The sequence below is a fragment of the Prosthecobacter sp. Pr1 genome (assembly GCF_057652315.1).
Map to the genome: position 1 here is coordinate 1 of NZ_JBYFBS010000006.1, position 113675 is coordinate 113675.

A 113675-nucleotide genomic window follows, 5' to 3' on the forward strand; every position below is an offset into this window, starting at 1 on the left:
ACTCTAGATGCTGGATGAAATTCTGAGGCGGAGTGGAGCTTTGTGAAGAAGCGGAGCGGCGCACCGAAGATTGTTTTCGCTCGCTTCGGGGGTGCGAACCCTTTTGCTGACGCATTCGCAGTGTCCAACGAGGAGCCTCACTTTGGGAATAATCAGCTATTTAGACCGGCCCAAAACAAGGCGAGTAAGCGGAGCAGGTGGTGTGGCGGAGTGCTGCGGACTGAAGTCCGCGCTCCTGCAGAGTTTTGCGCCTTCGGCTATTTTTCTTCGGCGCGTGCGATTTCCCAGGCTTGGTCGTTGTCGGTGGGTAATTCGGCGAGGTCCTTTTCGAACAACTGGGTGAGCTCGACGCGGCGCTCACGCACGATGCTGGCGTAGGCGTCTTCGTCTTCATGCACGGGTATGAGGAGGTGGAAGGTCTCGTCATCGTAACGCCGCCAGCGGCGGGCGGCACGCTCGGTGGCGTAGGCGGGCTGGCCCAGGGCACGCAGGGCGCGGACGGCGAGTTCCTGGGCGCTGCCCATCTGCTCGTGCACGGTGTCTTCGGCGGTCAGACCGAGGTTGATGAGTTCAACGCGGTGATCGTAATCGTGGGCACGAGCGAGGATGCGGAGCTTTGGGAATCTTTCGCGTACATCTGCGATGAGCTGTGCAACTTTGGCCTGATCTGCGAGGGCGATGATGAGCATGCATGCCTGCTCAATGCCGGCGGCGTGAAGGAGATCGAGGCGGGTGGCGTCGCCGTAGAATACTTTGAAGCCGAATTTGCGCAGCATGTCCACGTGATCGGGGTCGCTCTCCAGCACGGTGACTTTGACGCCCTGGGACATCATGATGCGGCCGACGAAATTGCCGAAGCGGCCGAAGCCGGCGAGGATCACGGGGGCGTGTTCGTCGATGCGATCGGGTGAGCGGGTTTCCTTGCTCACGGCGGTGTAGCGGGGCGCGATCAAGCGATCATAAATGATGAAAAGGAGCGGGGCGATGGCCATGGAGAGGGCGACCACGGCCACGAGCAGCTTGGAGGTTTCGGCATCGAGGATTTCCTGCTGAATGGCCATGGAGAGGAGTGCGAATGCGAATTCACCGCCTTGTGCGAGGGCGAGTGAGAGAAGCCAGCGGTGGCTGCCGCGAATTTTGAGCAGGGTGGCAATGACAAACATGACCGCGGCCTTCAGAGCGATCAATGCAACCACCAACGTGGCGACAAGCAGCGGCTTTCCGGCGATGACGCTGAAGTCGAGCGAGGCACCGACGGCGAGAAAGAAGAGGCCGAGGAGGAGGCCTTTGAAGGGCTCAAGGTTGCTCTCCAGTTCATGGCGATAATGACTGCCGGCGAGGACGACGCCTGCGACGAAGGCACCTAGCGCAGGGGAGAGGCCGACCTGCGTCATCAGCAGGGCGACACCGACGATGAGGAGGAGCGCTGCGGCGGTGAGGAGTTCGCGCAGGCCGGTCTTTGCCAAAATGTTAAAGCCGCGTGGGACGATGAAACGGCCGCCGATGACAATGACCACCACGGCCCCCAGAGTGATGAGAGGCTGGACCCAGTGGGGGAGCTCCTGCAACCAGCCATGGTGCTCCACCTTGGCTCCGCTGGCGGCGAGCAAGGGAAACACGGCGAGCATGGGGATGACGGAGATGTCCTGGAAGAGGAGGACGGCGAATGAATCAGCGCCGCCATCGGTGCGCATGAGGGCCTTTTCCTGCAGAGTCTGAATGACGATGGCGGTGGAGGAGAGGGCCAGAATCATGCCGGTGGCGATGGCAGGTTTGGTCCCCAGGCCGCAGGCGATCGCGATGCCCATGACGGCCAGTGCGGTGAACACCACCTGCATGCCGCCGAGGCCGAAAATGGGACCGCGCATGCGCCAAAGCCGCGCGGGCTCCAGTTCAAGGCCGATCATGAAGAGCATGATGACGACGCCGAATTCTGCGAAGTGCATGGCCTCTTCCCCCTGTGCACCACCGACCCAACCGAGTGCGAAAGGGCCGATCAAAGCGCCGCCGATGAGGTAGCCCAGCACGCTGCCAAGACCGAGGCGATGTGCGATGGGCACCAGCAGGACGGCGGCACCCAGGTAGATGAAAGCGGAGATGAAAAAGTGAGATGCGTGCATGAGCTATGCAGGAATGAGGTCGTTGATCTTTTCCGCCGCAGCCGCCAGTTCCAGAGGCAGTGTTTCATCCCGCAGGGCTGCGAGGAGGCGTGCGTAGCTGTGAGCCAAAGGCTGGATGCTTGCGGCGTCCGCCAGTTGATTGGCACTGTAAACGATGTGCGGGGCCAGATAGCGCATGCCGCAGAGGAAGGCGGTCTGATCAAAGGGCGCGAGGAGCTGGCGGATGGTGAAGCGATTGCGCCCCTGCGAGCAGTAAACTTCTTCGGAACCGCCGGCGCTGATGGCCTGCAGCATGAGCTTGCCCTGCAAAGCGGTGCCCCCTTCCCCGTAGGCCCAGCCGTAGGTGAGCACGAGATCGAGATATTCCTTCACCAGCGAGGGGGCGCTGTACCAGTAAAAGGGGTGTTGAAAGACGATGACGTCGTGCTCCTTCAGCAGCTTTTGCTCCTCCTCCACGTCGATCAAGAAATCGGGATAGATCTCGTAGAGATCGCGGAAGGTCACGCCTTTCACCTCACGCGCAGCGGCTGCCAGCCTGCGATTGATGCGTGACTTATGAGGGGCGGGATGAGCGTAGAGAACGAGAACCGAAGCCATGATGAATGCGCGGCAGCATGGCCGCTGAGAATGGCGCGGCAATCGTTTTCAGGGATCGGTGAGCTCAATGCACAATTTATCCTCAACGCGGCCTTTGAATTTCCACACGCCGTCGATGCGGAGGGCGTCGTCCAATTCGATGCGGAGCTTGGTGCCGTCTGCGGCGAGGAGATGGATGTCCACTTCGTCAAAGGCTGCCTCGGGGTCGACGGCATCGTCATCGGGATCGACTTCGAGCTCCACGAATTTGAGGGCGGAGATGTCGCCAAAGTGTTTGGTGATGAGGGCGCGGATTTCGTCGATGCGCTGCTTGTTGCGGAGCATGTCCTTCTCGCGGCGTTTCAGCTCTTTCTCGCGTTCCTTGTCCACATTGATCTCGGTGGGAGAAGTGCCGGAGGCGGCGAGGGCCTCGTCTGCCTTGAGTTTTGCCATGACTTCGGGCGAGTGCCAGCAGGTGGCGAGAGCCGCGTCGTCTTTTGACTTGATGGTGTTTACCAGGGTCTCCGCGAGAGCCTTGAGTTCCTGAGGCGGTGGAGTTTTGGGATCGTCGGCATGGAGAGCCGGAACGAGACAGGAGGCGACGATGAAGCAGAGGAGGAGTTTCATGACGGAGCGAGGTAGAGCAGCATGGCCGGAATTCAACTCACGGAAGTGACACGGAGGGGGGATGCGCAGAGTTTAAGACTGAAGGTGTCTGTCGCCCCCTCACCCCGCCCTTTGACTTCGTCTATCTCCGCTGCGCTCCGGTTCCCCGAAGAAGATAATCTTTCAAGTCGTGAGTCAGGTGCGGGGAGAGGGAGAACCGCTGCACGAGCGCTGCATATGAAGGACAAAAAGGACGGAAGCGACCGAAAGGACGCAGGATCCAAAGGCAGTTCTCCATGGCAGTTCGATGTTTTACCGCTGTGCAGCGTAAACCTCGATTTTCACTTTCCGCGAGCGAGCCAGACGCCGAGGACGGCGACGGCCATGCCGATGAGGGAGAGGCCGGTAAGGGTTTCTCCAAAGATGGCCCAGGCCATGAGGGCGGTGACGGCTGGGACGGTGTAAAAGAGGCTGGCGACATTGACTGCGGTGCCGCTGCGGATGAGGTGATTGAGGAGGCTGATGGCGCCGATGGAAAGCACGAGGGCGACCCAGAGGACGGCGAAGACGAACTGGCCGCTCCACTGGATCTGCATGGTCTCGGTGGTGAAAGCGAGGACGGCGGTGATGAGGAGACTGGCGGCGTATTGCACGACAGTGCTGGTGCGGAGATCGAAGGCGGGGCAGTGGCGCTTCTGCCACATGGTGCCGACGGTGATGCCGACCAGCGCGGCAATGGCGGGCAGTGTCATGACGAAGGTGAGGCCGCTGCCGGTTTTGTGAGCGACGACGAGAATGGTGCCGATGAAGCCGAGTGCGAGGCCCGACCACTGGCGGGGCAGGACGCGCTCGCCAAGGGCCATGCCTGCGAAGGCGGCGGTGAAGAGGGGCTGGAGGGAGACGATCAAACTCAGGATGCCTGCCGGAAGGCCGAGGCGGAGCGACCAGACGCAGCCACTGAGATAGAGGGCGTGGATCATGAGGCCGGCGAAAGCGACGTGGGCAAGCTGGGCTTTTCCCTTTGGCCAAGGGGCGCGGGTGAGCAGTGCGATGGGGACGAGAATCGCCAGGACGATGCAGTAGCGCAGAGTCAGGAAGGTAAAGGGCTCGGCGTATGGCACGCCGAGCTTTGAGCCGATGAAGCCGCTGCTCCAGAGGAGGACGAAGAGCCATGGGATGATGGCGGTCCAGCGGGAGGTGCGGGGCACAGTGCTCACAAGATAAACCCCAAAAATAAAATACCTTTAGTGGGCATCATCATAGCAGGCAGTTAATCACTTTCAGGATCGACTAGACGCCTCGCAAATTTAGCCTCCACCGAGGACCAGTCGAAGTCCGCAATAGCTGTAGGATTAAACTCAGCGGCCATCAGACTGCTGATCAGCTTAGGATATGCTAAAGTATACATATTCCACGTGGCCAAATATTTGACACGAACCTTCGGAAGTGGATGGCTGTTCATCAACTCATACACAGTTTTTAAAAAAAAGAATTGTTCATACACTTCGTATTCCAGCCCTTGATCGACAATTAGGCACTCTGGCATCGGGAAGCTGGACAAATCCTCACCATCATCATCGAAATGAAGGCCTGTAAGTTGCGGAGTAAGGCATACAAAATTAAACTTTGGTGAAAATGATACCTGCCGCTTAAATTTGTTTAAATCTGCCAACTTTTTGTCCAAAAATAAGCCGGTACATGGGATTTCAGCCTCAGATTGATGAGTATCTATGAGTGCCTTTCCATAATAGGCGTCTATGTTTTCCATTTTGGAATGATAAAACTCGCCCTCCGTGATAATAGCTCTGAAGTAAATATCTCGTCCAATCAGCCTCACAAACAGATCTTCGGCGAACTCAATTAGATACATCAACTCACAAACCCTGTGTTTGGGCGTTAAGTCATTGCTCTCGTATTGACAGTAAACCAATATTGTATCTGAGAAGACAATCGTTTTGAAATTTGGATCTGTATGAACATGCAAAGAATCTATCGTTCGGTAAAGCTCATCCACCCTACCCGGCGTTTTGATGAGCTCAGTGAATCCTAGAATGTCCAGGTACATGAAGAGGGTAGAGTTCATAGCTTAAGAGATGGAAGAGGCAAGTTCGACTACCATTGGTGGGCGGCGGTTCAGCGGAGGGATTTGCTCACGGACGCGGCATTCATTCATCAAGCTGCTGAATTCTAGCCAGGTGGCGGCCGCCTTCGAAGGGGGTGGTGAGGAAGATGTCCACGATCTGGAGGGCGGTGGGGAGGTCCATCATGCGTTCGCCGAGAGAGAGGACGTTGGCGTCGTTGTGGAGACGGGTGAGGCGGGCGGATTCGAGATTCCAGCAGAGGCCGCAGCGGATGCCGCGCACGCGGTTGGCGGCGATGGCTTCGCCATTGCCAGAGCCGCCGAGGACGATGCCGCGCTCGAAGGTGCCAGCGGCGACGGCTTCGGCCACGGGACGAATGAAGCGGGGGTAGTCGACGGGGTCGGTGGAGTGGGTGCCGAAGTCTTCGACTTCATGACCTGCGGCAAGGAGGTGCTGGAGGATGGCCTGCTTGTAGAGGTAGCCGGCGTGATCGGAGCCGATGGCGATTTTCATGGTGGGGTGAAACTCGCGCAACAGGCAGGTGCTCACAAGTGGTGTTGCGGCAGAGTGACATGCCGGGGTGGGTGAATCGTCTGACGTTACGCTGACGCGAGGCGGGGCGTTTGGGGGGACGCTGCTGGTGAGGTTTGGGTGCGGCGAGGTGCTGGGTTTGCTTCCAGGCGGGTGGTGGAGACCCAGGGTTGCCTCGCTGAGGCTCGGCGAACCCTGGGCTTAATTACGGAAGGTCTTTGGCCTTCAAGACCTTATTTGCAGTGAGGCTTGGAGTGAAGGAGAAGCTGATATGGAAGGCTGTTGATCGTTTAAAAATGGAGTCCGCAGGACCTGAAGATCGCTGGGGTGCATATGGCAAACAGGGACGCGACGCAGCTTTTCCGGCTGGACGCTGGGCTGGGAATGAAGGGAGTCCTTTACCCGGCGAAAGCGGTAGCTGCGATGCAGGCTTGCGCCGTGCATCTCCGCGACCGCACTCCAAAAACGCTGTCGTGCTACTCTTTCATCCATCATGCAAAACACACGATGTGTCCTCTTAGCCTTATGTCAGCCTCAATTGAAGCGGTCGCGGATGACGACTTCGTCGTAGGAGAGCTGTCCTCCTTTGGGCCATGCGGGCTGGGTGCCTTTGCCGACGGCGATCATGAAGGAGATGACGTGGTCTTCGGGGAGATTGATGATTTTGCCGACGGCGTCGAAGTCGAAGCCGTCCATGGGGGAGGTGTCGTAGCCCATGGCTTTGGCGGCGAGCATGATGGTCATGCCAGCGAGACCGCAGGAGCGCATGCATTCGTCGCGCTGGACCTGATCGCGGCCTGAATAGTACTGGCCGATGGCGGGGACGAGGAAGTCCTGTACGGGCTGGGCTGCGTTTTTCCAGTAGCGGCCGGGTTCTTTTTTCCATGCGTCTTTGTCGGCACACATGACGATGAGGAGGGAGGCATCGGTGACCTGAGCCTGATCCCAGGCGGAGGCGCGAATTTGTTTCCGGACTTCGGGATCGAGCACGGTGACGAAGCGCCAGTTTTGGATGTTGAAGGCGGTGGGGGACTGCATGGCGGCTTCGAGAAGCTGATGGATTTCAGCTTCGGTCATGCGGTGGGCGGGATCGTAGTGCTTGATGGCGCGGCGGGAGGCGATGGCTTCGAGGGTGTTCATGGGGAGTGGGGAGAAGTTGAGATGTTGGGGGGCTGCGGGGCGCGGTGGAACGCTGCTGGTGGGCGTGGGGTGTGACGGGGTGCTGGGTTTGCTTTCCGGAATTGATGGCGGGTTACCAGGGCAGCCTCGCTGAGGCTCGGCAACCCTTCGCTATGATGCGAAGCTCCTTTGGGGCTTGAGGGAGGTCGGAGTGGTGTTTGAGAGGAGATTAAGGATTGCGGGTGGCGTGGAGTTTGATGTGGAGGTGGACGTGATCGTTGACGACGTGTTTGCCGAGGAAGGCGAAGAGTCTGCCGGAGCCGTAGTGGCTGCCGAACTGGGTGCGGTCGAGCTCGAACTGTGCCTGACCGGTGAGATTGTCAGCGTCTGCGGCGGCGATGACGGCGGGGAAGCTGAGGGGCTTTGTGACGCCGCGCAGGGTCATGGTGCCGTGCAGGGTGTAGTTTGGCGTACCGGGAGTGCAGGATGGGAGAGGGGCTGCGCGGTCGCAGATGAACTCGGCGGTGGGGAAGCGATCCACGGCGAAGAAGTCGTCATCGCGCAGGTGACGGATGAGCATGGCATTGTAGGCTGTGTCGACGAGGTCTTCACAGGCGATGCTGTTCATGTCGAGGGTGAAGCGTGCGGATTGGAGGATGCCGTTTTGTACTTCGATGTGGCCACTGGCGAGCTTGATGGTGCCATGGTGGTGATTGAAGAGATTGCGGCCGGTCCAGCGGACGAGGCTGGTTTCGGTGTCGAGATTGTAGTGTCCGTTGGGAGTTTCGGTGCCGGGCTCGGCGTGGGTTCCTTCGAGTGGGAGATTGTTTTGTTTCCACTCGGCGATGCCGCCGGTGAAGGCAGCCACGTTGGTGTAGCCGGACTTGGTGAGTTTTTCGGCGGCGGTGGTGGCGTCCAAGGAGTCGCCGCCTGCGCCGTAGACGATGAGTGGCGCGCTTTTGTCGGGGATGAGTTCGGCCACCTTGGAGAGGAAGATGGTTTCATAGACGCAGGCATTGATGGCGCCGGGCAGGTGAGCGCAGGCGAAGTGCTCCTCCGGCAGGACGTGGATGAGGGTGGCGGTGTTTTTCTGCGCCTGGAGTTCGGTGATGGAGAGCGTTTTCATGGCTGTGATGGGGCTTCCGCGAGAAGGGCGTCGAGATCGAGATGTTCGGTGGTCATGGTGAGCTCGCCTTTGGAGTCGCGCGGCCACAGTGAGGGATCGCGATCGACGTAGAGTTCAAGGCCGTTGCCATCGGGATCGTGAAGGTAGAGGGCTTCGCTGACGCCGTGATCGGAAGCGCCGTCGAGAGAGACTTTGTTTTTGATGAGGCGGCGCAGGGCATCTGCCAGAGAGGCGCGATCGGGATAGAGAATGGCGACGTGGTAGAGGCCGGTGGTGCCGCGCGGCGGGGCTTTGCCGCCGCGGCTTTCCCAGGTGTTGAGGCCGATGTGATGATGGTAACCACCGGCGGAGACGAAGGCAGCCTGGGTGCCGTAGCGCTGGGTGAGCTCGAAACCGAGGACGCCGCAGTAGAAGGAGAGGGAGCGCTCCAGGTCCGCCACCTTGAGATGGACGTGGCCGATGCGGACGGCGGGATGGATGGGGGCGGACATGGCGGGGGAAGTTTGCGGTTGTTTTCAGAGCCAATGAACTCATAGCGACTTGATGGTGAAACGGGGAGTCACTGTGGAAAGCTATTTGGGGGAAGCGTGGCTCTGTGGTCGTTCGTCCAGAACCGCCTGAAGGCGGGACTACAATACGTGAGCTGGGTTTGTGATGTCTTGGGGCGAAGAAGGGGGTGATTTTCGCAGAGCAAATGAACTCAAGGCGACGTGATGGTGGAATGGAGAGTCACGGTGGAAGATATTCGGGAGGGAAGAAGAGGCGGGCCGGATTCGGGGAGGAATCCGGCCCGCGTCGGGGTGCGTTATTTCGCCGAGAAAAGGGTGCGGAGGTAGTCTTTGCGGCCGGAGAGGGCGACGAGGGAGAGGACTCCGAGAACGACTGGCATTTCATAGCCGCCTTTGACGAGGAAGAAGTGGTAGAGGGCAATGTTTACCACCACAGGGCCGACGAGGGTGAGGGCGAGGTTGGTGAAGCGGCCGCTGAGGAGCAGGAGACCGCCGGTGACTTCCAGGACCTTCACCACGGTGAGGTAGCCGCTGCCGTAGATGGCGAACATGAAGTTGGCGGCAGGACCTTCCGGTGGTGGAGGAATCGGGATGAAGTGGAGCCACATGTTGGCACCGAAGACGGTGAAGATGAGACCAAGGAGGAGGCGGGCGATGGTAGGGATGTGTTTCATGGGAGTGGGGAGTTGACGGTGTTTTACTGTTGTTGGGTTGGGATTAGGCGAGGTCGAAGAGGAGGGCTTCGGCGTCTTTGGTGGCGGTGAGGGTGAGGGTGCCGCTGTCGTCTGTGCTGATGGCGTCGCCGGGATTTAGGGTGGTGCCGTTGACGGTGAGGGTGCCTTTGATGAGCTGGAGCCAGGCGCCGCGACCGACGGTGACTTCGTGGGTGGTGGATTTGCCGGCTTCAAGGCGCACGCGGTAGATGTCGGCGTCTTGATGGATGGTGGCGGAGCCGTCGCGGCCATCGGAGGAGATGACGAGCACCTTCTCGGCGGTTTCATGCTCGGGCTTCGGATGCCACTCGGTGTAGCTGGGTTTCAGGCCGTTTTGACGGGGACGAATCCAGATCTGGAGGAGGCTGCCGGGTTCAGTCTTGGAGGGATTGAACTCGCTATGGGTGACGCCGCTGCCGGCGCTCATGAGCTGGATCTGGCCGGGGAGAAGGGTGCGACCGTTGCCCATGCTGTCCTTGTGCGCGAGAGCGCCGTAGAGGACGTAGCTGAAGATTTCCATGTCGCGATGCGGATGGGTGGGGAAACCTGCGCCGCCGGTGATGACGTCCTGATTGATGACACGAAGGCTGCGGAAGCCCATGTGCGCGGGATCGTAATAATCGGCAAAGCTGAAGGTGTGGTAGCTGTCGAGCCAGCCGTGGTTGGCATGGCCGCGTTCGTTGGAGAGGCGAAGATTGAGTTTCATAACGACGCTGCATTCGCGCAGAAGCCGTCAGTCCTCCAATGCCACTTGCTTCACAAGTTCATGCCGTGAGGTAATGATTTTTGGGCATGGGGTACTGCATGATCGCGGAGCCAATGCGCCGCAGGCTGGTGCCCGAATGACTATCGCGAAGCGCTGGGTTTGCTTTCCAGAGTTGCATTCCGTACCCAGGGACGCCTCGCTGAGGCTTCCTCCTTAGCTATGCGAGCTTTGAATGATGCGAGAGCGCTGGACGTTGCGGGAGCGTGAGGGATCGGGACGATCCCTCTCCTCCAAGCGCTCCATGCGCAGATCTTTCCGGCCTAGTTTATCAACAGGCTGCCAAGGCCGGAGTGTGGCGGCGCGAGGTGGCGAAGAGAGTGGCATCTTATCAAGCAGGTTCAGGGTCGAGGGCAGGATGAGCCGATCTGGCAAGAGGCTTGAACATTGTCTGGGTGTGATTGGAAAGCTCCATGACATGCCGCGCGCAACAGCCTCTTTGGGCGCGGAGTTATGCATGCTTGCGGAGTGCTGCGGAATAAATTCCGCGCTCCCTGACCCGAATTCGCAGGCGATTTGCGCTTACTCGCGGCCTTTGACGACCTTCACCAGAGGACGATAGCCGTACTCGTTGAGGAGGGCGATGGCGCCGCGATCGCTGGAGTCGCGAGCGACGTCGGACCAGGAGTTGAGGGCGTTGTAGATGCTGTCCATGGCGGCTTCGAGGGATTCGGAGCGGGTGGCTGCATCGTGGGATTTGTAGAGGGACTCGACGGCGCTGATGTAGTGGAAGGTGAATTCGAGGCGCTTGGCATTGTAGAGAGTGAACGTGCGCGAGCCTTCGCGGGCACGGGTGTTGGCGCGATACATCTCGTTCATGGCGGTGGCGTAGAACGCTTTGGCTTCGGTGAGCCAGTCGGGCAGGCTTTTCTTGGAGTTCAGATGGCGCAGGAGCATGTCGGGTGCGGGGATGCCGAGGGCGGGGTCGTTTTTGGCGATGAGCTGGGAGGCTTTGTCGATGGCCTGGAAGCCGAGCCACATGCGCTCGGCGACCCCTTCCCCGCACATGGGTGTGACGAAATCGCTGAGGGCTTTTTCGCTGGTAAAGTCGTTTTTGGGCAGGACGGAAACGGCCACGGGTTCGGCGGCCACGATTTCAAAACCGAGTTTGGTGGCGTGTTCGCGGAAGCGAGCAGTGATGGCGGCGACGTCGGGATTGCCGAAGGTGGACGCACCGTGGAAGGCTTTGCGACCGCCGGTGTCGCCATCGACGCGGATGGGTTTGAATGGGACGATTTTTGCGGGAATGGCGATGGAGGTGTATTTCAAGGTTTGGAGGCGCTTGAGGAGTTGTTCGAGTTCCTCCTGGGTCCAAGATTCCTGGCCCATGGCGTTGCCGGTGTAGCCATTCCAGACACGTGAGCCATGCGGGGGCTGGGTGGTGATGATTTCGATGGTGTCCGACGGGGAGGTCCCCTGCCCTGCGACTGCGAGCGCAGGTGAGGAGGTGGTGGCGGAGACGCAGAGGAGGCTTTCGCGGGTGCGGACGAAGAGGCGACCGTCGGCGATGGCGGGGGTAGCGATGATTTCTTCGCCCATGTCGTGCTTGGCGAGGACTTTGAGCTGAGGCGCGTCTTCGAGTTCGACGATGAAGCCGTTCTTGGCGGCGATGTAGACTTTGCCAGCGGCAGCGATGGGGGAGGCGAAGTAGTCGCCGAAATTGCCGAGGCGGCTGCGGTCCCAGAGGGTTTTGCCGTTCTTGGCGTCGTAGCAGCTGGACATGCCGCCGCTTTTGACGACGTAGATGCGGTCGTTGAAGAAGAGCGGTGAGGAGAGGTTTGAGGGAGTTTTGGGGTCGATGTTCCAGAGGACGTGAGTCTTCGTAACATCACCCGTGCCGCCGCCTTTGATGGCCTGGATGATGTTGCCGCCTGCGGCCATGTTGTCGGGGGATTGGAAGGCGGTGTCGATTTCTTCGGGGCCGATGACTTTGTCGTGGTTTTTGTCAGAGGCGTCGAAGCGCTCGTGGAACTCTTTGGGAGTTTCCTCACGGGAGAGGATTTTGTCCTGATTCGTGTCGAGCCATTCGAGCAGGGCGTGCTTCAAGGTGCGGGTGGAATCGCCGTAGCTTTGAACGGCGACGTAGATGACGCCGTCATGCACGACGGGCGAGGTCATGATGGTGCGGAGGAGGGTGTTGCAGGTCCAGAGTTCTTTGCCGGTGGCGGGATCGTAGCCTTTCAATTTGCCACTGCCGGCGACGACGAGATCGGTGCGGCCATTGGCCTCACAGAGAACAGGCAGCGAATAACCAGCGAGCATTTCTTTGCGCAGGGTCTTCCATTTTTCTTGACCGGTTTTTGCATCCACGGCGACGACGAAGGGAGCGAGATCATCGTCCTGACAGAAGATGACGGTGTCGTTGTAAACGATGGGCGAGGAGGCGGCGCCCCAGTCCATCAAGTAGGCGGGACGGGGCATGCTGTGACGCCAGACTTCTTTGCCAGTGGTGAAGTCGAAGGCGAGGAGGCCGATGGTGCTGAAGTAGACGTAGACGCGTTCGCCATCGGTGGCGGGAGTGGAGGAGGCGTGGCTGTTTGGGGGGGTGATGCGCGGGAGGGTGCCGGTGTCGAATTCGCTGCGCCAGAGCTGCTTGCCGGTGGTGGCGTCAAAGCTGAAGACACCGAGCTTTTGGTCTCCGAGCATGGCGGTGGTGAAGACGCGGCCGTTTTTGACGATGGGTGAGCCGATGCCATCGCCAATCTTGGCTTTCCAGGCGATGTTTTTTTCGGCGGAGAAGTCCGAGGGCAGGTTTTTGGAGGAGGAGATGCCGGTGCCATTGGCGCCGCGGAACTGGGGCCAGTCTTCGGCGTGGAGGGTGATGCCGAGGAGCAGGGCGGTGAGGAGGATGCGATGCATGAAGGGAATTGGGTTAAAGACGTTCGTCGTTTCTAGCGATGGTGTTGCGCGCACCAAGGCGCAGGCGTGTGGCGGAGCGGATTGCAGACGCTGCTGGTGACCTTGGGGCGCAACGGAGCGATGGGTTTGCTTCCCGGATTTGATTGCGGGTACCAGGGTAGCCTCGCCGAGGCTCGGCAACCCTTCGCTATGATGCTAAGCCCCTTTGGGGCTGATGCAGGGCGGAGTGAAGTAGCAAAAAATGGCATCCTCCTTGTACCAAGGAGTTTTTGGGAATAGCGCACGTGGCATTCGGCAGGTGGAAGACGAGCGAGGCAGAGTGCAGGCATCATGAAACGAACGGCAGCCCGCTTTAACCGAGTGGCATTCATGCGAGGCATCATGAAAAGGATCAGCCGAAGAGTTCGGTGAGGGGCTTGCCTTCATCGAGGAGGTTGTAGGCGCGGCCGAGCTTGTCTTTGGCTTCGAGGTCTTTGATGCCCATGGCGTAATAGACGGTCTTGGTGATGTCTTCGGGGTAGATGGGGCGGTCTTTGGGGAGTTCGGCGCGGGCGTCGGTTTCGCCTACGACCTGGCCGCCGCGAATACCAGCACCTGCCATGAGGACGCTCATGCAGGAGGTCCAGTGATCGCGGCCGGCACCGAGGGTACCGCCGGAGCGGCGATCGCCGACTTTGGGCATGCGGCCCATTTCGCTGGTAACGAGGACGAGTGTTTCATCGAGCAGGCCCCGGCCTGAGAGGTCTTCCATGAAGGCGGAGAAGGCCTGATCAAACTGCGGGAGAAGGTACTTTCTCAAGCAGTTGAAGTTGTCGCCGTGGGTGTCCCAGCCGCCGGCGCTTTTGCATTGTTTGGCGGTGCTTTCGTCTTCCTTCCAGAAGACGGTGACGAAGGGCACACCTGCTTCGACGAGGCGGCGTGCCATGAGGAGGCTGGTGCCGTTGATGGTGTTGCCGTAGCGGGCGCGCAGCTTGTCGGGCTCGGACTTGATGTCGAAGGCGTTTGAGGTGCCGCTGGATGACAAGAGGTCAAAGGCACGCTCCTGCTGCTTCACGTAGTTTTGCACGGCGGCTTCGTGATCGAGTTCGCGCCGGGCCTGATTCATGGCGTTCAGCAAGGCGTGGCGGTCCTGCATGCGCGCGGCTGTCATGCTGCCGGACATGGAGATGGTCGGTGAGCTGAAGTTCAGGGGTTCATCGAAGCTGCCAGTGAGATAAAAGGGGTCGTACTCCATGCCGATGCGGCCGGCGAACTGACCGGGGCGGGTGAAGGGCAGTTTGCTGGGCTTGTGCGGAAGCGAGATGATCTGCGGCAGCGTGGGGTGCTGCGGACGCTTCATGCCGATGACACTGCCCATGTAGGGCCAGTCTTCGGGATAGGGGCGGCGGTCGTTGCCCTGCTGCTTGAAGGTGGGATCGGGGGCGTGGCCGGTGAGGTTGTAATAATAACCGGCATGGTGATCGCCCGTGGCGCGACCGCCATCCGTGACGCCGTGCACGAGTGCGAAGTTGTGCGCTTGTTTGGAGAGCAGAGGAAGGTGCTCGCAGAGACGGATGTCTGCGCCGGTGGTGCGGATGGGTTTGAACTCGCCGCGAAATTCCATAGGGGCTTCGGGCTTCATGTCCCACATGTCGATGTGTGAGGCACCACCGCAGAGGAAGAAGAGCACGGTGGATTTTGCGGGCTTTGCGAGGGTGGCGGCGGGAACTCCGGGGCCGGTGGAAGCTTTCAAGGCAGGCCCGAAACGCAGGGATGCCAGTCCCAGCGTCGAGGCCGTGAGAAAGGCCCGGCGGTCCATTGAGGGACGAAAGAGAGGTGAGTCCATAAGATGCGCGCAAGCCACCTACGTTCGCCAAATGGCCGCCTTACGGAAGTGCGGACGATTTGCGCATAGAGCCGGTCTGTGGTCTGATCCGGCGTGGAATTTCACCAGCTTCGTTACTTCATCGCCGCCGCCGAGGATTTGAGCATTTCAGCTGCGGCGAAACGCCTGCATGTGACGCAGCCTGCGCTGAGCCGGCAGATCGGCGTGCTGGAGGCGGAGCTGGGGGTGGCGTTGTTTGACCGCATTCGGAAGCGCATCTATCTCACGGAGGCGGGTCGTTTTTTTCTGCCGAAGGCGAGGCAGATTGTGTGCGATGCGGAGACGAGCGCGCAGCAGCTGCGCGAGCAGTATGGCAAGGCACGGCGGACGCTGCGGCTGGGATTTCTGGCGCCGTTTCTGGATGATCTGGTGGTGCCTGCGGTGCGTGAGTTCCGGCAGCGGCATCCGAAGGCGCAGGTGAGCTTGTTTGAGCTGCCGCCGCGTGCGCAGCTGGACCGGCTGCGGAACCATGAGCTGGATGCGGCGATTCTCGGGAACATCTCGGAGAGTGATCGTACCTTTTTTAACACGCGGACGCTGTCACGCCATAAAATGGCGGCGCTGCTGCCCGAGGATCATGCGCTGGCGAAGAAGAAGACGATCAAGCTCGCGGAGCTGAAAAATGAACGGTGGGTGTCGCTTTCTGACACGTCTTTCCCGGGGCGGCGGGAGTTTTTGCGCTCGATTTGTCAGCAGGCGGGGTTTGATCCGCAGATTGTGAGCGAGGTGGATTCGCTTTCGATGATGCTGGGGACGGTGACGACGCTGGGCGGGGTGGCGTTGATTCCCGGGCATGCGAGCAAGATGCCGCACGGGGGATGTGTGTTTGTGCCACTGGCTGCGCCGGTGCCGACGACGGAGCTGCTGCTGGTGCTGCCGAAGCAAGAGGCGAGCAAGGAGCTGACGACGCTGACGAGTTTGATCGCGGAGCTGGCGGCGCAGTTGGCGAAGGGGTAGGCGGTATTGGAGTGTCGGGTGATCATTGAGCAAATGCAAGGCGGAGCTGGGGGCAAACGCTTCTGGTGAGCTTGGTGTGTTGCGATGCGTTGGGTTTGCTTCCCGATCACTGACACGGGCACCAGGGAAGCCTCGCCCAGGCTCGGCATCCCTTCGCTATGTTGCATGACCCCGTTGGGGTCGGAGTGCGGCGGAGCGGAGTGGCGAGAAGATTGTGGCTGATCACCACGGAGGTTCAGCGAAGGATATGATGGGCCGAGGTGTAGCGGCGAAACGAAACATCCACTTACTGAGCCGTGCACAAGGGGATAGCATTCATTGCCTGCGCAGGAGGTTTGAAGCTTCGCCAAGCAACGCCTTGATTGCCCGAGATTCGTCAATCTTTCTGGCATTTGAGCGTGCAGGCCAGGCGCGATTGACGATTGATGAACAAGGATTGCTGATTTTTGAAGTGACGAGCCAGCTCAACTTACTGAGTGAGCCATGCACAAGGGGGACAGCATTCATTGCATGAATGCGCTGAAGGTTTGGAGCTTCGCCAAATTCCGCACGCCTTGATTGCCCGAGATTCGTCAATCTTTCCGGCTTTTGAGCGTGCAGGCCAGGCGCGATTGACGATTGATGAACAAGGATTGCTGATTTTTGAAGTGACGAGCCAGCGACAACAAGGTGACGTTATGAGAGGCTCGATCGCTGAGCGCCATCGTAGCTAGCGAGGAGTCTTACTCGTGCAGGCTGGCGGTGGAGGCGCGGAACTGGGGGAGGTCGGCGAGGATGTTCTGGCTGCGCATGAGGGTTTCGCCGATGAGGAGGGAGTCGGCGCCGGCTTCGGCGAGGCGGAGGGCATCGGCGGGGGTTTTGATGCCGCTTTCGGAGACGAGGACGATGTCGTCGGGGATTTCTTCGGCGAGCTCCTCGGTGGTGGCGAGGTCGACGGTGAAGGACTTCAGATTGCGGTTGTTGACGCCGATGATGCGGGCGTCGGTGGCGAGGGCGCGTTCGAGTTCGGGGAGGTTGTGGACTTCCACGAGGGCATCGAGCTGGAAGGTGTGGGCGACTTCGAGGAGGTGCTCGAGGGTGGGCTGGTCGAGAGCGGCGACGATAAGGAGGATGGCATCGGCCCCGGCGACGACGGCTTCAAAGATCTGCGCCTCGTGGATGATGAAGTCTTTTCGCAGGCAAGGGATGTCGAGCTGCTCGCGGATGAGCGAGAGGTATTCGAGGCGGCCCTGGAAGTATTTTTCATCCGTGAGGACGGAAATGGCGCTGGCACCGGCTTTCTCATAGCCCCGGGCGATGGTCAGGGGATCGAAGTCAGCGGCGATGGTGCCGACGGAGGGTGAGGCGCGTTTGACCTCGGCGATGATGCTGAGGCGCGTGGGGTCTGCGCGGAGGGCATCGTAAAAGGAGCGGACGTCATTGCGCAGGGCGGCGGCGGCGCGGAGCTTTTCAGCGCGCGGCAGCAGGCGTTGCAGTTCGGTGTGCTTGTGGGCGATGATTTCGTCCAGCTTGTTCATAGGGGGGCGCACGGTGGCGGAGGGATGGCGTTGTGCAACCTTCGACTGAAGGCAAAATACACGTGCAGGGGCTTCTTGACGCCGCGCGTGATGCAGGCTCTCTCTGCAAGGAATGCCCGAAGTGCCCATCAGTCCCGCCGCCGTGATCGAACTGCTCACGACCGAACACATCCTGGAACCGCAGGAACCCCTCACCCCTGACACGGACCTGTTTTCCATGGGGCTGGATTCCATGGCGATGATGCAGCTGCTGCTGCTCATTGAGGAACGATTCCAACTGACGATCAACCCGGCGGAAATGACGCGGGAGCGTTTTGCCACGGCCAGTGCGCTGGCGGGCTTTCTGGGAGAAAAACGCCGACTAGCCGCCTGATGCCGATCCTGCCCGCCACCACGGTCGATTTTTTCCTCGCGGGGCTGGAGAGCTTCATGCGCCGAACCGGGCAAGGAACGCACTGGGGGGTGACGGTGCTGCGGCTGGAGGCGAAACCGGACGCGCAGATTTTGACGCAGGCGTGGGAACAGGTCCACGCGCAGCACCCGATGCTGGGGGCGCGACTGAAGCGGCAATGGCGGGGCTGGCGGTGGGTCTGGAAGACGCATGGTACTATTACTGCACCGCCCATCTGCTGGCATGAGGTGCAATCACAACCCCCGGGCGAAGGGGTTATTCAAGAACGGCTGCAGGGCAGAAGCGGCAGCGGAACACTGACCACCCCATTATGGCTGGAAGTCTTTCCGTGGGGAACGGACGGCGGGCATGTGATTCTCCTGACCTGGCGGCATGCGCTGCTGGACGGGACGGGGATCAATCTGCTGCTGGAAAAGCTGGCTGCGGGAGCGTGTGCCGCGGGGCCTCCGCCGCAGGCCATGCCTGCGCGTGAAAGCATGGCCCGCATTTATAAGAGAGCCAAACCGCTGACCGACAGGCTGCATGAGATGACCTCTGCCGGATGTCTTTCCGCATGGAAGAAGGGGATGCCCACCGGAGGACAGCCGGAATACCGACTGATCGAACTTTCCAAGGAGGAGTCTGCAAAGGCCATGGCGCGACTACGCGGGCTGTGCGGCGACTTTTTGCAGATGCCGTTTTATGCGGCGATGGCCGCACGTGCTTTGCGGCTGCTGCATGAACGGCGTGACTGGCACAGTCCGGAGATCCACCTGCACCTGCCAATGCAGCTGCGGGGCAGAAGCCGTGAGCTGATTTTCGGCAACCACATGGGAGCCATGCCGCTGTTTCTGGATGCCGGGGCGCTGGGCATGGTGGATCAGGCGGTAGCGCATGTGCTGGAAAAGTACCGTGAGGCGATGAAGCAGGAGAGGGCGCAGGCATCCGAAGCGCTGACGACGCTGGCGGCTCAATTACCACTGAGTACATTCATCCCCATGGTTCGCTGGACGAACATGGGGCAGATTTGCAGCCTGTTTCACTCACATACCGGTTCTTTTCTGCCGGGACGCAAAGAATTTGCGGGAGCCGCAGTGCAAAACATTTACACCATCCCCAGTGTCAGCACGCCGCCGGGACTGGGCATTTTTGTCTCTGATTATGCCGGACTCATCACGGTGACGCTGGCATGGAGGGGAGACGGAGTGTCTCACGCAGAGATCGAAGCACTGGATCGGCGCATTCGGACGGATTTGACCGGCATTGCGGAAGAGTGACCGCAATGAAATTGATTAAAGTGCCAGGGAACCGCGACATGGACAGGCAGGCTGCCGTTGCTTCCGTCAGGACCTGGCGGGGTTCGCAAGCTGAACATCCGCGGCCCCTGACACTGGTGTTGTAACTGCTGGGCTCATCGGGCACAAGCAAGATTGCAGCCTAAAGACAAAATGGGTGAAAATTGGTGTTGTCGAAACCCGGTGGTTCCGGTAAAAATTAGACTTTAAATTCTCAAATTACGCTTTCGTATGGTCTGGAAAATTCTATCCGCTCTCTCTGCCGTCTGTCTGGGCACCGCCTGCTATTTTGCCTGGGCAAACCAAAAACTGCTCGTGGAGGAGCGTAAACGCGAGGGTTTTGCCAATGAGAATCTGGCAGCCATGACGGCCCACATCGCCAAGGCAGAAGAGGCGAAAAAGAGCCGTGAAACGCAGCGCGACATGGCGAATCAGGAGCTCGAAACCACCAAAACGTCCGTGGCAGACTTTGCCGCCAAGGTGCAGACCGCCGAGCAGGAACTGGCTGCGGTGAAGACCAATCTGGAGCAGACCGCGAAGGTGGTGAGTCAGAATCAAAAGGTGATTGACGAAGCTGGCGACATCAAAAAGCTGCTGGCTCAGATCGATGCCATCAAAAAAGAACGCGCCGAAGCCGAATCGGCACTGGCCAACCAAATTCAACATCTGGCCGCCGCGCAGGAAAGAATCACCAGCCTGACCAATGCAGCCAAAGAGGCCGAGGAACGCGAAGCCCGTGGCCGGCGCGGCATTGTGGATGACGATTTCACCGCCAAAGTTGCCTATTCTTATACCGACTGGGGCTTTGTGGTGCTCAACAAGGGCAACGGTGGTGGTGTTTTTGCCAATGCGGATCTTGAAGTGAAACGCGGCAAGGACGTGGTCGCCAAGCTGAAAGTGCGTGATGTGGAGCAAAATTCCTCCGTGGCCGACTTGGTCAAAGGCAGCCTTGCCGAAGGCGAGCATATTCGCTCGGGTGATCTTGTGGTGGCTGCTGCTGAGCAGAGCGCCAAGACCGCCGCAACCAAGACGCCTGATGGAGCCGCTGCTCCTGCAACGGGAGCCGCAGGCGCTGCCCCAGCCGCCACACCTCCTGCAGCAGGTGCCGCGATGGGTTCTGATCCTTTTGGTGCTCCGGCCCCAGCTCCTGCGGCTCCTGCCATGGGTGCCGATCCGTTTGGAGCTCCTGCGACCCCGGCAGCGCCTGCCGCCCCTGCCATGGGCGCTGATCCGTTTGGCACCGCTCCTCCTGCGACACCTCCAGCCGGAGGCGCCGCGCCAGCTCCAAGTACTGCGGACCCCTTTGGCACAGCGCCACCGGCCGCCAAGTGATCGCAGACATCCGTTAGTCGCCTGACACCTTTCCCAGCTCCCCTTTTCCCATGACCAAAGTTCTTTTCATCCTTAGCGCAGTGGTGATCCTTGTAGCCAGCTTCTTCGCCTACCAAAACGGGCGTGAGTTTGCCGACGTTCGCACCAAGGTGGCGGGGATTAACGCAAGCATCACGAGTCAAAAGAGCGCCCAAGAAAAGCTGCTGCGCCCAGGCTCGGGTGAAGTGCCCAAGCTGGTGGCAGACATCGCCCGCGTGCAGGGTGATCTGGACGTCGAAGCAGAGAAGCTCAAGGCGCAGAAGAACAAGCTGGCTCAAACCCAGGAAGAAATCACGCGCGCCCAGGAAGAGTTTGCGGTGAAGGAGAAAAAGAAGCAGGAACAGGACGCCCTCCTCAAAGATCTTCCGCAGGGCATGAAGCCAGAGACGATGGTGGAAGGCATCCAGAAGCTGAAGAAGGAAAAGCTCGACTTTGAGGCGCAGGCTGAAATCAAAAAGAAAGAAGTGGCCGCTGAGGAAGACAAGGTGGCTGGCATCCAGAAGCGTTTGGATGAAGTGGTGCACAAAATTGAGGACCGCCGTAAAAACTTTGAGCGCAACAGCCTGAGCTCCCGCGTCATCGCCGTGAACTATGACTGGGGCTTTGTGATCATTGACGCAGGCAAGATGACGGGCCTCACCGAGCAGACCAAATTGATTGTCACCCGTGGCGCGCAGACTGTCGGCAAAATCAGCATCATGACGGTGGATGGCAAAAATTCCATGGCCGCCATTGTGCCGGATGCAGTCGTCAATGGTCAGGTGATCATGCCAGGAGATCGTGTGATCCTCGAAAACTTGGTGCAAAACTGATTTGTCTCGTGCATAGGGAGGACCTCATGAAGACACGACTGCTCAGCTTTCTGCTTTTGGCAATCACCGCCGCATGCTCCCTTTCCTCCTGTGCCTCGGATGAACCGAAGCGCAAGAAAGTGGTGGGGCCGGATGGCAGTCAGTACAGCAGCCTCCCGTGGAACCGTCCGCGGTCCTGGGAAGGCAACGCCAAATACGGTGGCATGGTTCCTGGCAGCCGCTAAGGTGCTGACGCGCCAACGGTTTGGTGGACAATCTCGTTGGTGAGGGATTGAGAGAGCCTTGGAGCTCGGTATGCTAAAAGGAGGTCATCCTTGCTTGGCCCCTATTATTTGGAAGGGATGGACGAAGCGGAGTTCAGAGGGATCAAATTGATCCCTTTCCTTTGTTACCAACGCCGCAAAAGACTCCAAATATGGTTTTCGACAGGGTGCTGTAGCGAATTCGGAAACTGGTTTTCGAACAGGGTGCTTGGGGACGTTCGGCGGCGGTTGGAGGACCAACCGCCCTACTTTCGCGCCATGAGCGCTTGAACGCCAAGCACGAGACAGGGTTGGCTGGTCCCAAGTGGATGCCGTCGAAGGCAGTCATCCCCTAACAGGAGCCAGCCGGCCATTCTGAAATGAGTTTCCAGAATCGCTATTGGGATGCTGGTGTCTGAGAAGATCGCTTATTCCGCAGCTTCGAGAAGTGCTTCGCCGTCTGCTGTTTTGACGATGCGATAGAAGCAGGTGGGACGCTTGGTGTGGCAGCAGCCGCCGCCGTGCTGTTTGACACGCAGAACCAAGGCATCCTGGTCACAGTCGGTGCGGATGTCGATGATCTCCTGAAATTCACCGCTGGTGGCCCCTTTGTGCCAGAGCTGGTTGCGGCTGCGGCTCCAATAAACTGCCTGACCAAGTTCCAGGGTCATTTTGAGGGACTGCTCGTTCATGTAGGCGAGCATCAGAGGCGCACCGGTCTCGGCATCAACCGCCATCGCGGGCATGAGGCCATGCTCATCGAATTTGGGGGCAAACAGCATGCCTTCTTCAATGGCATGCTTCGACTCACGGGGGGCGAAGGAGATGGGAGGGGAGGCGGACATGGAAAGGACCTATGCTAGCGGCACATCCCTGCCGTGCAACCACCTCATTTTCCAGGAAAGATGGGGAGCACACTTTTGAGGAGGTCGGTTCCGGCGTTTACGCCGTTTTCGATGACGCCGCTGGCCCCATTGATGACTTTGCCGGGTAATTTGGCTGCGCCCTCACCTAGCACTGGTTTGAGCAGGGTTTCAGCCCCCTGGCCGACGATGGCGCCGGGGGTATCCAGGAGGAGGGACATGCCGGCAGCACCGATGAGGCGGCTGCTGAGGTCCTCCATGGGGGCATCGAGCGTACCGACGATGCGCACCCGCGTCCATTGCAGGCCGGGAGGCGCGCCCGGGTTGTTTTCCACAAAGACGCGGTTGTTGGCGCCGGGGATGCCGCTCAAGGTTTCTGGCGTGACGCCGAGAAGGAAATCACCCTCCAGAGCCCGGCCGCGAATGGTCAGGGCGCCTTCGATGCGGAGGAGGCCGTTGGATTGCACGATGATTTTTTCAATGCGGAGGGCGTCGCCTTGGGGCCGGATGGAGGCGCTGCAGATGTCGAGCACGAGGCGTTTGAACCTGTGGGTGTTCGTGTAGGTCACGAGCTTGTCGAGAATGGGCAGACCGGTGAGCGCGCCGTCCTTGAGCGAGAGATCGGCCTTCCAAGCGGGCGGTGCATTGCGTGCGCCGGCCATTTCGAGATCGCCTTCGATCTTGCCAGAGAGGCGCTGTTTCCACCAAGCATCGAGAAATTCGTCCATGGGGACGGCTTTGACATGGGTGAAGATCTGCCATGCGCCGGTTTCATACTTCACTGAACCCCGCAGGGTAGCCTCAGAAGCCTGCTTCCAACGCAAGGCGGCGTCACTGATCTGAAACTGGCTGTCTGCCACACGCAGAGTGGCCCTGGTGAGATCAAACTGGAGAGGCTCTTTTTGTTGGGGAGCCAGGATGGGGGTGTGCAATTTACCCCCGTTCAATTTGGCGGACACGGACACCTCACCTGTGTGCCAGTCGCCAAGGCGCAGCTGTGAGTCTGCGATCTTCCATCCTTCCTGTTCAAACATGAAACGATGAGCCTCGAAACCGCTGATGCGCGTCTGGGTGGGGATGTAGCGGCGCAGAAAGGAGGGGATACCGTCGTTGCTGTCGTCGAATTTTGCGGCGTTTGCAGGGGGAGGACTGCTTGCAGCGGTGGTGTGGCGCAGCGTGAGATCATCTGCTCCGGCATTCTGAATGCTCCACTTCCCCTGCCGGATGGCACCGAAATCGAGGGCGGCACGCAGGCCCCCTGCCTCCACGCTCCAGCCAGGATTGGAAAATGACAGTTCGGTGACGCTGGCGGTGTCGTCGTTCCAGGTGATCGGAGCGATGTGCGCGCTGCCGTCGATGCGCGCGGCAATCAGATCCTCGGCCTTTTGGCGAAAATCATCCTTCTGAACATAGGCACGTATGTAACTGGTAACGAGAGTGGGAGCCAGCAGCATGAGAATGACCCCGCTGACGAGGATCAAACCCGCCAGCCACCACAGCCAGCCAAAAGAAGAAGAGGAGGGACGCTGGCCCGGTCTGTTGCGGCGTTGCATTTTGGTGGTGGATTGAATTTTTTCGTCGCCAGAGCAGGACTCCCCGGCCTAGTGTCAGAAACCTATTTAACCTGTATGCTCAAAGCTCTCAACGTTTGTCTTGAAGTCGAAGGTCCGAAAGACTCGGAGAACAGCACGCTGCACCTGCTCCGAGAAGTGAGCTTCAATGTTCCCCCCGGGCATCTGGTGGCGATCGTGGGCCCGTCTGGCTGTGGCAAGACGACCTTGCTGAAAGTGATCACCGGCATCCAGCAGGAGACATCCGGAGAACTGCTGTGGGATGGCATGAATTTGAGTGATGAAGAGGACCTGCATCCTGGAGATCTTGGGTATGTGCCGCAGTTCAGCGTGGCCTATGATCTGCTGACGGTGGAGGAGAGCATTGCCAGCGCGATGGTGCTGCGGACGCAGCTGTCGCAGACGGAAGATTTCATCCCGGCGCTGGACCACATCCTGGAGGTGACGGGTTTGACGCATCTCTCCGACCGACAGGTGAAGGTGCTGTCCGGAGGGCAGAAGCGCCGTCTGGGGCTGGCACTGGAGCTGGTGACCGACCCCTGCCTGCTGCTGTGCGATGAGGTCACGAGCGGACTGGACCCGAAATCCGAAAACGAGATCACCAATCTGCTGCGCGTGCTTTCGCGCGGGCATCCGAAGCGTGTGGTGGTCAATGTCACGCACAGCCTTGCGAGTCTGGACGCCTATGACAGCGTGATGGTGATGTATCAGGGAGTGCTGACCTATCACGGCCCGCCGAATGCGATGATGCACTACTTTGCGGCCGAGCACCCCGAAGAGGTCTATCTCAAACTCACGGAGCGCAAGGCCGGGGACTGGCATGAGTCATGGGAAAAGCACCGTGACACCTATTACAAGCGCCATGGATTCGACGGCACGCGTGTGCTGCCTGAAGAGGAGAAGAAGGAGGCCAAGAAAAGCAGCGGCCCCTCCAAGACCACGGTGCGTGAGGAGCGTGCGGTGGCAAAAATAGAGCACGTTGAAGCGTCTGAGCACCTGGACCTGCCCCCGGTGGAAATGCCGTCCATGACGACGCAGTTGTTTGAGCTGCTGCGCCGGCGGTGGACGATCTTCCGCCGTGACAAGGCGCAGGTGTGGCTGCACCTGGCCATGCTGCTGGGCTTTCCGCTGCTCGTCGTGATTTTCGCGCTGGACGGCATCAAGCCGCTGCGGGCGCTTTCGACACATCAGGATGACAACTTTGCGCAGGAGATCATCCAGGTGTCGAAATATAAAGAGGAGCAGCTCAAGGCCGGAGGGCTGGTCTCCGGACTCATCATGCTGCAGGTGGTGCTGGTGACCCTGATGGCGAGCAACAATGCGGCGCGTGAAATCGCCTCTGAACGATTGATTTTGGAACGTGAGAAACTGGGAGGACTGCACCCGTTTGCCTACATCGGCAGCAAGGTGATCTTTCTGGGCATGTTCGTGCTGGCGCAGAGTTTATGGATGGGGTTCTTCGTGGACATGGTGACCGGAGGGCTGCCAGGGGATCTGGTGACCAAGCTGGTGCTGCTAGTGCTGGCCTCTGCGGCGATGACCAGCGTGTGTCTGGGCATCTCAGCCATGAGCAAGACACCGGAAAAGGCCACGATCCTGTGCATCTACCTGGTCGGCTTTCAGCTTCCGCTTTCGGGTGCGGTGCTCACGCTGCCTGACTGGCTGGAGAACTGGGTGCAGCCGCTTGTGGTCGCCTTCTGGAGCTGGAGCGGCAGCCTGAGCAGCATGCGCAGCACCGCCTTTTATGATGCGGTGAAGCAGGTGACCTCCACGGATCTGATCGGGCCCGGGATCGCTGGATTCGTGCTGTTTGTGCATGTGCTGGTAGGCCTCGGCCTGACCTTCATCGGCGTGCAGCGCAGCCAGTGGGACACTTGAAGAGGGTTACGGTTGTTGAGCGTGATTTTTCTGAGCCGCTGATCTGGGCGTTAGAATTTGTCGGCCATTTTTATGCCGAGCCAGAAGGCGGCTGGGATGATGGCGGCGAAGAAGGTCCAGTGACGCTGCGGCGGAGGAGCGGGGCGAGGGTAGGCGGGGATGAGGCCGGCGGATGTCATGCGATCATAGAGATCGGGGTGTGACAATCGTTTCGTCATCACTGCGGGCATCTGGTTGGCCTGGTAGAGCTTCTCAAGAGCACGGGCGTAGACCGGACCTTCGGCTTCATTCGTGACGGACATGGAGTCGGCGCGGTTTTCCATGCGCTTGGCGGTGTTCGCGGCCAATTTTCGAAGCAGCAACACACCGAGAAAAAGCCAGAACACGCCACCGATTTGGAAGTGGTGCACGACGGGACGGGTGAATGCGAAACCCAGCCAGCTCAGGCCGCCCAGCATTCTCGAACAGAGCACGGAGCGAGATTCGCTCAGATGCGCCATTTCATGCTGCACGAGGGTGCGCAGTTCGGCATCATCCAGCTCTTTCATGGCCGGCGTGGTCACGATGATGCTGCGGATATACATCAAGGCGAAAGCATTGGCCATGATGGCATCCATCACCCATGCACGGACGGGAGGCACGCCGGATGCAGCGGTGACTTCGTCGACGATCTGCCGCAGACGGGAGGTGTGCGGATTTGCACTGAGGCCAGGCAGGGCACGCAACCAGACGCCGGAGTAAATCAGGACCAGCAACACGGCAGCCACACCCAACCTGAGCCAATCTCTGGATTCAAGACTTTCGGAGGTGGAGATGGTCGCCCAGACAATGACGCCAAGCCAGGCGGAAGTGAGGAGCAGCATCCACAACGTCTGCCGCAACCAGAGACGCAGGGTGAATCCAGGCCAGACAAGGCGGTCGATGAAAAACTGTGCCGTGAAAAAACCGCCCAGTGTACCGAAGAGCACCATGCTGACAGCAGGCACATCAGCGGCGAGTTCATGGCGCAGAATAAATCCAAGACCGAGGACACTCATGGCAACGGCGGTGCGTGTCTTGCGTGCCAGCCACAGCCAGCGTGCACGTTCCGTCCAGTGCTGATCCCGGACCCGCATCCAAGGGCGCAGTGACAGCCGCATCAGCGTGTAGCTGTAAAGAACACTGGCGACGAAAAGCAGGCCGAGAAAGAGTGAGGGAGAAAGCATGGTCAATGAGGCAGGCCGAAAAGATAATAAGCGGCGCAGAGCAAGGCGAGCACGATGATGCCGGTGTTCAGTTCGCGTGCGCGGCCTGAGGCCAGTTTCAGGACCGGATGGACGACCAGACCGGCGGTGAGGCCGTTGGCGATGTTGTAAGTGAAGAGCATCATCACGATGGTGACGAAGGCCGGGACCCACTCGGTGAGATCATCGAAGTCGATGCGGCGCACGGAGCCGGTCATGAGAACTCCGACGGCGATCAAGGCGGGGCCGTAGGCAAAGCGGAGCTGCTGCAGGGGCTCGATCAAAGGGATGAAAAACAGCGAGAGGGCAAACAGGGCCGCCGTGACGAGCGAGGCGAGGCCAGTGCGTGCGCCTGCGCTGATGCCGGTGGCGGATTCAATGTAGGCGCCGCTGGTGGAAGTGCCCACGAGACCACTGAACATGCAGGTGAGGGCATCCACGAGCATGGGCTTCTCCACCTGGGGGAAGTTTCCATTTTTATCGAGCAGGTCCGCTGCGGCACCAAGGCCGGTGAGCGTGCCGAGGGTGTCGAGAAAACTCATCAGGAAGAGGGTGAGCAGCACGGGAAGGAAGCTGAGCTGGAGAACGCTGGCGATGTCCAGTTTGAAGGCGATGCGGCTCAGATCATACTCACCGGTGAAGGGCAGCGCAGCGATGGCCTTGGGCATGTGACCGAAACCTAGCACGCCGCCGATCAATGCTGTGACAATGATGCCGATGAGGAGTGCGCCGCGCACTTTGCGAATCATAAGCACGGTCATGAGCAGGAAGCCGCCGAGCGCGAGCAGGACCTGAGGATCGCGCAGATTGCCGATTTTGACGGGGACTGCAGGGGAGAGGAACAGGCCGTGCGCATCGGTGGGCAAGGCGGGAGGCGGCATACCGGTCACGAAGCTGGTGACGATGCCGGTTTCATACAGGCCGATGAAGGCCAGGAACAGGCCAATGCCGACGGCGAAACTGTGTTTCAAGCCCGCAGGCACGGAATTCGCCAGCCAGCCGCGAATGCCGAGCAGTGTGATGATGAGAAACAAAGAACCGCTGACGAAGACAGCGCCGAGACGCTGCTCCCAGCCAATGCCGAGTGCGGCGAGACCAAAGGCGATGAAGGCATTTTCCCCCATGTAGGGCGCGACTGCGATGGGTCGATTGGCGATCAGGGCCATCAGCAGACAGCCCACAGCCGCCGTCAAAATGGTGGCCACGGTGCCGGGACCCACAGGAATGCCGGCGAAGGAGAGGATCGCCGGATTCACCACCATGATGTAGGCCATGGTGATGAAGGTGGTCACGCCGCCGATGATTTCGGCGCGGACGGACGAGCCATGCTGATGCAGCTTGAAGAAGGCAATCATGCTGCGGTGGAGAGGAGCGTGGAAGAACCGAGCTGCAATTTGAATCCGCGTTCCAATGCGGCGTGTTTTATGCGCAATTCCAGGCTGGCGGCGGTCGTTCACAGCGGGCCATGAAGTCCCTGCTGCTGCTTTCATCTTTTGCGCTCCTCCACTCATCTCTATGGGCCCAACCCAATGTGGTGCTCTTTCTGGCGGATGACATGGGCTGGATGGACAGCGGGGTGTATGGCTCGAAGTACTATGAAACGCCCAACATCGACAAGTTCGCGACGCGGGCGATGCGGTTTACGAATGCGTATTCGCAACCGCTGTGCTCGCCAACCCGAGGGAGCATCCTGAGCGGGCAGCACACGGCCCGGCATGGCATCACGACGGCGAGCGGGCACCAGCCGCCGCAACCGGCGGGGCATGTGTTTCTAGCGGAAACTGGCCCGGCGAATGCACCGATGCTGATGCCGGAGAGCAAGAACTACCTGGAGCCTGCGCAGATCACACTGGCGGAGACTTTGAAGGGGGCGGGCTATCGCACGGCGCACATCGGCAAATGGCACCTCGGGCTTACACAGCCCTACTGGCCGGAGCAGCAGGGCTTTGATGTCGCGTTTCACTGCCACCCGGATCCCGGACCGCCGGGAGGGTATTTTTCGCCTTATGGCGTGCTGCCTGATGGCAAGCACGGTGGGAAGACCAAGGTGGGAACAATCACTGACGGGCCGCAGGGGGAGTACATTGTGGACCGGCAGGCGGCGGAGGCGGTGAAGTTCATTGAAGCGAGCAAGGGCGGTCCGTTTTTTCTCAACCTGTGGTGCTACGGCGTGCATGGACCGTGGGGGCACAAGGTGGAATACACGAAGTACTTTGCGGCGAAGAAAGATCCGAGCGGAAGGCAGGGGAATCCGATCATGGCGTCGATGTTGAAGAGCGTGGACGAGTGTTTTGGGCGCATCCTGTCGGAGCTGGAGCAGCAGGGCATCGCTGACAACACGATCATCATTTTCACTTCCGACAACGGTGGCAATGCGCACAGCAATGTACCCGGCACAGGGAAAACGGAGGCGGCGGAGAAGAACAAGAGTGAGTTCCTGGCTGACTGGCGCAAGTGGGCCGGGGACCAACCGCCGACGATGAACACCCCGCTGCGCGATGGCAAAGGCACGCTGTATGAAGGCGGCACGCGTGTGCCGATGATGTGGGCCTGGGCGGGCAAGATCAAGCCTGCCAGCATGAGCGAGGCCGTGGTAGGACCGATTGATATTTACCCGACGGTGATCGATCTCCTCGGCATCGCGAAACCGGAGCAGCAGGTTTTTGATGGAGTGAGTTATGCGAAGGTCTTGAAGGGTGAAGGCGAGCTGAAGCGCGAGGCCTACTTCAACTACCATCCGCACGGCGGCGCGAACCGTGCCGGTGGTGTGTGGGTGCGCCGTGGAGATTTCAAGCTGCTGCGCTGGTTTGGCAATCCCAACACGCACGAGCTTTACAACCTGCGCGAAGACCTCAGCGAAGCGCATGACCTTGCCACGACGATGCCGGACAAGGTGAAGGAACTTGATTCGCTGATTGATGGTTTTCTCAAGGACACTGGCGCGACTTATCCACGGCCTAATCCCGCTTACAAAGCTGTCGCGGCAAAGGTGCCTGCAACAAAGACTGATCCGCTGGATGCGTGGAAGGAGCGCCAATGCAAGGCCACGGTGAACGCGAGCATTCTGACGATGAAGAGCACCGGAAAAGCGGGCACGGGATTCCTTGGCCATGGGATGGCCAAGATGAACGGACCTGCCACGGTGAAACTGCGCGTGCGGAGTGATGCGGGCGGCGCAGGCAAGATTGACTCGCTGCCCCATGGTGCGGCAGATCCCAGTGTGGTGCATTCCGCCGCACTTGAGGTGAAAGCGGGTGACTGGCAGGAGCTCAAGATTGAGCTGGGTGACAAGGGGCCGCTGGGCACGCTGCGTGTCTATCTGCCCGATGGTGAGATTGACTTCATTGAAGTTGCGCCAGCCAATGGGAAAGTGCAGCGGTGGGATTTTTGAATTCAACTCCCCTTCCCTTATGATCCGCCATACTGTCGCCTTCCGTCTCAAGCATGCCCCCGGCTCCGCCGCCGAGCGGGATTTTTTACTGGCAGCCTGCGAGCTGGCGAAGATCGAAGGCGTGCAGAAGTTTGAGTGTCTGCGTCAGACCAGCGTGAAGAACAGCTTCACCTTTGGTCTCTCGATGGAGTTTGCGGACGCAGCCGCGTATGCTTTTTACAGCGAGCATCCGGAGCACACGGCCTTTGTGCAGCAACGGTGGATTCCTGAAGTGGTGGAGTTCATGGAGCTGGACTACGTGAGGTATGTGCTGTGAGGTTTGGGCACACAGTCAGCAGCGATGGTGCGTTGAAACGCTGCTGGTGGGCGCGGCGTGCGAAGAAGGCGGTGGGTTTGCTTCCCAGTCGTGTGCTGCCATACCCAGGGTCGCCTCGCTTAGGCTCGGCTGACCCTGGGCTCAATTACGCAGCACCGTTGGTGCTGATGTGGGCGCGGGGCAGAGTGGTCGAAGAGAATGGTATTCCAGCAAAAAAGTGCTGAGCGCGTTGCGTCACGGATCGACGACAACCTGCATCAACTGGGCGGCCTTCATGCATGGCAGTTACCGGTGACAGCCTGCACTAACCGAGGACCATTCATGACTGTTAGTTACTGCCGAGAGTGAACAAGAGAGTTGGACTCTTCTTGGCGGGGAGGGCTGAGTCAATGCAGTGTTGGGTTCAAGATGATGGGCAAAAAAAGCGCCGCGCCAGGTGTGAACCGGACGCGGCGTGAGGAATTCAGGATTGAATCAGGCGCTGATGTGATTGGAGACCAGCTTGGTCATTTCAAACATCGTCACCGTCTTCTTGCCGCCGAACACCGCCTTCAATGCGTCATCGGCATTGATGTTGCGCTTGTTCTTTGCGTCCTGGAGACCATTCTTTTTGATGTAGTCCCAAAGCTTCTTCGTGATCTGGCCACGAGGAGCAGGCTTGTTGCCGACGACGGCCCCGAGGATCGCGTCAGGCTGCACTGGCTTCATGAGCGCAGGATTGGGTTTCCGCTTTGCTTTGGCAGCCTTCTTGGCTGCCGGTGCTTTGGCAGCTTTCTTGGCTGCCGGTGCTTTGACAGCCTTCTTGGCTGCCGGTGCTTTGGCAGCCTTCTTGGCTGCTGGTTTTGCTTTGGTTGCTTTCTTGGCCATAGTGTTGTTGGCGGCTGTTGCCGTAGGAGCAGGTTATGAGAGCGCCCTGCTGAGCGTCAACGCAAATTTAATCAATATTTGAGGTTGTTTCCCTGCGTACAGGCACTCGGCTCCCTGCGCAAATGCACTTCGGCAGACGCCGACAACAGCCTCTTTTTCGTCGCTGCATTTGGGCATCATCGCGACTGCGTACCGGCATCAATCAATGAACGGCAACGGAGCCACACCTGAGTGAGCACCCATTCCCATGAGGATGATTTCAAACCGAAAACGAAGCTACACTTTCGCGCGGCTTTCAACCCACTGCACTGCGTAGCGAACCAGAGAGGCACCGTCGGTCATGCCGAGTTTTTCTTTGATGTGAGCACGATGGGCTTCGACGGTGCGGGCGCTGATGCTGAGCTGAGCGGCGATGTTTTTGGTGGGGACGCCGCTGCCGATGAGCGAAAGGATTTCGAGCTCGCGGTCTGTGAGAGCGTCCATGCCCGTGGCTTTGGAACGTGAAGCGCCGGTGACCTGCTCAAGCATGCGTGCGTTGAGAGATTCACTGACGTAGAGACCGCCGCTGATGACTTTGTGAATGGCGGTGACGAGGTGATCTGCGGCCTCCTCCTTCATCACATAGCCACGAGCGCCTGCACGCAGGGAGCGCTCACCATAGAGCGTCTCATCGTGCATGGAGAGCACGATGCACTGGGTGGAAGGATGCAGGGCGCGGATGTCTTTGACGAGTTCGAGGCCGTTCTTGTCCGGCAGGGTGAGATCAATGACCGCGAGATCGGGCTTGAGTTTGCCAATGACTTCGAGGCCTTCACGCGCGCTGCCGGCCTCACCGATGACATCAAGCCCCTCCTCGGCACGGATCAACTGTGCGAGACCATGGCGCATGATGGGGTGATCGTCGATGAGGACGAGGCGCTTTACAGATTTTTCGCTGGTGCGGGAACGCTGCATATGACCTGGGTGCCGCCGCCTGTGCGCGGCTCGATTTTGAGTGTGCCGCCTATCATTTGAGCGCGATGGCTCATGGTCAAGAGGCCCATGCCAGTTCCTTTGGCCGGCGAATCGGGAATGCCGATGCCGTTGTCGCGGACGTGGAGGACGATATTGCCACTCTGACGGGCAAGATGAATGTCCACCCGGCCGGCCTGGCCATGCTTGACCGCGTTGGAGACGGCCTCCTGGGCGATGCGAAAGAGCTGCACGGAGAGCTTGTTGTCGGCCAGCTGCACCGGGTTGTCGTAACGAAAATCACATGTGATCTCAAAGGCGCGGGCGGTGCTTTGTGCGAGCTCCTCAAGCGCTTTCATGAGACCACCGGAGTCGATCACCACGGGCATGAGGCCGCGGGACGTTTCACGTGCACGTGTGTTGGCCTTGCTGATGAGATCGACGATTTCCGCCAAGCTCTGGGCTTCGGCGCTGCCGGCCTTGGTGAGTTTTTTTTGCGCCACCTTCGCGAGGCAGCCGATGGCGGCGAGCTGCTGGCAGAGATCATCGTGAATGTCCTGGCCGATGCGCGCCTGCTCCTCCTCGCTGATGTGGAGGATTTTGTCCTCCAGGGCCTTGCGCTCGGTGAGGTCGCGAATGATGCCGGTGAAAATGCGCCGCCCGCTGGGCAGCACGGCTTCACCGACGGAGAGGTCGATGGGGAAGACGGTGCCGTCTTTGCGCTGGCCCACGACTTCACGCCCGATGCCGATGATGCGCTTCACACCGGAGTTCAGGTAGTTCTGAATGTAGCCGTCGTGCCGGTCGCGATAGGGCTGCGGCATGAGGAGGTTGATGTTTTTGCCGATGATCTCAGCGCGCTGGTAGCCAAAGAGACGAACCGTGGCGGTGTTGGCGGTTTCGATGATGCCATGGGAGTCGATCGTAACGATGGCATTGACCGCTGTTTCGACAATGGCACTGGAGATTTGTTCGCTGGCCTGAAGCGCCGCCTGCAACTGGGCAATGCTGGGATCATCAGGCGCTGGTCTCTGCATCGGCATACAGGATTTCAATCTGGAGCGATGACAAAGCCGTCCGGCTTCACGGCAAGGATCGAGCAAGGAGCATGCTGAACGATTTTTTCGGCCGTGGTGCCGATGAGCATCTCGCGCAGGCCCGTTTTGCCATTGGTGCCGAGCACGACGAGGGTGGCATGCACCTCGTTGACATGATCCAGAATGGCTTCACGGATGTTCACGCGCTCCGTGACGTGCTGAGCGACCGGGACGTTTTCTGCATCACGTGTGAGGGGCTCCAGGAAGGCAGCGAGATCTTTGCGCCAGGTCGCCACAGCCTCAGGATCGTAGGTGGCAGGGAGCGAGGGAGCGAAGCCGCCGTAATCGAGGGACATGGCGAGGGCGCTTTGATACACATGAAGACAGTCGAGCGAGCCGCCGTCCTGCTGCGCGACATGGAGCGCGCATTGCACCGCCTTGGCGGAGTTTTCAGAAAAATCGACGCAGGCGACGATCTGCTTGAAGGGCCCCTGGGCATCTTCGCGCACGACGAGGACATCGACGGGGGCTTTGCGCACGCACTTGGCGGTGATGACGCCGATCCGGTGCGGTTCATTGCGCGATCCCTTGGCCCCCATGACGAGGAGATCGGCGCTGTGGGCGCGGCAGGCTTCGACAAGTTCGGAGAAGGGATTGCCGATGCGGACTTCGGCATTCACGCCGGCACCCACCTCGGCGTCATCCACAAATTTCTTGAGCCGCTCCACCCATTCAGCACGAATGGTGGCCTGATCGGCGGAAAGCGCGCTTTTGAGTTCATGCACGAGGAACTCGTCCATGACATGCACAGCGGTGATGGCGGCGCCGTCAAGTGAGGCGCGGTGCACCGCCTCCCGCAGCGCGATGCGGCAGGAAGAGGTGAAGTCGATGGCGGCGATGACGTGGTGGAGCTTTTTCATGGTGTGTTTGAATTAAAGTCATTTCACCATAGCCGTCGGAAAAAGGCAATGCCGCGCCGGGGTTGCGGCGTAGTGGGCAGAGCTTGTGCTCAAAGCCCGGCTTCTTCCTGCGCCTGCTCAACGGCGGCTTCAAGAGTCCACAGGGTGCGATCAAAGCTCTTCTGGCGTGCACGAAACTGGGCTTCGTCGGTGATGGCGGTGAGCGTTTCCAGTTCCTTGACCGCAAAGGCGTGGTGCTGCTCCAGAGCGGCGATGCGTGTTTTAAAATAATCGCGCCCGCCCTGATCCTTGAGCACATCGATGTCCGCCTTCCAGCCGGTGAGGGCAGCGCCGGCCTGCTGGAGATATTCTGTGCGGCTGGTGGTCACATGGTCCTTGGCTTTTTTGAACCATTCACGGCCTTTGATTTCGCCCTGCTCCTTCACTTTGGAGAATTCATTTTTCAGCTTTTCCGCAGCGCGGCGGAGCTGATCATTGAGGCTGTCTTCGGCACGGAGCGAAAGAGCGCAAAGGCTGAGGGCGAGGCAGGTGATAAGGGCTTTTTTCATGGTCGTCGAGGGATACGGCTGGATGCCGCCAACCATGCATGCTCTTTTCCTTGGCGAAAGATTTTCCCACCAGCACCGTCAACTTCACGCCCATGATCCGCACGACCGCCCTTACCGCCCTGTCCATTTCCCTGCTGAGTGTTCTTTCGAGCGCCCAGCCTGCCACGAAGCCTGTATTCTGGCCCGGGAAGGGAGGCCCGACGCAAGACAGCATCGTCCCGGCGGCCGATGTGGCGCGCATTCCCCTGGAGTGGGACAGCGCCTCCGGCAAAAACATTGCGTGGCGCACGCCGCTGGAAGGCCTGGGGCATTCCTCGCCAGTGATCGGCGGTGACTTGATCTGGTTCACCTCCGCCACGGCGGACGGTACCAAGCAGTTCATCTATGGCATCGACCGTCACAACGGGAAGATCGTGAATCATGACGTGGTGTTTGAGAACGTGGCTCCTGAAGATCTGGGCAACCCCATCAACAATTATGCAGCCCCTTCTCCTGTGCTGGAAGAGGATGCGCTGTATGTACACTTCGGCACCTATGGCACGGCGCGCATTGATCCTGCGACGGGCAAGAAAGTGTGGGAGCGCCGCGACATCAACGTGCGCCACTTCCGTGGTCCGGGCTCATCGCCAATCATCTACGGCGACCTGATCATTCTGACCTTTGACGGCATTGACCAGCAGTTTGTCACGGCGCTGGACAAGAAGACGGGCAAGAGCGTGTGGAAAACTGCACGTACCACGGACTACGGCGACCTGGACAAAGAAGGCAAGCCGACCCGGGATGGCGACATGCGCAAAGCCTACCATACGCCAGGCGTGTTTAAAATGGGGGGCAAGGATGTGCTCGTCTCCATTGGATCCCGAGCCGCTTTTGGCTATGAGGTTTCCACAGGGAAAGAACTCTGGACGATCCGCCACGGGGGATTCAATGCCGCGATTCCGCCACTGCGTTACGAGGACATGCTGATCCTGAACACGGGGGCGGAAAGGGCGCACACCCTTTGCGTACGCATTGATGACAAGATGAGCGGGGACATCACTGAAAGCCATGTGCTGTGGGACCGGGAGAAGCGGAATGCGAGCGAGGCGGCCCCGGTGCTGGTGAATGGCATCCTGTATCAGACCACGCGTGGCGGCATCGTGAGTGCGGTGGAGGTCAAATCAGGCAAGGATCTCTGGGATGACCGGCTGGCGGGCAAGCACGTCCCTGCCCCGCTGGTGCTGGGGGACAAACTGCTGTTCGCCAATGACCGTGGGGAATGCTTTCTGGTCCGGGCCTCACCGGAAAAGTTTGAGGTCGTCGGGCAAAATCAGCTCGGCGAGCAGATCACGGCCTCTCCTGCGGTGGCAGACGGGGCGCTGTTTATTCGCAGCAGCGGAGCGCTTTACAAGATTGCGACCAAGTAGTCGGAAAGGGCAGATACCCGGGTCAAGGCTGCTTAAGCCACTAAAAAATGGCCATCCAAAGTAAATACAGAAACGAAACTCAAGCCTGATAAAACGTTAGTCAAGGGGATCTTCTTTCACTGCGCATGTGGCGTAGGGGAAAAATCCGCCCGCAATCACAAAACCGTCGCAAAGAGACCAAGGATGTGCTAGGTTTAAAGTCCATATGCCTACCACCACACCGACACGTAAGACACGCTTCTCCCGCCGAGTCCCTGATCATGTCACTGACGAGCTAGTCAATGTTCTCTCAAAGCCGGAGACCTATGAATTCAACACTCTGTTTGGATTGGTGTATGACAATCTCAAGCTGAAAAATGCGGTGAGCGGTGGCGAAGAAATGCTGCGCCTGCGTTCCTATGAAAAGCTGCAGAATCTCGTGAGCCGCGGCCTTTGCGCCAAGGTTGGCAAGACCTACCGCGGCCTTGATGGTCTGCGTGCCGCCCACAATGCCGCGATCGCCGCCCGCAGCGCTGCTGTTGTGGCCCGCACCACGGCTGCTGCCGCTGCCCGGGGCTGATGCTTCCTTCGATTTGGGCCGCTCTGCCTCCGCGCAGGGCGGCCCTTTTTGTTTCCGGGTTTGACGCTGCGCCGCCTCTCGCTAACCATTCGGCATCATTCACCCCCATGTTTGAGAATTACATCCCAGTCCTGCTCCAGATTGTCATCGCCGGTGGTTTCGCCGTGGTGACCCTCATCGCGTCTGCGCTGCTCGGCAAATCCGCCAAGCGCAACACGATCAAAGATTCCGCCTACGAGTGCGGCATGCTTCCCGTGGGAGACAGCCAGCCGCGTTTCAGCGTGAAGTTTTACATCGTGGCGATGCTCTTCGTGCTGTTCGACATCGAAGTCGTCTTTCTGTATCCCTGGGCCATCATTTACAAGGACTACCTCGCTGCCGTTGGCGGAGGCGCCTCGATCCTTGCTGTCGCCGCCGGCTTCGCTTCCATCCTGCTTGTTGCTTTCGGCTATGCCTGGAAGAAGGGCGTGCTGGACTGGAAATCCTAGTCTTTCTGCAAGCTGCCACGGGACTTTCCTTCTGCCTTCATGATCGCCTACCTCAGCCTGTTTCAGCTCAAGCCCCAGGTCACGGAGGAGAAGCTGGAGCAGATGATGTCCCAGACGCGAGTGATGCTTCTGCGGGTTCCAGAGGTGCTGACTGTCAAAACGGGCAAGCGTGTGAATCCGTCTGATCCCTACCCGTGGTTTGTGTATCTTGAGGTCGAGACAATGGACAAGCTGGCCATCTGCCAGGATGACCCGCACTACTTCAAGTTCCGTGAGGAAGTGCTGAAGCCGAACATCTCTGAGCAGGAGTCCACGGCCTTTGAGATGGAGCCGCGCAAAGACGTGAAGTACTCCTGAGTGGAGTGGTCCCGGGCTGTCACTTTGCCTTGGGCGCCAGATGACCGGTGAGATCGCCTGCGTAACCTGCCAGCTCCAAGAAAGAGCGACCGGTGATCTGCCCGCGTGAATCGATCACATCGCAGGCACCTTCCCAGTAAGGCAGCTGTGTGATGCCGCCGTCTTGCTCCTGATCTGGGGCCAGCGGCTTGAGTTCCAAAGATTCGTTCTCGAAGCGGAGTCGGATATGAGTGGGATACTCCGCCGCATTGCGCGGGCTTTTCCAAGTGTCCAAGACTTCCCAGGTGAAGGCATCGCTGGAGAGATGGCGGACTTTTCCGTTGAGATCAATCACGGCGAGGGTGGAAGCAGGGTCTGAAGAACCGTCCTTCCTGCGCATGCGGTAGACCATGATCTCTCGGCCGTCCTTGAGCTGAAGGGCGGCCCAATCCCAGCCCACCTGCCCCGCCTCCAACTGGCTGCTGCTGAACTCGTGATCCATCCATGCCTCGCCGGTGACTGCATGCTCCACGGCACCGAGTTTGACGGTACCGGTGGTCTTCAAGCGGGGCCAGGTGAGGTAGTGGCTGGCTGCTGTGTCGGAAGCGCCTTTGCGGGAGACCCCGTCTTTGCCGAAGATGACCAGGGGCTTCACGGCTTCGAGTTCGAGCTGTAGCAGGGCCTCGTTGTTTACTGTCGCTGCGATGTGCAGGTGCTGGGTTGTTTCATCGAGCTTGAGCGACCAGTTGCCATTCCGCACGGCGAGTGTGGACTCGGATGAGGCGGCGTCCCAGCCTGCGCGGTTGAGACGTTCCTGATGCAGAAAGCGGCCTGTTTTTGCGTCCAGCAGCGCGGCATGAGCGAGGTGGAGTTGCAATGTCTTGCCGTCTTCACGACGGGCCTGGCGAAAGAAGGTGACCTGAAAGCCGAAGCGATGGCCGTCTTTGGAGTCGAGATGGCCGGTGACGTACCACCATTCGGTGCGGAATTCTGGATGGCTGCCGTGATCGCGTGGGAAGGAAAAGACTTTTCCTGGCTGGGGCAGTGCAAAGCCATCCGTGGTGGTCTGCGCATGCAGCCCTATTGTGAACAGCAGGAGGAAAAAGATGGTGTGCTTCATGTCATTCCTCCGTGTGTTCTGCAGGCAGCATGGCAGCCCAGCGCCCGACCATGGCCGCGACCAGCATGCCGGTGGTGATCACCGCTGCGCCGAGCACGGCGAGATGCCACCACACGGCGTGAAACTGCAGGGTCCAGCCGAAGCATTGTTTGTTGATGCGATAGACGAGCAGCCAGCCGAGCCAGAGACCTGCGGCGATGCCGGTGAAAGCGCCTGCGCATGCGACGCCGAGTCCTTCCAGTGCGGCTGACTTGGCGATCTCTCTGCGCGACATGCCGAGGGAATGCAGCGTGGCCAGCACGGCGCGGCGTTCGAGCAGGAGGCTCGTCAGCGCGAGACCGAGCCCCACCACGGCAACGATCACGCCGATGACCTCCAGAGCATGAGTCACGGAGAAGGTCTGGCGGAAAATGCGCAGGGCTTCGCGACGGAGATGCGCATTGGTGAACACGCTAAGTCCGGGCTGCTTCGCTTCGATGTGGCTGCGCACGGTTTCGGCATCCACGCCGGGTTTTAACATGAGGGCCACGCGCCAGGCTTCATCGGTGTCAAACCAGGAGCGGAACACGGCGGAGGCCAGTGTGAGTGAGCCGCGCTCATTGCCGTATTCTGCATTCATCGCCACGACGCGCACTCTGTGACCTGCGAGGTCGATCACGTCGCCGACATGCGTGGAGAAGCGCTCGCTCCAGCTTTCGCTGATGATGGCGGGGGTGATGTCATCGTCGGTCTTCCACCACTCTTTGTGCTGCGGGGCCTGCACCCAGGCATAGAGATCATGCTTGTGCGCAAAGACGGGATTGGTGCCGAGGATCAAGACTTCGCCGCCCTGCCAGAGCAGTGTCTTTGCCTGCACGAAGGCCAGTTCGTCAACTCCCGGTTCCTGACCAAGCTCTGCCATTGTCTTTGGTGTGATGGCGTGGGTGGAAGATGCGCTCTGCGCCCCTGCGCTGCTGATGTAAATGTCTGCCTTCATGGTGCGGTCGATCCAGCCGCGCATGGTGTGATCAAAGCTGGCGACCATGACTGCCATGCCGGTGGTCATTGCCACGGCGCTGGCCAAGGCTGCTACTGCGAAGCGATGCCGCACGGTGGGGCGACGAAGGTGTGAGAGCGCGATGCGCCAGACGGCGGAGAGTGCTTTTTTGCGCGCGACGAAGCGCACAATGGTACTCGCTGCCAATCCGGCACCTACGAGCCAGAGCAAGGCGGCAGTGTAGCCCGCAAGCGGGAGGCGCGTGCCGTTTTCAAAGCGAAGCACGGGGAGTTGCGCGAGCAAAACGGCTGCCAGCATCATCGCCCAGCCGATCCATTCGACACGCCATACGGTGCCGCCTTCAAAGGGCATGGCATGATGTCCAAGCATGTGTGCCGGAGGAGTGCGTGCGGCCATGCGCGCAGGCCACCATGCGGCGATGAGACTTGCGAGGATGGAGATCGACAGGGCGAGCAATGCCTCAGACACGCTCAGCGAGGCCTGCTGCTCGCTGGTGGCGCCATAGAGGGCGTTCATGGTCTTGGTGACGCCGCCTACGGCAGCCTGAGCGCCAAGCCAGCCAAGCAGCACGCCCAGACCACCGCCACAGAGGCCGAGCAAACCGGATTCAAGGAGGAAGGCGATTTGGATGGCGCGATCCGTAACGCCGAGTGATTTCAAAATGCCGATCTCATTGCGGCGCCTGAGCACGACGCCATCCAATGCCTGGAAGATGAGATAGCCGCCGACCAGCAGGGCGAGCAGCGAGAGGATGGTCAAATTTAGACGGAATGCCTGAGTCATGGTGCCTGCGAGTTGGCGGCGGTCTGAGCCGCCGCGCACCTGCCAGTGTGACTTGAGCAGTGTACCGGTTTCTTCACGCAGATTTGGGAACAAGGGGCCGTCTTGTGACAGGACCTCGACTCGATCTATGCGATCTCCGCGCTGAAGCATGGTCTGTGCTTCAGGCAGATCCATCAGGAGCAGATGAGCGGGGAGACTTGGAACTCCTGGCACCTCTGGCACGACGCCGGCGACCTTCAGGGTGATCACGCGATCATCGACGATGAGGCGCAGTTCTTCGCCGGCTTTTGCGCCGAGCTTTGGACTGACGTAGACTCCCGCATGCATTGATTGCATGTTTGAAGCCCCGAGTCCTGCGGGGGCTTCACCACGAAGATTGAGCAGGGCGATGAAATCCACGCCGAGGAGGCGCCAGGTGGCGCGTGAACCGATTTCTCCGTTTCCTTTGTCGAGGGCAGGCGTCACGGTTTCCTCCACGACGGGGAGAAGGCTCACGGGACGTGGGCCGAGCGCCTCGCGCATCATGCGCAGATCGGCTTCATGGAGGGAGCCGGTGAGAGCCTGCACCGTCCAGTCTGGCTGGCGGGTGACGCCATCGGTGAAGGTCTCGAAGCCAGAAAGAGCGGCGTTACTGGCGAGGCGCACCGCGAGATAGACGCTGGAGCCGAGCGCCAGAATGAGCATGAGGGCCAGCTGCTGTTTGAAAGCGAGCCGCCAGTGGCGCAAGGCACAGCGCCGCAGGATGAGAAGCACTGTGCTCATGCGCCTTCGACAATCTGACCGTCCTGCATGCGGAGAACGCGCTGGCAGTGTTTCACGGCGTCCGGGCTATGAGTAACGAGAAGGAGGGCGGCCTGGGTTTCCTGCACGATTTCCGCCAGAAGATCGAGGACCTGTGCGCCGGTGGCTGTATCGAGGCTGCCGGTGGGTTCATCGGCCAGGATCAAGGTGGGGCGATGTACGACTGCGCGGGCAATGGCTACGCGCTGCATTTCGCCGCCGGACAACTGGCCGGGCAATGCGGCAGCACGGTGAGCAATGCCCACGCGCTCCAGAAGCTGCCGGACGCGTGTTTCGCGCTCGGAGGTGGGAATGCCTAGAAGCTGCAAAGGGAGCTCGATGTTTTCTGCGGCGCTCAGTGTGGGCAGCAGATGATAAAACTGAAAGACGGTGCCGATATGGCTGCGGCGAAGCTGGGCGAGGCCATCTGCGTTTAAGCCTGCCAGCAAATGGCCTGCGATTGAGACGCTGCCGGTGTCTGCGCGATCCACGCCGCCGACGCAGTTTAGCACGGTGGTTTTGCCGCTGCCGGAGGGGCCGAGCAGCGCGACACGCTCGCCTTGATTGAGATTGAAGGACACGCCGCGAAGGATGGGGCGATCGGCGTAGCTTTTAGTGAGTGATTGGACTTCGAGGACCGGCATTGGAATGGTAACGGCCTGCCTGGACTCGTGGATGCTCACTTCATGGCCCGCATGAGCTCGCGCACGTATTTGCCTAGCATATCGAACTCCACATTGAGGCGGTCGCCGGGCTTTTTGGTGTGCAGATTGGTGAGCTGGAAGGTGTGGGGGATGATCCAGCAGACGACGGTGGTGTCTGTCACTTCTGCGGCTGTCAGGGAGATGCCGTCGAGGCAGATCGAGCCTTTGGGAATGATGAGACCGCGGTGCTCTGGGGGGAGCTCGATTTCCAGGCGGTGGTCCTGGCCGTGCTCGCTCCAATCGAGCACATTCACCGTAGCATCCACGTGGCCTTGGACGAAGTGCCCGCCAAAGCGTGCGCCGATGGACATGGCGCGTTCGAGATTGACGAGGGAGCCGGGTTGCAGATCTCCGAGGCTGGTGACCTTCAGGGTTTGCATGAGGAGATCGAAGCAGGCGGTTTGTGCGGCGGAGTCCTTGGTGGTGACGGTGAGGCAGCAGCCGTTGACGGCCACGCTTTCGCCGTCCGCCAGTTCGGACGCCATGCCACCGACGTGCAGGGTGAGCCGAGCGCTTTCGCCGCGAGGCTCCAAGGAGATGACTTTGCCGGTGGTTTCAACGAGGCCTGTGAACATGTTCCGAAATAAACGGGCAAAGCGCGGCTGTCGAATGGAAGGAGACCTCTTTCTCGGAGCGTAGTACGAGCTTCATGCTTCGTGTCCTTGTCCAACTTGGTGTTCTGATGGTCTCCGCCGGCGTTTTCGCTGCGGAGCATTGGGCGTTTCAGCCGCTGCGGCCTGAGACGAGCGGGAGCATTGATGAGTTTGTGCGGCGGAAGCTGGCGGAGCAGGGCTTGAAGCCTTCGCCACGGGCGGATGAGCGTACGTTGATCCGCCGGGCCAGCTTTGACCTGACGGGGCTGCCGCCTGTGGGTGAACAGGAGGGGACTTTTCCGCAGGTCGTGGACAGGCTGCTGGCCTCGCCGCAGTACGGGGCGCAGTGGGCCCGGCACTGGCTGGATGTGGCGCGGTATTCGGACATGAAGGGCTATGTGTATGCCCGTGAGGAAAAGCGCTGGGTGCATGCCACGGCGTATCGAGACTGGGTGGTGCGGTCATTGAACCATGACATGCCGTATGACCGCTTTTTGCTGCTGCAGATGGCGGCGGACCAGGTGGTGCCGCCGAAGTCACCGGATCTTGCGGCGATGGGATTTCTCACGCTGGGGCGGCGTTTTCTTGGGGTGTCGCATGACATCATTGATGACCGCATTGATGTGGTGACGCGTGGCACGCTGGGGCTCACCGTGGCATGCGCGCGCTGCCATGATCATAAGTTTGATCCCATTCCCACGCGTGATTACTATGCGCTGTATGGCGTCTTCCAAAGCTGCGCGGAGGCGGTGGTGCCGTGTGCGACGGGGGAAGATCCGAAACTAGCGGAGTTGGTGAAGAAGAATCATGACCTCATGACGAAGCGTCGTGAGGAGCAGATGGCGCGCACGCGGGCGCGGATGAAGGACTATCAGAAGGCGCTGACGGAGCTGGACAAGTATCCTGAGCAGGGTTTTGACCAGATCATCGATGAGAAGGACCTCAATCCTTTCATCGTGCATCGCTGGAAGGCGTGGGTGGAAACGCATCCTGGAGTCGAACTGACTGAAGAAGCGCTGAAGAGGCCCGATTCACCGGCCTATGTGCCTGACGAACACATCACGAACAATGAGATGTATTTTCCCTCGGGGATCATCACCGAGCTGTGGAAGTCGCAGGGTGAGGTGGATCGTTATCTGCTCAACAACAGCACTGCGCCGGAGCAGGCGACTGTGCTGGTGGACCGCGCACTGCCGAGCACGCCACGGGTGCTGCTGCGCGGGAATCCGCTGACGAAGGGGGATGCGGTGCCGAGGCAGTTTTTGAGTTTGTTTGGTACGCAGCAGCCTTTTACCAAGGGTAGCGGGAGGCTGGAGCTTGCGCGGGCCATCATTGATCCGCGCAATCCGCTGACGGCGCGGGTGATGGTGAACCGCATCTGGCAGCACCACTTTGGACGCGGGCTGGTGAGCACGCCGAGTGATTTTGGCAAGCAAGGTACAGCGCCGAGTCATCCTGAACTGCTCGACTGGCTGGCACGGCGTTTCATTGACTCGGGGTGGAGCATCAAGGCGATGCACCGGCTGATCATGATGTCGGAGACGTATCAGCAGAGCAGCGGCGGCGGCGCGGTGGATCCGGCGCATGCTGATCCGGACAACCGGCTGCTGTGGCGCATGAACCCGCACCGGCTCAGCTTTGAGGAGGCGCGTGATGCGTGGCTGATGGCGGCAGGGCGGCTGAGCCTGGAGGTGGGTGGTGCTCCCCTGCCCTTGTTTGCGGCGGACAATCAACGCCGCACGCTCTACACGCTGGTGGACCGCGAAAATGTGCCTGCCGTGATGCGCACCTTTGATTTTGCCAATCCGGATCTTTCCATTCCGCAGCGCACGGAGACTACGGTGCCGCAGCAGGCACTGTTTGGCATGAATCACCCGTTTGTCGTGCAGCAGGCGAAGGCGCTGCTGGGGCGTGCGGATGTCAAAGGGGCCGATGCGGCGGAGCGTGTGAGGCGCATTTATGGGCATCTGTTTCAGCGGGCGCCGACGGCGGATGAAATGGAGCAGGCGCTGCGCTTTGTGAAGGAGGATGAGCCACGAGTCATTGCGCAGGTGGATCATTCCAAGTCGTGGCAGTATGGCGTCGGAGAGTGGGATGAGAGCACGGGCAGGGTGAAGGACTTCAAGCCGCTGCCGTATTTCACCGGCAGTGCGTGGCAGGGAGATGCGGCGTGGCCGAATGCGAAGCTGGGCTGGGCGCAACTCACGGCAACGGGCGGGCATCCGGGGAATGACCGGAAGCATGCGGTGGTGAGGAGATGGATCGCGCCAGCGGATGGCACGTATGCGGTGAAGTCCACCCTGCTGCATGAGCCAGCGCCTGGCGATGGCATACGCTCTTTCATCAGCCACAGCCAGCAGGGGCGACTGCATGCAGGTAGACTGCACCAAGGGAGTGCGGATCTGAACTTTGACACGCTGGCCTTCAAAGCGGGCGACACGCTCGACTTCGTGGTGGACATTGGGGAGGTGCTAAACAGCGACCAGTTTTTGTGGTCGATGCGGATTCATCAGACTGGCAGCGTGGGTGCGGGTGGTGATGACGTTCCTGCACAGACCTGGGATGCTGAAAAAGATTTTGCCGCGCAGCCGCGCTCGCAGCTCAATGGCTGGGAGCAGTTCGTGCAGGTGCTGATGCTGGCCAACGAATTTATGTTTGTGGATTGAATCTTATGACACCCATCCTTAACCGCCGAGATTTTTTGCGCCGCTCCGGCATGGGGATGGGCATGCTGGGGCTGGCGGACCTGCATGCGGCCGCCAGTGCCAAGAGCAGTGCTCACTTTGCGCCGAAGGCGAAGCGTGTGATTCATTTTTTTCTCAATGGCGGGCCGTCGCATGTGGACACGTTTGACTACAAGCCGGCGCTGGCGCGGTATGAGGGCAAACCTGTGCCGAGCCATCGGCTGACAGAGCGGAAGACGGGCGCGGCGTTTCCCTCGCCGTTCAAGTTTCAGCGTTATGGGCAGAGCGGGATTGAGGTAAGCGAGCTGTTTGCGAAGACGGCGGCGCACATTGATGACATCGCGGTGATTCGATCCATGCAGGCGCAGGTGCCGAACCATGAGCCGTCGCTGATGTTGATGAATTGTGGCGATTCGGTGCAGCCGCGGCCTAGTCTGGGATCGTGGCTGACGTATGGGCTGGGCAGTGCGAATGAGAACCTGCCGGGGTTCATTGCGATGTGCCCGGGGGGCATGCCGATCAAGGGCGCGGAGAACTGGCAGTCGGCGTTTTTGCCGGGGGCGTTTCAGGGCACGTATGTGGACTCAAAGCACCAGCAGGTGGATCGTTTGATTGAAAACATCCGCAGCCCGCATGCGGACGCGCGGGTGCAGCTGCGACAGCTGGAGCTGATGCGGAGCATCAATGAGGCGCACCGGCAGGATCGTGGTGATCCACGGCTGGAGGCGCGCATCCAGAGCTTTGAGCTGGCGTTTCGCATGCAGATGGAGGCGGCGGATGCGTTTGATGTGACGCAGGAGCCGGCGCACATCCGTGCGATGTATGGTGAAGGTGTGCATGGGCGGCAGACTCTCATTGCCCGACGGCTGCTGGAGCGTGGGGTGCGCATGGTGCAGCTCTGGCATGGTGCGGGGCAGCCGTGGGACAACCATGACAACATCGAAACGAACCACCGCAGGCTTGCGGGGGAAATCGACCAGCCCATCGCGGCACTGCTGCATGACCTGAAACAGCGCGGCATGCTGGAGGACACGCTGATCATCTGGGGCGGTGAGTTTGGCCGTACGCCGACGGTGGAGCTGAGTGGTGGAAAGTCCAAGCTGGGGCGCGATCACAATCACTATGGGTTTAGCGTGTGGATGGCGGGAGGTGGTGTGAAAGGCGGCACCGTTTATGGCAGCACGGATGAGCTTGGGTTTGCTGCAGAGCAGGACCCGGTGAGCGTGCATGACCTGCATGCCACCATTCTGCATCTGCTGGGCGTGAATCACGAGGAGCTGACGTACCGCTATGCGGGCCGGGATTTCCGGCTGACGGATGTGCACGGGGAGGTGCTGCGGCGGGTACTGGCTTGATTTGTCTGTCGTCCGCGAATGCATGGCTGGGTGCGTCTGCTTTGGCATCGCCGCACTGGCTACTAAGTACACGATCAGGCTGCGTAAGATGGCTGCTTGATTCGACTTTGGGAGGCTGCGAATCTTGGGCATTGCCTTACGCTGGTGGACGGGCGGGCTACCGCCACGCCCATCCTACGTCCGCGCATGCCGCGCCAATTGTGGAACTCGTTTGTTCGGGAACATGTCTACTGTTTTAAGTACGCGATCAAGTCTGCCATCTGCTGAGATGTGATGGCGGCTTCGAGGCCTTCGGGCATGAGGGAGATGCCGGGGCTGGTGAGAGATTTGATTTCGCTGCGGAGGACGGTGTCGGTGCCGCCGTCGGCGCGTTTGAGGGTGAGGTTGCCGGCGGTCTCGCTGGTGATGAGGCCGGAGAGGGCGCGGCCGTCGTTGGTTTCGACGATGTAGAGCGCGAAGTTGGGCGAGACTTCGCGGTTGGGATCGAGGACGTTGGTGAGGATCTGTTCTGCGGTCCAGGCTTTGATGGTGCCGAGGTTGGGGCCGACGTCGTTGCCGCGATCGAGATGGCGATGGCAGACCATGCAGAGGGTTTCGTAGACTTTGGCGCCGCGGGCGGTGTCTCCAGTCATGGACAGCACAGGCTCATACTTGGTGATGACTTCCTTTCGGTTGGAGGAGCCGCCATCGCCGATGAGTTTGGCGATGCGCTCGGCGAGCGCGGGTGTTTTTTGGCGGCCGAGCGTGGCTTTTGTGGCGGCGCTGAGTTGTGAGGGGAGGATTTTTTTTGCTTCGATGGCATCGAGGAGTTTGGCGATGCGGTCAGTGCGGGAAAGGAGGAGGGTGGCGGCTTTGTCGCGGAGAGCAGGGGTGAGCTTGGGCCAGGATTCGATGAGGATGTCGGCAACGGCAGGATCGGGATATGTTCCTAGAGTTGTGAGGACAATGTGTTGGAGTTCTGCAGGCTGAGTGGGAATCAAGAACTTAAGTACCATCGGCGTCAGCTGTTTCAGTGGCTCAAACAAGGACAGCATCTGCAGAGCCTGCATCTTGTCCGAGACAATCGAAGAAGCCTGACCAAGCACCCGATGAGAGTCCGCCTGCCAACTAGCCACATACTCCCGGCCGCTTTGTATGTTACGCGGCTTGCTGGCTGTCAGCAGTTCTGCTGCGGTTCTACCCGATGCGACCAGGCCTTCGGCAATCGCCAGCATGACCTGCCGTTTTTGGGCATCCAAGAGCCGCTCGTTTGCAGCCACGTTGCAAAAACAATCCGACGGCGCAGACCACTTCCCATATTTGCGCCCTATCATCCACCCAACAGAAGAGAGCAGATGGATCTGAGGTGGCTGGAGCATTTCATGATGAAGCAGACCGTCAAACAATTCCAAATCGTTATAGTCAGAACTTAGAAGTGCTGCTTCAAGCCACGGGTCTCCTGCATCGAGAAGAGCAATATCCGTCACTCCCATTTCTGGAGGACCTGACCAATAGCCATGTCTTAATCCACCAAGTGCAAATGCTGCTGCAAACCGAACCACCTTTGAAGGATCATTTCGCATGCTCTTGATCTCAGTTGCTGAAGACAAGCCTTCGAGACTTGCATAAAACTGGATGCTTTGCGCTCTCACCCGCGCGTCTGAGTCATGCAACGCTATCCGCAGTATCTCCTGACGATCTTTGGCAAGCTCCACCTCCTGACGACCCAAGTCAGAAAGCTCGTCTGGATGCAACGCCATAGCCTGAACCGCTCCTAATGCAGCGATCCGACCTTGCGCCGTTTTCCCTGTCTTCACGATTGTCCGCAGTGGCTCCATTGATGTCTTGTCCTGCCGCTCAAACAGGAGGCGCTGGGCGGTTTCGCGGTGCCAGGCGTTGGGGTGGTCGAGGAGGGCGACGAGGTCGGGGGTGGTGTAGGTGCTGAGTTTGGGGGTGGGGCGGGGTTTGAACGGGGTGTTTGCGGATGCGTTTCCAGAGCCGCCTGAAGGCGGGACTACAATACGGGGAACCAGACGGTAGATGCGGCCTTGGTCGCGGCCGCGGAGGAGATCGACGGCGGAGTGGATGTCGTCGGGGATGCTCCAAGGGTGCTCGATGACTTCGCGGTACATGTCGCAGACATGGAGGCAGCCGTCGGGGGCGTTGGTGAAGTTGACGGGGCGAGACCAGAGATCGTCGCTGGTGCAGAAGTTTTTCGTTCCATCCACCTGCATGGCTTTGAAGGTGACGCCGTCGGGGACGAGCTTCATGCGATAGAAGAGATTGCCGGCGACATCAGCGACGAAGACGAAGTCGCGATACTCGGGCGGATAGGCATCGCCACGATAGACGGTGATGCCGGCGGAGGAGGTGACGACGCCGGCGCCGACGAGTTCGCTTTTGGGCAAGGTGCTGCCTTCCTGCACCCAGCGTTTGGCGCGGAACTCGCGCCAGGGCTCCGGCGGACTGGTGCGATAGACCGGGAGCTGATCGCCCGCCTCGGCGCAGTCGTTGAGGGCGCTGGGAACGACGAGGTAGGGATTGCGTGCGAGGTAGCGGTAGGGCAGAACGACGTGCTGGCAGGGGTTGCGGATGTTGCAGAGGAAGCGATTGCCCCAGTCGTCGAAGGTGTTGCCGAAGCGTGCGCCGCCGCTTTCGAGGCGGACGTCGCCGGTGCTGGGGTCAAAGCTGAAGTCGTTGCGCTTGATGGCGAGGGGTTTGAAGTCGGCGGGGAGCGGCATGACGGACTCGCTGCCGGGGGCGCGCTGGATTTCGCCACCGTTGCTACCGCCAGCGACGTAGATGCGGTGGTCGAGGCCCCAGATAGGATTGTTCATCACGGCCTGGACGTTGAGCTTTTTGAAGCCGGTGAAGACCTTTTGCCGCACATCGGCGACGCCGTCCCCATTGGTGTCTTTGAGGTACCAGACGTCGGGGGTGGCGGTGACAAAGATGCCGCCCTTCCAACAGGCGGCGCCGGTGGGCCAGGAGAGGCCCTCTGCAAAGATGGTGGCCTTGTCGAAGACGCCGTCGCCGTCGGTGTCGGTGTCGGTGAGGAGGCGGACTTTGCCGATGGACTGATCGGTGGGGTTTTCCTGCGCGTGCTTGTGGTGTTCCTTGTCGGTGTAGGGGTAGTCGTTCATTTCGCACACGTAGGCGCGGCCATCTTCATCGTAGGTGATGGCGACGGGATCGGTGACGAGGGGCTCGGCGGCGATGAGCTGCATCTGGAAGCCATCGAGGACGTGGAAGGTCTTCGCGGCGTTTTGCGGCTCGGTGGGCGGCGTGGTGGGAAATTTTAATTCATCCGCAGCCTGACAGATGAAAGAGGTACACGATGTCAAAGCCAGCCACGCGATCAGTCTTCTTTGCATGCAGAATGGACGGCCCAAAGGTCCGCTTTCTTGCCTGCCGGAAGCGCCCGCGATGCAGAAGAGGCGTTATTCGGCCTCGCCCGAGACATCCATGACGCACTGCACCCAGGTGAAGACCGGGGTCTTGGGGGCGTAGAGGTGCTGCAACTGCGCGAAGCTCTTATTCCCTGGAAGGCTGTAGGGGCCGGTCTCGCTCATGGTCAGGTCTTCGCCGGGGCAGTGCTGCAGGCCCAGCACGTGGCCGATCTCATGAGGGAGCCATTTGGTGATGGGATCACCGATCAGAGCCACTGATTTGGTGCTCCACCATTCGGAGGGGTCGAGGTAGATGTGGCCGCGGTCGCGGCTCCAAGGAAAGGAGGCATGGCCCATGCTGCCGAGCTGGCCATCCCAGGCTCTGCCGGGAGGGGTGCCAAAGCTGATCTTGATGTCAGCGGTTTCGCCGGCCTTAGCCTGAGCAAAGGTGAAGACACCGGCGGCCTCCCAGCTTTTGAAGCTTTCGTCGATCTCGCGCTGGAGCTCTTCCGCAGACAGACGGGTGGGGATGGGGGTGGTGGTATCGAGCTGCCAAGTGAGGTGCCGTTTGTTCCAGAGCTGAGGCTTGGTGTAGCTGACCGGCTTGCCGGTGCCGAGAGGATGGGAAGACGGGCTGATCTCATTCTTCTGCCAAGCGACCTCATGATAAGCACAGTTGCTAATCAGGCAGGCGGCCCATAAGGAAAGGCTTAGAGAGAATGCATTTTTCTTCATGGCAGATTGAGATTCGACAATTTTGAATCTCAACCTTGATACGATTTCTCATATGTAAGAATTGTAAATGATTATTCAGGGCGATGTCACAGGCTCGACACTGTTTCGACGCTCTTGCATCCCAGCCACGACTCGCCACACTGCCCGCCCTTTTCCCCGCCATGGCCTACATCAACGAAAACTACAACAAGCTCAAAGCCGGTTACCTCTTCCCTGAAATCGCCCGTCGCGTGAAGGTGTTCACGGAGGCCAACACGGAAGCGGCCAAGCGCCTGATCCGCTGCGGCATCGGTGATGTGACCGAAGCGCTGCCAGAGGCCGTGCGCACGGCGATGCACAAGGCCGTGGATGAAATGGGCGACCGCGCCACCTTCCGCGGCTACGGCCCGGAGCAAGGCTATGATTTCCTGCGCAACGCCATCGCCGAGAACGATTTCAAGGCCCGCGGCATCCAGGTGGAAGCCGATGAGATTTTCATCTCCGACGGCAGCAAGTGCGACACTGGCAACATCCTCGACATCTTTGGTGCTGGGAACAAGATCGCCATCACCGACCCGGTGTACCCTGTGTATGTGGACACCAACGTCATGGCTGGCAACACGGGCGATGCCGACGAAAGCGGCGCCTACGCGGGCCTGCACTACCTGAAATGCACGCCTGCCAACGGCTTTGTGCCTGAGATCCCCAATGAGCCTGTGGATCTGGCCTACCTGTGCTACCCGAACAATCCGACGGGGGCGGTGGCCACGCGTGCACAGCTTGAAGCCTGGGTGAAGTACGCCCTGGCCAATGGCACCACGATCCTCTACGACGCGGCCTACGAGGCCTTCATCCGCGATCCTGAGCTGCCGCGCTCGATCTATGAAATCGAAGGTGCGCGTGACTGCGCCATCGAATTCCGCAGCTTCTCCAAGAACGGTGGCTTTACCGGCGTGCGCTGCGGCATCGTGATCATTCCGAAGGGCCTCATGGGCAAGACCAAGGCCGGAGGCAAGCAGGCGATCCATCCGCTGTGGAGCCGCCGCCACAGCACTAAGTTCAACGGCACCAGCTACATCGTCCAACGCGGTGCGGAGGCGATCTACTCAGCCGAAGGCAAGGCGCAGGTAAAGGCGCTCATTGAGCACTACATGGGCAATGCGGCGCTGCTTGTCGAGGCCTGCAAAAAGGCAGGTCTGCAGGTGTTTGGCGGCGTCAATGCACCCTACGTGTGGGTGGGCTGCCCAAACGGCCTGACGAGCTGGCAGATGTTCGACAAGATGCTGAATGAAGCGAATGTGGTGATCACCCCTGGCAGCGGTTTTGGCAGTGCTGGTGAAGGCTACTTCCGCATCAGCGCGTTCAACAGCCGCGCGAATGTGGAGGAAGTGTGCCGCCGGATTGCGAAGCTGTGATTTGAGGCCTCATTCAATCCACCATGTCGGTTCTTGAAGCCATCGAGAATGACATCAAGCAACTCCCGCGTGATGCAGCGCTGGAGCTGCGTGACTGGCTGGCGGATTATCTTGATGATCAGGAGGAGCTTTCTCCTGAGTTTGTGGAGTCAATTAAGCGTGGAAAAAGTGATCTTGAAGAAGATCACGTGCGTGTGTTTCGTTCCAGCAACTCTTGCACTCAGTAAGTGTACTGATCGTGTTCTGTGGAAATACCGGGTGCGCTCAAATCCTGGGCAGGTGCGCGGCGTAGCTGGTTGCAGACGCTGCTGGTAAGCGGTGTGTGCGGCGGTGTGTGCGGCGGTGTGATGGGTTTGCTTCCCGGATTGAACTGCCAGTACCCAGGGTCGCCTCGCTGAGGCTCGGCTGACCCTGGGCTGTATTACGCAGCTCCGTTGGAGCTGGTGTGCAGCGGTGCGGACTGACGGAAGATTGCTTCATCCTGTTTACAAGTCAGACCCAATGCCGGAAGCGAACCCGAATCATCTATAATTTAGGTCTTTGGAACATGTGAGCTATCTGATGGCGATGAGACACCATCGTGAAGCTTACATATGACCTCTCTCACACAAAATCCGTGATGGAGCCGAAATCGGCGTCGAAGAGGCGGCGGTAGGTGCGGAAGGCGAAGTGGTCGGTCATGTTGGCGATCCAGTCGCAAACGAGACGGGCACGGGCGGGTGCATCGGCTGCGGCTTGGATGTCTTTTTCGATGGCGGCAGGCATCAGGTGAAGGCCTTTGGGCTGCACGGTGTCGATGTAGCGTTCCTTGAGCACGCCAAAGACGCGGGTGAGGATGAAGTCGGCCTTGTGATCGAGCTGCTGGAGCTGGGGGCTGAGGAAGACGAGTTCGAGGGCGATCTTTTTGTGGAGGTCCGCGCGGCGGCGCAATGCGGGATCGATTTCCAGGGCAAACTGGTGTCTGCGGGTGCTTTGGCTGAGGAAATTGGCGGCGGGCACCAGTTTCGTGGCGCGGATGCACTCACCAATGAGGCGGTTCAAGCGGCCTTCGACGCGGTTTTCACGGACAGCTTTGCAGAGGAACTCCAGGTCGGCCTGGTCGGCCGCTGAAAGCTCCTGATCCCCTGCCCAACGCTCCATCCGCTGCACGTTGATGAATCCGGCGTGGATGCCGTCGGCAATGTCATTGAGGGAGTAGGCGGTGTCATCCGCCCAGTCCATGATCTGGCATTCGATGCTGCGGAAACCGTTGCGCACCTTGCCGGGGGTGAGTTCGAGCGGGAAGGCCTGGCCGCCGAGGGTGAAATCGAGCCAGCGTTCCTGTTCGTCATAGAGGTAGTGGTGTTTTGCCTGCGGGGTCTCGGTTTGCAGGGTTTTGTATTTTAGCACGCCATCCAGCAGCGCACGAGTGGGGTTCATGCCACTGCGACCTTCGCTGAAGAGGGTCTGCGTCAGGATGCGGAGGGTCTGCGCATTGCCTTCAAAGCCGCCGTAGGGGGCCATGAGGTGGTGGAGGGTGCGCTCCCCGGCATGGCCGAAGGGAGGGTGGCCGAGGTCATGGCTGAGGCAGGCGCTTTCGACGAGATCGGAGTCGATGAAGCACTCATCATCCAGATACTGGCTCTGCTGGGTGAGCCAGCCGCAGATGCTGCGCCCGATCTGCGCCACCTCGATGCTGTGGGTCAGGCGGGTGCGGTAGAAATCGTACTCGCCGGACAAGAAGACCTGGGTCTTGTTTTGCAGACGACGGAAGGCGCTGCTGTGGATGATGCGGTCGCGGTCGATCTGGAAAGGGCTGCGATACTCACCGGGGTGAGCAGGGCGTGAATCGAGCGTTTCGAGATCGAAGGAATTGTAAAAGCGGTTCGCGGGCATGCGGTGGGTACCGCAATGCTAGCAGGTCGTGGCGGGCGGGCAAGGCTGCTGCTTCAGCGAGGTCTGCGGAAGGCGAACTGCTCAGGAGGCACCTGGTTCTCGTCGGTGGCGTCTCTTTGGCGACGTTTGCCCTCCACGAAGGCCGGCTTGAAGGGCAGGTGCTGGACCTTTTCGATCTCTTCGTCGGTCACGCCTTTGGCACGCAGACGGCTGCGTTCGTAGAGGCGGAATTTTTGGATCTCTAACATGGGGGTTGTTGACTGAGACTCCCAAGCGAGGAGCCGCGTTCAAAACTGCCCCGTGTTTAGCAGCACCAAGGTGCAGGCTTCCTCGCAGGCAACTCCGGCTTTTTGCAAAGCGTCTGCCAGCGAGGCATTTTCTGCGCCAGGATTGAAGATGATCCGACGCGGCTTGAGCGCGATCAGCTTGTCCTGCAATCCGGATGAGATGGCTGCGCCAACATACATCGTCACGGTATCCACCGGACCTGAGATCAAGCCCAGATCGGCCACCACGGGGATGCCCTCGATCTCAGCGAGTTTGGGATGAACCGGCACGACTTCATGCCCGTGCTTCCGCAGCAGGAGCAGAGCGCGATGGCTGTAGCGCTCAGAGTTGTTGCTGGCACCTATGATGACGACTGTTTCTTTGTTCATGATTTTTCGTCCTCCTCATCGAGATGAAAATGATGCAGGGCACGATGCGCCGCCGGCGCGAGCACGATGCCCATGACGGAAATGAACACGAGCCCGCTGAAGAGGGCGTAGAAGGAGGCAAAGACTTTGGCAGCATCCGATGGCAGGTCTCCCATGGGGCCCATGCCGCCCAGGATCATCGAGGCGTTTAAAAGACTGTCGATCCAACTGAATTTGGCGATGTAATGATAGCCCAGGATGCCGATGCCCAGCGCCACACCGATCACGATCAGCGCGATAGCGGCATACTTGATCACCCGCTGGATGAAAACCAAACGCGGGGCGAGAGGATCGGTGCGCGATTCAAACATGGTGAGCTACCATCCCGGCGAAGCCACGAATTGCAAGACCGGCTCCGCCTTTCCGAGTTCGTTGATGCGCACCGTGCCATCGTGGCAGCCGGTGATGATGCGTGTGAGTTTGTCGATGCGTTGCAACAGCAGCACATTCACGCGGTCTCCATACAGCGTGATCTTGTCCTTCGTTTTGCGGGCTTTTGCATCCATCGAAACCACCGAACCGCTGCCCATGGCGGCGAGAGGCGTCCCGGCATCCAGAAAGCCCAGCGCCAGCATTTCGGTGCGGCCGCCCGGCCTCAGAGTGCCGTCTTTTTTAGCATCGCCGTTGTGATCCCAGCGGCGGATATTGCCTTCGACATCGCCGCTGAGGGTTTCCTTGCTATCAGGGGAGAAGACCACGCTGAGCACCGCAGAGTCATGGCCGGTGAAGGTGGCCTCGATTTCTCCTTTGGCAGCGTCAATGCGCTTGGCTGTGCGATCACGGCTGACGGTGGCGATGTGCTGGCTGTCGGGAGAGAAGGCCATGCCCATGATCCAGTCTGCATGCGGCTCTGTCTGCCATTTCAGTTTGCCGGAGGGAAGTTCGAAACAGCGCACTTGATTGTCGGCACCGCCACAGGCGAGCAGTTTGCCATCCGGACTGGCCACCATGGCCAGCACGCAGTCGCGCGCACTCATCAGACGCCTGCGCTCCTGCGGCTGCGACGGATTGACCAACCATACTTCGCCTGAGCGCCCGGGAACGCCGCCAGCGACGGCGAGTTGATTTTCGGTGATCCAGGCCAGCGCGAGGATGCGTTCGGGCATGCCGTCAAGGCGCGCAGTGAGTTTGCCTGATGCCACATCCCAGAGGGTTGTTTCAAAATAACCGCTGCAGGCGAGCGTGCTCCCGGCGGGATTCAGGGCGAGAGCGGTGACTGGGAGAGGCCGTGGGTACTTCTCAGGTGCGTGAGTTTTTTCTTGTTCGGGAACGATGATCCGAAGAGCCGCCTTTTTGTCGGCGACGTCCAGTTTGGCACCGCTGGCGATCCAATCGCGGATCAGCTTTGTTTCCTTTTCGGGGAGGGCATCGGCTTTCTTGGGCATGCGGTCGTCTTCCTCATGGGTGGCGATCAAGCGGTAGAGCTCGCTTTCGTCCGGCTTGCCCGCCACGACGGGCGCAGTCTCGCTGTCGCCCGCCTTGAGCATGAGTTCGAGGGTGTCCAGACGGTAGCTGCCCTTGGCCTTGCCGGCGCGGTGGCACTCCACGCATTGATCGATCAAAATCGGTGCGATCAGCCTGGAGAATGAAATTTCGGCAGCGGAGGCAAAGGCTGTCAGGGTGAGAAAAAGCAGCGTGCGAAGCATGGGGCGGAGAGAAACGTTCCTTGTGGCCGAGTTTGTCGGACGTTGCATCCATCGTTTGCCTCTTTTACATGCCCCCCATGAGCCCGAGACCCTGGATCATTGCCGAAACGAACTGGAAAAACGTCAAAGCCACGCGCTATGAAGCCGCCGTGCTCCCATGGGGTGCCACGGAGGCACACAACTGGCACCTGCCCTACGCGACGGATTCGCTGCAAAACGACGCCATCGCCGCCGAGGCGGGCCGGATCGCGTGGGAGGCGGGAGCCAAGGTGGCCATCCTGCCGAACATGCCTTTCGGGGTGCAGACGGGACAGCTTGACGTCCCCTTCTGCATCAACATGAATCCGACCACGCAGATGATGGTGCTCGAAGACGTCATCAGCAGCCTCGAAGGCGTGGGCGTGATGAAATTCGTGATCCTCAACGGGCATGGAGGCAATGACTTCCGCCAGATGCTGCGTGAGCTGCAGGCGAAGCACCCGAAGATGTTTCTCTCCACGGTTTCCTGGTTCAATGCGGTGAAGGGCGATGACATCTTCAACATCGTGGGAGACCACGCTGACGAACGCGAAACCAGCCTCATGCTGCACTTTCATCCGCACCTGGTACTGCCGAAAGAGGAATGGGGTCCCGGCACTGACAACCGGTGGAAGCTGAAGGCCATCAATGAAAAGTGGGCCTGGGCGCAACGTGCCTGGAGCAAAGCGACGAACGACACCGGCTCGGGTGATCCGCAGCACAGCACGGCGGAAAAAGGCCGCCGCTACTTCGAGGCGCTGGGTGCCAAGATCGCGACCTATCTGATCGAGCTCGCCGCCGCTGACATCAGCGATCTTTACGAGAAAGCGAAATGATCCGCTTCATTGTCAGCCGAATTGTGCAGGGAATCATCGTGATCTTCGCGGTGATCACCATCACGTTTGGGCTGCTCAAGCTTTCGCCAACCGGACCGTTTCAATCGGAGCGCGCTTCTTCCCCGGAAGCACTGCAGGCGAAGATCAGCTACTATGGCCTGGACAAGCCGGTCTATGTTCAGCTCTGGCGATACTACACTCATTACGCGACGTTCACTTTTAGGGAGTCCAAAACCTTTCAGGGAAGAGGTGTGGATGAGATCATCGCCTCCGGCTTTCCAGTGTCTGCAACGGTGGGTGGGGCCGCTCTGCTCATCGCGCTGAGCATCGGGGTGCCGCTGGGTGCTTTCGCGGCTCTGCGGCCCAACACGCTGAAAGACCGCAGCAGCACTCTTGCAGCCACACTGGGCATCTGCACTCCCAGCATGGTGCTGGGACCGCTGCTAGCGATGCTGTTTGGACTGAAGCTGCGCTGGTTCAACGCGTCCGGCTGGTTTGATTCTTCGGACTGGGTGCTGCCCGCGCTGACGCTGGGGATCATCTACAGCGCCTACATTGCGCGGCTGACGCGAGGGAGCCTGCGCGAGACACTTGCGCAGGAGTTTATCCGCACAGCACGTGCGAAAGGAGCGAGTGAAAGCTCGGTGGTCTTTTTTCATGCGATGAAACTGGCGAGCCTGCCGGTGCTCAATTTTCTCGGCCCTGCCGCCGCGGGATTGCTCACGGGTTCGTTCATCGTTGAAACCGTGTTCCAACTGCCCGGACTTGGTCAATTTTTCATCGCGGCGTCTTTCAATCATGATGATGAGCTGGCGATAGCGATCTCGGCTTTCTACGCCGCACTCATCGTCAGCTTCAATCTGCTGGTGGACATCATTCAGGCAGCGCTCAACCCACGTATCCGACTCCACGCATGAGCAGCGGAACGAACCAGAGCCTTTCACCGATGCGTGCGGCGTGGCGGCGTCTCATGAGGAACCGCCTGAACGCATGGGCGTTGGGGTTCCTGGCCGTGCTGGTGGTTTTGTGTGGCATTGGCCCGGAGCTGTCGCCTTACGATCAGTCACTGCAGAATCTCGAACTCAAAGCCACGAATCCCAGCCTGGCACACTGGCTGGGCACGGATCCGCTAGGACGGGACATGCTCACGCGCATCCTGCACGGGGGGCGTGTGTCCCTGGAGGTGGGATTGCTGGCCACAGCTGTCGCTGCGATCATTGGTGTGTTTTATGGCATGGTCTCCGGCCTTGCCGGTGGACGCACGGACGCGGCGATGATGCGCATCGTGGACATCCTGTATGCGTTTCCCTTCATCAATTTCGTCATCCTGCTCATGGCCATAGTGGGGCGTGAGTTCTGGCTGATCTTTGTGGCCATCGGCGCGGTGGAATGGCTCACGATGGCCCGTGTTGTTCGTGGGCAGGTGCTGGCGCTGAAGAATCTTGAGTTCATCATTGCCGCGAGAGCCAGTGGTGCGGGCTTCTGGCACATCGTCTGGCGACACCTGCTGCCGAATGTGATGGGGCCGATCATCATCTACGCCAGCCTCACCGTGCCGGGAGTCATGCTGCTGGAGGCCGCGCTGAGCTTCCTGGGACTCGGCATTCAGCCGCCGGATGCGAGCTGGGGTGTACTGATCCAGGAGGGCGCCAGATCGATGGAGAGCTACCCTTGGCTGCTGCTCTACCCGGGCATCTTTTTTTCCACCACGCTGCTAGCGCTCAATCTGCTGGGGGATGGTCTGCGTGATGCGTTTGACCCCAAATCGATGTCGCAGCAGTGATTGAAAAAAATCTTTGAGGAGGGCTGAATAGTCTTGAAGCAGCCACGTCAGAGAGTGCGGACACCAATTCCACACACTCATGAAAACACTCTTCTCAGTCATCGCTGCAGCCGCAGTTTTTGGTTTTGCAGCTCCCTCCAACGCCAAAGCTGAATGCCAGGGTCAGACCCGGGTGGTAGGCTACACCTCCTGCGGCACCCCCATCGTGGCCGTTTACCAGATCGTCGGCTATGACGGCTACGGCCGCCCCATCGGTCAGTGGGTGACTCAGGGTGTGCAGGGAGGCTACGGCTATGGTGCTGTGCCGCGCCCCATCATTGTTCGGCCCAGCATCAGCTTTGGTTTTGGTGGCTTCAACCCCGGCTGCAATACCGGCCATGGCTACCACCACGGTTCCAGCCATCATCATGGTTTCCGCAGGTAGTAGCGCGGAAACCTGATTGATTGCTGCATCACGCGGCCCCGCCAGTGCACGGCGGGGCCGTTTTGTTGATGCCTCGTTGCACGAGTGAGGTGCCTCGTGTCATGTTTGGGCATGCGCTGGATTTATCGTGCTCTCATTCTCATCGCCTTCATGGGTGGCGTTGCTTGGTTTCATCACTTCCGCACGCACCGGCCCACGCGTGTCGAGGTGGCCAACCGCGCGGGCATTCTTCTGGCTGGCAACGGCAGCGAGCCTGCGACGCTTGACCCCCACCTCGCCAGCGGTCAGCCGGAGCATCTGATTTTTCATTCGCTCTTTGAAGGCCTCATCGCCCCGGCGCCTGACAATCCTGATGGGGATGCCCCTGGAGCCGCTGCATCATGGAGCGCTGAAAACTTCACCGTCTGGACTTTCAAACTGCAGCCAAAAGGAAAGTGGAGCGATGGAACGCCGCTGACCGCTGCTGATTTCCTTTACTCGTACCAGCGCATCCTGACTGCAAAGCTGGGCGCTGATTATGCGAACATGCTTTACCCGATGCTCAACGCCGAGGAATACCACACCGGCAAGATCAAGGATTTCTCCCAAGTGGGGGTGAAGGCGCTCGATCCGCTGACACTGCAAATCACGCTGAAAGGACCGGCGCCTTATCTGCCGAGCATGATCAAACATTACGCGTGGTTCCCACTGCCAAAGCATGCCATCGAAAAATTTGGCAAAATGACCGACCGCAACACACGCTGGACGCGGCCTGCGAACATGGTCTGCAACGGCCCCTTCAAACTTAAAAGCTGGGAGGTCAATCAAGCCCTCGAAGTCGAGCGCAACCCGCATTACTGGGACGCCGCCACGGTCAAACTCAATGGCATTGTATTTCTGCCCATCTCCAGCGACACGACTGAGGAGCGGGCCTTCAACGACGGGCAGCTCCACGTGACGCTGACGATGCCGCTGTCCAAGATCCCTGCGTATCGCGAGAGCAAGTCACCCTACTATCACAACGATCCACTGCTGAGCGTTTACATGTACCGCTGCAACACCACGAAGAAGCCCTTCGACAACCCGCTGGTACGGCGCGCGCTGGCTCTGGCCATCGACCGTGAGAGCATCACGCGAAACATTCTCCGCGCGGGACAGCAGCCGGCCACAGGCCTGACACCTCCAGCGTGCAACCCTGCCTACCATGTGCCCAACATCATGCGCTTTGACCCGACCGAAGCACGACGGCTGCTTGCCGAGGCAGGCTTTCCAGAGGGGAAAGGTTTCCCCCCGTTCGACATTCTCATCAACACGAGCGAGTCGCATCGCGCGCTGGCCGAAGCGGTGCAGGCGATGTGGAAGAAGCATCTTCACATTCCTGCGGGCGTGCTGAACCAGGACTGGGGTGTGTATATCGAATCGCAGCGCAAACTGGACTATCAAATCGCCCGCTTTGGCTGGGTGGGTGATTATCTCGACCCTTCGACTTTCCTCGCCATCTGGCAGACCGGGGACGGCAACAACAACACGGGCTGGAGCAACAAACGCTACGATGAACTCATCCATCAAAGCTTTCAGGAAGGCGATGTCGCCAAACGTCTGCAGATTCTCAATGAGGCCGAAACCCTCATGCTCAATGAGGCCCCGATGCTGCCGATCTATTGGTACACGCATTCGTATCTGATGCGCCCTGAGGTCAAAGGACTGCTGCCATCTCTGCTCGAACATCGCTGCTACAAGGCGGTGGAATTGAAGCCGTGAGAGGAAAACAAAAAGGCGCGGGAGATGCTCCCGCGCCTGTGCTTGTTTTAAGATATAGAAGCCGTCAGCCTGACTTGCGCCAGATCGTCGTCAGCGTGCCGCGAAAGGTGATTGTTACTGCCTGCGTCGTCACCAGTTCACGAAAGTGCGGTGAAGCCTCGCGCTCCACGATCTCCCATTGTTCAATGGCATCGCCATTCAGCGTCGCATGAACGGGAATGGATTCGGCGTGGTGGCAGACGAAGCCGTTCTTGCGCTCCTGCTCGATGCGCCAGCCGGGTGCCAGCTGCCAAGTCACCACACACGAGGCTGCAAGGCCGACATCGTCGCAGATTTCTACATAATCCTGTGCGACATGAACAGCACGCTGGATTCGAAGCCCTTCACAAACAAAGCTCATCACGCAAATGTCACTGCTGATTTCGAGTCCCGGGTTCTCATGATGTTTGGCCCATAAGAACGGCCCCATGCGCCGGGGAGAAGAGCGACCAGTGACAGGCATGGGGCCATTGTGTGCGTCCCATGACGCCAGCCTCGTCCGCAGTGCCGGATTGCTGTAATAAGCACCCGTTCCGGGATCAATGACAAGTGCGTGCTGCTCAAACCAGAGCGACACATGCAGTGCATCGAGATGGCCATGAGCCGCCATGCTGCCCAGACCGAGGGGGGAAGCATCTGCCCGGACCGTCCAGCGCGCATCACGCCATACTGCCTGCCCGCTTTGCTCATGCGTGAGCCACTTGCTGCGCATGGCTGCTTTAACGCCTTTGGGTGGCTCGCCCAGCCAGAAACGCAGCACTGCACCATCTGCTCTATTGAGAAGCCAGCTACGAAACTCAGAGGCTGCATTGACACGCTTTAGCGGCAATGGAAGCACCTGCGCGTCATCGGAGTCGCCAAAATCCCAGCACTCGGGTGACTCGACGACATCAACGAAGTATTGTGCAGCCAGCGCCAGACGCTGCTGCACTTCCGGCTTGAACCCACCTGACGCCATGCCTGCGTGCCAGCACATTTCCCACGCAAACAGGTGGTAATGCAAGGCCTGCTCTTTGTTGCCTCCATCGGTGGCGAACTGCTGCAAAATTTCTTGCTCCAGCAGTTTCACCACGTGCTGGGTGGGTTGGATCATGCGGGCCAGTGAGGGCCAGCGCGCAAGCGCCAGCACCAGCGTACTCAGTTCGCCGATGAGATGATTGTTTGCAGAGGAGCCGAACGAACGACGGCGCCAGATCCACCACGCGTGCGTGGGAACGATGCGTGCGGTCAGCTCATCCTGCCTACGGGCCAGTTCGGGATCGTTGCAGCCACGCACCAATGCATCGAACCAGCAGAAGTTCATCAGTCGCAGCCCTGCTTCCAAAGGGCTTGTCCAGTTGATGCCAAGTCCTGGAGGATTGCGATCGCACCAGTCCTCCAGCCAGAGCTGGGAGACGCGGATCGCATGCACATCGCCATTCAGAGCGCTGTGCATGGCCATGCGCGTCATTTCGCTCCAGCGATTGATCTCCCAGATGGCGCGCGCATCGGCATCGTGCTCCAGATGGCGATGATTGAGCATTCGCGCGGGGATGGCTGGATCAATCACGACACCGAGTGTCGCATCGCGGTGCCAGCATGGCGGTGCGCCCACCTCGACGGTCTTCCAGCCAAACAGTTCCCATTCGCCACGTATCAGCTTTTCAGCATCTGCGGCCAGCTGTTTGCGCAGTTCGGGCGGGACACGATCGCGCCAGGGTAGTTTGGGAACATCGGTGAATGTGCCGTCCCAGGCTTTGCGGGAGATGCGTCTGAGAGCTGCAATCTCATTGCGCCGCCCCAGGCGCTCAGCCACGCGACGAGCAATCTCGCTCACACTCATTACGCGCAAGCGCTGCATGTACCAGCCCAGGCTCATCACAATGCGATGCTTCGCCCTTCGCGAATTGACTCCAGCACTGCGAATGTCAGGCGCATGCTCTGCCGCGCTTGTTCATAGGGCAGCGGATGTGGTGCTCCGTCCTTCAAGAAGGCCAGCCATGCCGCCATTTCTTCGGCGTGTCCCTTTGAGGCGAATTTCTTCACGGTCTCTTTGCGCTGTTTGAAGACCGACAGCTTCATGAAGTTCTCGCACTCACATACTAAGCCACTCGCGAACACACGAAACGTTTCCTTGGGATATGCCGAGTCACCTTCGGCGGAGTAAATCACCTGCGCCGACGATCCGTCTGCAAATTCGATCTGTGCCGTGACTGAATCTGGCACCTTGGGCCGGCCTATCGTCTGCGCGGTGACTTTCACCGGCTTGCCGAGGACGTGGCAGGCAAAGTCAAAAAAGTGACAGGCCTCGCCAAGGACGCGGCCTCCGCTTTCGGCGACATTCGCATACCAGTGATCCGGCGCGAGCACGCCTGCGTTGACTTGAAATGAGAGTGTCTTTGGGCCAGAGACCGTTTTCAGAACTTCCATCACTGCCACTGTGGCAGGAGCGAAACGTCGGTTGAAACCCACCATCACGCTGCCCTTTGATTCGAGCATGGCAGAATCGATCTGTGTCAGTTCGTCTTGAGTCAGACAGAGCGGCTTTTCGACAAACACCTGCTTGCCGGATTGCAGGGCTTTCAGCACCAGCGGTGCATGCAAATGATGGCGGGTGCCGATCATCACGGCTGAGGCTTTATGACCGAAGACTTTCGCCGAATCTGTTTCCGCGTGATCGAAGCCAAACTTTTCCTTCACATGACGTGCTGAGAGACCCGTGGCATTCACGATTGTACCGAGGGTGATTTTTTCTTTCACGTGAGGGAGCAGCATCGTGCGCGCGAAATTGCCTGCGCCAATGACATCGAGGGTTCCGACGGTGGTTTGCAGAGCTGTCTTTGGGAGCTTGGGAAACTCTGATGTTGCTTTGGGTTCCCCGTTTCCAGACCGGCTAAAGCCGGGACTACAATACTCGATCACCACACCAAGTTCACTCTCGAGCTTGTCGTAAATTCCGAGCACATCTCCAAATTTCACCCTGCGCGTGGTCACTGGATTCAAATTCAACTGGCCTGTGCGCATCAGTTCCAGACATGCTTCGAAGTTTCGGTTCTCGGTCCAGCGCACGTGGCCGATGGGATAGTCCTGACCACCCCATTCATACTGCGGATCATAACGGCCCGGGCCGTAGCTGCGCGAGTAGCGCACCTGGATGTCCTTCATGTAGGCGGTCTTCCATGACAACTCTGCATCGTAGATGCCCACGATCACCATCACACCTCGATCACGGAGGCAGGAAATCGCGGTGTTCGCTGCGTCGCGGCCTTTGCCGCCGACACACAGCAAGACTGCGTCAACGCCGTGGCCGTCTGTCCATGCGCGCACTTCGTCTTCGAGCTTTGATTGTGATGGATTCACAATGCGCTCCGCCCCCATGGCGAGTGAGGTTTGCAGACGATCTGCGACAAAGTCCGCGCTCATCACGCGTGCACCGGAAGCCTTCAGCAGACTCGTTGCCAGCAGACCGACGAGCCCCTGCCCCAGCACGAGCACACGCTCGCCAAGTCGTGCTCCACTTTGGCGAACGGCTTCCATGGAGATGGACCCGAGCGTCGTATAGGCTGCCTGCCAGTCTTCCACACCGGTGGGAATGGGTGAGGCGAGCAGATCCGGCACCGCGATCATCTCTGCATGAAACGCACACTCTGCACCGCCGCAGGCCACGCGATCGCCCACATGAAAACGTGAGTTCAGCTCATCCACCGCCACCACGATTCCCGCGGCGGAGTAGCCCAGAGGGGTTGGTGATTCGAGACGGTTGCGCACCTTTTGCAGGGCGGCTTTCCAGCCAAGGGTCTTCGCTGTATCGATCACTTTCTTGACCTGATCCGGCCGCGCCTTGGCCTTTTGCAGAAGCGACATCCGGGCCTGCTCCACCTTCATGCGTTCCGTGCCGGGCGAAATCACCGAGCACGTCATCTGCACCAAGATGCCTCCCGGCGGTGGCACAGGTGCAGGAACGTCCTGCAGTTCGAGGCGTCCGTCTTGGTATTGGGCGATTTGTCGCATGGGTTATCGGTTCAATCAGGTTGGGCTTTTGACATGTCGGGGCTCTTCTCGGCATCAAGGCTGGCGGCACAATTTTGTTGTGTAGGCGGCAAGATCATCGTCGGTCAGGTTTTGATTTTTCTCGGGTTGCCCGTAGTCGATCAAGCTTGCGCCAGGAATGCCACAACGCGCTAGAAATACATGCCCTTGTTCGTCCAGCACTTCCAAAACAGCGATCCTCTCGAAAGAAGCGATTTGGCCGAGCTGGCATGAGAGGCTGTTTAGCAAGTCCAGCAGATCCGCCGCCAAATCAGGCCTTGTCTTCCAAAAGGCCTCCTCAACGTCCAGAATGGCCTTTAATAGGGCGCCGTCATACAGATCTGCGTCGGCATTGGGGCGTTGGTGCAGTTCTTGCAAGGCGAGTGGCACCAAGTAAGGCAGGCAAAGCTGCTGGACGATCATGCGCTGAATGTCTCTCAATGTGAAATCTCGCAACGCCGTCCTATGAAGGCGGTGGCAATCGATCACCAATGACGACTCATAGGGCGGCTCTCCCAAGTCCACTCCTTCGAGTTCCTGGGGGCTACGGCCAAGGTCAAAATCGATTTTCGTCATGCCTAGATTTTTGTCACCAGCCACTTGTGCTTGCCAGCACTGGTCTTCTCCACTTCCTGCACCTGCCGCAAGGTGAGTGTGAAGTCATCTCCCAACTTTTTTAACAAGCCTGCTTGCATGGATTGCTCCCGGCTGGTTTGCCACTGCGGCCCGGGCTGAAATCGGAATTCCACTGAACCTGCGTGTTCTTGGAAGAACTGGACGGCGAGCAGGCCATCGAAGATTCGATCATGCATGTTGATCGCGGTGAGCGAGATGCGGCGGCCGGTGGCGCTGACGAGGTATTCGTAATCGCGGCCGACGATTTCAGAAGCCACGCCGTTCGTGATTTTTGCATAATCTCCAGTGCGATACCGGATCAACGGCATGACGTGATTGTGAAATGAGGTGCCGATGATTTCACGGTTTTCTTCGGCATCTGGATCGCCGAATTCCACGAAGCCGTACGTGGGCCAGAAATGCAGATGATTGGAGGTGCGTGTCTGCGCGGCGAGGACGACGCGTTCGCTGTGACCATACCAGTGAAACGCGGGCGCTTTGAAGAAGTACTCCAGATATTGCTGGGATTCTGCGGTGAGCTTTTCCGAGCCGCAAAGAAGGGAGGTCAGCTTGAAGTCACGTTTCAGGCCAGTCTGCTCCAGTCCGCGTGCCAGCATCAGCGCTGCGCTGGGATAGGCATGCAGGTGCTGCGGACGGAAGCGATTCAATGCGGCGACATACTCGGGCAGGCGTTCCAGCGTGAGATGATAGGAGGAGAGAATGAGCCAGTTTCGTGTGGCATCGTAATAACTGATGGCACCACCGGCTTTGCTGGAGGTGACGCTCCCGCGAATGACGGCCACGCGGTCTCCGGTGCGATAACCGCGGCGAGACCACTGCGCCTCCAAATAGGCCTGCTCCTTTGGACGGCTCACTCCTTTGTGCAGATAAAATCCGACCGGCACGCCGCTTGATCCGCCTGTGGTGATGTAGAGGCGGTGCTTCGCATCGAACTCTGGATTGACCATCTGCTCACGCTGCAAAATCACATCCTGCTTTGTGAGCAGCGGATAATCGGCGAGCTGCTCCAGTGTTTCGAATTTTGCCGGATCGACGCCACTTGCTGCAAAGCGTTCGGCATAAAATGGGGCCTTAGCTGCCGCCATCAGAGACTCGCGCAATGCTTTGATCTGATAGCGTTGAATAGTCTCCGCATCCCATGTCTCAACCTCATGTGCTTCGTTTTGGAATCGTGTGTAGGCCTGGCCGTAGCGCAGGGACTGGGGAAGCGCCCGATACATGCGGCCTGCCAGTGACTTCACGGGCTGCGGTGCTGCCTCGTAGAGCTTGAGCAGCGGGTAAAGGGCGTCTTCGAGAGACATTTCAGTTGGCGGGCAGGCCTGCCCGCAAGCACTAGATGACAGCCACGTCCCGATGCTGCAGGTAGAGATTGCCGTCGAAGGGTGCCACTTCGACATAACCAGCATCCATGAGAAGCTGGCGGAGCTCGGCGAGGCTTGAACCAAACTCCGCGAGCTGGTTGTCATATCCTTCGATGCAAAGAGCGGGGCGGTGCTTGGCAAGCAATTCAGGCATTCCCTTCAATGCGAGCACTTCCGCACCTTCGACGTCCATCTTGATGCATCCCACAGGGCTGGCAAGCGGGTGTGCCTTCACCCATTCATCAAAGATGACGGCATCCACCTGGATGAGGTCCGCGCCCGTTTCTCCAGTGGCGATGCGGGAGTGGCCTGAGTTGATCGTGTCGACTGCAAAAGACACTGCCCCGACCTTGTTTGACACGGCCTTGCGCACCACCTTCATGCGGGCGCCCAATCCGTTTTTCTGTACAGACTCGCTGAGGCAGAGTTCGACAGGCGGATTCGGCTCGAAGGCAACCACATGAGCCTGCGGCACTTTGGAAGCAACGAGCAAGGCGAAGTAGCCAACGTTGGACCCGATGTCGAGAAAGGTCTCGCCAGCCTTCATGTTGCTGAGAATGAAGCTGCCGGTCTTTGGCTCGAGATTGCCAAACAAGCGGAGCATGAAGGATGTGTAGTCAAACTCGGGACTGACTTTCATCTGGAAGCCTTCCCGAGTATTAACCCATTCTGACCGAACCAGCAGCCTTTGCCGGATGCGTGGATTGGAAATAGAAATCCGCATGAACCTGTCGCGTCCGCGAATGAAAGGCCAGCGGCGACACAAGCCCACCCATGCCTTGAAGGCGATGCTATCGTGATTCATTCTGTTGCACGGAGCTTGAGAATGCGGAGCGCAGCCACGGCGGCACCGAATCCATTGTCTATGTTCACCACAGTTAGGCCGCTGGCACAAGAGTTGAGCATGCCGAGCAAGGCGGCAATACCGTTCAGATTTGCACCATAGCCCACACTGGTTGGAACTGCGATCACCGGCGCAGCGACAAGTCCGCCGAGAACGCTGGGCATCGCACCCTCCATGCCGGCAATGGCGATGACCACACTGGCGCTGCGCAAATCATCGAGACGTGCCAGCAGGCGATGGAGACCAGCCACGCCGACATCGGTGATGCGGTTTACCCGCGCGCCGGCGAATTCGAGGGTCTGAGCGGCTTCCTCGGCAACCGGCAAATCGGATGTGCCAGCACACACCACAGCCACAGGCGATGATTGGAACAACCCGCTCATCTGACCGATGCGATACAAACGTGAAGCGCTGTCATAGCTGCCGGTGGGAAAACGCTGCTGCAGCGATAAGGCGACTTCAGAATTCACGCGCGTGGCGAGCGCACTACCATGGGCAGCGACAAGGGCAGTGAGGGCATCCGTGGTTTGGGCGAGCGTTTTCCCTTCGGCATACACGGCTTCAGGAAAGCCCTGACGGATCATGCGATGAGTATCGGCCAGCACCTGGCCTGATTCGGCGAAAGGAAGGGTGCGCAGACGTTCCAGCGCCTGGTCAGGAGGCAATGTACCTGCGCTGACTTGAGCGAGAAGGTCGGCCAGTATTGATTCATTCATACGGAGCGGGCCTTGAGCACTTCGTTCATGCTGCCGGAGCGCAACCCGGCAAGATCAAGGGTGATGTAGGTGTAACCGGTGGCACGGAGAGCTGAGGTGATGGCCTCGCGCTGCTGCAAAGCGCGCAGCAGATCGGCCTCGGGCACTTCAAGACGGGCGACATCGCCATGATGACGCACGCGCAGCTCACGGAAGCCGAGGTCAAAAAGTGCGGCCTCGGCCTGCTCGATCTGCGAGAGCAGTTTCGGTGTGACGCTTGTGCCATATGGCACACGGGAGGCGAGGCAGGCAGCGGCGGGCTTGTCCCAATTCGGCAAACCGAGCACTTTGGCGAAGTGACGCACGTCCTGTTTGCTGAAACCGAGGTCGTGCAACGGGCTGAGGATATGGAGTTCACGAGCGGCGGCGCGACCGGGGCGAACGTCGAGCGTGTCTTCGGCGTTCATGCCATCAAGCACGTGGTCGATGCTGTTCTGCTCTGCGAACTGACGCAGGGCGCGATAGACATGGTCCTTGCAGAAGTAGCAGCGGTTTGGCGCATTCGCCTGATAGGCGGGATCGCTGACTTCTGCGGTTGGCAGCAGTTCGAGACGGGCACCGAGCTGTTGAGCAAGTGCGACCGCTTCGTGCTTTTCGCTTTGCGGCAGACTTGGAGAGACGGCTAGAAGGGCGATGACATTTTCCCTGCCGAGGGCATCCAAGGAGGCCTTCAGCACGAGCGTGCTGTCCACACCGCCAGAGTAGGCGACGGCGACACGCCCCAAAGGCTGCAGATGATCTTTGAGTTTTTGAATCATAAGGATTGCATCAGGGTTTTCTGGAACTTCGGAGCGAGGCTGTGAATGAGGGAGAGAATCATTTTTACCGTTTCCTCATTATCTCGACGACGTTCACCCCATTGCTGTGGTGTGAGGTTGTCCGTGACGAATGCCATAACGGAGGGGTAGGCCCAGCGGTGGTTCACGTTGCGCAGCACGCTGTCTCTAAAGCTGAGAAGTTGACGCTCCAGATTGCTGGGTGTGCTGATGTCGCTGCCCACGAACCAGTAAATGTAATGCGCACGCAGCAGCAGCTTGGACCTGTCTGACCTGAGTTCTTCACGCTGGATGGCCAGGTCGCGAACGCGCAGAACAGCGCCTGAAGTCATCTTTACCTCACGCACGGTTGAACTTGTGATGGTCCAGCCCTGACCATCGAGGCAGACTTCGGGGCGATGAATGCTGCGAGTGTCATTGCCCGCGATGACGAGCGAAGCGTGCGCGATATCGCGAGTTTCAATGGATCTGCCGGGCGTCTGATATTTGCGTTTTTTGATGATCGTGTCTGCAGGGAGAAGATCGCGCTCCCTGGCACTGGGATCTTCACTTTCGCCGACAAAACCGCCCGCCACCATGGGCAACTCCTCCAGCACGCCTGCTGCTTCCCCGCCTTTGGGCTGAGGAAAAAACTGGCAGAGCAACAACGTCATGCCGCAGAGCAGCAGAAGAATGAAAGCACGAGCAATCATATGACAGGGGCAACCACTTGACGTGAGACAGTGCGCGAGTTTTTGAAGCCCGGACCGCCGCACGAACGATCCAGCAGCCAGGAGGCGAACTGCAAAAGAAGCAGCGCCACCAGGAAGACCACGATGCCGGTGAATTCGTGGAAGGCGGACACTTCCTTCTCGGCATCGCCAATGGCCCATTGCTGCCCGAAGACCATGGCCGTGAATATCAGGACCAGAATGCGCGCCATGTTTGCGACGATGGCGATGGGCAGAATCATGCTGAACAGTGCAAACCTGCGCCACATGAAACGCTGGCGGAAATAGCTGAACAACGCGCCGACGACGAGCAGCGCAAACAGTGAACGCATGCCAGAGCATGGCGCGGCGATGCCCACGCTGAACAAGTCGCCCGCCTTGCGGCCCAAGTCGATGTTGGGCATGGACTGCAGAGCGGTGCCGGAGACGAGGGAATCGACGCCCACGGCATTGAGGACAAAGCCTGTCGACTTCACCATGAGAAGCCGCATCTGGTAGCCGATGCTTTCCTCCAAAAAGGGCAGCGGCCACATGAGCCCGAGCATCAGCCAGGCGAACAACCTTGCGCGGCTGCGCTGAGCGCCTTCCAGCCACAGCGATGCGCCTGCAATCAAAGTCATGATGCCCAAGTAGCCGCAGTAGAAATTGTTGGCGCGAAAACCGGCGAAGTAGAGGAACAACCCGGAAAGGATCAGTGCCAAACCTGAACGATTCGAGGAGACTGGAAACTGTGCGACCTCATCTTTACGCCGCCAGAGCAGAAAGCCGACAATGAGCGGCAGCAATGCGCCGTGCTGCCAGGTCGGGTCCTTCCACTGCATGAGGAGTTCGGAGAGAATCGTCCGGCGGAAGTGACCGTAACCGGCCGCATAAGGCTGAATGGCAATGAGGAGCAAGCCACAGGCCGCCAACAACGCCAGCACGAGCCATGATGAACTGCGTAAACGACTCATGATGATTGCTTGAGAAATGAGCCGTGAAAAGAATCGTCAACGCCCGGCATGGTCAGCGGTTTCTTTAACTGCTCCTTCCATTCTTGAATTTCATTGAAGGTAAAAGTCAGCGGTGCGATGGTAGAAGTCTCGTAGATGCTATGATGGGCCATGAGGTCGCATCCAAGCCAGTCAGGCTGAATCATTGGGATAGGATTCAAATCGAAACGGATTCCAGGACAAGCCTGTCAAAACATTCAATGCTCAAGACACTGCTCATTTCCAAAGTGAACCAACTCGGCGACAACGTCGTGTACCTGCCCGTCGTGCAGTCGCTTGTGGAGGCGTATCCGGACTGGCGCATAGTGGTGCTGACGAGTCCGACAGCGGCTAGATTGTATGAAGTCTGCTGCCCTGAAGTGGAAGTCCATACTTACGCAACGGCCGAGTTTAATGGTGCCTGGCGGCATCCCGCGCGCCTTTGGCATTTTTGGCGGGATATTCGAAGCATCAAGCCGGACGCATGCCTGCTCGGCAGTGATCAGGGAAGTGTGGCGCACTTCCTCGCAAGGTTCAGCGGCGCCCGTTTCGTAGTCGGGCCGCTGTCCGAGCGGGTGAAGCTGAATGCACTCCTGAATCTCCGTCTGCCCTCGGAAGGTGATGAACATGTGGCGATCCATAACTGGCGCATCGCCCAGGCACTGATACGCCATTTGAAGCTGCCGGCTTTGCGAGAAAACATGCCGCCTCCGGACTTGAGCGCCTTTGGCCGTGAAGAACATGGGTCGGTGGTGATGCATGCGGGGGCGAGCCGTGCCTACAAGCGCTGGCCGCTGGAACGCGGCATAGAGCTGGTGAACCGGCTGTCTGCCCAGCATGCAGTGACGTGGTTCGAACAGGGTGAAGCCGGTGAGACAATGCTGAAGCCGCAGGTGCGGAGAGTAAAACCGGGGTCCTTGGATGAACTGGTACGCGTGATGGCAGGTGCGAAGTACTTCATCGGCAACAATTCGGGACCGATGAACATCTCCTCGGCTCTTGGCGTTCCGGGCACGATCTTCAACGGTCCTTCGACCTCCAACTGGGATCCGCCCTGGCATACGGACGGTTTTGACATTCTGCGTGATCCCAAGCTGGCCTGCCAGCCGTGTGACCTGCTTTCGCACCCGGTGAATGCCTGCCAGAACAAGGAGCGGCCTATGGCCTGCATGGACCGCTGGAGCGTGGACGAGGTGCATCGGAGGATCGAAACGCGGCTAGCTGCGGCTTGAGTCCGTCCACTGGCGATTAACGAACAGATGAACGTCATCGCAGGCGGCTGAGGTTTTGATGCGTTCAAAACCGTGGCTCGCAATTTTTCTGCAGAGGGCGTCCTGCTTCGCCGGCTCTGCAGGGTGAATTTCGATGATGAGGTAGTGAACACGGCGAAGACTATCGGCGGAGTCACCCAGCAAGACTTCGTACTCAGCGCCTTCGACGTCCATTTTGCAAAGATCCACGGCTCCGTCGCCAAAGCCGCGATGTATGATTTCGTCCAGCGTAAGCACCTCGATAAGAGCATCCTCATTCGCGGTGCCATTCGCCGCGCCATAGATGGAGAAGCCGGTGCCACCTGATGGAAATGAAAGCGTGAGTTCACGCGGATGACCGCCAATGGCGACATTCAGGAGCTTTGGTCGAAGCCCGATGTTTCGCCTGATGTTGAGAGCGAGCCGGGAATGAGTGAAGGGATTGACCTCTACACACGTGAGGGCGGAGAACTCGAAGCCGAGGTCGAGGCAGAGCAGCGGGAAACCGCCGCCATTGGCGCCGAGGTCCAGCAACCGTAACTGACGCGGCAACTGCATTTCCTTGAACAGCTCCCGATACATCGGGCCCGTAATGCAATCACGAGTACCGTTTTGATCTCCCGCCAGATGGTCGATGAGGAACTTTAGCCCGCCCTTCGAATAGATCGTCCAGCCCAGCCGACGGCCCAGCAGTCGCTGGCATAGAGTGAAAAACACCCGATCGAACCGGGTGATAGCGCGCAGGCCGGAAAGGGCATTGGAGAACTTTTGAAGCATGAAATCAGGCTTTCGAAACTTCGCCGCAGCGATCTGTCCTGACCGACGCAGGGGTGAAGAAACGTTTTGAGCAGATGACGCGACCACTGCTCATGCGGCGAGCTGGTGCTGAATGAATGCGGCCCATTGAGCAGCGACGGCGCCATTGGTGTAGAGCCTGCGAGTGCGTTCGAGCTGGCTCTGAGCGATGGTGGAACCATTCTTCACACTGCGAATTCGCTCAGCAAGCGCCCCAGCATTTCCATGAGGAAAAACGGCTTCTTCATGACCGATGACTTCGGGGATGGCGCCGCTGTCGGAGCCAAGAGTGGCAACACCGCAGGCCATGGCTTCAATGAGGACATGGCCGAACTGTTCTTCCCAGCAGAGCTGCATGGTGTGCACCGGCTTGCTGGCGAGTACGAAGACATCAAGGCAGCGCAGGAAGGCAGGAATTTCGAAATGCGGACGGGAAGGCAGCAGATGCAGCCACGTCCGTGTTTGCTGCTGCTCTTTGAGCCAGGGGTCGAGACTGCCGGAGCCGACCATGGCAAGATGAACGTTCTGCAAAGACTCACATGCCTGAAGCAGTTCGGGGAGGCCTTTTTCTTCGGTCATGCGACCGCAGTAACCGATGATGAAAGCGTCTGCGGGCAACCCGCAGTCCTGGCGCAATGCGGCGCGCTCGGCAGATGAAGCCGGCAGATGATTGTCCAGATCCACCCCGAGTTGCGGAGCCACGAGTACTTTGTCTTCACGCGCGCCACGCCGCTGCACGAGCTTTGATGCGGCTTGATTGCCCGCGATGATAAAATCGGTCGTGGCAGTCATGGCCCGATAGATGGGAGCGAGAAGAAGTCCCTTCCAGCTGGGACGCTCGACGTTTTCCCAAGTGAACTCCCCGAACAAAGCATGCGATTGAAGGAGGGATTTCCAAAACCGAGCCTGCCAGCAGACACGGGCCCAGGGTTCATTTTCGACGAGCACCACATCAAAACGCCGCAAACGCATGACGGCGGCGAGGCCTGAGTAGTGAAAGGTGGTGCTAGATCGACCCGAGCGCGGCAGGCGGATGAGCAGGTAGTTGCGAGTGGAGGCGTCGGAGTCGTTGTCGTAGTCGGACGAGGGGCGCCCAAGTACCAGATGCTGCTCACGGGTGGAGGTGACGCAGACGAGATCGAAATGTGCGGCGAGCGCCTGCAACTTCTTGCGATTCTCGAGCGCGGCGTAGGTGTGGCTGATGAGCAGGAGGCCGGGTCTCATGCGGGGGATGAGGCTGCGCCAAAAGCGGCTTCAGAGATGGAAGAATCAGCGGTCGATGCCTCGGCGAAAATTTGCTCCCAATCTTCACCCGCAGGCAGGATGCTGTGGCGTTTGAGGAGCAACTGGCGTGAGTTTTCCAGAGCGGCAAGGAAGTCGGGGGAGTCGCGCTGGTCTTCGATTTGATGACAGGCCTGCGCCCAGGCATCGGGATCGAGATTGTGGAGCATCGGCACGGGATAGTGGCACTCTGAAAAGAGTTCGGTGAGGCCCATGCTGTGATTGGCGAGCACTGGCACGCCGGCGGAGATGGCTTCCATCGCAGCGGTGAGACCCGCAGGATTATCACAGGGAACAATGGGGAGCATCACCATGGGGGCCGCATGCAAATGCTCCAAGTACTCACGATGCGAGGCGTTCATGACGAGCTCAAAGCGCGGATTGGCAATCTCGTCGGTAAAGCGGGGGAGCAAAGACGGAATACGAGCCATGCGGGTGATGGAAAGACCGCCATGCAGCAGCGGGGCAACCATGGATTCGTCACGACTGATGTTGCCAGGGAGCAAGATGCGGGTTTTTGGCACATCGTCTGGAGGCTGAAACCAGCCGGTGTCGATTTTCCACGGACGTAGAATCACCCGGCGGGCACCTAATTGCTGCGCTGTGGTGGCGAACTGCTCGGATGTGATGCAGTCGAGCTGAAAGGCGGGCGAGGCATTTTGCAGGCTGGAGACGAGTCTTTGAAGCGCGGTGTCGTGGTAGGCGACACGACGAATGATTTTTCCTTCGGTGGAAAACAGACCGCAGCGGGACAGCAGGAGCAGGACCGTGTAGTGCATGCCATTGAGGCAATAGATCATGCGCGCCCGACGAAGGGTGGCGTAGTGCCTCCAGACAAGGCGGAAAGCAGCGCTGAGGCGGCGAAGCGCACCACCTTGTTTGCGACTGTAATCGCATTCGAGCTGCTCATCATTCTGGAACCATGCGCCGACGAGGGCACGGCCATGGGTCGGCATCGGCACTGCATCCAAAAAGCGGCGAGGTCTGCCGCTGTAATCATACAGTGCATGAGGAGCCAGGACGACCAGTTGTGACGAATCAGCCATAGGGTAGATTTCGATTGAACGGTGACGTGGCTGCATGCGCGAAGGAAGGGTGCCGCATGTGGGGTGGAGGTTGTTCCGGCAGCTGCTTTTTCACCCGCAGTCCTTCCTGATGAATGATGCAGGCGTTCAGTCCTCCGGCGATGAACCAGCAGAAGAAATTCACGGGGAAAGTCGAGGTGACATTGCCGGCAAAGATGTTGTGGACGAGGAGACCGAACAAGATGCCAACCATCCACAGGCAGATGCTGAAGACGGGCGTGCCGCGCAGTCCGAGCACGCTGCGGTGAAACGAATGCAGGGCCAAAGCCGCAATGATGAGCAGGATGCCGAGCGGCAACCAGCCTATTTCAAGCAGCAGATTGGAGATGAGATCATGGCTGGCAACCAGATGTGCCTCATGCAAATCTGCCGCGCCTTTGGTGCCGTAGCCAAACATGGTCCACATGAGAGGGTTGTGCGCAATGTCATGCATGCCGTCGAGGCGGTCACAGATGGTCCAGAAGCGCGAGAACTGCACGCCGATGGCGGTGCCGCCAAAGTTTTCGAGCGCCCAGAGGGTGAGCCTGGTGACGACATTGATCAGTTCCTGAGCAAAAACACAGGCAGTGACAAACATGGCGGCCACGGTGGCGTAGAGAGCTGCGGTGCCGCGTGCGCTGCGCAGCACCGGCAGCAGCAGGATGGGCAGCATCCAGTTGAGGTTGGCGATACGCGCCATGCTGGCAATGCAAGCAACGACGAAGAGTACAAAAAGCACGAAACTCATGCCGCCCCAAGTCCGGGTGCCGGTGTCACGATGATGGCGGCGGACCATGAGTGCGAGGCAGGCGCAGACTGCGCAAGTGGTGCCAAAGGGCGAGCTGTCCACCAACGTGGAGAACGGGCGGGGACGGACGTCATCGAGATGCTTGGAAAGCACGGTGAGACCGGACTGAAGGTATTCGATTTCGAAGTCGCTGAGGCCGAAGATCTGCTGCTTGATGCCGTACAAAGCGACGGGAATGAAAACGATGAGACAGTATTTGATGAAGGCGATGATTTGCGCCGGCGTGCGGAAGATGCAGGGAACCACAAAGAGCAGGAACATGTAGGCCGCGCCGTCGGCTAGCTGCGTGGCGGCCGCATTGAAGCCACTGCCACTGCGCAATGCGGAGACACCGGAAACGATGAAGCCGAGGAAGCAGACGAGCAGTGAAACGAGCTTGCGCCGGTGATGCAGGCTGCCGTCGTGAAGTGAACGAACCAAGGTCCCGATGCAGATGCCAGCCAGCGTCAGCGGGCAAAGCGCGCGCACCCACAGGATGTCGTTCATGGTGACATGGCCGTCGAAGACCATCATGCGCTTGAGCAGGTCGCTGTAACCGGCATAGAGCACCATGAGATAAAGAGCCAGGCGCGGCTGGAGAACCGCGAGGATGAAGGAGCCGATGGACAGAAACTGGGCCAGTGCGCCGATGGTGTTGCCACCACCGAGCAGCACGGACAGCATGACATAGACGGCGCCGAGGCCGCCGAGGAAGATGATGAAAGCCCTGCCTTGCATAAAAAATCAGGAGTGCAGCAGCGAACGCATGCGCAGCCATGTGAAGCGTGGCAGCCCCAAGAACGCACGAGTCATGAGGCCTGAGACGTTCAGACGGAGCCAAGGTGAGAGATAGGTCCACACCACCCAGGCCAGCGTGTAGGAAACCAGCGTGGCCCATGCCGCGCCGACACCGCCATGAGCGGGAATCCAGAGCATGTTCAGCGAGGCGTTCACGGCGACGGCAACGACGACGGAAGGGAGGTTTGCGGCCAGCTTGTCCTCCACTGTCAGAACCTGTGTGCGGGCGATGCCGATGGCGTACGGAATGAAAGCCCAGGCATGCACGCGCAGCATTTCAGAACTGCGGGCGAAGCCTTCGCCAAATGCCAACGACATCCAGGGGGATAGCAGCAGCAGTCCGGCGGCCACGGAGCAAGCGAGCACGGCGGAGGCGGAAAAGTAATCGACCACGGTTTTTTCAAAGCGCTCGGCGGTGCTCTGGCGATCCTGCATCAGCCGCGGAAGAAACAGCGTGGCAAGTATGCCCGGCATGAAGTAGGCCATTTCAGAAACGCGCACGGCGGCACCGTAGATGCCGGCCTCCTCCGTGCCGCGCAGCCACTCGATCATCATGGTATCGAGACGGAAAAGCAGGATCAACGCAGCCTGGGAGGCAAGTTCCGGCCAGGAACGGCTGACGAGCGCGAACGCGCGTGAGAATTGAAAGGCACTCCATCTGACGCTGCCTCCACACTGATGGAACACGAATGCGCAGAGCGAGATGAAGATCCAGCCTTCCAGCGCATAAGTCAGGGCAAAAAACCACAGCGGTGCCCGATACCAGATGCCCGCCGCAATGCAGGCGGCACTGACGATGAAGCCGGTAAACTGGGCGATGACGGACTGCGACACACGCCCATGAGCCTCCAGCCAGGAGAGGATTTCGGTGGCGGGATTGGTAAGCAACTGCAAGCCGTAAACGACGAGCAGCAGCGTTCCTTCCGGTTTGCGCCAGCCGATCCATGCGATTAGACCGGCGAAGAGAGATGCGGAAACGATGAACCGGGCCGTGATCGTGATGCCGAGCACGGCGGACTGGTCTGCGCCCTGCTTCATGAGTTCGCGGACGGTATAGCGGGCGAAGCCGAGTTCGCCAATGCTCGAGAGAACTGACACAGCTGCCATGGCGACGGCTATCTGGCCAAAGCCACTGCCACCGAGATAACGCGCGAGCGCGCAGGTGAGCATGAAGCTCAACACAAGGCGTACCACGCGCAGCGTCGTCGCCAGCGAGAAGGTTTTGAGGATGTGACTGCCAGCGGCCATGAAGGACGCAAAACGCGGGCTTTAAGCCGCCGCGAAGCTTTGCTCCGCCACATCGCAGAGGAGATGCCCGATGAGGAGGTGGCATTCCTGAACGCGTGCGGTGATAGCGGAGGGGGCTTTGAAGCTCAGTGTGGCTTCAGCCGCGCAATCCGCACCTTTTTCACCGGTGAAGGCGATTGTGACACAGCCGCGTTTGTTCGCAGCCTGAAGGCCGAGAAGAACGTTTTTGCTGGTGCCTGAAGTGGAGATGCCGAGCACGACATCACCTGGCTGAGCGAGTGCCTCGATCTGGCGCGAGAAGACGGTGTCGTAGCCGAAATCGTTGCTGTGAGCCGTAAGGATCGAGGTGTCGGTGGTCAAGGCGAGACCTGCGAGAGCCGGGCGGTTGATGCGGTAACGCACAACGAGCTCGGCGGCGAGATGCTGTGCATCAGCGGCGCTGCCACCGTTGCCGAAGAAGATGATTTTCTTCCCGTCCTTCAACGCGGTAAGCCAGGCGACGGCCAGCGGAGCGATCTGATCGCTCATCGCACTCAATTTGGCGATAGCGTCCTGATGCTCGCTGAGATGTGTTTTGAAAAGAGAGGCGAATTCGGTGCTCATTTGGATGAGAAGGCTGCCAGCAACTCGTCTGGCGTCAATGTGGCGGTGCCGAGCTTGCCAACGACGATGCCGCTGGCGTGGTTCGAGATTTCGGCGGCTTCGCGCAGGCTGTACCCGCTGGCGAGAGCGAGTGTGAGGAGGGCGATGGCGGTGTCTCCAGCGCCGGAGACATCGAAGACTTCACGTGCACGAGTCGGGATGTGGTGCGGAGGCTGGCCGCGCTCAAACAACATCATGCCCTGCTCCCCGAGGGTAACGAGGACACTGGCGACGTTCCATTTGGCGAGCAGCACGCGGCCCACCTCGAGGAGCTCGTTGTTTTCGAGCGGAGCTTCGGTCAGCAGGTGGTCTTCGAGACCTGCTGCAGCAAAGGCTTCGAGGCGGTTTGGCTTCACCAGCGAGACGCCGGCCCAGGGCAATGGATTGCGAGGGGAGGGATCGACGGTGACGATGAGCTTGTGCTCGGCGGCGATCTTTGCGACGAGCTGCATGAGCTGCTCGGTCATGAAGCCTTTGCCGTAGTCTTCCAATATGATGGCGTCCAGACTGGGGGCCAGGTCACGCAGACGCTGCTCCACCTCGACGAGTTCCGCGGCGGTCAGCGGCAGCAGTTTTTCGCGATCGACACGAACGATCTGCTGCTGGCGTGCGGAGACGCGTGCTTTCGAGATCGTGGGCAGCGTGGGATGAACGAGAAGCGGGGCGGGATCAACCTTGTCTTCGATCAGGAGCGCGCGGAGCTTGTCTGCGGCCATGTCCTTGCCGACGCGGCCCATGAGATGGGTGTTTGGCGAGAAGGGCGAGATGTTGCGGGCGACATTGGCAGCACCACCGGGATAGAATTCCTCACGGGTGACTTCCACGATGGGGACGGGGGCCTCCGGCGAAATGCGGCGAACGTGGCCCCAGATGAAATGATCGAGCATGACATCTCCCACCACGAGGATACGGCCTTGCGCGAGGCGCCGGAGATGATCGCGAGTGAAGGTCATTTGCGGCGGCGTGTGCGGACGGCGGCGGCGAGTTCTTCGAGCATTCCCACCGTGGTTTCCCAGGAGACGCAGGCATCGGTGATGCTCTGGCCATAGGTGAGGGGCTGGCCGGGCTTCGCATCCTGCCGGCCTTCGACGAGATGGCTCTCAATCATCACGCCGGTGATGGCGGTGCTGCCTGCGGCGATTTGTTCGGCAAGTGAAGCGGAAGCGATGGGCTGCTTGCGGTAGTCCTTGAGGCTGTTGCCGTGGCTGCAGTCCACCATGACGCTGGCGGGCAGGCCACGGGCGGTGAGCTGGTCCGCTACGGTCTTGATGGAGGCCGCATCGAAATTCGTACCCGCTTTGCCACCACGCAGGATGACGTGGCAGGCGTTGTTGCCTTTGGTGTTCACGATGGCGGCGACGCCGTCTTTGGTCACGGAGAGGAAGCAGTGCTGGCCTTTGGCGGCCTCGATGGCATCCAGCGCGACCTGAATGCCGCCATCGGTACCATTTTTAAAACCCACGGGCATGGACAGGCCGGAGGCGAGCTGGCGATGCACCTGGCTTTCCGTGGTGCGTGCCCCGATGGCGCCCCAGGCGACCACATCGGCGATGTACTGCGGGGTGATCACATCCAGAAACTCTGTGCCGGCAGGGACGCCGCGTTTGGTGAGTTTGATGAGGAGATCGCGTGCGCCACGGAGGCCTGCGTTGATGTCGAAGGTACCGTCAAGATGTGGATCGTTGATGAAGCCCTTCCAGCCGACGGTGGTGCGCGGCTTTTCAAAATAGACGCGCATCACGATCTCGAGATCGGCGGCGTATTTCTCGCGTGCCTGAATGATGTGCTGAGCGTATTCGAGCGCCGACTTGGTGTCGTGGATTGAACAGGGGCCGACGACGACAAGCAGGCGGTCATCCTTCAAGGTCAGGATGGCTTCGGCGCGTTTGCGCGAGTCTTCGATGAAGGCGGATTCCAACTCACCCAGACGGAACTCATGCATGAGCAGAGCGGGCTGAATGAGGGGAAGGATTTCGGCGACGCGAAGGTCGTCAGTGGGATGGGTGCGGCTCACGGCAAAAAAGGGGGGCAAAAAGCGGGCGCGCAGAATGGAGGAAACTGGCGGCGGTGGAAACCGAAAGTTCAGAGAAGATGCGAAATCTCAGTCATGCGGCAAGCTGCCGCCCGTGGTGCCCATCTGTCAGGCACCACCGCATGTCGATGAATTTCGGGTGCGCACGGGGACGCAGGCTTGTGATGCCAGTCGTGGGTGTCCACTCATAGCAAATATGCCAATTACGGAAATTTGCATGATTTGGGTATTTTAGCAAAGCTAAATATCCAGCAACCCTTCACGAAACACCTGTGCGAGGCTCTCGGATTTGCTGCGTGAACAAGAAAAAAGGCGGTCGTTGCCGACCGCCTTTCGTGAGTTGTTGAAAGAACGAGCTCTTAGAGGTCTTCACCCACGGCGTAACGCACGAAACGGCGCACGACGAGGTTTTCACCCAGCTCGGTGATCTTGCCTTTGATCAGATTCGCGATGGTGATTTCGGGATCTTTGATGAAGGCTTGTTCAAGCAGGCAGTTGTCGGCATAGAATTTCTCCATTTTGCCGTCCACGATTTTGTCCACGATGTTCGCGGGCTTGCCTTTGACCAGCTCGGCACCGATCTCGCGCTCCTTGGCGACGAGGTCCGCAGGGACGTCTTCGCGCTGGAGGTAGCGAGGGTTCGATGCGGCGATGTGAAGGGAGATGTCCTTCACCATGGCCTGGAAGTTGTCATTGCGGGCGACGAAGTCGGTTTCGCAGTTCACTTCGATGAGCACGCCAATGCGGCCGGCCATGTGGATGTAGGAGGCGATGATGCCTTCCTTCGTCTGGCGGTCGGCCTTTTTCTCGGCCTTGATGGTGCCGCTTTTGCGGAGGATGGTTTCAGCCTTCTCAAGGTCGCCGGCGGCTTCCGTGAGAGCTTTTTTGCATTCCATCATGCCTGCGTTGGTCTTTTCACGCAGGGTCATGACGAGTTTAGCGGAGATTTCAGCCATGTGTCGGTTGGGGGGTGAAATGGATTACTTCTTGGCTTCAGCGGTGGCGACGATGACGGGGTCGATCAGCTTCTGCAGGATAATGCGGATGGAGCGGATGGCGTCGTCGTTGGCGGCGATTGGGTAGTCGATGATGTTCGGGTCGGCGTTCGTGTCGACGAGGGCGACGATCGGGATCTTCAGACGGCGGGACTCATGAACGGCGATGTGTTCGCGGGCGGAGTCAACGATGACGACAGCATCAGGGATTTTGCCCATGTGACGGATGCCGCGCAGGTTGCGCTCAAGCTTGATACGCTCGCGGTTGAGGCCGGCGAGTTCCTTCTTGGACATGAGCTTGAACTCAGGCTTGCTCTCGATTTCTTCGAGGTAGTTGAGACGGGCGATGCTCTTCTTGATCGTCTCCATGTTGGTGAGCGTGCCGCCCAGCCAGCGATGATTGACGTAGTACTGTCCGCAAGCTTCGGAGGCCTGCTTGACGGCTTCCTGAGCCTGGCGTTTGCAGCCGACGAAAAGGATTTTTTTGCCGCGGCGAGCGAGGTCGGCCAGGAATTCAGCGGCCGTGTCGATCTGCTTGACGGTTTCCTCGATGTTGAGGATGTGAATCTGGTTTTTGGTGCCCATGATGAAATTCTTCATCTTGGGGTTCCAGCGCTTGGTTTGATGTCCGAAATGGACTCCGGCTTCGACGAGCTCGGCGAGGATCTGTGTTGACATGTATTTGGTATCTAAAGGGCCTGTCTTCCGCACGTTTTGGGGGCAAAACGCTCAGCCACAAGGGCTGATCCGGTCGAACGGGCTTAGGTTTGAATCCTTTGGCCTGACCAACATGGCCCGGCAAAAGGGGCGCGATGTTACCGGCATCCCCAGCTACGGCAAGCAGTTTTTCTCCTGCGGAATCGTCACACAAGGGCGATTCTCCACGGGTCAGCACTGAAAACGCAGCCGCCTAGGCCCGCCTGCGGTGCATCCATAGTGGCAGGATGCCCAGCAGCAGGAGCAAAGCACGGGCGGGTTCAGGAACGACGACCAGGGTCAGCGATCCACTGCCGCTGAAGTCGAGGATCTGCCAGGTGAGGCCATAGGTGCTGAGATCAGGCAGGTCCAGATTGCCCTCGTTGCCGATGTTGGCCCCCGTGCGGTTGTTGGTGCCGGTGCTGAAAACGGAGGTGGTGCCTGTGTCGAGCACCGTGTTCCAGTCCAGCAGCACGAAGGTGTCGCCGAGAGTGGGATTGTAGGTGTCACCATTCACCACGATATTGCTGTTACCATTCAGGGTGAGCGCGCCGCCAATGAGAATTTTGTCTGAGGCGAGGGTGGACGTTCCGCTGGAACCCGTGATCTGGAGCTCGATCACGGTGGTGGCAGTGACCGGGGTGAAGATGAGTTCGCTGGTGGTCAGTGTCCCGACTGCGGTGCCGCCGGCGTCACCGGGACGGACGGTGCCTTGAGTGACAGTGGTGGTGCCTTGAACCTGGCCTGTGCCCGAAAGCACCGCATCGGCACCATTGAGAATGATCTGGCCGGTGCCTGTCTGGCCGCTGTTGGAGACACCCACTTGAAGATTGCCTGCGGTGACGCTGGTGGTGCCAGTTTGTGTGCTGGTGCCGCTGAGCACCAAGGTGCCTGCACCTGTCTTGTTCAAAGCACCCTCTCCGCTGAGGGAGCCGCTGACGGTCAGGGTCTGGCCCGAGGCGACATCGAGGGTGCCACCGTTGCTGCCAAGAGTGATGTTGCGCTTGGCGCTGCCGCCGTTGTCGAGCGTCACCGAGGCGGTGGCGGAGAGGGTGCCGCCATTGAGGTTGACTGAAGCACCCGTGGCGACGGCCCCGAGATTGGCATTGCTGCTGATGCTGGTGGTGCCGCCATTGAGATAGGTGGCACCGGTGTAGTCATTGGTGCCGGAGAGGATCAACTGGCCGCCACCGCTTTTGGTGAGGCCGACAGCACCCGTCAGGGTGGCATCCACCGTGAGGGCGCCGCCAGCGGTCGTGTTGTTCTGGATGATGATGATGTCCTGGCCGTTTCCAGAAGTGATGGAGCCACCGGTGATGCGGGTGGCATTGCCAGCGACGGCCGGGGTGACGAGAATGCCTCCGCTGTCGATGGCGTGAGTACCGTTGAGGGTGAGTGTCGTTGGGGTCGTGCCGTTATTGAACCGGATGCTGCCGACGGTGACGTTGGCATTGAGGGTGACACTGGTGGTGAGGTCGAGATTGGTGGATGCGGTGGTGGCGGCGGTATTGGAGTAGGACCCAGAGGCCAAAGCGACGATTTTGCCGCCACTGAAGGTGGCCCAGTCTGTGGAATTGGTTAAGGTGCCGCCCCCATTGTCGAAATAGTAAGTGGCGTAGCCGCCGATGATGCCGGAGGCGGTGTTCGTCCCTGTGGCTGCAAAGCCCACACTGCCGCTGCCATTGGCGCTGAAGGCTACGGTGCCACCGGTTTCGCGCGTCACTGAGCCGAGGGTGAGCATCATTGCGCCTCCTCCCACCCGGATTAGATTCACCACGGACGATCCCGCGCGGACGATCACTCCGTTCAGAGTTTGAAAGTTTGGCCCCACCGTGCTCTGCTGCTGCAAAAATGTGGCGCCGCCGAGGATGAGCGTAGAGCCGGAGTCAATTATGTTGTTGGCTGGCCCACCACTGCCGAAGAGAATCTTCAAAGTGCCACCATTTACCGTCGTTGCCCCCGTGTAAGTCTGGGCGGCGCTGAATGTCTGAATTCCTGCGCCCACCTTGGTGAGGGCACCGGATCCGCTCAGGACACCGGAATAGGTTTGTGAAGTGCCGTTGTTTCCTATGATGAGTGTCACGGCACCGGAGGCATTGTCGGTGAGCGCAAGGTCAGTCGTGCCACTAAGGCCGCCAAAGGTGAAGGTGTGGCTGGCGACGGATGAATCGAATATGATACCGGTGCCACCGGTGGTGACGGTGCTGCCTTGCAAGGCGAGGCTGTGGGCGAGGACGAGACTGCCGGAGGTGACGGTGGTGGCTCCGGTGAAGGTGTTGGCTCCCGAGAGAGTGAGGACCGAGTCTGCCGCGCCATTGAGAGTGAGGGCCAGTGTGCCCGTACCGCCATTGCGCAAGGTGCCGGCATAGGTGTTGGTGATGCCGGTGCCGAGAGAGACGGTGAGAGTGCCGGCGGTGGTGGAGCCGTTTTCCACAGTGGCGGTGCCGGGTGTGGTGGCATCCGTGCTCAAGCCGGTGACGGTGAAGCTGTTGCCGTTGAGCTGGAACTTGGTGCCCGAGGTGGCGGCCGCGCCGAAGGCGAGTGCGCCATTGGCGGTGCCATAGGCCGTATTGGCAGCAGGCGTGCCGAGTGTCAGGATACCGCCAGCATTGATGGTGAGCGGTCCGCCAAAATTGATGGTGGAGGTGCCGGAGCTGCCGCCATTGGTCTGCGGAGAGAGGTAGGTGCGGGTGCCCGCAGAAACGGTGATCGCATTGGCCAAGGTGAGCGAACTGCCCCGGGCCACGCCAACCTGAAGAGTGCCGCCACTGGCCTGAATGGCGCTGTTTCCTGCGGAACCAGCATTGAGCAGCAGCACGGTGCCACCGCTGAGCGACAGGCCGTTGGTAATTGTGTTGACCGCAGAAAGCGTCAGCGTGCCGCTGGTGACGTTCAGATCGGTGAGAGTGATGGTGCTGGCCAAGGTTTGGATGGCTCCCGAGACAGTCAGCCTGCCACTGCCGGTGAAGGTGCCGCTGTAGGTCTGGGTGCCGGAGGAGAGGGTCAGCGTCTGGCCCGTGGCAAGATTCACCACACTGAACGTCGCGGAGCCGCCGCTGAGCGCACCGATGATTTCGCTGGTCTGAACATCGAGGGTGTTGGTGGATGATCCGGTGCTCATGGCGACGAGCCCTGTGTCCGCTATGGCAGAACCGCCCATGATCTGGAGGGTGGAAGCACTGATTGTCGTGGCTCCGGTGTAGGTGTTCGTTCCTGAAAACACCAGCGTTCCTGACCCGCCGATCGTCACGCCACCAGCGCCGGAAACATTGCCACTGATGTGAAAGCGGCTGCCGGCGACGGCTGTGCTGAGCATGGCGGTCTTGCCACTGGCGATGGTGATGTTTCCCAGCCAGGCGACGGACAGAGTGATGTTGGTGGCGATGTTGGTGCCGAGACTGCCCGAATTGACGAAGTTCAGCGTGGTGCCGGAGGCGTAGTTGTAGTTGGTTGACCCACCGGTGTTCTGCCGGATGTCGAGGCCGCTGCTGTTGATGTTGATGGTGGACAGGCCATTCAAGGCGCCGCTATTTTCCAGCAGAGTGGCGGCACCGGTGGTGTTGACGTTGAGAGTGCCGCCTCCAGCGAAGGATGAGTTGTTAAGCCAGATGCGTGTTCCCGTGAGGGTGACAGAGCCGGTGGCGATCAGCGCGGTGGAAATGGTGGGGATGACTCCGGTGACGTTGTTAATAATGGCACCGTTACTGAGCGTTATGGAAGTGCCACCGCTGAGGAAGACCGCACCCTCTTCAAAGTACAGTCCATTGGCAGACTGCGCGCCGCTGACGGTGATGGTCCCAGTGGTGCCATTGGTGCCGGCGGAAAAGTGCAGGTCGTTGGTGCCGTCGGTGGTGCTTTGAAAGGTGTTGTTCACGCCGGCTGGATCGGTGTTCCAAAAAAGACTGCTTCCCCAAGTGCCGGTGGCGGCACCTGAGCCGTCGACGGTGCCGTTGGTGTCCCAATAGAGGTCATTGGCAGCCTGAAGATCGACATTGAGACAGAGCATGACGCTCCAAGCGATAACCATGAAATTCCGCTTCAGGCACGGACACTGAACACGCAGCGATAACGCTGCAGTCTGAGGAGGAGTGACTGAAGATGAAAAACGGAGGGCGGCAGCTGGGGTAAAGGCGGCTTTCAAATCAACGAGGTTTTTTTACCAGACATGTGTCCTGGCAGAGGTGGGGGGGAGACGAGTAGCATACGCTACAAGGCCAGTATTTTCGACAGCAAATGCCGCTCCAAGACCTGGAGCAAACACAGCACCGGATTAATCTCGTAGAGCACCCTGGCGGTGAGCGCTACACCAGCTTTGCAAGTGCGTCTGGCAGGGGCAAAACAAAGTCCATTTTTTCCTCTGTCGCGGGATGGATGAAATGGAGCTCGCTGGAGTGGAGACCAAGGCGTCTGGCGGGATCGGTGGTGGCACCGTAGGGCTTGTCTCCGACGATGGGATGGCCCATGTCGGAAAGGTGGACACGGATTTGATGGCGCCGTCCGGTTTCGAGCTTCAGCTCGACGAGCGTGGTGTGATGCGTGCGCTTGAGCACCTTGAAGTGGGTGATGGCCTCGCGGGTGTCTTCATCCGGCGGGACGCTGCGGACGCGGAGGGAAAATTCCTCATTGAGATGGCAGCGCAAGGTACCGGAATCCCGTTTGATGACGCCTTCGGTGATGGCGAGGTAGGTTTTGTCAAAAAGGTGCCAGTTCTGCTGCAGGATGCGCTTGAAAGGCTCTGTCTTGGCAAAGACGATGAGGCCGGAGGTGTCGCGATCCAGGCGGTGGACGATCCAGACGCGGTTGCGGACATCGGTGCCGCGCACGTGGTCGGTGAGTGCGGCGTAGGCGGTGCGGCCACTGCCGGAATCTGTGGCCACGGTGAGCCAGCCTGCGCCTTTGTTCAGCACGATGATGGCCTCGTCTTCATACACGATGCTGAGACCGGCAGGCAGGGGCTTGACGTTGGCACGCGGGGCGCGCTCCACCTTGATGGTGATCTTGTCGCCGGGCTTGAGCTTGTGGTCGTGGCGGGTCACGGCGTGGTCATTCACGCGGACGCTGCCGTATTTGAGCCACTGCTTGAGGCGCGTACGCTTCATGTCCGGCCAGTTTTCAAAAAGAAAAGGCAGGAGTTCGGTGGCTGCGGTGACGGTGCGTTGCTCAGGCATTGGGTCACATGCCACGGAAAAAAGATGCTGGCTAAGGAAAAGCGGGATGGCACGTTCCTGCTGAGCTCAAAAACGCGCCTTCCATGTCCCTGCTCCGCCCTTCCCTGATCGTTTCATTCCTAGCTGTCTCATCCGCCTTTGCGGCGGATTTCCAAAAGGACATCCAGCCCATTCTGGAGCGGAACTGCTATGAATGCCACAGTGAGAAAACCGGGAAAAAAAAGGGGGGCTTTGTCTTTGATGACCTGAAGACCTTCAAAATGGACATCGCCGACAATGACGTGGCGCAGATCCGCCCGGGAAAACCTTCGGAAAGCCATTTCCTGGAAGTCATCGTCAATGACGGCAAGAACCACATGCCGCCCAATGAAAACCTATCCGGCGCAGAGATCAAAAAGATCACGGAATGGATCAGCGAAGGGGCAAGCTTTGACAAGGAAGCGCCGAAACTGACCCCGACAGTGGTCAAAAAATCACTGCCACCGATCATGAGTTGGACCAGCACCGAGGGCAAAACGATCAAGGCGGGCTTTGTGCGGCTGGAGGGCGAATACGTGGTGCTGCGCATGCCTGCCAACGGCAAGGAGGCATCCGTGGCGCTGACGAGGCTGTCCGAGGCCAGCCAGAAGCTGGCGCGTGATTGCGCAGCGCCTTGACCTTACATTTCCGCAAGTGCGTCACTGACAGCGGATTCCAAGGGGCGTGAGCCGCTGCCGCCGAGACGTTCGTCGAGAGCTTCAAGACGCTGGATGAGATCCGCGACATGTTTGCGCGGATACATGCCACCTGCTTCGGCACAAAAGTGGGTGCGGCAGCCAAAGGGGCGGTTTTTGTAGATGGTGCAGCGGCCATCGCGACCCAGCAGGGGGCAGGCGCCGTCGGGATGAGGTTTGAGCGCCTTGCGTCCGCTGGCACGGACTCCCTGGGCTGCATATAGAGCCTCCCCCCGGGTGAGCATGGGGGTGTGACCTGCCAGCCGGAAGTGGCAGCAGCCGGTGCGCATCTCACACTGTCGGGGCAGCGGCCGACGCTCCAGCTCGGCGTAAATCGCCTCGATTTCATGGCGGTGGTCTGGCTTTGGTGGTTTCATGCGGGGGGAACATGCAGCATGGCTGCGCTAGCAGGGGTGGCACGCGATTTTTGCAAAGCGTCATTTTGAGATTTGAGATTTCCCATTCCGCCCCCATCGTACGTGCCCGTGATGCCTCTGCAGTCCACTTTTCGCGCCACCCGGGGTCAACAACCACCTACTAGAGACACCTGAATCACGCATGAGTCTGCCTGAAATCGCCGGACATGAATTGCAGGACCTAGTCGGCAGCGGGCGGTGTGGTGCCGTGTATCGGGCGGTGTCCAGCAATGGCAAAGCCTGTGCCGTGAAGGTGTTTAGTTCGATGGCGATCAATCGCAAAGCGCTGGCGACGGCCTTCCGCGCCTTGCAGCAGATGCCGCACCATCGCGGTGTGCTGCCGGTGGAAAGCTACAGTTTTGACAGAACGCCCTACTTTTGTGTGATGCCGCTGGTCGGCGTGATGACGAAGGACAGCCATGGCCGCCGTCAGTGGCAGACACCGACGCTGGAATCCGCCTGCAACGGCCTGCCACCGGAGCAGGCCTGGCGCCACATCTATGAAGTCGCCGATGCCCTCTCCTGGCTGCACAAGCACGGCATCCCGCATGGCAACCTGCGCCCATCGAACATCCTGCTGGAGGATGATGCGGAGTCTTCGATCCGTCTGACCGACATCGCTCAGGGCTGGGTGGGGGGGATTCATCATCTCGAACTGACGGATCACTTTGTGCATCTCTGCCCCGAACAGGCGGAAAACCCGGATGGGGTGTTTGCAGGCTATGGGCCGTCGTGGGACGTGTACAGCTTTGGCGTGCTGGCGTACCGTCTGCTCAATGGCGTGCTGCCACGCGGTGCTGACATGTGGGCGAGCGAGGTGGAACGTGCCCAGAAGCAGGCGGCATCGGGGCTGGCGGTGCAAGTGAACAGCAATGCGCTGCTGGCCGCCGTCAAAGCGCAGCCGAAAATCTACTGGCCGCAGGAAGCACAGTCCAAATGGGAGGAGCGCCGCCGCAGCATCATCGAGCGGGCCTTGGATCTGAACCCGGCTGCACGCTGGGCGGACATGCGCGAGATCGTGCGTGAGTTTGAGGTGCTGGAAAGCGACTACCTGCTCGAAGAATCGCGTGAACAGACTGTACGCGAGCGTCAAAAACAGGCGAAGAAGCTGCTCACGTGGCAAACCGCAGCGACCTTACTGCTGATCATTTTCGTGCTCTGCTTTGTTTACGCCTTCAAGACCCAGCGACAGCTGAACAAGGCGGAGAACACCATCTCCAACATCCATGAGGTTAATAAGATTAAAAGTGATGAGCTCCAAAGCCGCATCGACCTGCTGACAAGTGAGCGCGACAACGAGCGCAGCGCCAAGGCGATGGCTGATCAAAATCTGCAGAACTCGCAGAACGCGGTGGACCAGTTTCTGACACAACTACTGCAGACCCCCACGGGCAATGAGATGGAGGCCAGCTTTCAGAAGGAGCAGCTCCATGACGCGCTGGCCTACTGCATGCGCGGGCTGCCTGCGTTGGAACAATCCCCCGCACTCGGCATCGAACGGCTGCGTGCCTATGGCAACATCGGCCAGCTGCACCTCAAGCTGCGCAACAGCGTGCAGGCGGTGGTTTACCTCACCAAGGCGCGTGATCAGGCTGCTGAATTGATCCGTAAAGCAACCGGAGAAGGAGCCCAGACAGCACTCTACCAGCAGTGGCTGGGCCGCTACAGCCTGCTGCTCTCCGACATCCGCGGACGCGAGGGCCGCCATGTGGAATCCCTCACCCTTCTCAAGGAAGCCACGGTCAATCTGGACAAGGGTCTGGCGGCTGATCCGAAAAACCGCCTCGCGCGCAATGAATGCGCCCGCGCATGGCTCGAATACGGCCTGCGCACGCTGCGCAATGGAGATGTGGCCGACTCCGAGCAGGCGCTGGCGCGCGTGCCGACGATTCTCGATGCCAAGATGATCGGTCACGACCTGATCAACGACGAAAAATTCATCCTCGCGCGGGCCAAGTTTGCCAAAGGCATCAGCCAGCGTGATGCGGGCAAGGTCGAGGAGGCGCTCAACACGCTGATCGATTCCGTGAAGGACATGGGAGAACTGGTGCTCGGCAGCAGCCCGCGCAACCAGGACCAGGCGTTGCTGCTGGCGGAGGCCTACACCGAACTGGCAGAACTGATTGGCCGTCACTTCAGCGGTACGGATGCCAAAGAGGCGCATAACCAAGCCGTCCCGATCCTGCTGGAACTCAATCGTCTGCTTCCAGAGTGGGGCGAGGTGAAGTACCTGCTCGCCCGCAATTATGGCGCCCTGGCTTCACTATCACGCGATGCTGGCAACCCGGCTGAGGCAAGCAAGAAGAAGCAAGACGCCATCGAGCTGGTGAACGAAATCCTCGCGGACGACAAGGAGAATGTACGCTACGGCTTTCTGCTGGCCAAACTGCGCGGGGAATACGCCGAACTGCTCGCTGACACTGGCAAAACTTCCGCCTCACTTCCGATTGCAAAGCAGGCCGTGGAATCGCTCGAAGCACTCATCAAGGCGCAGCCTGCCAATGACAACCTCACCCCGGAGCGACGCATGTGGGCCAGCCAGCTGGCGCAACTCTATGGCTCGCTGGGCCACACCAGCGAGAGCGCCGGCAAAAAGACCGAAGCCAAGGCTGCCTTTGCCAATGCTGTGGCGATCTGGGAAAAACTTGCCGCCGCCATCGCCAATGACGAGGCCATTCAGACGGGCCTCAACTGGAGCCGGGGCCGTCTCGCGAAGCTGAAATGAGCCTTGATGAAAAACAGCAGTCGCTCATCGACGACCTGAACATCATTCACGACCCGCACGAACGTCTGAACGCGGTCGTCATGCGCGGTCATGCGATGAAGCTCGATGAGGCGCAAAAAACTGAAGCGAATCTTGTACCCGGCTGCGTCTCGCGCGTCTGGCTGCATGGTGAACTTGTGAATGGCCGCACACGCTTCCTCTGCGATGCCGAATCCCCCATGGTGAAAGGTCTCGCCGCGCTGCTCTGCGAATTGTACACCGATGCCGAGCCTGGCGAGGTCGCTGTGGTCGAGCCTCGTGTGTGGGAAGCCTGCGGCTTCACGAAAATGCTTTCGCCCACGCGTTTGAACGGACTGGCCAACATGCGCCTCAGGATCCGCGACATGGCGAACCAGTTTATCACTTCCAACTCGTCCCTCTAAGCATGCTGCGCCTGCAAAACTTCCATGGTGCTGAACTGGCACCGCATCTCGATGCGCTGGGCGAACTGCGAATCGCGGTGTTTCATGAGTATCCCTACCTGTATGCGGGCACACTGGAGCATGAGCGCGAGTACCTGGGAACCTATGTGAAGTCCAGCGGCAGTCTGGTGGTGCTGGTGTTTGATGAGGACCGGGTCGTGGGTGCGACGACGTGCCTGCCGATGGTGGACGAAGGGGCGGAATTTCAAGCGGCGTTTGTGCAGGCAGGGTATGACCTCTCCACCATCTGCTACTTCGGTGAATCGATCCTGCTACCCGCCTATCGCGGCCAGGGCATTGGCAAAGAGTTCTTCGTGAGGCGAGAAGCTCACGCTCGAAAGCTGGGCATGAAACTCAGTACGTTCTGCGCTGTTGACCGCCCTGCCGAGCATCCTCTGCGCCCGCAGGGCTATCGACCGCTGGATGAGTTGTGGCGCAGCCAGGGCTATTCAAAGCATCCGGAGCTGCAGGCGACGTTTGTGTGGAAGGAGATCGGTGAAGAGACCGAATCTCCAAAGACATTGACGTTTTGGATGAAGGAGCTGGCGTGATGGCGTGAGCTAGGGCCTGGGCCAGTTCAATTGCTTGTGCAGGAAGTTGAAGGTCCCCTGCCCGTTGATGGTGTGGCCGCCATTGAAGAACTCAATCTCTGTTTTTTCCTCCATGCCAAACTGGGCGTAGAGCCAGCGGGTCTTGGCATATTCATAGGCGACCCAGGGGTCGATGGAGACGCCGTCGTGATGACCGCGCTCGACCATGAACGGCCGTGGAAACATGAGGTAGGTGAGCTCGGCGTAGCTGAAAGTGCTGCCCATGTTGAAGTAGGGCATCTCCCACTCGTCCGTGAACATGAAGCTGTGCTTGTCCTCGGTGGTGGCGACCTTGCGTGTCCAGTCGTTGAAATCACCGGAGCAGATGGAGAGGCAGTAGCCATCGAGCAATGGCGGAATACGCACAGCGGACTCCCCGCCATAGCTTAGCCCGTAGAAGCCGATGCGTTTGGCGTCCACCTGAGGGAGATCAGCGAGCCATTTGAGCCATTGCTGGTGATGGCGAAGCATGACGGAAAACATGGAGGCTTTCACTGTGTTGCCTTTGCGTGAGAGGGTGCGGTACTGCTCCTCTTCCTTGTACAAATTGTGCGGGGCGAGCGTGATGAAACCGCGCTCAGCGAGATGGGCGGCAAAGTCGTGATACGCGGGCTTGTCGCCTTCGATCACGTCTGATGGAATGCCATGGCGTCCATGCTGACAGACGACGACGGGACGCTTCTCTCCGGGCTGCAAATCTTTGGGCAGAAGAAGAACTCCCCAGGCGAAACCTTCACCACCGACATCCAGCACGACTTCGTAGCCGGTCCATTTGGGTTTGTCGTAAATCTTGCGCGTGCGTGGCCTGGGCGTGGGCAGCGGCGTGTCAATCCTGCCTATCACTTCGTCCCAGAACGTCTTGCGGAAGCCTTTGGCCGCAGCAATGAACTTGTCGGGCTTTTTGTCGGCAAACTGTGCGTAGGTCCAGGCATCATTGCGAAACTCCGGCATGGCCTTGAAGAGGAAGAAATCATTTCTGACCTGATCCGATCCACGGATCAAGCGCTGCACATGAGCCTCGATTTCCTTCATCTGAGCAAACTGACGGACGGCAGGCAGGTAAGTTTGGCGCAGGTTCTGGGGCGGCTCTTTGGACAGCGACATGTTTGCATCGTGCTTGAGCAGCTTTGCGAGGGCGTTAGCCGCAGCAGCATCACCACGCACGAGTGAACGATATTGGAGGCTGGCCGGCACCAGTGAATCAATGCGCAGGTACTCTTCCTGCACCTCGTCGAACTCGGGCGTGCTGAGCCTGCCGGGCGCAGCCTGACCTTTTTTGCCCTTGGTCTCCGGCGGACCGTCCACACTGGGTTCTTCCGCATACTGAATGACGAGTCCGCGTGGAGCGATGAGTGAGGCGATTTCGGCATCGCCAAATTCGGCGAGGAGGCCCCACACGTTGCGATACAGCGGCTCGCGCCAGGTGCGTTGACGCGATTTGAAGTAACCGCTCACGAGCGCCGCATCGATTCGCGGATCCACAGCGGCTGCATACATGGCGATTAGCCCGCCTTCGCCATAACCTGCGATGCCAATCTGTTCATTGCGATGAATGTTGATCCAATCCACCAGCGCCAGCACCTTCTGCACTTCGTAGCCGATGATGTGCCGTCCCATCATGTAAGCCTGCCGGTGAATCCATTCACGATGCGGCATGTTCGTCATGAGGATCTCCGGATTGCCTGAGCCCGCATCACTGCGATTGATCAAGACCGGCACGATGACGGCGAAGCCATTTTCCACGAAACGACGGGCGATCTGCGCCTCTGGTGCCACACCCGAAGTCAGACCGGCGATCTGCTCCGGTGTCTGATCCGCATCCGGCAGTGCGATGATGTAGCCGCGAGGCTTGCCTTTCGGTTCCAACAGCAGGCCTTCTCCAGAGACTTGCTCCAACACCGGCCAGCGGACCTGATAGATGCGGTAGGTTTTCGTCTTGCCCACCAGCGCCAGGTTGGTCTCATCCCCGTAACGTTCCAGGGCCACCGGCACACGCTTGTCCTTGAGGCCGATGATGTGCTTGAAGTGTTCACGATTCTCGTGGACCGACTCCGCATAGGCTTGCGGAGTCGATACGTTGCGGTGCCAGTGCTGCGCTCGCGTTTTAAGCGAGTTGGCAATCAGCCGGTCCATTTCCTCCAGAGCTGCAGCGTGCATCTGCTCGGAGATGTCACCTTCCTTGATCAGAGGCTGTGTCTCAGGCAGTGTTTCCGGCTGCTGGGCCATTGCACGTGCTCCCAGCAACAAGGCAGCAAGAACGAGCGAAAGTTTCATGGAAATTAATCAACGCTCATCATGCCAGTCTTGCAAAGATGGTGGAATGAGAACAGCCTGAATTAAAGGCGGCGTTTGCCCGATGGGAGGGAGTGACACACCCCGGAACCAATTCACGACCGTACCCAGTCATCCTCACAAGTGATGGATTTTATTACCTTGGCGGGGATACCTGCAGCAATGCTTCGTGCGGGAATGTGTCCACGCATGATCGCCCCTGCCGCGACAACTGAATGATCACCAATGGTGGATCCTGGAAGGACCATGACACGAGCTCCGAGCCACACATTTTTCCCAATGGTGATGCACTCCGACCTGACAGGCTCCGAGGGCTCAACTGCGTGAAAATCCGTGTCGTACAGCACCACCCAGTCGGCGATTTTTGTATTCGGTCCGATGGTGATGCCAGTCGAGCAACAGATGTTTACTCCATCGTTGATAAAGCAGCCATCACCGATGCTTAACCTGGCGTCTTTAAAAACATCGATCCTTGTCTGGGTCCGAAACGATCGAAAGCAGACACCACTCCCCAGATGAAATGCCCCTTGGTTGCGTATCACAGGCCAGCGGCCATCCACGTAGTCTCGTCCAAGTGTGACCACCTTGTGCATTTGACAGTATCTGGTGAAAAGAAGATTTCGAACCTTGTTAAGATACCGTTTCATGGTCGGAAGACTGCCAAGGGGTCGGTTGAATTGAAAGGACAGATTCCTGTCCCGATCTTCAACGACACGACACCCGGCTGTTTTTCCGGAACATGCCAAGTCTCTATTTATAGGACCTTCTTAGAAGGATCCCATCTCGGTCTTCTGATTCAAGTGCCGGTCCAGTTCATACTTCCCGAGCGCCAGCGCACCAAGCAGGCCTGAGCGAGCGCCCAAGCCAGGAGAGACGATGAAGTCATCGATGCTGCGGCCGAGCTCGGGGATGCGGAGGTAGCCGTTGTTGAGCCTGTGGAGCTGGCCGCGGATGAGCGGAAGGATGTGCTCCTGACTCATGACGCCACCACCGAGAATGATGCGTTTGGGCGAAATGCTGAGGGTGAGGTTCATCAGCGCATGAGCCATGACATCAGCCACTTCTTCCCATGCGGGATGGTCGGGAGGCAGTGCGTCGGCTTTGACACCCCAACGAGAGGCGAGAGCGGTGCCGCTGACGTAGCCTTCAACGCAGCTTTTGTGAAACGGGCAGTGACAGGCCTGCTGAATCGCGGAAGAGTTGTGCGGTGGTGGCACCAGGAGGTGGCCAATCTCGGGATGCAGGGCACCGTGCAGCAGCTGACCGTTGATCAGCACTCCACCACCAACCCCCGTACCGACGGTGATGTAAATGAGCGGATCCGTATCCTGCCCGGCACCCCAGAGGTATTCACCGAGCACGGCGGCGTTCACGTCAGTGTCCCAGGCGATGGGCACGTGATAGCGGTCATGCAGCTTGGAAACGATGTTGGTGAACTGCCAGCCGGGTTTTGGCGTGGTGGTGATGTAGCCGTAGGTTTCGCTTTTTTTATCGAGATCGATCGGACCGAAAGAGCCGATGCCGATGGCGGCGATGGAACCGTACTTCGACTTGGCCATCGACAGAAAGCGGGTCACCCCGGCGAGCGTGTCTTCCGGCGTGGTGGTGTCAATGCGCGTGACGTCCCGGACATCGTGAGGGCCGGTACCGACAGCACAGACGAACTTGGTGCCGCCGGCCTCGATTGCGGCGATGAGGGGGGCTTCTTCGCTCATGAGTGTGGACGCACGGCGGCGGAGTCACGAATGCCGAGGCTGGAGTAGATCTCGCGCGTGGCGTGGGATTTGTTCAGGGTATAGAAATGGATGCCGTCGACGCCGTGATCGAGCAGATCGTGGCACTGCTCGGTGGCGTAGTGAATGCCGACCTTCTGCACGGCGGCTTCGTCACCACCGCAGCGCTGGATGGCGCGGAGGAGCTTGGCGGGGTAGCGGGCACCGGCGGCGAGTTCCGCCATGCGGCGCATACCTGAGGCGCTGGTGATCGGCATGATGCCGGCGATGATCGGGATGTTGATCCCGGCCAGCTGGCAGCGCTCGCGGAAGTCAAAAAAGTCGTGATTGTCGAAGAACAGCTGCGTGCAGATGTAGTCCGCACCAGCATCGACCTTGGCCTTGAGATAATCCATCTCCAGCACGCGGTTCGGCGTGGTGGGATGACCTTCGGGGAATCCGGCGACACCGATGCCAAAGCCACGCTTGTCAGGATGCGCGCCGCTGTCGTTGAACTTCTTGATGAAGGCGACGAGGTCGGCGGCGTGCTGGAAGGCATCCTTGGCACGGTCGTAGTTGGCGAGATTCTTTGGAGGATCTCCGCCTAGGGCGAGGATGTTGCTCACCCCCGCTTTCGCGTAGCGTTCGAGGATGGCGGCAATGTCTGCCTCGCTGTGACAGACACAGGTGAGGTGCGGCACTGCATCGAGACTCGTAGTGGTTTTGATGCGCACGACGAGATCATGCGTGAGCTCACGCGTGGAGCCGCCCGCGCCGTAGGTGACGCTGACAAAGGAAGGTTTGAAAGCCTCGAGTTCGCCGATGGCCTGATACAGAGCTTCAAACGCCTCGGCGCTCTTCGGCGGGAAGAACTCAAACGAGAGTGTGGGACGCTGGTCTTGGAGGATGTCGGCGATGTGCATGTCGATAGTGCGCAGTTCTCAGCTAATTCAGGCAATGTGCTCGCCTTTGAGGACGTCTTCGAGAGTCTGGCGCTCACGCACGACGGTAGCCTTTTCATCATCGACCATGATTTCAGCAGGCATGGGGCGTGTGTTGTAGTTCGAAGCCATGGTGAAACCATAAGCTCCGGCGCTGAGCACAGCGAGGTATTCACCCTCTTTGACGAGAGGGAGCTCGCGGTTCTGGGCGAGGAAGTCGCCGGATTCACAGATCGGACCGACCACATCGACTTTTTCGACGGTGGCGTTCGCGGGCTGCTTGAGGGGCACGATCTGATGCCAGCCTTCGTAAAGCGTCGGACGGATGAGGTCATTCATGCCAGCATCGACGATCTTGAAGATCTTGGCAGAGCCGCGCTTCTCATAGAGCACTTTGGTGAGCATGACGCCGGCGTTGCCGACCATGAAGCGGCCGGGTTCGCAGAGGATGCGCAGGCCGAGCGGTTCGAGGTGTGGCACCACGGCTTCAGCGTAGGCCTGAATCGTGAGCGGATGGACTTCGGCATTTTCCTGCCACCAGGCTGAGTCACCGGAGTCGAGGCTCTGCTTGTAGTTGATGCCGATGCCGCCGCCGATGCTGAAGAACTCGATGCCGTAGCTCTTTTTCACCTGGGTCACGAGCGGGATGACTTTCTGCACGGCTTCCAGGAAAGGATCCACATTGGTGAGCTGTGATCCGATGTGCATCTGCAGACCTTTGATGATCAGATTCGGACAGTCGGCGGCCACGCGGGCATAGACGTCGATGATCTGATCGAAATCGATGCCAAACTTGTTTTCGCTCTTGCCGGTGGTGATCTTGGCGTGCGTCTTCGCATCGACATTCGGATTCACGCGGACAGCCACGGGGGCCTGCATGCCGAGCTCGCCGGCGACCTGATTGATGTAGTGCAGTTCCGCCTCGGATTCGGCGTTGAAGCAGTAGATGCCCTGCTTGAGGGCGTATTCGATTTCGTCGCGAGTTTTGCCGACGCCGGCAAAGGTGCATTTGGCGGGATCGCCACCGGCCTTGATGACACGGTAGAGCTCGCCAGCCGAGACGATGTCAAAGCCGCCGCCGAGTTTGGCGATGGTGTTGAGCACAGCGAGATTCGAATTTGCCTTCACTGCAAAGCAGATCAGGTGATCCAGCTTGGCCAGAGCAGCGTCCAGACGGGTGTAGTGTCCGGCGATAGTGCTCTTGGAATAGACATAGAGCGGCGTGCCGTATTTCTCGGCAAGGGACTGAAGGGGGACGTTTTCGGCAAATAACTGGCCTTGGTGGTAGCGGAAGCTGTGCATAAGCGGGCGGCGTAAATAGGCGGGATTCACGCCTGCGCAACCCCGCTAAGGTTCATCCTTGGTGCATTTCCACGAGTTTTCTTCCGGATGACAGCATCTCCACGAGCCACAGACGCATGGCCTTGAAGCCTCGCAAGAGCGCCCCATCCATGACTTCCTGGCAGCCGAAGTGCCGGGCGATCGTGTCTTCCAGCCTGCGGTAACGAGGCAACAGAATGAGAGTACTGCGAACTGCGGCGGACTCTGAAGCAGGGCGATGAGCCAGCGAGGGGTGCAGCAGCCCTTTGCAGATGACCATGTTGGCGTCTGCCAGAGCAATGCGGCGCTCAGGCAACACCAGCCACGGATGATAAGTGAGAACGGGCAGACCTGCGGGGTCCTGCTTCATCCTGACCAGGGTGCGCACGGGCACACCCTCGGTGCGGCGTGCCAGGAAGCCTTTTACGCCGGTTTCCACATCAGCAGCGGTGGCGCGTTTGTTGAGCAGAAAATCACTGCCCATGAGGGTGCCGAATAGCGTGAGGCGAAACGACCAGCCTGCGAAGAGCAGGCCGATGAGAATCAACAAAAGGGAAACCGCCGCACCGGCATAGGGATGGATCATTGTGCTGCCAGCCACGAGGGCGATGAGGCCAAGTTTGACGATTTTGAGGCCCGCATCGACGATGCCAAAGGGAGAGAGCGCGATGAGGACATTGAGAGCGTGCGAACTGAGCCAGACGACGCCGAAGGCCACGATGGCGACGGGGATGGAAATCCAGGGTGTGTGGACGCCAAAGTCGATCACGCTGGCCAGCGGCATCACGGCCAGTCCTGAGCCCGTCAACTCATTCATGGCCTGCGGCGGCTCCTTGTTGAAGTGAGCCATGGCGAGGGCCACGAGAGGTACGAAACCGACGCTGGCGACGAGTGCGCTGAGTTTGTTTTCGAACAGCTCCAGAAAATCGAGGGGCTTTTTGACCAGCGGAGGAGCTGCGGTGCCGAGGAAGTCTTTGAGAAAGCAGATGAGGATCAGCGCCAGCCCTGTGCCCCAAACTCCCGGGTGGCAGTACCAAGGCAGGCGATGGCGCAAATGGGGCTCGGTCTTGTAGAAGGTCCATACGCCCATGGCGCTGACACCCAGCAGCGGGCTGATGGCGACGCCGGTAATTTCGGAGATGCCTTCCGACAACGAAACGCCAGGCAGCAGCATGGATTCACGCAGCTGCTTATCCGGTGCAGTCTCGGCAGCTTTGAGCAGCGAAGGGCTTGCAAAGGCCATGAGCATCATGACCAGCAAGCAGCGGCGAAACAGGGTATTCATGACAGGTGTGGGTTGGGTCTGCCGCATGGCCGAATGCAGCCTGTCCATGATGCACTGAAATCCACCGCAGGCGCTGACAAAAAATCACGCGGTATGGAATGGGCAAACCACCCACCCAACTCACTTGGTCAGGGCCTTGCCGATCTCCTCAGCGACCTGTTTGGCTAGGTATTCGCTGCCAGCAAGAGTATAATGCACGTCTCGCGGATTCTGCATCGTGGCAAGTTGGGGAGTGATGTGGGCGTTCAGGTCGTCGATGGAGACGCCGTTTTCCGCCATCACCCGGGCAGCGATGTCGTTGTATTCCTTCACCTGTCCAAATTTGCGCGGCGGATTGAGCTCGCCTTCGGGGATGGGTGTTGTCGTAGCCCAGATGAGCTTGGCACCGGTCTTCTTCAAAGTGGCGACGAGGCTGCGGAGATTGGCCTCGTAGTCGGCGGGTTCGACCTGGCGTTTGCCATCGGACATGTATTTGAGGTCGTGGATGCCCCAGTTGAAGTGTATCACGTCCCATTTGCCTGTTCCAAGCCATTTGGCGATGTTGGCGACGCCGTTTTTGGTCGGACCGCCGTTCGTGGGGATGCGGTGCACGTTGGCCTTGCCCTCCAGCAGTTTCCGCACTGGCAGCGTGTAGCCGATGGAAATGGAATCGCCGATCAGCAGGACGCGCGGCAGGCCCGCGACATCCTGAATCGGGTCCATGGCCGGATTCAGGGCGCGTTTGGCCTTGTCGGCTGGTGCTGGCTGCTGAGCAGTGGCGCTCAGCAGGACGAAGAGGAATGTGAGGGCGGGAATGAGGCGGTTCATGGAACTCCTCTTCACTGCCGAAAAGGCGGAATCTTTCAGACGATCTCCACGCTGACCTGAGCGCTGGTGTCCATCTCGCCTATGATTTTGGCGTCTTTGCCGCAGGTGAGGGCTTTTTCGGCATCTGCCGCTGAGACGATGGCGACCCAGCCGAGGCCCATGTTGAAGGTATCGATGGCGTCTTTCGGGTCCGCGTGGCGCAGGACTTTTTGCACTACATCGTTCTGCCAGAATGGAATACGGAGATTTGCACCCAGGCCGCGCTTGAGGAACATGCGACCAAGGTTTTCCGGCAGACCACCACCGGTGATATGGGCCATGGCCTTCGGCCGGATGCCTGCGGCTTTGAGAGCAGCCGTCTGCTCATGATAGAGAAGCGTAGGAAGCAGCAGAGTACGCATCTCGTCCTCGCTGAACTGGATGTTCTCCTTTTCGATGATGCGGCGGACGAGGCTGAAGCCGTTCGCGTGGAAACCAGCGCTGGGCCAGCCGATGAGCACGTCACCGGCAGCGATGGTGCCGGGATCGAGCAAATCTTCCTTTTCGCAGGCGCCAATGGCGAAGCCGCTCAGCTCGACCATGCCCTCGGGCACCATGCCGGGCATCTCGGCCGTCTCGCCTCCGGCGAGAATGCAATTGCAAGCCTCCAGGTATTCGGTCATGCCAGCGATAATCCGGGTGATCTGCGTCTTCTGAATCTTCGGGATTCCCACGTAATCGAGGAACATGATGGGATCAGCCCCAGTCGTGAGAACGTCGTTCACATTCATGGCCACGAGGTCTTTGCCGGCGGCTTCGAGCTGATCGTGCTTGAGCAGCAGTTCGATCTTCGTGCCTACCCCGTCACAGCCCGTGAGAATCATGGGATGCTTGTAGCCGCTAAGGTCGTAGGCGGCGGCGAACAGACCAAAGGGATTTGCCAGCTTCCGCTTCTGCTGGGTGCGCTTCACCAGCACGCCGATGTCATCGACCAGCGATGCTGCTTCGTGAATATCGACGCCGGCTTGTTTGTAAGTGTGTGCGGAGGGGCTGCTCATGGAAAATGGATGGCCGGTTGCCTAGCCCGAAAGCGGGGGCGGCTCAAACGGAAACTCACCATTGAGGCTCCGCAGGCAGTTTCCCCCCCTCCCCCCTCGGCAGCGATTTACCGGGACAAAGCAAGGCGGGCAGTCTCGCGACGTAGGTTCTTCAGCCTTCTGCCCTCCCATTTATGAAAACCACTGCCACTCCCTCACCGAGCATTCCGCAGGCTTTCAGCCCTGTGGGCGGCGATTTGCTGCGCATCGGCTCGACCCGCCGCGGCTTTTTGCAGACCGGGCTTGCGGGACTGGCTGGTATTTCAGTCCCCTCCCTGTTCCAGCAGCAGGCCTTCGCTACGGCGGCGGGAAAGGCCACGCGAAAGACGAATGTGGTGCTTTTTTGGCTCTCGGGCGGTCCGAGCCACATTGACATGTGGGACCCCAAACCCGATGCGCCCAGCGAAATTCGCGGCCCCTTTGGCCACATCCCGACCAAAGTACCGGGCATCCATGTGTGTGAGCATCTGCCGCTGACCGCGAAGATCATGGACCGGCTCACGCTGGTTCGTTCGGTTGATTGCAGCGCCAGCGATCACACCCCCATCACCATGCAGGCCTGCAATCCGCTGGCACGGCGCACGAACGATGGTCGTGATGGCGGCGGCTACCCGTCCATGGGTTCCATCGCCGCCAAGTTTCGGGGTGCCAATGCCCCGGGAATTCCTGGATATGTGGCGCTCGCAGATTCACTGCCCGCCGACATCTGGGGCGCAGGCCACATGGGCAATGCCTTCAATCCGGTCAGCGGCAAGGATTTGTCCGGCCGCCTCAAGCTCGTCGACGGTCTCAGTATCGAGAGGCTCGGCAGCCGCCGTGATCTGGCCGAGCAAATGGACCAGTGGAAGCGTGGCATCGGTGCGAATGAATCCATCGCCTCGGCGGATCATTTCACGCAGCAGGCTTATGAGGTGCTCATGACCGGTAGTGCGCAGCGTGCGCTCAATTTGGATGAAGAATCATCCGCCATGCGGGACAAATACGGTCGCGACAGCATCGGCGAGAAAGCTCTGCTCGCACGCCGACTCATTGAGGCTGGCTCCACCTTTGTGACCGTCAGCGGCGCCTGGGGTTACTTTGATCATCATGGTGATGAAGTGAAGTGGGGCGGCATCAAAAAAGGTCTCACTCCGCTGCTGCCCAGCGTGGACCGCACCCTACACGCCATCGTCACCGATCTTGAAGACCGTGGGCTGCTGGACAGCACGTTGATTTTGATGATGGGCGAGTTTGGCCGCAGTCCCGTGATCAATAAAAATGCCGGACGCGATCACTGGCCGCGTGTGATGTCCATGGTCATGGCTGGCGGTGGTCTGCGCCATGGTCAGGTCATCGGCAGCACCGACAAGCATGGCGGAGAGATCGAGACCCGCCGAGTCGCGCCCGGAGATCTTGCGGCCACGGTGTTTCATCACCTCGGCATCGAACAGAACACCAACTGGATCGACCCACAGGGCCGCCCGCGTCCCATCGTGCACGAAGGCGGCAAGGTGATGGCCGAGCTGGTGTAGAGCTATTGAATTCCAATGCTGGAGGGCGAACGAGTCTCGATCGCGCTGACCATTTGGCGGATGTGGGGTTTGATCCCTACGCGCGGTTTCATGATCGCAAGACTCTGGTCAAAGGAGCCCCACTTGAGCACCTTGATGTTTACATTACGAGCCCCCCATTGGTTCATTGAAGCCTTGGAGGGGCGGTAGAGATCGATGGTCTTGGTACCGACGAGCGCGGAGCCGTAATCATCCACTTGATAGACATAGGGCTCGCCCTCGATCTTAAATTCTGTCCCGACCGGGTAAACGGACCAGTCGGCGGCGGCGCTGCGCACAGCGCCAAACTTGAGGGTGTTGCCAACGGCGCTCTTGGCACCATAGACAATGTGGTCGCTTTCACTTTGGGTGTAAGCGGTCGTCTTGACATTGCTGAGGGTGCTGCCGGAACGCAGACTCACCACCTTTCGAGGCGCAACTTTGGAAACACTTTGGCAGGAAGCACAGCCCGCGCACAGCGCGGCCAGCAGGAATAAACGGAGGTTGGTCATTATGGGATGGGCGCGTCTCTTTGCGTGCCCGGGGGTGGAGACTGAGACAGGCATCGGGGCCCCATGTTCGATCTTTTCGCCCGCGCCATCATGCGCCACATACCGTTTAGAGCGTCAACGCTTCCCATAGACATCATAATAATGCCTATTGTAAGCGGGCTGGCCCGACGAAGAAATCAAGTCGGCGTGCCGTTTGAGGTTCATGCGGTCGTTTTTGCTCTTCGTGTTGGTTTTTCATGTCAGCCGCTGTTTCGCGGAAGAATACGACCTCGTACTCAATAATGGCCGTTTGATGGACCCGGCGACAAATCTGGACGCTGTTCGCCATATTGGCGTTCGTGCGGGCAAGATCGCCGCGATCTCTGAAACACCGCTTGCTGGTAAAGAAACGCTGAATGTGAAGGGTCATGTCGTCGCGCCTGGCTTCATCGACATCCATGCCCATGGGCAGACCACGAGTGATATGCAGATCAAAGCTTGTGATGGCGTCACCACAGCGCTCGACCTGGAAGCGGGAGTGTATCCGGTGGCCGCGTGGTACCGTTCGATGGAAGGCACGGCACCGCTGAACTACGGAGCCACGGTGGGCCACATCGCCACACGCTTTGCCGCATTTCATCCTGGACTGGAGATCGGACACTGGGCGGTCAATCGTGCAAAGGTCGCGGGACTCGGCGCGAAGCCTGCTGGAGCGAACAAGGGGGCGACGGACAAGGAATTGGAACTCATGGGCGAAGCGATAAACCGTGGACTCGATGAGGGTGCGCTGGGCATTGGCTTTGGCATCAACTACACACCTGCCGCCGTACCGAACGAGATCAAGGCCATGTTTCGCATCGCAGCCGAGCGCAAGGTGCCCGCGTTTGTGCATACGCGCGCCTTTGGCATCGCCGCAATCCAGGAAGCGATCAGCGCCGCAAAAACGACCGGCGCGGCGCTGCACATCGTGCATGTCGGCAGCAGCGCCATCGGCGACATGAGGGAAGTTTTAAAACTCATCGATGCCAGCAAGGCTGCAGGCATGGACATCAGCACCGAAGTGTACCCCTACACCGCCGCATCCACCGTGCTGGAGTCCGCGATGTTCAATCCCGGCTGGCAGGGCAATCTCAAGATCGACTATGGCGATCTCGCCTGGGCCGCGACAGGCGAACGGCTCACGCAGGAGAGTTTCGAGCGCTACCGCAAGCAAGGCGGCTGGGTGATCATCTACATGATGAAGGATGAAAATGTGGAGATGGCCATCGCACATCCCGGGGTGATGATCGCGAGCGACGGTGTTCCCTTCATTGATGGCAAAGGCCATCCTCGCGGCGCGGGGACCTTCGCCCGCATGCTGGGCCATTACTCACGCGCGAAAAAGCTGCTGCCGCTGATGGAAGCACTCGCCAAAATGACGATCCTGCCCGCCCGGCGTCTGGAAGGATATGTTCCCATAATGAAGGGAAAAGGCCGCATCGCCCTGGGTGCCGACGCGGACATCACCGTCTTCGATCCGGCGACCGTGATCGACCGTGCAACCTTTGAGGAGCCAACGGCACCTTCCGCCGGTATTCCTTATGTCATCGTGAACGGTGTTCCCGTCGTGCGCGATGGCAAACTCGTGAAAGAAGCCCGTCCTGGACGCGCTGTAAGGATCACTCCATGAAACACATTCTTCTAAGCCTAGTCTTTGGCACTGCCTTGCTCGCAGAGGACGCCGCACAGTGGCGCGATCTTTTCAACGGCAAGGATCTCATCGGCTGGGTGGATGTGAACACCAGCCCTGAAACCTGGGGCGTCAAAGACGGCATGCTGATTTGCAAAGGCAAGCCCATCGGTGTGATGCGCAGTGAGAAGCAGTATGAAAATTTCATCCTGCACATCGAATGGATGCACATGGAGGCGGGCGGGAACTCCGGCGTTTTTGTCTGGAGCGAAGGGACGGCAGCGCCTGGAAAAGAACTGCCCAAAGGCATGGAGGTGCAGATGCTCGAACTCGAGTGGCCGAAGCTGCACCCCGGCAAAGACGGGCTGCCGAATCATCCCGGCTATGTCTCAGGTGAACTCTTCGGCGCTAACGGCCTTGAAGGCATCCCCGACAATCCGCGTGGCAGACGCAGCATGTCCTGGGAGATGCGCTGCAAGGGCAAGGGCGAATGGAACACATACGATGTTGTCTGCGTGGACGGCACGGTGAAGCTCTCAATCAACGGCAAGTTTGTGAATGGCATCAGCCAATCGACGGTGCGCAAAGGTTACCTCTGTCTGGAATCCGAAGGCGCTGAGATCCATTTTCGCAACATTCGTATTCTGGAACTGCCAGGCGGCAGAGTGACGCCGGAACAAACGGCACCTGTGGTGAAGTAGTCACTTCGTCCGCTTCATGAGTTCCCCGACCTTGGCCGTGATGCGCTCCTCCACGGTCTCGATGTAGGGCGCGCGGTGGCCGTATTCAAACATGCCGGTCACGCCTTCGTAGCCGCCTTCCTTGAGCACACGCAGGCTCGGCACGTAGCTGGTGAGGTCGTTGTTGTAGCCGCAGACCCAGGTGCTGTTCCAGCCGTAGGTGGCTTTGAACTTGAGTGAGTAATCCACCACAGTCTCACCGGTCAGTGCGATGAACTGAAAATTTGAGCCGATGCGCCAGACTTGAACCGGATATTTCACACGATCCGGCGGCGAGCCGAGTGTCTCATATTGGCGGATGAAGTGCTCGAACTCGCGTTTCGGCATGCCGGTGAGGTTGGGGAGGCGTTGCTTGAGTTCTTCGAGCGGAATGCCGGGCTGCAGCGACAACTCCGTCTCGCCCATCGCCGCATGAATCGGCCCGTTGAGCGGCGGCATCTGGGTGGCGATCACCTGACGCACCGCCTCGGCCAAAACTTTGCCATACATGCTCGCGAGTTCGGTCGCTTCGACATCCCTGCCACGAATACGCGGCAGCGGATTCGCATCGCCACCGCAATTTTGCACAAACATCGCCACGGAACCGGGAAAGGATTTTTCCAGTTCAAGCTGCGCAAAGCCTGCGTAATCGCCATTGATGCTGAGGCCGCCGAGCGCGGTGGTGTGGCAGGAATAACCGAAGACGATGGCCTTGAGATCATTTCCAGCCTTCACGGTGATCACCGGCACATCCTGATCCACCTGTCCGCCGAGGGCGCGGCTCTCCGGGCCGCGTGAGCGCCGCCGATTTACCGCCACTCCGGCCAAACCTTGCTCAAAGGCCAGTTCAGCGGGCGCGAGATTTGCGATGGCTTTCCCGATCACTTCCTCATACTTGGCGTAAACCATCGCCGTGTAGCGATCCTTCACCGCCGCCTCCTCCGGCGTGAATTCATAATACAGCCACAGCACATCCGCCGTCACCGGACAAGAGTGATTGTGCGAGGTGTTCAGGATCAACCGCTCTCTTGGAATGCCATGTTTTTCCAGAGCCGTCTTCGCGATGATGGAGACCATTTTGTCGCTCAGGCCCACTAGATCTGCGGTGACGAGGACGGATGTGGCACCAGAATCATCTTTGAGCGCGAGCGCCTTTAACCAGATGGGATGTTCCACTCGCTGGGACATGCGGGTCTTGCCGCCATAGCCCGCAAGGGGAACAGGCTCTGTGGGTGTGATGTCCGCTTTGGCTGCACCTGCCTGCCATGCGGCAGAGGCGACGGAGGCATGTAGCATGGCGAGCAGCGACAGCTGAGTTAAGATGTGTTTCATGCAATTCAGGGGTCACATACGACCTCGGCCAGCAGACTTGTCAGAGTAAGTTTGCACTTGCCGACTCTTGTATCTAAAATCAGCATAAGAGTATATGAACCGGGCATTCATTTTCCTGACGACCCTGGCTGTTTTGATTCTCTTTGGCGGCCCTCGCATCGCCAAAACTCAAAAGCCGAGCGAGGAGATGATCCTGATTTTGCTTCATTACAAATCCGGCCCGAATGATCTGGATGTCAAAAAGCTGCCCTTGGATAAGGGTATGGACTTTCCTTCAAAAAAGGAAATGCCTGAATACGAAGTGTACAATGTACCTTACCCTGAAGGCTTCGCCGATTATTTTGACTACAGGTTTATCTCCACATAAAATCGGGGCGCTTCTGGATTCACCAAAGTGGAGGGGTGGCAGGAGTCAGCAATTTTTACGGCCCTGGTTTGGTGAAGGATCTGCGAAAGTGACGGACGGTCACTTCACCTCCGCCGCCATCTCCAGCAGCGCATCCATCATTTTCACGGATGCCTGAGGTTCCAGATTGTTCGTGCCGGGCCATGTCTCATAGCCGCCGAGTTCAAAGTGACGCGGGGTGGGCATGTAGCCGTAGTAGCCGTTCGCCAGCTCGACCATGAAGGATTTGGCAAAGGGGCTGCGCTTGCGGAATTCGACACCGGTTTCGGCGAAGGTCTCCGTCGGAGTCGTGCCGATGCAGATGTCGCCGATGCGCAGAATCTGCACGGGGGCCTTGGTGGCAGGGCTGGCCTGTGCGAGGCGCTGAATGCGCCCGGCATAGGCGAGAGGCAGATCGGCCTTGCCCTGGATGCGGGGAGTTTTGGCCTCGGTTTCTTTGGCCCAGGCGATGAGTTCGGGATCGATCTTGCGCCATGCGATGTCGAGCTCGCGATAGCGGGCGGCGAGAGGGGCGCTGTTTTGCCAGGTCACACCGGCGAGGGCAGTGTTTACTTTTGCCGCCACGTCTTCGGCGACGTAGCGCATCTGCTCATAGGGCTTTTTGCGCGGCTGAGGGTTGCGGAAGTTGATGTTGTTCGCGTCACCGCTGGTGCCGTTGGCCATCATCGCGACAAAGGGTGGCTCATCGGAGCCCCCGGATTGCAGTCGCTTGAGGGCTTCGCAGTACATACCATAGTAGTCAGCGGAAATGTCCGCCCCATTCACGCCGCCAACATAATGCAGGGAATACGCGGAATAGACCGAGATGAGCCGCCCGCCGGGCTCGCGCAGGGCGATGAATGAGACGATGGGATCGGGCTCGCCAGCAGGCTCGACGAGTGCGGGATTGCCGGCTCCGGGGTTCATCTTCACCTTGTCGATTTTGCCGAAGGGATTGGGAGGCATTTTGCCCTCTTGAAGGAACCAGCGGCGGATATGCACATGCTCCGGCACCGCCACTGTGCCAAAGGCTATCTCCGCCGGACGCAGCAGATAGAGCGCACGCCGCACTCCATCTGCGATGCGGCGGACAACGAATTTTTGGTAGTCCGTGAGTTCCAGATCGGAAAAATAACCCCGGACCGGACCACCCAGGGCATTCACCGCCGAATGGGTATGCGTGCCGGAGATCACCACATTGGCCGCAGGGATGCCTGTTTCTTTTTCAATCAGCTCCCGTGCAGCCACACAAACGCTGCGGTGGAGTCCAAGCAAATCACAAACGACGAGCGCCAGCTTTGTCTTCCCATCATCGAGCACGAGGCAGCGTGCGTGCAGTTCATCGTGAATGTTGGTGCAGGGATAGGGCAGGAAACCACCGACGACCTCGCCACCGAGATCCGGCGTGATGTTGCTGGTGGCGGCACCCGCCATCAAAGGAGCCTTGGGGGCATCCGCAGCATGAAGGGTGGCAACGGCAAAGAGAACGAGGAAAAACGAGCGCATGAATCCTATACTGCGCTGAGGAGGCGGTTTTGTCATGGCTTCCAATCCACCGGCAGACTGAGCGACCACACTTCATTCGAAAGCGGGCCCGCGTGCCCGCCTGTGAGCCAGAGTTTGTCCTGGAACACAAACACCGAGTGCTCATGCCGCGTCTTCCAGCAGGTCTTCGTTTCCAAACGCTGCCAGTTCTTGCCATCCGCGCTGTGCCAGACGTCACCAAAATTGTCTTTTTCCTTCGACCAGCCGCCAAGCACCCACATGCGCCCACGGTAAACAGTCGCGCTGAACCACAGCCGTGGAGCCCAGGGTGCTGACTCCGTCTCGCAGGTCCACTGCACTCCATCGCTCGATGACCACACGTCGTTCTTTGCGTGATAACCCGGCACGTAATTCCCGCCGCCGAGCACGTAGATTTTGTCGTTCAGCACCAATGCCTGATGATAAGCACGCGGCGACCATGCCGCCTTTGCCGTCTCGAGCTTCCATTCTTTGCCATCCGCAGATGACCACACATCGTTCTTCAGGCTCGCATCATCGCCAAAGTAGTAGTTCTCCGTGCCGCCGAGCATCCACATGCGGCCGCGATGCTCCACCAGACCCGCCGCAAGCCGTGGTGTCCAGCCTGCGCTTGCAGTGGCTTGCTCCCACTTTTCGCCATCAGTGGATGACCACACCTGATGGCTCGCCGAATGCCCCGGCAGACGGCCTTTGTGCCACCCGCCCATGATCCACATGCGGTCATGAAAGGTGGTGCTCATCGCGAGATCACTATGCAGCCATGGTGCGTTCTGAGTGATCAACTTCCATGCTTTGCCATCGCTGGAAGACCAAACATCACGCGGTGGTTCCTCGAACGACTGAAACCATCCGCCGCCGATCCAAAGCTGATCTTTGAACACCCACTCCGCCTGCGAATCACGGGCCTGCCAGGCGGCTTTGGATTCAAGCACCCAGTTGATCTCAGCAGCGGAGATCTTCAGGCTGATGCACCCGATAAAAAGCAGAAGGAGCGACCGCATAATTCAAATCTCCGACTCCTTTGGCAGCAGGAAGGGCGCACGATACTCCCGGCCGAGGAGGTCGTTGGCAGGAGCGTTGTCGAGGAAGGATTCCTTGCCGCCATCCACGCGAAGATGCTGCCCGAGCGTGAGCTTTGTCTTGTCCAGATCGACACCGGCATCGCTGAGATAATGGCGGGTGCGCTCCAGCGTCTCCTGCACGTCGTCATGAACCTTGATTTCGCCGAGGCTCTTTGCGATATCGTTCACCGAAGTCGGGGAGCCGAGCCGATACGAGATATTGGCGATGTGGCAGAGCGCGCTGCTTTGATGGCCCTCCTCGATCTCCGCTTTCAGATCGCCCTGCCTGCGGCTGCGCACGGCATTGAGGAAATTGGCAAAATGGTTCTCGGACTTGCCCTCGAAGGCGCGGACGAGATTGCCTTTCAGATCGTAGAGATTCGTGTCGGCGATGATGCCTTCGCTACCGTAGAAGAACCACATCGACTTGATCGTCGGATGAAACGGCGCGGATTTAAGGCCACGCGTTTCCGAGATGATGGTCTTGTCGCCAAAGTCAAAGATGCCCACCTGCGAGTTCGGTGTCTCGGCGACATCAGTGTAACCGAGACGGCCACCGTAGCTCAACACGCTGCGGCCAAGACCGGTCACACCCAGGCCCCAGCGGCAGATGTCGAGCGAGTGGACATTGTTGTTGCCGATCTCGCCGCTGCCGGTGTTCCAGAACCAATGCCAGTCGTAGTGGAACTTGGGCCGGTTGAGTTTCGGCATCGCTGCGGGTCCGGCCCAGAGATTGTAGTCGCAACGCGGCGGCATCGCGCATTCGGCAGGCCCGCCGATGGAACCACGCCCGCCGTAGATGATGCTTTTCGCCAGCTTCACCTCGCCGAGTTTGCCTTCGCGCATGTATTTGACCGCCTCGGCCAAAGCACCCCGTGAACGATTCTGAGTCCCACCCTGGCAGATGCGGCCCAGCTTTCGCGCCACCTGCACCATGCGCCTGCCTTCGATGACGTTATGGCTCACCGGCTTTTCCACATACACATCCTTGCCCGCCTGCATGGCCCAGATTGCAGACAGTGAATGCCAGTGATTCGGCGACGCGATGAACACCACATCCACCGACTTGTCCTCCAGCACCTTTCGCAAGTCCTGCACCTTCTTCGGCATCGGCCGCTTCGCCTGCACAATTATCTCTCCCACCTCGTCGGCACGATCCAGATCTGGATCACAGACATAAGCCACATCGCATTCGGCAATCCGAGTCAGTTCTTTGGCATGCGCCTTGCCCCGGATGCCGCAGCCAATGATCGCAGCGGTGATTTTTTCATTCGCACTGACCGGCTTGGGATCAGCTGCAAACAAGGGCGCTGGCAGGCTGACTGCGGCGGCGGCCATGAGGGAGTCTTCGAAGAAACGGCGGCGGGTAAGAGAACGCATGGTTGGAAAGTCATACGAGGCAAGAAGCGCCGGGCTTGCTGTTTTATCCAAATGAACCGGCGCCTTCAAGAGTGCCGAAGCGTGCTGCGCCACAGAGAAGAAGTGATCGTCTGCGAGTTCTGGCTGCTGGAGGCGTATTCACCCGTCATGACTCGTTTCCTTGTCCTCATCACCTTCGTTTGGATATTGAATGCCTCCGCCGAGGACTGGCCGCAGTTCATGTTCAACTCGGCCCATTCTGGCAATGCGGTGGCTCGTGACATCGACGCGGAAAAGCTGCACCTGCAGGGTGCGTTGTCGATGACGGACGGCATCTTCACCTCTCCAGTGATTGCGGAGGGCAAGGTGTATGTCGTGGATGGATCGGGTTACGCCGCTTGCTTCGATGCCGCGACGCTGAAGGAGGTGTGGCATTTTCAAAGCAAGGGCGGGAAGCAGAACGTGAACAACGTGAGCTCTCCGGCCATCGTGGGCAAGCACCTGCACTTTGGCACCGCAGCGGGAATCTATTACGTGCTGGATCGCAGCACCGGCGCGGTGGTGAAGGAGATCGACTGCGGCGAGCCGATCTTTAGTACGCCGGTCATCGGCAAGGACCGTGTCTATTTTGCCACGCTCGGCGCGCAGGTTTATGCGATCACGAACGAGGGCACGGTGAAGTGGAAATGGGACTTCGTGAAGGAGGTGGTCGGATTCGACGGCAACCGCTGGAGCGGGGAGGAGTGGGCGAAGTTTTGTGAGAAGCGGATGCTGGCAACGCTAAAGCCGGGAAGCAAGCCCACCTCCAGCGACGGACGTGTCACGTGGAAAGATCACTTCGTCTGCTCGCGCGACATCTGCCTCATCCGGGGGAACACCGTCGTCATGCCAGCGGGAGGGCGCACTCTGTTCATCGAAGACACGGCTGACGCGCCGAAGCTGAAAGCCACGGGCGAGATTCCAGAGTGGTCCGGCAAGGAATTTCCCGCGACCTTTGGCCAGAGCGCGGATGATGACGGCAACGTGTATGTGCAGTGGCACCGCCGCGACAACGCGGGCCGCGTGGACATCATGCG

103 protein-coding genes and 1 other RNA gene (1 of these 104 running past the window's edge) are annotated in these 113675 nt (G+C 59.3%); 33 read left to right on the forward strand and 71 right to left on the reverse strand.

The features are described 5' to 3' along the window. Positions 1 to 257: 257 nt before the first annotated feature. The 13 genes from AC24GY_RS11720 to AC24GY_RS11780 form a co-directional block, all read right to left on the reverse strand. Positions 258 to 2120 carry a monovalent cation:proton antiporter-2 (CPA2) family protein gene (locus AC24GY_RS11720; protein ID WP_487683032.1) on the reverse strand — a complete coding sequence of 621 codons (1863 nt, stop codon included), beginning with the start codon at positions 2118 to 2120 and terminating at the stop codon, positions 258 to 260. Between the two features lie 3 nt (positions 2121 to 2123). Then, positions 2124 to 2717 carry a glutathione-regulated potassium-efflux system oxidoreductase KefF gene (gene kefF, locus AC24GY_RS11725; RefSeq protein WP_487683034.1) on the reverse strand — a complete coding sequence of 198 codons (594 nt, stop codon included), beginning with the start codon at positions 2715 to 2717 and terminating at the stop codon, positions 2124 to 2126. 48 nt (positions 2718 to 2765) lie between these two features. Continuing rightward, positions 2766 to 3323 (reverse strand): hypothetical protein, encoded by a 558-nt coding sequence (locus AC24GY_RS11730; RefSeq protein WP_487683036.1) that lies wholly within the window; start codon positions 3321 to 3323, stop codon positions 2766 to 2768. Positions 3324 to 3643: 320 nt separating this feature from the next. Next, on the reverse strand, positions 3644 to 4510 hold the full coding sequence (locus AC24GY_RS11735; protein ID WP_487683632.1) for a DMT family transporter: 867 nt from the start codon (positions 4508 to 4510) through the stop codon (positions 3644 to 3646). A gap of 62 nt (positions 4511 to 4572) precedes the next feature. Next, positions 4573 to 5367, reverse strand: a complete 795-nt coding sequence (locus AC24GY_RS11740; RefSeq protein ID WP_487683038.1) for a hypothetical protein — start codon at positions 5365 to 5367, stop codon at positions 4573 to 4575. Between the two features lie 100 nt (positions 5368 to 5467). Beyond that, positions 5468 to 5896, reverse strand: coding sequence for a ribose 5-phosphate isomerase B (rpiB, locus tag AC24GY_RS11745; RefSeq protein WP_487683040.1), 429 nt, complete (start codon positions 5894 to 5896; stop codon positions 5468 to 5470). A gap of 552 nt (positions 5897 to 6448) precedes the next feature. Further along, a complete protein-coding gene (locus AC24GY_RS11750; RefSeq protein WP_487683042.1) occupies positions 6449 to 7054 on the reverse strand; it encodes a nitroreductase family protein in 606 nt (201 codons plus the stop codon). A gap of 208 nt (positions 7055 to 7262) precedes the next feature. Beyond that, positions 7263 to 8159 carry a YceI family protein gene (locus AC24GY_RS11755; RefSeq protein WP_487683044.1) on the reverse strand — a complete coding sequence of 299 codons (897 nt, stop codon included), beginning with the start codon at positions 8157 to 8159 and terminating at the stop codon, positions 7263 to 7265. Continuing rightward, positions 8156 to 8650: a VOC family protein gene (locus AC24GY_RS11760; protein ID WP_487683046.1), complete on the reverse strand. Its 495-nt coding sequence runs from the start codon at positions 8648 to 8650 to the stop codon at positions 8156 to 8158. The genes AC24GY_RS11755 and AC24GY_RS11760 overlap by 4 nt, the downstream gene beginning before the upstream one ends. 314 nt (positions 8651 to 8964) lie before the next feature. Beyond that, positions 8965 to 9342: a DoxX family membrane protein gene (locus AC24GY_RS11765; RefSeq protein WP_487683048.1), complete on the reverse strand. Its 378-nt coding sequence runs from the start codon at positions 9340 to 9342 to the stop codon at positions 8965 to 8967. Positions 9343 to 9385: 43 nt separating this feature from the next. After that, positions 9386 to 10087 carry a pirin family protein gene (locus AC24GY_RS11770; RefSeq protein WP_487683050.1) on the reverse strand — a complete coding sequence of 234 codons (702 nt, stop codon included), beginning with the start codon at positions 10085 to 10087 and terminating at the stop codon, positions 9386 to 9388. A gap of 579 nt (positions 10088 to 10666) precedes the next feature. Then, positions 10667 to 13003, reverse strand: a complete 2337-nt coding sequence (locus AC24GY_RS11775; protein WP_487683052.1) for an outer membrane protein assembly factor BamB family protein — start codon at positions 13001 to 13003, stop codon at positions 10667 to 10669. Between the two features lie 391 nt (positions 13004 to 13394). Further along, positions 13395 to 14828, reverse strand: coding sequence for a DUF1501 domain-containing protein (locus AC24GY_RS11780; RefSeq protein WP_487683054.1), 1434 nt, complete (start codon positions 14826 to 14828; stop codon positions 13395 to 13397). Positions 14829 to 14921: 93 nt separating this feature from the next. On the opposite strand from AC24GY_RS11780, the gene AC24GY_RS11785 reads away from it, so the two are divergent. Next, a complete protein-coding gene (locus tag AC24GY_RS11785) occupies positions 14922 to 15824 on the forward strand; it encodes a LysR substrate-binding domain-containing protein (protein ID WP_422319873.1) in 903 nt (300 codons plus the stop codon). 722 nt (positions 15825 to 16546) lie between these two features. Here AC24GY_RS11785 and trpC read toward each other — a convergent pair. After that, positions 16547 to 17341, reverse strand: a complete 795-nt coding sequence (gene trpC, locus AC24GY_RS11790) for an indole-3-glycerol phosphate synthase TrpC (RefSeq protein WP_422319875.1) — start codon at positions 17339 to 17341, stop codon at positions 16547 to 16549. Positions 17342 to 17453: 112 nt separating this feature from the next. Here trpC and AC24GY_RS11795 point away from each other — a divergent pair, with 112 nt between their 5' ends. Next, entirely contained in the window at positions 17454 to 17714 is a 261-nt protein-coding gene (locus tag AC24GY_RS11795) for an acyl carrier protein (protein WP_487683057.1), read from the forward strand. Further along, entirely contained in the window at positions 17714 to 19009 is a 1296-nt protein-coding gene (locus AC24GY_RS11800; protein ID WP_487683059.1) for a hypothetical protein, read from the forward strand. The genes AC24GY_RS11795 and AC24GY_RS11800 overlap by 1 nt, the downstream gene beginning before the upstream one ends. 18 nt (positions 19010 to 19027) lie before the next feature. Here AC24GY_RS11800 and ffs read toward each other — a convergent pair. After that, positions 19028 to 19122, reverse strand: an RNA gene (gene ffs, locus AC24GY_RS11805) — signal recognition particle sRNA small type. A 136-nt stretch (positions 19123 to 19258) separates the two neighbouring features. Between ffs and AC24GY_RS11810 the strand changes: the two genes are divergently transcribed. Genes AC24GY_RS11810 through AC24GY_RS11820 form a run of 3 tightly spaced genes read left to right on the forward strand, consistent with a single transcriptional unit; the run spans position 19259 to position 21434 of the window. Next, complete coding sequence (locus AC24GY_RS11810; protein WP_422319877.1) at positions 19259 to 20359, forward strand: hypothetical protein; 1101 nt, start codon at positions 19259 to 19261, stop codon at positions 20357 to 20359. Positions 20360 to 20409: 50 nt separating this feature from the next. Beyond that, positions 20410 to 21210, forward strand: coding sequence for a hypothetical protein (locus AC24GY_RS11815; protein WP_422319878.1), 801 nt, complete (start codon positions 20410 to 20412; stop codon positions 21208 to 21210). A gap of 26 nt (positions 21211 to 21236) precedes the next feature. Next, positions 21237 to 21434, forward strand: a complete 198-nt coding sequence (locus tag AC24GY_RS11820; RefSeq protein WP_397379962.1) for a hypothetical protein — start codon at positions 21237 to 21239, stop codon at positions 21432 to 21434. A 446-nt stretch (positions 21435 to 21880) separates the two neighbouring features. On the opposite strand, the gene hisI is transcribed toward AC24GY_RS11820, so the two are convergent. Next, positions 21881 to 22297, reverse strand: a complete 417-nt coding sequence (gene hisI / locus AC24GY_RS11825; RefSeq protein ID WP_422319880.1) for a phosphoribosyl-AMP cyclohydrolase — start codon at positions 22295 to 22297, stop codon at positions 21881 to 21883. 44 nt (positions 22298 to 22341) lie between these two features. Beyond that, the gene (locus tag AC24GY_RS11830) at positions 22342 to 23868 is read right to left on the reverse strand and encodes an AsmA family protein (protein WP_487683063.1); all 1527 of its coding nucleotides are present in this window, start codon (positions 23866 to 23868) and stop codon (positions 22342 to 22344) included. A gap of 75 nt (positions 23869 to 23943) precedes the next feature. Here AC24GY_RS11830 and AC24GY_RS11835 point away from each other — a divergent pair, with 75 nt between their 5' ends. Next, on the forward strand, positions 23944 to 25764 hold the full coding sequence (locus tag AC24GY_RS11835) for an ATP-binding cassette domain-containing protein (RefSeq protein WP_487683065.1): 1821 nt from the start codon (positions 23944 to 23946) through the stop codon (positions 25762 to 25764). Between the two features lie 50 nt (positions 25765 to 25814). Here the strand turns inward: AC24GY_RS11835 and AC24GY_RS11840 are convergent, their stop codons facing one another. Together AC24GY_RS11840 and AC24GY_RS11845 are read right to left on the reverse strand one after the other, a co-directional pair. Beyond that, positions 25815 to 26969, reverse strand: a complete 1155-nt coding sequence (locus tag AC24GY_RS11840; RefSeq protein ID WP_487683067.1) for a M56 family metallopeptidase — start codon at positions 26967 to 26969, stop codon at positions 25815 to 25817. A 2-nt stretch (positions 26970 to 26971) separates the two neighbouring features. Then, a complete protein-coding gene (locus AC24GY_RS11845; RefSeq protein WP_487683069.1) occupies positions 26972 to 28342 on the reverse strand; it encodes an NCS2 family permease in 1371 nt (456 codons plus the stop codon). Positions 28343 to 28452: 110 nt separating this feature from the next. Between AC24GY_RS11845 and AC24GY_RS11850 the strand changes: the two genes are divergently transcribed. Next, positions 28453 to 30378, forward strand: a complete 1926-nt coding sequence (locus AC24GY_RS11850; protein WP_487683071.1) for a sulfatase — start codon at positions 28453 to 28455, stop codon at positions 30376 to 30378. 19 nt (positions 30379 to 30397) lie between these two features. Further along, entirely contained in the window at positions 30398 to 30694 is a 297-nt protein-coding gene (locus AC24GY_RS11855) for a Dabb family protein (RefSeq protein ID WP_422319886.1), read from the forward strand. A gap of 474 nt (positions 30695 to 31168) precedes the next feature. Here AC24GY_RS11855 and AC24GY_RS11860 read toward each other — a convergent pair whose 3' ends face one another. Continuing rightward, a complete protein-coding gene (locus AC24GY_RS11860) occupies positions 31169 to 31402 on the reverse strand; it encodes an SWIB/MDM2 domain-containing protein (RefSeq protein WP_422319887.1) in 234 nt (77 codons plus the stop codon). Between AC24GY_RS11860 and AC24GY_RS11865 the strand changes: the two genes are divergently transcribed. After that, positions 31401 to 31643 (forward strand): hypothetical protein, encoded by a 243-nt coding sequence (locus AC24GY_RS11865; protein WP_487683074.1) that lies wholly within the window; start codon positions 31401 to 31403, stop codon positions 31641 to 31643. The two genes, AC24GY_RS11860 and AC24GY_RS11865, sit on opposite strands and share 2 nt — an antisense overlap. 194 nt (positions 31644 to 31837) lie before the next feature. Here the strand turns inward: AC24GY_RS11865 and AC24GY_RS11870 are convergent, their stop codons facing one another. The 4 genes from AC24GY_RS11870 to AC24GY_RS11885 form a co-directional block, all read right to left on the reverse strand. Next, the gene (locus AC24GY_RS11870; RefSeq protein ID WP_487683075.1) at positions 31838 to 32515 is read right to left on the reverse strand and encodes a response regulator; all 678 of its coding nucleotides are present in this window, start codon (positions 32513 to 32515) and stop codon (positions 31838 to 31840) included. Further along, positions 32482 to 33549, reverse strand: coding sequence for a sensor histidine kinase (locus AC24GY_RS11875; RefSeq protein WP_487683077.1), 1068 nt, complete (start codon positions 33547 to 33549; stop codon positions 32482 to 32484). The genes AC24GY_RS11870 and AC24GY_RS11875 overlap by 34 nt, the downstream gene beginning before the upstream one ends. A 14-nt stretch (positions 33550 to 33563) precedes the next feature. Continuing rightward, a complete protein-coding gene (locus tag AC24GY_RS11880) occupies positions 33564 to 34469 on the reverse strand; it encodes a universal stress protein (RefSeq protein WP_487683079.1) in 906 nt (301 codons plus the stop codon). An 89-nt stretch (positions 34470 to 34558) separates the two neighbouring features. Next, the gene (locus AC24GY_RS11885) at positions 34559 to 35017 is read right to left on the reverse strand and encodes a hypothetical protein (protein WP_487683081.1); all 459 of its coding nucleotides are present in this window, start codon (positions 35015 to 35017) and stop codon (positions 34559 to 34561) included. A 38-nt stretch (positions 35018 to 35055) separates the two neighbouring features. Between AC24GY_RS11885 and AC24GY_RS11890 the strand changes: the two genes are divergently transcribed. From AC24GY_RS11890 to AC24GY_RS11905, 4 genes are all read left to right on the forward strand, one after another. Further along, on the forward strand, positions 35056 to 36423 hold the full coding sequence (locus AC24GY_RS11890; protein WP_487683083.1) for an outer membrane protein assembly factor BamB family protein: 1368 nt from the start codon (positions 35056 to 35058) through the stop codon (positions 36421 to 36423). 205 nt (positions 36424 to 36628) lie between these two features. After that, positions 36629 to 36982 (forward strand): hypothetical protein, encoded by a 354-nt coding sequence (locus AC24GY_RS11895; RefSeq protein WP_395730041.1) that lies wholly within the window; start codon positions 36629 to 36631, stop codon positions 36980 to 36982. A 107-nt stretch (positions 36983 to 37089) separates the two neighbouring features. Beyond that, positions 37090 to 37470 carry an NADH-quinone oxidoreductase subunit A gene (locus tag AC24GY_RS11900; RefSeq protein ID WP_397379988.1) on the forward strand — a complete coding sequence of 127 codons (381 nt, stop codon included), beginning with the start codon at positions 37090 to 37092 and terminating at the stop codon, positions 37468 to 37470. Positions 37471 to 37509: 39 nt separating this feature from the next. Next, the gene (locus AC24GY_RS11905) at positions 37510 to 37827 is read left to right on the forward strand and encodes a Dabb family protein (protein WP_422319894.1); all 318 of its coding nucleotides are present in this window, start codon (positions 37510 to 37512) and stop codon (positions 37825 to 37827) included. A gap of 19 nt (positions 37828 to 37846) precedes the next feature. Here the strand turns inward: AC24GY_RS11905 and AC24GY_RS11910 are convergent, their stop codons facing one another. The 4 genes from AC24GY_RS11910 to AC24GY_RS11925 are packed head-to-tail and all read right to left on the reverse strand — an operon-like array spanning position 37847 to position 42765. Then, on the reverse strand, positions 37847 to 38926 hold the full coding sequence (locus AC24GY_RS11910) for a lipocalin-like domain-containing protein (RefSeq protein ID WP_487683085.1): 1080 nt from the start codon (positions 38924 to 38926) through the stop codon (positions 37847 to 37849). Position 38927: 1 nt separating this feature from the next. After that, positions 38928 to 41468, reverse strand: coding sequence for an ABC transporter permease (locus tag AC24GY_RS11915; RefSeq protein ID WP_487683087.1), 2541 nt, complete (start codon positions 41466 to 41468; stop codon positions 38928 to 38930). Then, positions 41465 to 42130: an ABC transporter ATP-binding protein gene (locus tag AC24GY_RS11920; RefSeq protein ID WP_487683089.1), complete on the reverse strand. Its 666-nt coding sequence runs from the start codon at positions 42128 to 42130 to the stop codon at positions 41465 to 41467. The genes AC24GY_RS11915 and AC24GY_RS11920 overlap by 4 nt, the downstream gene beginning before the upstream one ends. Before the next feature lie 35 nt (positions 42131 to 42165). Then, the gene (locus AC24GY_RS11925) at positions 42166 to 42765 is read right to left on the reverse strand and encodes a riboflavin synthase (RefSeq protein ID WP_487683091.1); all 600 of its coding nucleotides are present in this window, start codon (positions 42763 to 42765) and stop codon (positions 42166 to 42168) included. 74 nt (positions 42766 to 42839) lie between these two features. Between AC24GY_RS11925 and AC24GY_RS11930 the strand changes: the two genes are divergently transcribed. Beyond that, complete coding sequence (locus AC24GY_RS11930; RefSeq protein ID WP_487683093.1) at positions 42840 to 45449, forward strand: DUF1549 and DUF1553 domain-containing protein; 2610 nt, start codon at positions 42840 to 42842, stop codon at positions 45447 to 45449. Between the two features lie 5 nt (positions 45450 to 45454). Beyond that, on the forward strand, positions 45455 to 46822 hold the full coding sequence (locus AC24GY_RS11935) for a DUF1501 domain-containing protein (RefSeq protein WP_487683095.1): 1368 nt from the start codon (positions 45455 to 45457) through the stop codon (positions 46820 to 46822). 227 nt (positions 46823 to 47049) lie between these two features. Here the strand turns inward: AC24GY_RS11935 and AC24GY_RS11940 are convergent, their stop codons facing one another. Both AC24GY_RS11940 and AC24GY_RS11945 read right to left on the reverse strand, forming a co-directional pair. Beyond that, positions 47050 to 50175, reverse strand: a complete 3126-nt coding sequence (locus tag AC24GY_RS11940; protein ID WP_487683097.1) for a PVC-type heme-binding CxxCH protein — start codon at positions 50173 to 50175, stop codon at positions 47050 to 47052. A gap of 66 nt (positions 50176 to 50241) precedes the next feature. After that, positions 50242 to 50925 carry a matrixin family metalloprotease gene (locus AC24GY_RS11945; protein WP_422319902.1) on the reverse strand — a complete coding sequence of 228 codons (684 nt, stop codon included), beginning with the start codon at positions 50923 to 50925 and terminating at the stop codon, positions 50242 to 50244. Positions 50926 to 51086: 161 nt separating this feature from the next. On the opposite strand from AC24GY_RS11945, the gene AC24GY_RS11950 reads away from it, so the two are divergent. Both AC24GY_RS11950 and AC24GY_RS11955 read left to right on the forward strand, forming a co-directional pair. Further along, entirely contained in the window at positions 51087 to 52319 is a 1233-nt protein-coding gene (locus AC24GY_RS11950; RefSeq protein WP_422319903.1) for an LL-diaminopimelate aminotransferase, read from the forward strand. Positions 52320 to 52342: 23 nt separating this feature from the next. After that, positions 52343 to 52546 carry a hypothetical protein gene (locus tag AC24GY_RS11955; RefSeq protein WP_422319904.1) on the forward strand — a complete coding sequence of 68 codons (204 nt, stop codon included), beginning with the start codon at positions 52343 to 52345 and terminating at the stop codon, positions 52544 to 52546. 376 nt (positions 52547 to 52922) lie between these two features. On the opposite strand, the gene dgt is transcribed toward AC24GY_RS11955, so the two are convergent. Genes dgt through AC24GY_RS11980 form a run of 5 tightly spaced genes read right to left on the reverse strand, consistent with a single transcriptional unit; the run spans position 52923 to position 56535 of the window. Continuing rightward, positions 52923 to 54194, reverse strand: a complete 1272-nt coding sequence (dgt, locus tag AC24GY_RS11960) for a dGTP triphosphohydrolase (RefSeq protein ID WP_487683100.1) — start codon at positions 54192 to 54194, stop codon at positions 52923 to 52925. A gap of 53 nt (positions 54195 to 54247) precedes the next feature. Then, positions 54248 to 54442, reverse strand: a complete 195-nt coding sequence (locus AC24GY_RS11965; RefSeq protein WP_422319906.1) for a hypothetical protein — start codon at positions 54440 to 54442, stop codon at positions 54248 to 54250. Between the two features lie 39 nt (positions 54443 to 54481). Beyond that, positions 54482 to 54850 carry a CoA-binding protein gene (locus AC24GY_RS11970; RefSeq protein ID WP_487683102.1) on the reverse strand — a complete coding sequence of 123 codons (369 nt, stop codon included), beginning with the start codon at positions 54848 to 54850 and terminating at the stop codon, positions 54482 to 54484. Further along, positions 54847 to 55200 carry a hypothetical protein gene (locus tag AC24GY_RS11975; RefSeq protein WP_487683104.1) on the reverse strand — a complete coding sequence of 118 codons (354 nt, stop codon included), beginning with the start codon at positions 55198 to 55200 and terminating at the stop codon, positions 54847 to 54849. Before AC24GY_RS11975 ends, AC24GY_RS11970 begins: the two co-directional genes overlap by 4 nt. A gap of 6 nt (positions 55201 to 55206) precedes the next feature. After that, positions 55207 to 56535, reverse strand: a complete 1329-nt coding sequence (locus tag AC24GY_RS11980; RefSeq protein WP_487683106.1) for a c-type cytochrome domain-containing protein — start codon at positions 56533 to 56535, stop codon at positions 55207 to 55209. A 77-nt stretch (positions 56536 to 56612) separates the two neighbouring features. On the opposite strand from AC24GY_RS11980, the gene AC24GY_RS11985 reads away from it, so the two are divergent. The 5 genes from AC24GY_RS11985 to AC24GY_RS12005 all read left to right on the forward strand — a co-directional run bounded on the left by AC24GY_RS11985 (position 56613) and on the right by AC24GY_RS12005 (position 61336). Next, positions 56613 to 57389, forward strand: coding sequence for a creatininase family protein (locus AC24GY_RS11985; protein WP_487683108.1), 777 nt, complete (start codon positions 56613 to 56615; stop codon positions 57387 to 57389). Further along, positions 57386 to 58306 (forward strand): ABC transporter permease, encoded by a 921-nt coding sequence (locus AC24GY_RS11990; RefSeq protein WP_487683110.1) that lies wholly within the window; start codon positions 57386 to 57388, stop codon positions 58304 to 58306. The genes AC24GY_RS11985 and AC24GY_RS11990 overlap by 4 nt, the downstream gene beginning before the upstream one ends. Before the next feature lie 29 nt (positions 58307 to 58335). Next, complete coding sequence (locus AC24GY_RS11995) at positions 58336 to 59172, forward strand: ABC transporter permease (protein WP_487683635.1); 837 nt, start codon at positions 58336 to 58338, stop codon at positions 59170 to 59172. 79 nt (positions 59173 to 59251) lie between these two features. Further along, a complete protein-coding gene (locus AC24GY_RS12000) occupies positions 59252 to 59596 on the forward strand; it encodes a hypothetical protein (RefSeq protein WP_487683112.1) in 345 nt (114 codons plus the stop codon). A 111-nt stretch (positions 59597 to 59707) separates the two neighbouring features. Next, entirely contained in the window at positions 59708 to 61336 is a 1629-nt protein-coding gene (locus AC24GY_RS12005) for a peptide ABC transporter substrate-binding protein (RefSeq protein WP_487683114.1), read from the forward strand. Between the two features lie 64 nt (positions 61337 to 61400). On the opposite strand, the gene AC24GY_RS12010 is transcribed toward AC24GY_RS12005, so the two are convergent. From AC24GY_RS12010 to AC24GY_RS12055, 10 genes are all read right to left on the reverse strand, one after another. Then, positions 61401 to 63215, reverse strand: coding sequence for a heparinase II/III family protein (locus AC24GY_RS12010; RefSeq protein ID WP_487683116.1), 1815 nt, complete (start codon positions 63213 to 63215; stop codon positions 61401 to 61403). A 17-nt stretch (positions 63216 to 63232) separates the two neighbouring features. Continuing rightward, positions 63233 to 65365, reverse strand: a complete 2133-nt coding sequence (locus AC24GY_RS12015; protein WP_487683118.1) for a bi-domain-containing oxidoreductase — start codon at positions 65363 to 65365, stop codon at positions 63233 to 63235. 54 nt (positions 65366 to 65419) lie between these two features. After that, positions 65420 to 65959, reverse strand: a complete 540-nt coding sequence (locus AC24GY_RS12020) for a contact-dependent growth inhibition system immunity protein (protein ID WP_487683120.1) — start codon at positions 65957 to 65959, stop codon at positions 65420 to 65422. Positions 65960 to 65961: 2 nt separating this feature from the next. After that, positions 65962 to 67320: a phenylacetate--CoA ligase family protein gene (locus AC24GY_RS12025; RefSeq protein ID WP_487683122.1), complete on the reverse strand. Its 1359-nt coding sequence runs from the start codon at positions 67318 to 67320 to the stop codon at positions 65962 to 65964. A gap of 31 nt (positions 67321 to 67351) precedes the next feature. Next, positions 67352 to 68020, reverse strand: coding sequence for an FkbM family methyltransferase (locus AC24GY_RS12030; protein WP_487683124.1), 669 nt, complete (start codon positions 68018 to 68020; stop codon positions 67352 to 67354). Positions 68021 to 68181: 161 nt separating this feature from the next. Continuing rightward, complete coding sequence (larB, locus tag AC24GY_RS12035; protein WP_487683126.1) at positions 68182 to 68940, reverse strand: nickel pincer cofactor biosynthesis protein LarB; 759 nt, start codon at positions 68938 to 68940, stop codon at positions 68182 to 68184. After that, positions 68937 to 69737 carry an ATP-dependent sacrificial sulfur transferase LarE gene (gene larE, locus AC24GY_RS12040; protein ID WP_487683128.1) on the reverse strand — a complete coding sequence of 267 codons (801 nt, stop codon included), beginning with the start codon at positions 69735 to 69737 and terminating at the stop codon, positions 68937 to 68939. Before larE ends, larB begins: the two co-directional genes overlap by 4 nt. Next, the gene (locus AC24GY_RS12045; protein WP_487683638.1) at positions 69734 to 70447 is read right to left on the reverse strand and encodes an exosortase-associated EpsI family protein; all 714 of its coding nucleotides are present in this window, start codon (positions 70445 to 70447) and stop codon (positions 69734 to 69736) included. Before AC24GY_RS12045 ends, larE begins: the two co-directional genes overlap by 4 nt. Then, positions 70444 to 71418: an exosortase/archaeosortase family protein gene (locus tag AC24GY_RS12050; RefSeq protein WP_487683130.1), complete on the reverse strand. Its 975-nt coding sequence runs from the start codon at positions 71416 to 71418 to the stop codon at positions 70444 to 70446. The genes AC24GY_RS12045 and AC24GY_RS12050 overlap by 4 nt, the downstream gene beginning before the upstream one ends. Then, entirely contained in the window at positions 71415 to 71603 is a 189-nt protein-coding gene (locus AC24GY_RS12055) for a hypothetical protein (protein ID WP_422319923.1), read from the reverse strand. The genes AC24GY_RS12050 and AC24GY_RS12055 overlap by 4 nt, the downstream gene beginning before the upstream one ends. Positions 71604 to 71657: 54 nt before the next feature. On the opposite strand from AC24GY_RS12055, the gene AC24GY_RS12060 reads away from it, so the two are divergent. After that, the gene (locus tag AC24GY_RS12060) at positions 71658 to 72668 is read left to right on the forward strand and encodes a glycosyltransferase family 9 protein (protein ID WP_487683132.1); all 1011 of its coding nucleotides are present in this window, start codon (positions 71658 to 71660) and stop codon (positions 72666 to 72668) included. On the opposite strand, the gene AC24GY_RS12065 is transcribed toward AC24GY_RS12060, so the two are convergent. The 12 genes from AC24GY_RS12065 to AC24GY_RS12120 form a co-directional block, all read right to left on the reverse strand. Then, complete coding sequence (locus AC24GY_RS12065) at positions 72654 to 73463, reverse strand: FkbM family methyltransferase (protein ID WP_487683134.1); 810 nt, start codon at positions 73461 to 73463, stop codon at positions 72654 to 72656. The genes AC24GY_RS12060 and AC24GY_RS12065 overlap by 15 nt on opposite strands. Positions 73464 to 73553: 90 nt before the next feature. Beyond that, positions 73554 to 74705 (reverse strand): glycosyltransferase, encoded by a 1152-nt coding sequence (locus AC24GY_RS12070; RefSeq protein ID WP_487683136.1) that lies wholly within the window; start codon positions 74703 to 74705, stop codon positions 73554 to 73556. Beyond that, on the reverse strand, positions 74702 to 75808 hold the full coding sequence (locus AC24GY_RS12075; RefSeq protein ID WP_487683138.1) for a glycosyltransferase: 1107 nt from the start codon (positions 75806 to 75808) through the stop codon (positions 74702 to 74704). Before AC24GY_RS12075 ends, AC24GY_RS12070 begins: the two co-directional genes overlap by 4 nt. Beyond that, complete coding sequence (locus AC24GY_RS12080; RefSeq protein WP_487683140.1) at positions 75801 to 77351, reverse strand: DUF3844 domain-containing protein; 1551 nt, start codon at positions 77349 to 77351, stop codon at positions 75801 to 75803. The genes AC24GY_RS12075 and AC24GY_RS12080 overlap by 8 nt, the downstream gene beginning before the upstream one ends. Positions 77352 to 77357: 6 nt before the next feature. Next, entirely contained in the window at positions 77358 to 78659 is a 1302-nt protein-coding gene (locus tag AC24GY_RS12085; protein WP_487683142.1) for a flippase, read from the reverse strand. A gap of 21 nt (positions 78660 to 78680) precedes the next feature. Then, on the reverse strand, positions 78681 to 79187 hold the full coding sequence (locus AC24GY_RS12090) for an SIS domain-containing protein (protein ID WP_487683641.1): 507 nt from the start codon (positions 79185 to 79187) through the stop codon (positions 78681 to 78683). A 71-nt stretch (positions 79188 to 79258) separates the two neighbouring features. Continuing rightward, positions 79259 to 80254 carry a bifunctional heptose 7-phosphate kinase/heptose 1-phosphate adenyltransferase gene (locus tag AC24GY_RS12095; protein ID WP_487683144.1) on the reverse strand — a complete coding sequence of 332 codons (996 nt, stop codon included), beginning with the start codon at positions 80252 to 80254 and terminating at the stop codon, positions 79259 to 79261. After that, positions 80251 to 81315: a 3-deoxy-7-phosphoheptulonate synthase gene (locus tag AC24GY_RS12100; RefSeq protein ID WP_487683146.1), complete on the reverse strand. Its 1065-nt coding sequence runs from the start codon at positions 81313 to 81315 to the stop codon at positions 80251 to 80253. Before AC24GY_RS12100 ends, AC24GY_RS12095 begins: the two co-directional genes overlap by 4 nt. 377 nt (positions 81316 to 81692) lie before the next feature. Then, on the reverse strand, positions 81693 to 82289 hold the full coding sequence (gene tsf / locus AC24GY_RS12105) for a translation elongation factor Ts (RefSeq protein WP_422319932.1): 597 nt from the start codon (positions 82287 to 82289) through the stop codon (positions 81693 to 81695). Between the two features lie 24 nt (positions 82290 to 82313). Continuing rightward, complete coding sequence (rpsB, locus tag AC24GY_RS12110) at positions 82314 to 83006, reverse strand: 30S ribosomal protein S2 (RefSeq protein WP_422319933.1); 693 nt, start codon at positions 83004 to 83006, stop codon at positions 82314 to 82316. A gap of 232 nt (positions 83007 to 83238) precedes the next feature. Next, the gene (locus tag AC24GY_RS12115; RefSeq protein WP_487683148.1) at positions 83239 to 87030 is read right to left on the reverse strand and encodes a beta strand repeat-containing protein; all 3792 of its coding nucleotides are present in this window, start codon (positions 87028 to 87030) and stop codon (positions 83239 to 83241) included. A 295-nt stretch (positions 87031 to 87325) separates the two neighbouring features. Beyond that, positions 87326 to 88192, reverse strand: a complete 867-nt coding sequence (locus AC24GY_RS12120; protein ID WP_487683150.1) for an RluA family pseudouridine synthase — start codon at positions 88190 to 88192, stop codon at positions 87326 to 87328. 83 nt (positions 88193 to 88275) lie between these two features. Between AC24GY_RS12120 and AC24GY_RS12125 the strand changes: the two genes are divergently transcribed. Continuing rightward, positions 88276 to 88848 (forward strand): c-type cytochrome domain-containing protein, encoded by a 573-nt coding sequence (locus tag AC24GY_RS12125; protein WP_487683152.1) that lies wholly within the window; start codon positions 88276 to 88278, stop codon positions 88846 to 88848. Between the two features lie 2 nt (positions 88849 to 88850). On the opposite strand, the gene AC24GY_RS12130 is transcribed toward AC24GY_RS12125, so the two are convergent. Then, positions 88851 to 89282 (reverse strand): YkgJ family cysteine cluster protein, encoded by a 432-nt coding sequence (locus AC24GY_RS12130; RefSeq protein WP_422319937.1) that lies wholly within the window; start codon positions 89280 to 89282, stop codon positions 88851 to 88853. A 181-nt stretch (positions 89283 to 89463) separates the two neighbouring features. On the opposite strand from AC24GY_RS12130, the gene AC24GY_RS12135 reads away from it, so the two are divergent. The 3 genes from AC24GY_RS12135 to AC24GY_RS12145 are packed head-to-tail and all read left to right on the forward strand — an operon-like array spanning position 89464 to position 93058. Then, complete coding sequence (locus AC24GY_RS12135) at positions 89464 to 92046, forward strand: protein kinase domain-containing protein (RefSeq protein ID WP_487683154.1); 2583 nt, start codon at positions 89464 to 89466, stop codon at positions 92044 to 92046. Then, complete coding sequence (locus AC24GY_RS12140; protein ID WP_487683156.1) at positions 92043 to 92468, forward strand: SufE family protein; 426 nt, start codon at positions 92043 to 92045, stop codon at positions 92466 to 92468. The genes AC24GY_RS12135 and AC24GY_RS12140 overlap by 4 nt, the downstream gene beginning before the upstream one ends. Before the next feature lie 2 nt (positions 92469 to 92470). Continuing rightward, positions 92471 to 93058 (forward strand): GNAT family N-acetyltransferase, encoded by a 588-nt coding sequence (locus AC24GY_RS12145; RefSeq protein ID WP_487683158.1) that lies wholly within the window; start codon positions 92471 to 92473, stop codon positions 93056 to 93058. Positions 93059 to 93067: 9 nt separating this feature from the next. Here AC24GY_RS12145 and AC24GY_RS12150 read toward each other — a convergent pair whose 3' ends face one another. From AC24GY_RS12150 to purM, 8 genes are all read right to left on the reverse strand, one after another. Beyond that, on the reverse strand, positions 93068 to 95371 hold the full coding sequence (locus AC24GY_RS12150) for an alpha/beta hydrolase family protein (RefSeq protein WP_487683160.1): 2304 nt from the start codon (positions 95369 to 95371) through the stop codon (positions 93068 to 93070). Positions 95372 to 95484: 113 nt separating this feature from the next. Beyond that, positions 95485 to 96036: an acyltransferase gene (locus AC24GY_RS12155; RefSeq protein WP_487683162.1), complete on the reverse strand. Its 552-nt coding sequence runs from the start codon at positions 96034 to 96036 to the stop codon at positions 95485 to 95487. A 120-nt stretch (positions 96037 to 96156) separates the two neighbouring features. After that, positions 96157 to 97104, reverse strand: a complete 948-nt coding sequence (locus AC24GY_RS12160; RefSeq protein WP_422319943.1) for an ROK family protein — start codon at positions 97102 to 97104, stop codon at positions 96157 to 96159. Next, complete coding sequence (gene metF / locus AC24GY_RS12165; protein WP_395729992.1) at positions 97101 to 98024, reverse strand: methylenetetrahydrofolate reductase [NAD(P)H]; 924 nt, start codon at positions 98022 to 98024, stop codon at positions 97101 to 97103. Before metF ends, AC24GY_RS12160 begins: the two co-directional genes overlap by 4 nt. Positions 98025 to 98051: 27 nt before the next feature. Then, the gene (lysA, locus tag AC24GY_RS12170) at positions 98052 to 99374 is read right to left on the reverse strand and encodes a diaminopimelate decarboxylase (RefSeq protein WP_487683165.1); all 1323 of its coding nucleotides are present in this window, start codon (positions 99372 to 99374) and stop codon (positions 98052 to 98054) included. A 22-nt stretch (positions 99375 to 99396) separates the two neighbouring features. After that, entirely contained in the window at positions 99397 to 100647 is a 1251-nt protein-coding gene (locus tag AC24GY_RS12175; protein WP_487683167.1) for a hypothetical protein, read from the reverse strand. A gap of 120 nt (positions 100648 to 100767) precedes the next feature. After that, the gene (locus AC24GY_RS12180) at positions 100768 to 101454 is read right to left on the reverse strand and encodes an SGNH/GDSL hydrolase family protein (protein ID WP_487683169.1); all 687 of its coding nucleotides are present in this window, start codon (positions 101452 to 101454) and stop codon (positions 100768 to 100770) included. Positions 101455 to 101489: 35 nt separating this feature from the next. Further along, on the reverse strand, positions 101490 to 102491 hold the full coding sequence (purM, locus tag AC24GY_RS12185) for a phosphoribosylformylglycinamidine cyclo-ligase (RefSeq protein ID WP_487683171.1): 1002 nt from the start codon (positions 102489 to 102491) through the stop codon (positions 101490 to 101492). A 173-nt stretch (positions 102492 to 102664) separates the two neighbouring features. On the opposite strand from purM, the gene AC24GY_RS12190 reads away from it, so the two are divergent. Next, positions 102665 to 104041, forward strand: coding sequence for a DUF1501 domain-containing protein (locus AC24GY_RS12190; RefSeq protein WP_487683173.1), 1377 nt, complete (start codon positions 102665 to 102667; stop codon positions 104039 to 104041). 2 nt (positions 104042 to 104043) lie between these two features. Here the strand turns inward: AC24GY_RS12190 and AC24GY_RS12195 are convergent, their stop codons facing one another. Next, on the reverse strand, positions 104044 to 104571 hold the full coding sequence (locus AC24GY_RS12195; RefSeq protein WP_461524254.1) for a 3D domain-containing protein: 528 nt from the start codon (positions 104569 to 104571) through the stop codon (positions 104044 to 104046). A 223-nt stretch (positions 104572 to 104794) separates the two neighbouring features. On the opposite strand from AC24GY_RS12195, the gene AC24GY_RS12200 reads away from it, so the two are divergent. Together AC24GY_RS12200 and AC24GY_RS12205 are read left to right on the forward strand one after the other, a co-directional pair. Then, positions 104795 to 106219, forward strand: a complete 1425-nt coding sequence (locus AC24GY_RS12200) for an amidohydrolase family protein (protein WP_487683175.1) — start codon at positions 104795 to 104797, stop codon at positions 106217 to 106219. Further along, a complete protein-coding gene (locus AC24GY_RS12205; RefSeq protein WP_487683177.1) occupies positions 106216 to 106920 on the forward strand; it encodes a 3-keto-disaccharide hydrolase in 705 nt (234 codons plus the stop codon). The genes AC24GY_RS12200 and AC24GY_RS12205 overlap by 4 nt, the downstream gene beginning before the upstream one ends. On the opposite strand, the gene AC24GY_RS12210 is transcribed toward AC24GY_RS12205, so the two are convergent. Next, a complete protein-coding gene (locus AC24GY_RS12210) occupies positions 106921 to 108270 on the reverse strand; it encodes a hypothetical protein (protein WP_487683179.1) in 1350 nt (449 codons plus the stop codon). Positions 108271 to 108364: 94 nt separating this feature from the next. Here AC24GY_RS12210 and AC24GY_RS12215 point away from each other — a divergent pair, with 94 nt between their 5' ends. After that, positions 108365 to 108637 (forward strand): hypothetical protein, encoded by a 273-nt coding sequence (locus AC24GY_RS12215; protein ID WP_487683181.1) that lies wholly within the window; start codon positions 108365 to 108367, stop codon positions 108635 to 108637. Between the two features lie 99 nt (positions 108638 to 108736). On the opposite strand, the gene AC24GY_RS12220 is transcribed toward AC24GY_RS12215, so the two are convergent. From AC24GY_RS12220 to AC24GY_RS12230, 3 genes are read right to left on the reverse strand one after another with little or no spacing between them, the layout of a single operon-like run. Then, a complete protein-coding gene (locus AC24GY_RS12220) occupies positions 108737 to 110161 on the reverse strand; it encodes a hypothetical protein (protein WP_487683183.1) in 1425 nt (474 codons plus the stop codon). A 32-nt stretch (positions 110162 to 110193) separates the two neighbouring features. Continuing rightward, the gene (locus AC24GY_RS12225; RefSeq protein WP_487683185.1) at positions 110194 to 111180 is read right to left on the reverse strand and encodes a Kelch repeat-containing protein; all 987 of its coding nucleotides are present in this window, start codon (positions 111178 to 111180) and stop codon (positions 110194 to 110196) included. Positions 111181 to 111183: 3 nt separating this feature from the next. Next, a complete protein-coding gene (locus tag AC24GY_RS12230) occupies positions 111184 to 112620 on the reverse strand; it encodes a Gfo/Idh/MocA family protein (protein ID WP_487683187.1) in 1437 nt (478 codons plus the stop codon). An 81-nt stretch (positions 112621 to 112701) separates the two neighbouring features. On the opposite strand from AC24GY_RS12230, the gene AC24GY_RS12235 reads away from it, so the two are divergent. Then, positions 112702 to 113675: the beginning of an outer membrane protein assembly factor BamB family protein gene (locus AC24GY_RS12235; protein ID WP_487683189.1), read on the forward strand. It continues 1816 nt past the right edge of the window; the window shows 974 of its 2790 coding nt (coding positions 1–974); its start codon is at positions 112702 to 112704; its stop codon lies beyond the right edge, outside the window.

Bases quoted from the DNA above. Each gene is read 5' to 3' on its own strand.
- AC24GY_RS12140 (WP_487683156.1), top strand. From the start codon at position 92,043: ATGAGCCTTGATGAAAAACAGCAGTCGCTCATCGACGACCTGAACATC.
- AC24GY_RS12175 (WP_487683167.1), bottom strand. From the start codon at position 100,647: ATGAATACCCTGTTTCGCCGCTGCTTGCTGGTCATGATGCTCATGGCC.
- AC24GY_RS11915 (WP_487683087.1), bottom strand. From the start codon at position 41,468: ATGAGCACAGTGCTTCTCATCCTGCGGCGCTGTGCCTTGCGCCACTGG.
- AC24GY_RS12070 (WP_487683136.1), bottom strand. From the start codon at position 74,705: ATGAGACCCGGCCTCCTGCTCATCAGCCACACCTACGCCGCGCTCGAG.
- AC24GY_RS12090 (WP_487683641.1), bottom strand. From the start codon at position 79,187: ATGAGCGATCAGATCGCTCCGCTGGCCGTCGCCTGGCTTACCGCGTTG.
- AC24GY_RS11855 (WP_422319886.1), top strand. From the start codon at position 30,398: ATGATCCGCCATACTGTCGCCTTCCGTCTCAAGCATGCCCCCGGCTCC.
- AC24GY_RS11995 (WP_487683635.1), top strand. From the start codon at position 58,336: ATGCGTGCGGCGTGGCGGCGTCTCATGAGGAACCGCCTGAACGCATGG.
- AC24GY_RS11755 (WP_487683044.1), bottom strand. From the start codon at position 8,159: ATGAAAACGCTCTCCATCACCGAACTCCAGGCGCAGAAAAACACCGCC.
- kefF (WP_487683034.1), bottom strand. From the start codon at position 2,717: ATGGCTTCGGTTCTCGTTCTCTACGCTCATCCCGCCCCTCATAAGTCA.
- AC24GY_RS11990 (WP_487683110.1), top strand. From the start codon at position 57,386: ATGATCCGCTTCATTGTCAGCCGAATTGTGCAGGGAATCATCGTGATC.
- rpiB (WP_487683040.1), bottom strand. From the start codon at position 5,896: ATGAAAATCGCCATCGGCTCCGATCACGCCGGCTACCTCTACAAGCAG.
- AC24GY_RS12095 (WP_487683144.1), bottom strand. From the start codon at position 80,254: ATGACCTTCACTCGCGATCATCTCCGGCGCCTCGCGCAAGGCCGTATC.
- AC24GY_RS11955 (WP_422319904.1), top strand. From the start codon at position 52,343: ATGTCGGTTCTTGAAGCCATCGAGAATGACATCAAGCAACTCCCGCGT.
- AC24GY_RS11925 (WP_487683091.1), bottom strand. From the start codon at position 42,765: ATGTTCACAGGCCTCGTTGAAACCACCGGCAAAGTCATCTCCTTGGAG.
- larB (WP_487683126.1), bottom strand. From the start codon at position 68,940: ATGAATGAATCAATACTGGCCGACCTTCTCGCTCAAGTCAGCGCAGGT.
- AC24GY_RS12025 (WP_487683122.1), bottom strand. From the start codon at position 67,320: ATGTCTCTCGAAGACGCCCTTTACCCGCTGCTCAAGCTCTACGAGGCA.
- AC24GY_RS12115 (WP_487683148.1), bottom strand. From the start codon at position 87,030: ATGCTCTGTCTCAATGTCGATCTTCAGGCTGCCAATGACCTCTATTGG.
- AC24GY_RS11900 (WP_397379988.1), top strand. From the start codon at position 37,090: ATGTTTGAGAATTACATCCCAGTCCTGCTCCAGATTGTCATCGCCGGT.
- AC24GY_RS12015 (WP_487683118.1), bottom strand. From the start codon at position 65,365: ATGCGACAAATCGCCCAATACCAAGACGGACGCCTCGAACTGCAGGAC.
- AC24GY_RS11875 (WP_487683077.1), bottom strand. From the start codon at position 33,549: ATGCAGAGACCAGCGCCTGATGATCCCAGCATTGCCCAGTTGCAGGCG.
- AC24GY_RS12195 (WP_461524254.1), bottom strand. From the start codon at position 104,571: ATGACCAACCTCCGTTTATTCCTGCTGGCCGCGCTGTGCGCGGGCTGT.
- larE (WP_487683128.1), bottom strand. From the start codon at position 69,737: ATGATTCAAAAACTCAAAGATCATCTGCAGCCTTTGGGGCGTGTCGCC.
- AC24GY_RS11885 (WP_487683081.1), bottom strand. From the start codon at position 35,017: ATGAAAAAAGCCCTTATCACCTGCCTCGCCCTCAGCCTTTGCGCTCTT.
- AC24GY_RS11880 (WP_487683079.1), bottom strand. From the start codon at position 34,469: ATGAAAAAGCTCCACCACGTCATCGCCGCCATCGACTTCACCTCTTCC.
- AC24GY_RS12155 (WP_487683162.1), bottom strand. From the start codon at position 96,036: ATGAAACGGTATCTTAACAAGGTTCGAAATCTTCTTTTCACCAGATAC.
- AC24GY_RS11965 (WP_422319906.1), bottom strand. From the start codon at position 54,442: ATGTTAGAGATCCAAAAATTCCGCCTCTACGAACGCAGCCGTCTGCGT.
- AC24GY_RS11820 (WP_397379962.1), top strand. From the start codon at position 21,237: ATGAAGACACGACTGCTCAGCTTTCTGCTTTTGGCAATCACCGCCGCA.
- AC24GY_RS11935 (WP_487683095.1), top strand. From the start codon at position 45,455: ATGACACCCATCCTTAACCGCCGAGATTTTTTGCGCCGCTCCGGCATG.
- AC24GY_RS12225 (WP_487683185.1), bottom strand. From the start codon at position 111,180: ATGCGGTCGCTCCTTCTGCTTTTTATCGGGTGCATCAGCCTGAAGATC.
- AC24GY_RS11815 (WP_422319878.1), top strand. From the start codon at position 20,410: ATGACCAAAGTTCTTTTCATCCTTAGCGCAGTGGTGATCCTTGTAGCC.
- AC24GY_RS11830 (WP_487683063.1), bottom strand. From the start codon at position 23,868: ATGCAACGCCGCAACAGACCGGGCCAGCGTCCCTCCTCTTCTTCTTTT.
- AC24GY_RS11905 (WP_422319894.1), top strand. From the start codon at position 37,510: ATGATCGCCTACCTCAGCCTGTTTCAGCTCAAGCCCCAGGTCACGGAG.
- AC24GY_RS11780 (WP_487683054.1), bottom strand. From the start codon at position 14,828: ATGGACTCACCTCTCTTTCGTCCCTCAATGGACCGCCGGGCCTTTCTC.
- AC24GY_RS12030 (WP_487683124.1), bottom strand. From the start codon at position 68,020: ATGAAAGTCAGTCCCGAGTTTGACTACACATCCTTCATGCTCCGCTTG.
- AC24GY_RS12050 (WP_487683130.1), bottom strand. From the start codon at position 71,418: ATGAGTCGTTTACGCAGTTCATCATGGCTCGTGCTGGCGTTGTTGGCG.
- AC24GY_RS11940 (WP_487683097.1), bottom strand. From the start codon at position 50,175: ATGCAAAGAAGACTGATCGCGTGGCTGGCTTTGACATCGTGTACCTCT.
- AC24GY_RS12190 (WP_487683173.1), top strand. From the start codon at position 102,665: ATGAAAACCACTGCCACTCCCTCACCGAGCATTCCGCAGGCTTTCAGC.
- AC24GY_RS12205 (WP_487683177.1), top strand. From the start codon at position 106,216: ATGAAACACATTCTTCTAAGCCTAGTCTTTGGCACTGCCTTGCTCGCA.
- dgt (WP_487683100.1), bottom strand. From the start codon at position 54,194: ATGCCCGCGAACCGCTTTTACAATTCCTTCGATCTCGAAACGCTCGAT.
- AC24GY_RS11765 (WP_487683048.1), bottom strand. From the start codon at position 9,342: ATGAAACACATCCCTACCATCGCCCGCCTCCTCCTTGGTCTCATCTTC.
- rpsB (WP_422319933.1), bottom strand. From the start codon at position 83,006: ATGTCAACACAGATCCTCGCCGAGCTCGTCGAAGCCGGAGTCCATTTC.
- AC24GY_RS11975 (WP_487683104.1), bottom strand. From the start codon at position 55,200: ATGTTTGAATCGCGCACCGATCCTCTCGCCCCGCGTTTGGTTTTCATC.
- AC24GY_RS11840 (WP_487683067.1), bottom strand. From the start codon at position 26,969: ATGCTTTCTCCCTCACTCTTTCTCGGCCTGCTTTTCGTCGCCAGTGTT.
- AC24GY_RS11970 (WP_487683102.1), bottom strand. From the start codon at position 54,850: ATGAACAAAGAAACAGTCGTCATCATAGGTGCCAGCAACAACTCTGAG.
- tsf (WP_422319932.1), bottom strand. From the start codon at position 82,289: ATGGCTGAAATCTCCGCTAAACTCGTCATGACCCTGCGTGAAAAGACC.
- AC24GY_RS12135 (WP_487683154.1), top strand. From the start codon at position 89,464: ATGAGTCTGCCTGAAATCGCCGGACATGAATTGCAGGACCTAGTCGGC.
- AC24GY_RS12125 (WP_487683152.1), top strand. From the start codon at position 88,276: ATGTCCCTGCTCCGCCCTTCCCTGATCGTTTCATTCCTAGCTGTCTCA.
- AC24GY_RS12060 (WP_487683132.1), top strand. From the start codon at position 71,658: ATGCTCAAGACACTGCTCATTTCCAAAGTGAACCAACTCGGCGACAAC.
- AC24GY_RS12120 (WP_487683150.1), bottom strand. From the start codon at position 88,192: ATGCCTGAGCAACGCACCGTCACCGCAGCCACCGAACTCCTGCCTTTT.
- AC24GY_RS11835 (WP_487683065.1), top strand. From the start codon at position 23,944: ATGCTCAAAGCTCTCAACGTTTGTCTTGAAGTCGAAGGTCCGAAAGAC.
- AC24GY_RS11895 (WP_395730041.1), top strand. From the start codon at position 36,629: ATGCCTACCACCACACCGACACGTAAGACACGCTTCTCCCGCCGAGTC.
- AC24GY_RS11860 (WP_422319887.1), bottom strand. From the start codon at position 31,402: ATGAAGCCAGTGCAGCCTGACGCGATCCTCGGGGCCGTCGTCGGCAAC.
- AC24GY_RS11770 (WP_487683050.1), bottom strand. From the start codon at position 10,087: ATGAAACTCAATCTTCGCCTCTCCAACGAACGCGGCCATGCCAACCAC.
- AC24GY_RS12230 (WP_487683187.1), bottom strand. From the start codon at position 112,620: ATGCGTTCTCTTACCCGCCGCCGTTTCTTCGAAGACTCCCTCATGGCC.
- AC24GY_RS12160 (WP_422319943.1), bottom strand. From the start codon at position 97,104: ATGAGCGAAGAAGCCCCCCTCATCGCCGCAATCGAGGCCGGCGGCACC.
- AC24GY_RS12210 (WP_487683179.1), bottom strand. From the start codon at position 108,270: ATGAAACACATCTTAACTCAGCTGTCGCTGCTCGCCATGCTACATGCC.
- AC24GY_RS12005 (WP_487683114.1), top strand. From the start codon at position 59,708: ATGCGCTGGATTTATCGTGCTCTCATTCTCATCGCCTTCATGGGTGGC.
- AC24GY_RS11930 (WP_487683093.1), top strand. From the start codon at position 42,840: ATGCTTCGTGTCCTTGTCCAACTTGGTGTTCTGATGGTCTCCGCCGGC.
- AC24GY_RS11740 (WP_487683038.1), bottom strand. From the start codon at position 5,367: ATGTACCTGGACATTCTAGGATTCACTGAGCTCATCAAAACGCCGGGT.
- AC24GY_RS11730 (WP_487683036.1), bottom strand. From the start codon at position 3,323: ATGAAACTCCTCCTCTGCTTCATCGTCGCCTCCTGTCTCGTTCCGGCT.
- AC24GY_RS11750 (WP_487683042.1), bottom strand. From the start codon at position 7,054: ATGAACACCCTCGAAGCCATCGCCTCCCGCCGCGCCATCAAGCACTAC.
- AC24GY_RS11945 (WP_422319902.1), bottom strand. From the start codon at position 50,925: ATGAAGAAAAATGCATTCTCTCTAAGCCTTTCCTTATGGGCCGCCTGC.
- AC24GY_RS11795 (WP_487683057.1), top strand. From the start codon at position 17,454: ATGCCCGAAGTGCCCATCAGTCCCGCCGCCGTGATCGAACTGCTCACG.
- AC24GY_RS12000 (WP_487683112.1), top strand. From the start codon at position 59,252: ATGAAAACACTCTTCTCAGTCATCGCTGCAGCCGCAGTTTTTGGTTTT.
- AC24GY_RS12065 (WP_487683134.1), bottom strand. From the start codon at position 73,463: ATGCTTCAAAAGTTCTCCAATGCCCTTTCCGGCCTGCGCGCTATCACC.
- purM (WP_487683171.1), bottom strand. From the start codon at position 102,491: ATGAGCAGCCCCTCCGCACACACTTACAAACAAGCCGGCGTCGATATT.
- AC24GY_RS12075 (WP_487683138.1), bottom strand. From the start codon at position 75,808: ATGGCTGATTCGTCACAACTGGTCGTCCTGGCTCCTCATGCACTGTAT.
- AC24GY_RS11910 (WP_487683085.1), bottom strand. From the start codon at position 38,926: ATGAAGCACACCATCTTTTTCCTCCTGCTGTTCACAATAGGGCTGCAT.
- AC24GY_RS11920 (WP_487683089.1), bottom strand. From the start codon at position 42,130: ATGCCGGTCCTCGAAGTCCAATCACTCACTAAAAGCTACGCCGATCGC.
- AC24GY_RS11810 (WP_422319877.1), top strand. From the start codon at position 19,259: ATGGTCTGGAAAATTCTATCCGCTCTCTCTGCCGTCTGTCTGGGCACC.
- AC24GY_RS12080 (WP_487683140.1), bottom strand. From the start codon at position 77,351: ATGCAAGGCAGGGCTTTCATCATCTTCCTCGGCGGCCTCGGCGCCGTC.
- AC24GY_RS12020 (WP_487683120.1), bottom strand. From the start codon at position 65,959: ATGACGAAAATCGATTTTGACCTTGGCCGTAGCCCCCAGGAACTCGAA.
- AC24GY_RS11775 (WP_487683052.1), bottom strand. From the start codon at position 13,003: ATGCATCGCATCCTCCTCACCGCCCTGCTCCTCGGCATCACCCTCCAC.
- AC24GY_RS12130 (WP_422319937.1), bottom strand. From the start codon at position 89,282: ATGAAACCACCAAAGCCAGACCACCGCCATGAAATCGAGGCGATTTAC.
- AC24GY_RS12145 (WP_487683158.1), top strand. From the start codon at position 92,471: ATGCTGCGCCTGCAAAACTTCCATGGTGCTGAACTGGCACCGCATCTC.
- AC24GY_RS11950 (WP_422319903.1), top strand. From the start codon at position 51,087: ATGGCCTACATCAACGAAAACTACAACAAGCTCAAAGCCGGTTACCTC.
- AC24GY_RS11890 (WP_487683083.1), top strand. From the start codon at position 35,056: ATGCTCTTTTCCTTGGCGAAAGATTTTCCCACCAGCACCGTCAACTTC.
- hisI (WP_422319880.1), bottom strand. From the start codon at position 22,297: ATGTCCGCCTCCCCTCCCATCTCCTTCGCCCCCCGTGAGTCGAAGCAT.
- AC24GY_RS11720 (WP_487683032.1), bottom strand. From the start codon at position 2,120: ATGCACGCATCTCACTTTTTCATCTCCGCTTTCATCTACCTGGGTGCC.
- AC24GY_RS12150 (WP_487683160.1), bottom strand. From the start codon at position 95,371: ATGAAACTTTCGCTCGTTCTTGCTGCCTTGTTGCTGGGAGCACGTGCA.
- metF (WP_395729992.1), bottom strand. From the start codon at position 98,024: ATGCACATCGCCGACATCCTCCAAGACCAGCGTCCCACACTCTCGTTT.
- AC24GY_RS11865 (WP_487683074.1), top strand. From the start codon at position 31,401: ATGAGCGCAGGATTGGGTTTCCGCTTTGCTTTGGCAGCCTTCTTGGCT.
- AC24GY_RS11760 (WP_487683046.1), bottom strand. From the start codon at position 8,650: ATGTCCGCCCCCATCCATCCCGCCGTCCGCATCGGCCACGTCCATCTC.
- AC24GY_RS11850 (WP_487683071.1), top strand. From the start codon at position 28,453: ATGAAGTCCCTGCTGCTGCTTTCATCTTTTGCGCTCCTCCACTCATCT.
- AC24GY_RS11845 (WP_487683069.1), bottom strand. From the start codon at position 28,342: ATGATTGCCTTCTTCAAGCTGCATCAGCATGGCTCGTCCGTCCGCGCC.
- AC24GY_RS12055 (WP_422319923.1), bottom strand. From the start codon at position 71,603: ATGATTCAGCCTGACTGGCTTGGATGCGACCTCATGGCCCATCATAGC.
- AC24GY_RS12215 (WP_487683181.1), top strand. From the start codon at position 108,365: ATGAACCGGGCATTCATTTTCCTGACGACCCTGGCTGTTTTGATTCTC.
- AC24GY_RS12045 (WP_487683638.1), bottom strand. From the start codon at position 70,447: ATGATTGCTCGTGCTTTCATTCTTCTGCTGCTCTGCGGCATGACGTTG.
- AC24GY_RS11980 (WP_487683106.1), bottom strand. From the start codon at position 56,535: ATGCTTCGCACGCTGCTTTTTCTCACCCTGACAGCCTTTGCCTCCGCT.
- AC24GY_RS11800 (WP_487683059.1), top strand. From the start codon at position 17,714: ATGCCGATCCTGCCCGCCACCACGGTCGATTTTTTCCTCGCGGGGCTG.
- AC24GY_RS12180 (WP_487683169.1), bottom strand. From the start codon at position 101,454: ATGAACCGCCTCATTCCCGCCCTCACATTCCTCTTCGTCCTGCTGAGC.
- AC24GY_RS12220 (WP_487683183.1), bottom strand. From the start codon at position 110,161: ATGCGCTCGTTTTTCCTCGTTCTCTTTGCCGTTGCCACCCTTCATGCT.
- AC24GY_RS11985 (WP_487683108.1), top strand. From the start codon at position 56,613: ATGAGCCCGAGACCCTGGATCATTGCCGAAACGAACTGGAAAAACGTC.
- AC24GY_RS12010 (WP_487683116.1), bottom strand. From the start codon at position 63,215: ATGCAGCGCTTGCGCGTAATGAGTGTGAGCGAGATTGCTCGTCGCGTG.
- trpC (WP_422319875.1), bottom strand. From the start codon at position 17,341: ATGAACAAGCTGGACGAAATCATCGCCCACAAGCACACCGAACTGCAA.
- AC24GY_RS11870 (WP_487683075.1), bottom strand. From the start codon at position 32,515: ATGCAGCGTTCCCGCACCAGCGAAAAATCTGTAAAGCGCCTCGTCCTC.
- AC24GY_RS12085 (WP_487683142.1), bottom strand. From the start codon at position 78,659: ATGGCCGCTGGCAGTCACATCCTCAAAACCTTCTCGCTGGCGACGACG.